Annotated in this window: 107 protein-coding genes and 1 other RNA gene; 60 read left to right on the forward strand and 48 right to left on the reverse strand. The window is 70.6% G+C overall.

What is annotated here, in order from left to right:
* The 6 genes from KF837_40250 to KF837_40275 all read right to left on the reverse strand — a co-directional run.
* A partial coding sequence (locus KF837_40250) for a protein kinase (GenBank protein MBX3233625.1) occupies positions 1 to 2,289 on the reverse strand: 2,289 nt, incomplete at its 3' end.
* A gap of 128 nt (positions 2,290 to 2,417) precedes the next feature.
* A complete protein-coding gene (locus KF837_40255; protein ID MBX3233626.1) occupies positions 2,418 to 3,368 on the reverse strand; it encodes a tetratricopeptide repeat protein in 951 nt (316 codons plus the stop codon).
* 625 nt (positions 3,369 to 3,993) lie between these two features.
* Positions 3,994 to 4,767, reverse strand: coding sequence for a hypothetical protein (locus KF837_40260; protein ID MBX3233627.1), 774 nt, complete (start codon positions 4,765 to 4,767; stop codon positions 3,994 to 3,996).
* A 9-nt stretch (positions 4,768 to 4,776) separates the two neighbouring features.
* The gene (mnmA, locus tag KF837_40265) at positions 4,777 to 5,808 is read right to left on the reverse strand and encodes a tRNA 2-thiouridine(34) synthase MnmA (GenBank protein ID MBX3233628.1); all 1,032 of its coding nucleotides are present in this window, start codon (positions 5,806 to 5,808) and stop codon (positions 4,777 to 4,779) included.
* Between the two features lie 70 nt (positions 5,809 to 5,878).
* The gene (locus KF837_40270) at positions 5,879 to 6,211 is read right to left on the reverse strand and encodes a hypothetical protein (GenBank protein ID MBX3233629.1); all 333 of its coding nucleotides are present in this window, start codon (positions 6,209 to 6,211) and stop codon (positions 5,879 to 5,881) included.
* A 47-nt stretch (positions 6,212 to 6,258) separates the two neighbouring features.
* Positions 6,259 to 6,948: a sigma-70 family RNA polymerase sigma factor gene (locus tag KF837_40275; GenBank protein ID MBX3233630.1), complete on the reverse strand. Its 690-nt coding sequence runs from the start codon at positions 6,946 to 6,948 to the stop codon at positions 6,259 to 6,261.
* 106 nt (positions 6,949 to 7,054) lie between these two features.
* Here KF837_40275 and KF837_40280 point away from each other — a divergent pair, with 106 nt between their 5' ends.
* The 5 genes from KF837_40280 to KF837_40300 are packed head-to-tail and all read left to right on the forward strand — an operon-like array spanning position 7,055 to position 12,092.
* Entirely contained in the window at positions 7,055 to 7,735 is a 681-nt protein-coding gene (locus tag KF837_40280) for a hypothetical protein (GenBank protein MBX3233631.1), read from the forward strand.
* 15 nt (positions 7,736 to 7,750) lie between these two features.
* The gene (locus KF837_40285; GenBank protein MBX3233632.1) at positions 7,751 to 8,398 is read left to right on the forward strand and encodes a hypothetical protein; all 648 of its coding nucleotides are present in this window, start codon (positions 7,751 to 7,753) and stop codon (positions 8,396 to 8,398) included.
* 2 nt (positions 8,399 to 8,400) lie between these two features.
* Positions 8,401 to 8,934, forward strand: a complete 534-nt coding sequence (locus KF837_40290; GenBank protein MBX3233633.1) for a TlpA family protein disulfide reductase — start codon at positions 8,401 to 8,403, stop codon at positions 8,932 to 8,934.
* A gap of 33 nt (positions 8,935 to 8,967) precedes the next feature.
* Positions 8,968 to 10,878, forward strand: coding sequence for a trypsin-like peptidase domain-containing protein (locus tag KF837_40295; protein MBX3233634.1), 1,911 nt, complete (start codon positions 8,968 to 8,970; stop codon positions 10,876 to 10,878).
* Entirely contained in the window at positions 10,875 to 12,092 is a 1,218-nt protein-coding gene (locus KF837_40300) for a DUF1624 domain-containing protein (GenBank protein MBX3233635.1), read from the forward strand. Before KF837_40295 ends, KF837_40300 begins: the two co-directional genes overlap by 4 nt.
* 1 nt (position 12,093) lies before the next feature.
* Here the strand turns inward: KF837_40300 and KF837_40305 are convergent, their stop codons facing one another.
* Complete coding sequence (locus KF837_40305) at positions 12,094 to 13,560, reverse strand: AMP-binding protein (protein MBX3233636.1); 1,467 nt, start codon at positions 13,558 to 13,560, stop codon at positions 12,094 to 12,096.
* 63 nt (positions 13,561 to 13,623) lie between these two features.
* Here KF837_40305 and KF837_40310 point away from each other — a divergent pair, with 63 nt between their 5' ends.
* On the forward strand, positions 13,624 to 14,874 hold the full coding sequence (locus tag KF837_40310) for a hypothetical protein (protein ID MBX3233637.1): 1,251 nt from the start codon (positions 13,624 to 13,626) through the stop codon (positions 14,872 to 14,874).
* 374 nt (positions 14,875 to 15,248) lie between these two features.
* Here the strand turns inward: KF837_40310 and KF837_40315 are convergent, their stop codons facing one another.
* On the reverse strand, positions 15,249 to 15,899 hold the full coding sequence (locus tag KF837_40315; GenBank protein ID MBX3233638.1) for a hypothetical protein: 651 nt from the start codon (positions 15,897 to 15,899) through the stop codon (positions 15,249 to 15,251).
* A gap of 607 nt (positions 15,900 to 16,506) precedes the next feature.
* Between KF837_40315 and KF837_40320 the strand changes: the two genes are divergently transcribed.
* Positions 16,507 to 16,752, forward strand: a complete 246-nt coding sequence (locus KF837_40320; protein MBX3233639.1) for a hypothetical protein — start codon at positions 16,507 to 16,509, stop codon at positions 16,750 to 16,752.
* 16 nt (positions 16,753 to 16,768) lie between these two features.
* Here KF837_40320 and KF837_40325 read toward each other — a convergent pair whose 3' ends face one another.
* Positions 16,769 to 18,466, reverse strand: coding sequence for a hypothetical protein (locus tag KF837_40325; GenBank protein ID MBX3233640.1), 1,698 nt, complete (start codon positions 18,464 to 18,466; stop codon positions 16,769 to 16,771).
* 334 nt (positions 18,467 to 18,800) lie between these two features.
* Here KF837_40325 and KF837_40330 point away from each other — a divergent pair, with 334 nt between their 5' ends.
* Together KF837_40330 and ssrS are read left to right on the forward strand one after the other, a co-directional pair.
* Positions 18,801 to 19,151 carry a hypothetical protein gene (locus tag KF837_40330; protein MBX3233641.1) on the forward strand — a complete coding sequence of 117 codons (351 nt, stop codon included), beginning with the start codon at positions 18,801 to 18,803 and terminating at the stop codon, positions 19,149 to 19,151.
* Between the two features lie 628 nt (positions 19,152 to 19,779).
* Positions 19,780 to 19,984: non-coding RNA, 6S RNA (gene ssrS / locus KF837_40335), on the forward strand.
* A 45-nt stretch (positions 19,985 to 20,029) separates the two neighbouring features.
* Here ssrS and KF837_40340 read toward each other — a convergent pair.
* The gene (locus KF837_40340; protein ID MBX3233642.1) at positions 20,030 to 21,202 is read right to left on the reverse strand and encodes a hypothetical protein; all 1,173 of its coding nucleotides are present in this window, start codon (positions 21,200 to 21,202) and stop codon (positions 20,030 to 20,032) included.
* A 42-nt stretch (positions 21,203 to 21,244) separates the two neighbouring features.
* On the opposite strand from KF837_40340, the gene purE reads away from it, so the two are divergent.
* Positions 21,245 to 21,754 carry a 5-(carboxyamino)imidazole ribonucleotide mutase gene (gene purE / locus KF837_40345; GenBank protein MBX3233643.1) on the forward strand — a complete coding sequence of 170 codons (510 nt, stop codon included), beginning with the start codon at positions 21,245 to 21,247 and terminating at the stop codon, positions 21,752 to 21,754.
* Entirely contained in the window at positions 21,751 to 22,863 is a 1,113-nt protein-coding gene (locus KF837_40350; GenBank protein MBX3233644.1) for a 5-(carboxyamino)imidazole ribonucleotide synthase, read from the forward strand. The genes purE and KF837_40350 overlap by 4 nt, the downstream gene beginning before the upstream one ends.
* A 1-nt stretch (position 22,864) precedes the next feature.
* Here the strand turns inward: KF837_40350 and KF837_40355 are convergent, their stop codons facing one another.
* The 5 genes from KF837_40355 to KF837_40375 are packed head-to-tail and all read right to left on the reverse strand — an operon-like array spanning position 22,865 to position 26,861.
* Positions 22,865 to 23,890 (reverse strand): hypothetical protein, encoded by a 1,026-nt coding sequence (locus KF837_40355; protein MBX3233645.1) that lies wholly within the window; start codon positions 23,888 to 23,890, stop codon positions 22,865 to 22,867.
* Between the two features lie 15 nt (positions 23,891 to 23,905).
* On the reverse strand, positions 23,906 to 25,069 hold the full coding sequence (locus KF837_40360; GenBank protein ID MBX3233646.1) for a type II/IV secretion system protein: 1,164 nt from the start codon (positions 25,067 to 25,069) through the stop codon (positions 23,906 to 23,908).
* Between the two features lie 14 nt (positions 25,070 to 25,083).
* Positions 25,084 to 25,830: a tRNA (N6-threonylcarbamoyladenosine(37)-N6)-methyltransferase TrmO gene (tsaA, locus tag KF837_40365; protein ID MBX3233647.1), complete on the reverse strand. Its 747-nt coding sequence runs from the start codon at positions 25,828 to 25,830 to the stop codon at positions 25,084 to 25,086.
* Positions 25,831 to 25,848: 18 nt separating this feature from the next.
* Positions 25,849 to 26,556, reverse strand: coding sequence for a hypothetical protein (locus KF837_40370; GenBank protein MBX3233648.1), 708 nt, complete (start codon positions 26,554 to 26,556; stop codon positions 25,849 to 25,851).
* An 11-nt stretch (positions 26,557 to 26,567) separates the two neighbouring features.
* Positions 26,568 to 26,861 carry a hypothetical protein gene (locus tag KF837_40375; GenBank protein ID MBX3233649.1) on the reverse strand — a complete coding sequence of 98 codons (294 nt, stop codon included), beginning with the start codon at positions 26,859 to 26,861 and terminating at the stop codon, positions 26,568 to 26,570.
* A gap of 136 nt (positions 26,862 to 26,997) precedes the next feature.
* On the opposite strand from KF837_40375, the gene KF837_40380 reads away from it, so the two are divergent.
* Positions 26,998 to 28,104, forward strand: a complete 1,107-nt coding sequence (locus tag KF837_40380; protein MBX3233650.1) for a HupE/UreJ family protein — start codon at positions 26,998 to 27,000, stop codon at positions 28,102 to 28,104.
* Positions 28,105 to 28,160: 56 nt separating this feature from the next.
* Positions 28,161 to 29,090 (forward strand): hypothetical protein, encoded by a 930-nt coding sequence (locus KF837_40385; GenBank protein MBX3233651.1) that lies wholly within the window; start codon positions 28,161 to 28,163, stop codon positions 29,088 to 29,090.
* Here the strand turns inward: KF837_40385 and KF837_40390 are convergent.
* Positions 29,068 to 29,823, reverse strand: a complete 756-nt coding sequence (locus KF837_40390; GenBank protein MBX3233652.1) for a hypothetical protein — start codon at positions 29,821 to 29,823, stop codon at positions 29,068 to 29,070. The two genes, KF837_40385 and KF837_40390, sit on opposite strands and share 23 nt — an antisense overlap.
* A gap of 267 nt (positions 29,824 to 30,090) precedes the next feature.
* Between KF837_40390 and KF837_40395 the strand changes: the two genes are divergently transcribed.
* Positions 30,091 to 30,318, forward strand: coding sequence for a hypothetical protein (locus KF837_40395; GenBank protein MBX3233653.1), 228 nt, complete (start codon positions 30,091 to 30,093; stop codon positions 30,316 to 30,318).
* Here KF837_40395 and KF837_40400 read toward each other — a convergent pair.
* Together KF837_40400 and KF837_40405 are read right to left on the reverse strand one after the other, a co-directional pair.
* Positions 30,306 to 31,661 (reverse strand): 1-acyl-sn-glycerol-3-phosphate acyltransferase, encoded by a 1,356-nt coding sequence (locus KF837_40400; protein ID MBX3233654.1) that lies wholly within the window; start codon positions 31,659 to 31,661, stop codon positions 30,306 to 30,308. The two genes, KF837_40395 and KF837_40400, sit on opposite strands and share 13 nt — an antisense overlap.
* Positions 31,662 to 31,685: 24 nt before the next feature.
* Positions 31,686 to 32,708: a hypothetical protein gene (locus KF837_40405; protein ID MBX3233655.1), complete on the reverse strand. Its 1,023-nt coding sequence runs from the start codon at positions 32,706 to 32,708 to the stop codon at positions 31,686 to 31,688.
* Between the two features lie 23 nt (positions 32,709 to 32,731).
* Between KF837_40405 and KF837_40410 the strand changes: the two genes are divergently transcribed.
* Entirely contained in the window at positions 32,732 to 33,310 is a 579-nt protein-coding gene (locus KF837_40410; protein ID MBX3233656.1) for an exonuclease domain-containing protein, read from the forward strand.
* Between the two features lie 98 nt (positions 33,311 to 33,408).
* Complete coding sequence (locus tag KF837_40415; GenBank protein ID MBX3233657.1) at positions 33,409 to 34,704, forward strand: S1 family peptidase; 1,296 nt, start codon at positions 33,409 to 33,411, stop codon at positions 34,702 to 34,704.
* 206 nt (positions 34,705 to 34,910) lie between these two features.
* Here KF837_40415 and KF837_40420 read toward each other — a convergent pair whose 3' ends face one another.
* Positions 34,911 to 36,818 carry a sulfate adenylyltransferase gene (locus tag KF837_40420; GenBank protein MBX3233658.1) on the reverse strand — a complete coding sequence of 636 codons (1,908 nt, stop codon included), beginning with the start codon at positions 36,816 to 36,818 and terminating at the stop codon, positions 34,911 to 34,913.
* Positions 36,818 to 37,741, reverse strand: coding sequence for a sulfate adenylyltransferase subunit CysD (cysD, locus tag KF837_40425; protein ID MBX3233659.1), 924 nt, complete (start codon positions 37,739 to 37,741; stop codon positions 36,818 to 36,820). Before cysD ends, KF837_40420 begins: the two co-directional genes overlap by 1 nt.
* 226 nt (positions 37,742 to 37,967) lie before the next feature.
* On the opposite strand from cysD, the gene KF837_40430 reads away from it, so the two are divergent.
* From KF837_40430 to KF837_40500, 15 genes are all read left to right on the forward strand, one after another.
* Positions 37,968 to 38,933 (forward strand): general secretion pathway protein GspC, encoded by a 966-nt coding sequence (locus KF837_40430; protein ID MBX3233660.1) that lies wholly within the window; start codon positions 37,968 to 37,970, stop codon positions 38,931 to 38,933.
* Positions 38,934 to 38,948: 15 nt separating this feature from the next.
* On the forward strand, positions 38,949 to 39,173 hold the full coding sequence (locus tag KF837_40435; protein ID MBX3233661.1) for a hypothetical protein: 225 nt from the start codon (positions 38,949 to 38,951) through the stop codon (positions 39,171 to 39,173).
* A gap of 18 nt (positions 39,174 to 39,191) precedes the next feature.
* On the forward strand, positions 39,192 to 41,816 hold the full coding sequence (gene gspD, locus KF837_40440; GenBank protein ID MBX3233662.1) for a type II secretion system secretin GspD: 2,625 nt from the start codon (positions 39,192 to 39,194) through the stop codon (positions 41,814 to 41,816).
* Positions 41,813 to 43,633, forward strand: coding sequence for a type II secretion system ATPase GspE (gene gspE / locus KF837_40445; GenBank protein ID MBX3233663.1), 1,821 nt, complete (start codon positions 41,813 to 41,815; stop codon positions 43,631 to 43,633). The genes gspD and gspE overlap by 4 nt, the downstream gene beginning before the upstream one ends.
* Before the next feature lie 543 nt (positions 43,634 to 44,176).
* Positions 44,177 to 45,028, forward strand: a complete 852-nt coding sequence (locus KF837_40450; protein MBX3233664.1) for a type II secretion system F family protein — start codon at positions 44,177 to 44,179, stop codon at positions 45,026 to 45,028.
* Positions 45,029 to 45,035: 7 nt separating this feature from the next.
* A complete protein-coding gene (locus tag KF837_40455; protein ID MBX3233665.1) occupies positions 45,036 to 45,446 on the forward strand; it encodes a type II secretion system protein GspG in 411 nt (136 codons plus the stop codon).
* 32 nt (positions 45,447 to 45,478) lie between these two features.
* Positions 45,479 to 45,889: a prepilin-type N-terminal cleavage/methylation domain-containing protein gene (locus tag KF837_40460; protein ID MBX3233666.1), complete on the forward strand. Its 411-nt coding sequence runs from the start codon at positions 45,479 to 45,481 to the stop codon at positions 45,887 to 45,889.
* Positions 45,890 to 45,933: 44 nt separating this feature from the next.
* On the forward strand, positions 45,934 to 46,677 hold the full coding sequence (locus KF837_40465) for a type II secretion system protein (GenBank protein MBX3233667.1): 744 nt from the start codon (positions 45,934 to 45,936) through the stop codon (positions 46,675 to 46,677).
* Positions 46,677 to 47,450 (forward strand): prepilin-type N-terminal cleavage/methylation domain-containing protein, encoded by a 774-nt coding sequence (locus KF837_40470; GenBank protein ID MBX3233668.1) that lies wholly within the window; start codon positions 46,677 to 46,679, stop codon positions 47,448 to 47,450. The genes KF837_40465 and KF837_40470 overlap by 1 nt, the downstream gene beginning before the upstream one ends.
* Complete coding sequence (locus KF837_40475; protein ID MBX3233669.1) at positions 47,447 to 48,139, forward strand: prepilin-type N-terminal cleavage/methylation domain-containing protein; 693 nt, start codon at positions 47,447 to 47,449, stop codon at positions 48,137 to 48,139. Before KF837_40470 ends, KF837_40475 begins: the two co-directional genes overlap by 4 nt.
* Positions 48,136 to 49,569: a general secretion pathway protein GspK gene (locus tag KF837_40480; GenBank protein ID MBX3233670.1), complete on the forward strand. Its 1,434-nt coding sequence runs from the start codon at positions 48,136 to 48,138 to the stop codon at positions 49,567 to 49,569. The genes KF837_40475 and KF837_40480 overlap by 4 nt, the downstream gene beginning before the upstream one ends.
* Positions 49,570 to 49,572: 3 nt before the next feature.
* A complete protein-coding gene (pilM, locus tag KF837_40485) occupies positions 49,573 to 51,105 on the forward strand; it encodes a pilus assembly protein PilM (protein ID MBX3233671.1) in 1,533 nt (510 codons plus the stop codon).
* Position 51,106: 1 nt separating this feature from the next.
* On the forward strand, positions 51,107 to 51,700 hold the full coding sequence (locus KF837_40490) for a hypothetical protein (GenBank protein ID MBX3233672.1): 594 nt from the start codon (positions 51,107 to 51,109) through the stop codon (positions 51,698 to 51,700).
* 10 nt (positions 51,701 to 51,710) lie between these two features.
* Positions 51,711 to 52,784 carry a type II secretion system protein GspN gene (gene gspN, locus KF837_40495; protein MBX3233673.1) on the forward strand — a complete coding sequence of 358 codons (1,074 nt, stop codon included), beginning with the start codon at positions 51,711 to 51,713 and terminating at the stop codon, positions 52,782 to 52,784.
* Positions 52,785 to 53,005: 221 nt separating this feature from the next.
* Positions 53,006 to 53,785 carry a BtpA/SgcQ family protein gene (locus KF837_40500; GenBank protein MBX3233674.1) on the forward strand — a complete coding sequence of 260 codons (780 nt, stop codon included), beginning with the start codon at positions 53,006 to 53,008 and terminating at the stop codon, positions 53,783 to 53,785.
* A 184-nt stretch (positions 53,786 to 53,969) separates the two neighbouring features.
* Here KF837_40500 and KF837_40505 read toward each other — a convergent pair whose 3' ends face one another.
* The 3 genes from KF837_40505 to KF837_40515 form a co-directional block, all read right to left on the reverse strand.
* On the reverse strand, positions 53,970 to 54,977 hold the full coding sequence (locus KF837_40505) for a hypothetical protein (protein ID MBX3233675.1): 1,008 nt from the start codon (positions 54,975 to 54,977) through the stop codon (positions 53,970 to 53,972).
* Positions 54,978 to 56,714, reverse strand: coding sequence for a serine/threonine protein kinase (locus tag KF837_40510; GenBank protein MBX3233676.1), 1,737 nt, complete (start codon positions 56,712 to 56,714; stop codon positions 54,978 to 54,980).
* An 81-nt stretch (positions 56,715 to 56,795) separates the two neighbouring features.
* Positions 56,796 to 57,980 (reverse strand): hypothetical protein, encoded by a 1,185-nt coding sequence (locus KF837_40515; protein ID MBX3233677.1) that lies wholly within the window; start codon positions 57,978 to 57,980, stop codon positions 56,796 to 56,798.
* A 39-nt stretch (positions 57,981 to 58,019) separates the two neighbouring features.
* Here KF837_40515 and purD point away from each other — a divergent pair, with 39 nt between their 5' ends.
* Positions 58,020 to 59,285, forward strand: coding sequence for a phosphoribosylamine--glycine ligase (gene purD, locus KF837_40520; protein ID MBX3233678.1), 1,266 nt, complete (start codon positions 58,020 to 58,022; stop codon positions 59,283 to 59,285).
* Here the strand turns inward: purD and KF837_40525 are convergent.
* The gene (locus KF837_40525) at positions 59,282 to 60,475 is read right to left on the reverse strand and encodes a hypothetical protein (protein MBX3233679.1); all 1,194 of its coding nucleotides are present in this window, start codon (positions 60,473 to 60,475) and stop codon (positions 59,282 to 59,284) included. The genes purD and KF837_40525 overlap by 4 nt on opposite strands.
* Positions 60,472 to 61,698, reverse strand: a complete 1,227-nt coding sequence (locus KF837_40530; protein ID MBX3233680.1) for a hypothetical protein — start codon at positions 61,696 to 61,698, stop codon at positions 60,472 to 60,474. The genes KF837_40525 and KF837_40530 overlap by 4 nt, the downstream gene beginning before the upstream one ends.
* Before the next feature lie 202 nt (positions 61,699 to 61,900).
* Here KF837_40530 and KF837_40535 point away from each other — a divergent pair, with 202 nt between their 5' ends.
* From KF837_40535 to KF837_40580, 10 genes are all read left to right on the forward strand, one after another.
* Entirely contained in the window at positions 61,901 to 63,253 is a 1,353-nt protein-coding gene (locus tag KF837_40535; protein MBX3233681.1) for a protein kinase, read from the forward strand.
* A gap of 34 nt (positions 63,254 to 63,287) precedes the next feature.
* On the forward strand, positions 63,288 to 64,232 hold the full coding sequence (locus tag KF837_40540) for a hypothetical protein (protein MBX3233682.1): 945 nt from the start codon (positions 63,288 to 63,290) through the stop codon (positions 64,230 to 64,232).
* Positions 64,219 to 64,920, forward strand: coding sequence for a DUF1566 domain-containing protein (locus tag KF837_40545; GenBank protein ID MBX3233683.1), 702 nt, complete (start codon positions 64,219 to 64,221; stop codon positions 64,918 to 64,920). Before KF837_40540 ends, KF837_40545 begins: the two co-directional genes overlap by 14 nt.
* Positions 64,902 to 65,411, forward strand: coding sequence for a DUF1566 domain-containing protein (locus KF837_40550; protein MBX3233684.1), 510 nt, complete (start codon positions 64,902 to 64,904; stop codon positions 65,409 to 65,411). Before KF837_40545 ends, KF837_40550 begins: the two co-directional genes overlap by 19 nt.
* A 35-nt stretch (positions 65,412 to 65,446) precedes the next feature.
* Complete coding sequence (locus tag KF837_40555) at positions 65,447 to 66,766, forward strand: DUF1015 domain-containing protein (GenBank protein MBX3233685.1); 1,320 nt, start codon at positions 65,447 to 65,449, stop codon at positions 66,764 to 66,766.
* Between the two features lie 17 nt (positions 66,767 to 66,783).
* Positions 66,784 to 67,047, forward strand: coding sequence for a hypothetical protein (locus KF837_40560; protein ID MBX3233686.1), 264 nt, complete (start codon positions 66,784 to 66,786; stop codon positions 67,045 to 67,047).
* A gap of 1 nt (position 67,048) precedes the next feature.
* Positions 67,049 to 67,576, forward strand: coding sequence for a nucleotidyltransferase (locus KF837_40565; GenBank protein MBX3233687.1), 528 nt, complete (start codon positions 67,049 to 67,051; stop codon positions 67,574 to 67,576).
* Positions 67,577 to 67,759: 183 nt separating this feature from the next.
* Complete coding sequence (lon, locus tag KF837_40570; GenBank protein MBX3233688.1) at positions 67,760 to 70,168, forward strand: endopeptidase La; 2,409 nt, start codon at positions 67,760 to 67,762, stop codon at positions 70,166 to 70,168.
* 2 nt (positions 70,169 to 70,170) lie between these two features.
* Complete coding sequence (locus KF837_40575) at positions 70,171 to 71,469, forward strand: homoserine dehydrogenase (GenBank protein MBX3233689.1); 1,299 nt, start codon at positions 70,171 to 70,173, stop codon at positions 71,467 to 71,469.
* A 9-nt stretch (positions 71,470 to 71,478) separates the two neighbouring features.
* The gene (locus KF837_40580; GenBank protein MBX3233690.1) at positions 71,479 to 71,931 is read left to right on the forward strand and encodes an SRPBCC family protein; all 453 of its coding nucleotides are present in this window, start codon (positions 71,479 to 71,481) and stop codon (positions 71,929 to 71,931) included.
* Between the two features lie 10 nt (positions 71,932 to 71,941).
* On the opposite strand, the gene KF837_40585 is transcribed toward KF837_40580, so the two are convergent.
* The 6 genes from KF837_40585 to KF837_40610 form a co-directional block, all read right to left on the reverse strand.
* Entirely contained in the window at positions 71,942 to 72,643 is a 702-nt protein-coding gene (locus KF837_40585) for a hypothetical protein (GenBank protein MBX3233691.1), read from the reverse strand.
* Positions 72,644 to 72,866: 223 nt separating this feature from the next.
* Complete coding sequence (locus KF837_40590; GenBank protein ID MBX3233692.1) at positions 72,867 to 74,333, reverse strand: serine/threonine protein kinase; 1,467 nt, start codon at positions 74,331 to 74,333, stop codon at positions 72,867 to 72,869.
* Positions 74,334 to 74,426: 93 nt separating this feature from the next.
* Positions 74,427 to 75,251 carry a glutamate racemase gene (locus KF837_40595; protein MBX3233693.1) on the reverse strand — a complete coding sequence of 275 codons (825 nt, stop codon included), beginning with the start codon at positions 75,249 to 75,251 and terminating at the stop codon, positions 74,427 to 74,429.
* Complete coding sequence (locus KF837_40600; protein ID MBX3233694.1) at positions 75,248 to 76,195, reverse strand: aspartate carbamoyltransferase catalytic subunit; 948 nt, start codon at positions 76,193 to 76,195, stop codon at positions 75,248 to 75,250. The genes KF837_40595 and KF837_40600 overlap by 4 nt, the downstream gene beginning before the upstream one ends.
* Before the next feature lie 27 nt (positions 76,196 to 76,222).
* Entirely contained in the window at positions 76,223 to 77,089 is an 867-nt protein-coding gene (locus tag KF837_40605) for a rhomboid family intramembrane serine protease (GenBank protein ID MBX3233695.1), read from the reverse strand.
* 51 nt (positions 77,090 to 77,140) lie between these two features.
* Positions 77,141 to 78,133: a hypothetical protein gene (locus tag KF837_40610; protein ID MBX3233696.1), complete on the reverse strand. Its 993-nt coding sequence runs from the start codon at positions 78,131 to 78,133 to the stop codon at positions 77,141 to 77,143.
* A gap of 196 nt (positions 78,134 to 78,329) precedes the next feature.
* On the opposite strand from KF837_40610, the gene KF837_40615 reads away from it, so the two are divergent.
* The 6 genes from KF837_40615 to KF837_40640 are packed head-to-tail and all read left to right on the forward strand — an operon-like array spanning position 78,330 to position 83,675.
* Entirely contained in the window at positions 78,330 to 78,983 is a 654-nt protein-coding gene (locus tag KF837_40615) for a MotA/TolQ/ExbB proton channel family protein (GenBank protein MBX3233697.1), read from the forward strand.
* A 2-nt stretch (positions 78,984 to 78,985) separates the two neighbouring features.
* Positions 78,986 to 79,420 carry an ExbD/TolR family protein gene (locus KF837_40620; protein MBX3233698.1) on the forward strand — a complete coding sequence of 145 codons (435 nt, stop codon included), beginning with the start codon at positions 78,986 to 78,988 and terminating at the stop codon, positions 79,418 to 79,420.
* Between the two features lie 8 nt (positions 79,421 to 79,428).
* On the forward strand, positions 79,429 to 80,235 hold the full coding sequence (locus KF837_40625) for a hypothetical protein (protein ID MBX3233699.1): 807 nt from the start codon (positions 79,429 to 79,431) through the stop codon (positions 80,233 to 80,235).
* The gene (locus KF837_40630; protein ID MBX3233700.1) at positions 80,220 to 81,533 is read left to right on the forward strand and encodes a PD40 domain-containing protein; all 1,314 of its coding nucleotides are present in this window, start codon (positions 80,220 to 80,222) and stop codon (positions 81,531 to 81,533) included. The genes KF837_40625 and KF837_40630 overlap by 16 nt, the downstream gene beginning before the upstream one ends.
* Before the next feature lie 3 nt (positions 81,534 to 81,536).
* Positions 81,537 to 83,261, forward strand: a complete 1,725-nt coding sequence (locus KF837_40635) for a hypothetical protein (protein MBX3233701.1) — start codon at positions 81,537 to 81,539, stop codon at positions 83,259 to 83,261.
* A gap of 48 nt (positions 83,262 to 83,309) precedes the next feature.
* Positions 83,310 to 83,675, forward strand: coding sequence for a hypothetical protein (locus KF837_40640; GenBank protein MBX3233702.1), 366 nt, complete (start codon positions 83,310 to 83,312; stop codon positions 83,673 to 83,675).
* Between the two features lie 11 nt (positions 83,676 to 83,686).
* Here the strand turns inward: KF837_40640 and KF837_40645 are convergent, their stop codons facing one another.
* A complete protein-coding gene (locus KF837_40645; protein MBX3233703.1) occupies positions 83,687 to 85,162 on the reverse strand; it encodes a serine/threonine protein kinase in 1,476 nt (491 codons plus the stop codon).
* A gap of 99 nt (positions 85,163 to 85,261) precedes the next feature.
* Between KF837_40645 and KF837_40650 the strand changes: the two genes are divergently transcribed.
* The gene (locus tag KF837_40650) at positions 85,262 to 85,858 is read left to right on the forward strand and encodes a hypothetical protein (GenBank protein ID MBX3233704.1); all 597 of its coding nucleotides are present in this window, start codon (positions 85,262 to 85,264) and stop codon (positions 85,856 to 85,858) included.
* Here the strand turns inward: KF837_40650 and KF837_40655 are convergent.
* The 5 genes from KF837_40655 to KF837_40675 all read right to left on the reverse strand — a co-directional run bounded on the left by KF837_40655 (position 85,855) and on the right by KF837_40675 (position 89,444).
* Complete coding sequence (locus tag KF837_40655; GenBank protein ID MBX3233705.1) at positions 85,855 to 86,610, reverse strand: calcium-binding protein; 756 nt, start codon at positions 86,608 to 86,610, stop codon at positions 85,855 to 85,857. The genes KF837_40650 and KF837_40655 overlap by 4 nt on opposite strands.
* A 110-nt stretch (positions 86,611 to 86,720) precedes the next feature.
* Complete coding sequence (gene accC, locus KF837_40660; protein ID MBX3233706.1) at positions 86,721 to 88,085, reverse strand: acetyl-CoA carboxylase biotin carboxylase subunit; 1,365 nt, start codon at positions 88,083 to 88,085, stop codon at positions 86,721 to 86,723.
* Between the two features lie 37 nt (positions 88,086 to 88,122).
* Complete coding sequence (gene accB, locus KF837_40665) at positions 88,123 to 88,593, reverse strand: acetyl-CoA carboxylase biotin carboxyl carrier protein (protein ID MBX3233707.1); 471 nt, start codon at positions 88,591 to 88,593, stop codon at positions 88,123 to 88,125.
* A gap of 42 nt (positions 88,594 to 88,635) precedes the next feature.
* The gene (locus KF837_40670) at positions 88,636 to 89,088 is read right to left on the reverse strand and encodes a 3-dehydroquinate dehydratase (GenBank protein MBX3233708.1); all 453 of its coding nucleotides are present in this window, start codon (positions 89,086 to 89,088) and stop codon (positions 88,636 to 88,638) included.
* On the reverse strand, positions 89,088 to 89,444 hold the full coding sequence (locus KF837_40675) for a hypothetical protein (GenBank protein MBX3233709.1): 357 nt from the start codon (positions 89,442 to 89,444) through the stop codon (positions 89,088 to 89,090). The genes KF837_40670 and KF837_40675 overlap by 1 nt, the downstream gene beginning before the upstream one ends.
* A 121-nt stretch (positions 89,445 to 89,565) precedes the next feature.
* On the opposite strand from KF837_40675, the gene KF837_40680 reads away from it, so the two are divergent.
* The 3 genes from KF837_40680 to KF837_40690 are packed head-to-tail and all read left to right on the forward strand — an operon-like array spanning position 89,566 to position 93,245.
* Positions 89,566 to 91,410 carry a 3-isopropylmalate dehydratase gene (locus KF837_40680; protein ID MBX3233710.1) on the forward strand — a complete coding sequence of 615 codons (1,845 nt, stop codon included), beginning with the start codon at positions 89,566 to 89,568 and terminating at the stop codon, positions 91,408 to 91,410.
* Between the two features lie 20 nt (positions 91,411 to 91,430).
* Positions 91,431 to 92,855 (forward strand): sensor histidine kinase, encoded by a 1,425-nt coding sequence (locus KF837_40685; GenBank protein ID MBX3233711.1) that lies wholly within the window; start codon positions 91,431 to 91,433, stop codon positions 92,853 to 92,855.
* 9 nt (positions 92,856 to 92,864) lie between these two features.
* Entirely contained in the window at positions 92,865 to 93,245 is a 381-nt protein-coding gene (locus tag KF837_40690; GenBank protein ID MBX3233712.1) for a response regulator, read from the forward strand.
* A gap of 9 nt (positions 93,246 to 93,254) precedes the next feature.
* On the opposite strand, the gene KF837_40695 is transcribed toward KF837_40690, so the two are convergent.
* From KF837_40695 to KF837_40715, 5 genes are all read right to left on the reverse strand, one after another.
* Positions 93,255 to 94,493: a hypothetical protein gene (locus KF837_40695; GenBank protein ID MBX3233713.1), complete on the reverse strand. Its 1,239-nt coding sequence runs from the start codon at positions 94,491 to 94,493 to the stop codon at positions 93,255 to 93,257.
* A 69-nt stretch (positions 94,494 to 94,562) separates the two neighbouring features.
* The gene (locus KF837_40700) at positions 94,563 to 94,949 is read right to left on the reverse strand and encodes a TerB family tellurite resistance protein (GenBank protein ID MBX3233714.1); all 387 of its coding nucleotides are present in this window, start codon (positions 94,947 to 94,949) and stop codon (positions 94,563 to 94,565) included.
* A 32-nt stretch (positions 94,950 to 94,981) separates the two neighbouring features.
* Positions 94,982 to 97,315 (reverse strand): hypothetical protein, encoded by a 2,334-nt coding sequence (locus tag KF837_40705; protein MBX3233715.1) that lies wholly within the window; start codon positions 97,313 to 97,315, stop codon positions 94,982 to 94,984.
* On the reverse strand, positions 97,312 to 98,091 hold the full coding sequence (gene hisF, locus KF837_40710; protein MBX3233716.1) for an imidazole glycerol phosphate synthase subunit HisF: 780 nt from the start codon (positions 98,089 to 98,091) through the stop codon (positions 97,312 to 97,314). Before hisF ends, KF837_40705 begins: the two co-directional genes overlap by 4 nt.
* A 7-nt stretch (positions 98,092 to 98,098) precedes the next feature.
* Positions 98,099 to 98,962, reverse strand: a complete 864-nt coding sequence (locus KF837_40715) for a Fic family protein (protein MBX3233717.1) — start codon at positions 98,960 to 98,962, stop codon at positions 98,099 to 98,101.
* Between the two features lie 160 nt (positions 98,963 to 99,122).
* Here KF837_40715 and recN point away from each other — a divergent pair, with 160 nt between their 5' ends.
* Both recN and KF837_40725 read left to right on the forward strand, forming a co-directional pair.
* On the forward strand, positions 99,123 to 100,823 hold the full coding sequence (recN, locus tag KF837_40720) for a DNA repair protein RecN (protein ID MBX3233718.1): 1,701 nt from the start codon (positions 99,123 to 99,125) through the stop codon (positions 100,821 to 100,823).
* A gap of 40 nt (positions 100,824 to 100,863) precedes the next feature.
* Complete coding sequence (locus KF837_40725; protein MBX3233719.1) at positions 100,864 to 101,481, forward strand: hypothetical protein; 618 nt, start codon at positions 100,864 to 100,866, stop codon at positions 101,479 to 101,481.
* Here the strand turns inward: KF837_40725 and KF837_40730 are convergent, their stop codons facing one another.
* From KF837_40730 to KF837_40740, 3 genes are all read right to left on the reverse strand, one after another.
* Positions 101,482 to 101,631 (reverse strand): hypothetical protein, encoded by a 150-nt coding sequence (locus KF837_40730; protein MBX3233720.1) that lies wholly within the window; start codon positions 101,629 to 101,631, stop codon positions 101,482 to 101,484.
* Between the two features lie 269 nt (positions 101,632 to 101,900).
* Positions 101,901 to 103,916 (reverse strand): PQQ-binding-like beta-propeller repeat protein, encoded by a 2,016-nt coding sequence (locus tag KF837_40735; GenBank protein MBX3233721.1) that lies wholly within the window; start codon positions 103,914 to 103,916, stop codon positions 101,901 to 101,903.
* 162 nt (positions 103,917 to 104,078) lie between these two features.
* On the reverse strand, positions 104,079 to 104,957 hold the full coding sequence (locus KF837_40740; GenBank protein ID MBX3233722.1) for a LysR family transcriptional regulator: 879 nt from the start codon (positions 104,955 to 104,957) through the stop codon (positions 104,079 to 104,081).
* Between the two features lie 65 nt (positions 104,958 to 105,022).
* Between KF837_40740 and KF837_40745 the strand changes: the two genes are divergently transcribed.
* Positions 105,023 to 105,985, forward strand: a complete 963-nt coding sequence (locus KF837_40745) for an NAD(P)H-binding protein (GenBank protein MBX3233723.1) — start codon at positions 105,023 to 105,025, stop codon at positions 105,983 to 105,985.
* Here the strand turns inward: KF837_40745 and map are convergent.
* Together map and KF837_40755 are read right to left on the reverse strand one after the other, a co-directional pair.
* A complete protein-coding gene (map, locus tag KF837_40750) occupies positions 105,930 to 106,724 on the reverse strand; it encodes a type I methionyl aminopeptidase (GenBank protein ID MBX3233724.1) in 795 nt (264 codons plus the stop codon). The two genes, KF837_40745 and map, sit on opposite strands and share 56 nt — an antisense overlap.
* Positions 106,725 to 106,735: 11 nt before the next feature.
* A complete protein-coding gene (locus KF837_40755; protein ID MBX3233725.1) occupies positions 106,736 to 107,302 on the reverse strand; it encodes a cobalamin ABC transporter substrate-binding protein in 567 nt (188 codons plus the stop codon).
* Between the two features lie 67 nt (positions 107,303 to 107,369).
* On the opposite strand from KF837_40755, the gene KF837_40760 reads away from it, so the two are divergent.
* The 3 genes from KF837_40760 to KF837_40770 all read left to right on the forward strand — a co-directional run bounded on the left by KF837_40760 (position 107,370) and on the right by KF837_40770 (position 110,410).
* On the forward strand, positions 107,370 to 108,356 hold the full coding sequence (locus tag KF837_40760; protein MBX3233726.1) for a hypothetical protein: 987 nt from the start codon (positions 107,370 to 107,372) through the stop codon (positions 108,354 to 108,356).
* Between the two features lie 133 nt (positions 108,357 to 108,489).
* The gene (locus KF837_40765) at positions 108,490 to 109,368 is read left to right on the forward strand and encodes an FHA domain-containing protein (protein ID MBX3233727.1); all 879 of its coding nucleotides are present in this window, start codon (positions 108,490 to 108,492) and stop codon (positions 109,366 to 109,368) included.
* Between the two features lie 202 nt (positions 109,369 to 109,570).
* Positions 109,571 to 110,410 (forward strand): FHA domain-containing protein, encoded by an 840-nt coding sequence (locus tag KF837_40770; protein MBX3233728.1) that lies wholly within the window; start codon positions 109,571 to 109,573, stop codon positions 110,408 to 110,410.
* On the opposite strand, the gene KF837_40775 is transcribed toward KF837_40770, so the two are convergent.
* The gene (locus KF837_40775) at positions 110,292 to 110,912 is read right to left on the reverse strand and encodes a DUF721 domain-containing protein (protein ID MBX3233729.1); all 621 of its coding nucleotides are present in this window, start codon (positions 110,910 to 110,912) and stop codon (positions 110,292 to 110,294) included. The two genes, KF837_40770 and KF837_40775, sit on opposite strands and share 119 nt — an antisense overlap.
* Positions 110,913 to 110,950: 38 nt before the next feature.
* Between KF837_40775 and KF837_40780 the strand changes: the two genes are divergently transcribed.
* Positions 110,951 to 112,168, forward strand: coding sequence for a serine/threonine protein kinase (locus KF837_40780; GenBank protein MBX3233730.1), 1,218 nt, complete (start codon positions 110,951 to 110,953; stop codon positions 112,166 to 112,168).
* A gap of 185 nt (positions 112,169 to 112,353) precedes the next feature.
* Positions 112,354 to 113,205 (forward strand): Uma2 family endonuclease, encoded by an 852-nt coding sequence (locus KF837_40785; protein ID MBX3233731.1) that lies wholly within the window; start codon positions 112,354 to 112,356, stop codon positions 113,203 to 113,205.
* Positions 113,206 to 113,323: the final 118 nt, after the last annotated feature.

Below are 113,323 nucleotides of genomic sequence, written 5' to 3' on the forward strand. Positions count from 1 at the left end.
CACCGGGGCCGGGGGAACGACTCCGCCCGGCGGCGGCGCGATCCCGCCCGTCGGGGGGAGCACCGGCGCGGAGGGCTGCGGCGCGGTCGCGTTCTGGAACGCGTCCCGCGCGGCGGTGAACGGACCCGCGACCGATCCCGCGCTCGAGCCCACCGGCGCGGTGCTCTTCGCGACCGGCTGCGGGTTCGTCGTCGAGATGATCGCGATGACGATGCCCGCGACGAGGAGCGCGACGGAGCACGACAGCGCGGCGACGACCCACATCGGCGGGCGGCGCTTGAAGCGCTGCGCCGTCATCGTGCGGTTGTCGTTGTGCTGGATGCGCTGCACCGTCGGCGCCATGCGCGGGCCCATCATACCGACCTGCGTGATGGGGACGAAGTCGCCTTGCGGACCGGTCGGCGCCTGCTGCTGCCGATAGATCGGCATCGCGTGCGTGTTGTAGTCGGCCTGCTGCTGCTGGTCGTACCCCGCCGGCGTCGTCATCCCGAGCGGGTTCGGGTTCGAGCCCGGGATCTGGTCGTACCCGCCGCTGTGCATCTCGCCGGGATACGACGGCGAGTGCGAGAACGACGGCTGCGAAGGCGAGGCGTGCGCGATCGGCCCCGTCATCGCCGCGATGCGCTGGGCGTTCGGGCGCGGCGGCGTGGGCACCGGCCCCGGCGGCATCGGCGCGTTCGGGTTGCGCCCCGCCGCCGGCGTCGGCGGCGGGTAGCCGGGACCGGCGTGGTTGGGCTCGCGCGAGTTGCCGACGATGGTCTGGTCCTGGTCCTCTTCGGCGAGCTCCTCGGCGTCGAGCACCTCGGCCGACGCGGCGCTGCGCGCAGGCGGCCGCCCTTGCTTCGGGCGATCGGCCTCCGAGATGTGCATCAACGTCGGCGGCTCGCTGAGCCCGCCGCGGTACTGATCGCTCAGCGCGGAGCCCTGGATCGTGGGGCCGTCGCCGTCGGCCGGATGCGCGTCGTCGTCGAGGAGGCCCGCGCTGATCGGCGCGCCCGCGGCGGGGCGCGGCGCCGGCGGCGGGCGGCCGAACTTCGGCGGACCCGACGGCCCGCGCGGGGTGGTGAGCGAGTTCGCGGTCTCTTTGCCGTCGGCGGGGAGGATCTGCGGGCCCGGCGGAGGCATCTGTCCCCATCCGCCCGGCGGGGGCGCGCCTGCGGCGGGGGCCGGCGGCATGCCGGCGGCCGGTCTCGGCGGGCCGCCGGCGGCCGGCTTCGGCGGACCCGCGGGGCGCTCCTCCGAGTTCGTGTACTCGCCCGTCCCGAGCTTCGGCTTCGAGAGGAGCTGGTCGACGTTGATCGTCTGCGTGACCTCGGCCGCCCAGCGGAGGTGCGCCTCGCGCTTCTGGATGCGGTCCTGGAAGATCTGTTGCGTGTATGCTGCAACTTCATCGGACGCGATGAAGAGGCCGCGCCGCATGAGGAGCGACTGCAGCGCGCGCGAGAGCTCGCGCGCGGTCTTGAAGCGCTCGCCGCGGTTCTTCGCGAGCGCCTTCATCACGATCTTCTCGAGGTCGACGGGGTAGCCGCGGATGAGCGTCGACGGGCGCGGGACGTTGCACTCCTGCACCTTCGCGAGCGTGTCGAGATCGCTCTCCATGCGGAAGAGCCGCTGCCCGGTCGTGAGCTCCCACAAGACGACGCCGAGCGCGAAGATGTCGGTGCGGCGATCGATGGTCTCGCCGTGGACCTGCTCCGGGCTCATGTACGCGAGCTTGCCCTTGAGCGTGCCCGCGCGCGTGTGGCTCATGCGTGAGCTGAACTTCGCGATGCCGAAGTCGACGACCTTGGTGACGCCGTCGTACGTGACGAAGAGGTTGTGCGGGGTGACGTCGCGGTGGACGAGGCCGAGCTTCTCACCGTTCTTGCCGAGCAGCTCGTGCGCGGCGTGGAGGCCCTCCGCCGCATCGGCGATGACGCGGCACGCGATCTCCGGCGGCATCGCGGTGCCGAGCTCCTCGGTCCGCCGCATCACCTCGCGGAGCGGCTCGCCATGGAGGTACTCCATCGCGATCCAGTACGTGTCCTCGTGCTTGCCGAGGTCGAACACCGTCGCGACGTTCGGGTGCGAGATGCGCGCGGCGACGCGCGCTTCGTCGAGGAACATCTGGACGAAGGAGTCGTCCTCGACGAGGTGGGTGTGGATCTTCTTGATCGCGACCCACTTCTGGAAGCCGCCGGGGCCGTCCATGCGTGCAAGGTGCACGCTCGCCATACCGCCGATGCCGATCTCGTCGACGACGCGGTAGCGCCCGAGGAAATAGGTGCCGCCGCTCTTGATGTCGGACATCGACGGGTTGCCCGGCCCGAGGGGCTGCGACGCGATCTCCGGCGGCGGTCTATGCGCGCGATCCTGCGGCAATTCGAGGGCTCCTCAGGTGGGATTGGACGGACGGGACGGAGGAAAAGTGTAAGCGGTCAGCGATCGTTCGTGCGCGGAGAGTCGATGTCGAGGTTTGCGGGCGGGCGCGTCCCGAAGAAGACCGCGCTCCCGACGCCGGCGAGGACGACCCCGCCGATGACGTAGGGCCACGGCGAGGACCAGAAGCCGCCGCCGCGACGGAGGTTCTGGTCGCCGCGCGGCGCCTGCGGGCCCTGCGCGGTGAAGCCCGAGCCCGTGCTCGCGGCCGGGCCGGTGGTGGACGAAGACGACGAAGAAGGACCGGTCGCGGGGCCGCCGCCCGTGCCGTACTCGGGAGGGACGCGGACGCGCTCTTCGACTGACGCGATCCGGTTCTGGTGGTTGTCGAGCGCGTCGACGCGCACGACGATGCTCGCGCCCGGCAGCGTGACCTCGGGCCCGATCTCGAACTCCACGCTCTCGTCGGGCTTCGCGTCGAGCGAGATCTCCTTGCCGGTCGTCCCGTCCTTCGCGACGACGCCGATCTTCGCGACGATCGGCAGGTGTCCTTTGTCGAGCGTGGCCGTGACCTTGAACGGCTTTCCGGATGCGGTCTCCTTCACCGTCTTGATGCCGAGCTGGATGCTTCCGATCTTCGCGGTGTCCCGCTTCGCCTTCTCGGCGTAGGGCGCGGAGCGGCTCCGTCCTTCGGGCGGCAGCGTGAACGTCGCGTCGATGATCGACGCCGCCTTGAACGCCGCGATCGCCTGGTCCTTCTTGCCGAGCGCCGCGCGGATCGCGCCGAGCCGCACGTATCCCTCGAGCACCTCGGGCGGTGCGAGCCCACCTTTCTCGAGCGCCTCGCGATAGAGCGGCTCCGCCGTCTCGAGCGAGCCGCGGTCCCACGCGGCCCGCGCCGCGCGCAGCGCAGGCCCACCCGCCGCGTTGTCCTCCGCGAACGCAGAGCTCGCCAGCGCCATGCAGAGCATGAACGACACGACGAACCGGGCGAGCGACGAAACGCGCAATATCTAGAAACGCTATCGCGCCGTAGCAAGACCGCGCAAGGAGCGGGGTTAGTACTCAACTCAACTCAACGTCGGGGCTTCGCCCCGACACCCCACCCCAGACACGGCCCTCGCGCTGCGCGCTCGGGGCGCTTCGCGCCCGCTTGCGCGGCCGCTTCTGGGGCCCCGTTGGGGGCTCACATCGGGTGTTGCCCGACACGCACCCCCGACACTCACCCCCACAGGCCACAAGGACATGCCGCCTCCGGGTGGCCCCCGGGTGGCCCCCGGGGCCCCGCGACCGCGGCCGCTTAAGCGGTTGCGAAGCAACCCGAGCGCGCAGCGCGAGGGCCGTGGTCGCGGGGTGGGGGTGTCGGGGGCGAAGCCCCCGACGTTGAGTGCCTTACTTACAGATCACCCTATACCTCGCACGTCACCGGAATACCCCGCACGTCACCGGAATACCCTCGCACGTCACCGGAATACCCCGCACGTCACCGGAATACCCCGCACGTCACCGGAATACCCGCACGTCACGGAAAATACCCCGCACGTCACGGAAATACCCCGCACGTCACGGAAATACCCCGCACGTCACGGGATACCGCACGCACCCGCACGTCACGGAACACCCCGCACCCGCACGTCACGGGAACGGCTGCGCTGGGCGGCCGCGTTCGAAGTAGAACGAGAACACGCCGCGGAGGTGGCCGCGGCAGGGTGGGGGAGGGCCTTCGCCGCCTGGTTGCGCGTCGCGGGGGTCGGCGAGGTAGATGTCGAAGCAGCCGGCGTTCAGGCGCTCGGCGGCGACCTCCTCCTCGAGGCGGCCGTTCGCGAGGCTCGTGAAGGCGATGAAGCTGCGGCCGCTGCCGAGGCCGCCGGGCGCCATCTTGTCCGGGGCGCAGCCCTGGGCCGGGTCGGCGCCCATCATCTCCTTCACCGTGCAGGTCCCGTCGCTCGGGAGCGTCACCTCGTCCACCGCGTTGAGCGTGACGGTCTGCGTCTTGCAGCTTCGCTGCAAATAAAGTGAAAACGCGACAATCGCGGGATCCGGGTCAGGCGTGACAGGCGTCCCCGCGGGCGTGACCTCGGCGGGGATGTCGACGCGGAGGGTCTCGCCATAGCGGCCCTCGAAGCCGCGGCCGTCGGGCCTGATCTTCTTGATGTCGTTCACCTGGATCGAGATGCCGTCGGAGAAGTTCTGGAAGTCCGAGCCGCGCTGGATGCGGAGCGTGAGGCTCGTCTCGCGGTACGGCACCGCGGCGAAGAAGTCCGGCTCGAGGTCGAACGAGCCGTTCCAGCACTCGGGGATGTTGAGCGTGCCCTGGATGCTGCCGGCGCCGTCGCCTTGCGAGCACGCGGGCGCGCTCGCGGCGAGCGCGGCGAGGACGACGGCGGCGCTGGCGAATCGCCGGAGCACGAGCCCACGCTAGCAGATGCGCGCGCCGCCGAGGACGCGGTCGCCGTCGTAGAAGACGGCCACCTGGCCGCGCGACACCGCGCGCACCGGCTCGTGGAACGCGATCGCGTCGGCGGAGACGTGGCCGGACGCCCCTTCGTGCCGGTAGCGCACGCGGATCCGCGCCTCGCGCGGCAGCTCCACCCCCGGCGCGACGACGACGTCCTCGATCCGAGCGCTCGTCGCGGCGAGGTCGTCTTCGTCGCCGAGGTGCACCGTCGCGGTCGCAGGATCGATCGCGGTCACGAACGCCGGCCTGCCCAGCGCGACGCCGAGCCCCTTCCGCTGCCCGACCGTGAAGCGGTGCACGCCGTCGTGCATCCCGACGCGCCGGCCGTCGCGATCGACGATCGGCCCCGGCCGGAGCCGCGGCTTCGCCCGCTCTTCCACGAAGGTGGCGTACGCGCCCGCGCCCGCGCCGACGAAGCAGAGCTCCTGGCTCTCGCCCTTCGTCGCGCCCGGGACCTTGCGCGCGAGCGCCTCCGCCCGCACCTCCGCCTTCGTGCTCTCGCCGAGCGGGAACACGAGCCGCTCGAGGTGAGGGAGCGTCGTCGCGTAGAGAAAGTAGCTCTGGTCCTTCGTGCCGTCGTGTCCCTCGCGGATGAAGGGCACGCCGTCGTCGGTGCGCCCCATCCGCGCGTAGTGGCCGGTCGCGACGCGCGCGGCGCCGAGCCGATCCGCGAGCGCGACGAGCTCCGCGATCTTCACCCCGCGGTTGCACGCGGCGCACGGGCTCGGCGTCTCGCCCGCGACGTACGCATCGACGAACGGCTCCACCACCGTGCGCGCGAAGAGCTCGCGGCGATCGAAGGTGTAGTGCGGGATGCCGAGCGCGTCGGCGGTGCGCCGCGCGTCGTACTGGTCCTCCGGCGCGCAGCAGCGCCCGTGCGATCCCGCGCCCGTCTCGGGGTAGTCCCAGAGGTGGAGCGTGACTCCGACGACCTCGTGCCCCGCGTCGACGAGGCGCGCGGCGGCGACGGCGGAGTCGACTCCGCCGCTCATCGCCACGATCACGCGCTCCTTCGCCGCCATGGCGCGAGAACCTAATGGCGCGCGGCGCAAGAAGGAAGCGCTACTGCCCCTGCAGCACCGTCTTCACGCCGTTCGTGGCGCGGTCGACGAGCTTCGCCGAGAGGTCGACCGCCTCGCTGTAGCGGTAGACGCCGGCCTGGAGCGCGAGGAGCTCGACGTTGCCGAGCTCCTTGCCGCTCCCGACCGCCTTCTCGACGAGCTTCTCGCCGCGATCGCACTCGCGGCCGAGGCCGGCGAGGACCCGCGCGAACGGGGACGGCTCCGCCGGCGGCGCGGCGCGCTCCGCGTGCTCGGGTCGCTTGCCGTGGCCGTGGTGCGCGAGCTCGACGTCGAAGCCACCGTCCCGCAGCGCGCTCGCTCCGATGATCCGCATGGAGAGGGGGGTCGGCCTCGGCCCGCCCGCGGTTGCGCGCTTTTTCGCTACTCGATGCGGGCGCGCTTCATCGCCCGGGCCAGCCCCTCGATCGCGCGGGCGTGGAGGCGGCAGCCCCACGACTTCGACAGGCCGATCTCGCGCGCGGCCTCGTCGATCGTGATCTCGTCGAAGTAGATCCGCTTGAGGAGGGTCCGCTCCTGATCGGGCCGCTCCTCCATCGCCGCCTTCAGCTTCTCGATCATCTCGGCGTACGAGACGTTCGACTCGGGGCTGTGGTCCGCGTCCTTCGCGTGCTCGAGCGCCTCGCTGCGGCGCATCGCGAGGAAGCCGACCGCGGCCGCCATCGCGGCGGTGGCGAGCTGATCGCCGAGCGCCTTGTCCGCCGCTTCGGGCGAGCGCGGCGGCGCGGCCGCTTGCTCCTCGAGCGCCGCCTCGTGCACGCGGTCGGCGGCCTGGACGGCGCGGAGCTTGCGATAGACGCGCTTCGGCAGGCTCCCGGTCTGGCGCATCGCGTCCACCATCCCGCCGCGGATGCGGAGGGCGGCCCACTTCCTGAAGGGAATGCCGCGATCGGGATCGAACGAGCGCGCCGCGTGGAGGAGCGTCTCGCGGCCTTGCGAGACGAGGTCCTCGTACTGCATTTGCCCTCCGAACTGGCGGCGCATCCCACGCGCGATCGCGTCGACGACCGGCATGCCCTCCTCGATGCGCGCGATGACGTCGGGCGTGTCCATCTCGAACCCTGAGGTTATCCACAATCCCGGAAGACGACCGTGAGAGTCAAGGCACGTCGAGTCTTCCCATCGCTCGCGTGAATGGTATGGGTGCTCCTCCTCGTCGATGAGCGATCATCAGAAGCCGAGCGACCGAGACGTGACGTCGGTGCGGATCGCCGCGAGCGAGCGCGCGAGCTCCATCGATCCGCGCGCGCATCAGGCGTGGCGGACGTGGCTCGCCGCGCTGGCGAAGGACGCCGACGCCGTGACCGCGGCCGCGCTCGCGTACGAGTCGCTCGACGCCGACGGCCGGAGCGCGTGGCTCGACGCGCTCGATCACGACGCGCCCGACGTCGAGGTGCCGAAGATCGCGCTCTACGCGCCCCTGCTCGGGGTGGAGGAGGACGACGAGCGCCGCGCCCGCATCGTGCTCAACGTCGTCGGCGCGGCGCGGAAGAGCACGCCGCCGCGCGCGTGGGTGGGGCGGCGCGGCGAGGACCGCGTCTGCCTCGTCGTGACGCCGCTCTACCTCGATTTCGTCGAAATCCTCTGCTGCCGCTACGACCCCGACGTCGGCGTCCGCGACGCGTGGCACAAGTGGCTCGCGCACACGTCCGACGTCGCGAAGCACGGCGCCGAGGTCGGCGCACAAGAGGAGGCGCTGCTCCCCGAGGTCGTCGAGGAGCTCGCGCACGCGGTGGTGGCCGATCGCCGCGCGGGCCGGAACGCGCCGCCCTCCCTCGTCCGCTACATGGACCTCTTCGCGCCCGATCTCGCGCACCCCGCCCGCTCCGAAGACGAGTAAGATCCGTCCGCGGTGATGGACCGGCCCGACCTCGACAAACGTTGCGGGAGCTGCGCCCGCTTCGTTCGCGTCATCGAGACGATCGACGAGAACGGCGAGGTGAAGCGCAAGGGCGAGTGCCTGCTGATGGTGTGGCCGCCGCCGCTCTACGAGACGAACACGTGCTCGCAGTACGTGAAGAAGGGGACCTTCACCGGCAAGCCGGTCCCCAAGCCGCGCGCGATCCGCAGCGGGTCGCCGCGGCCCGCCGCGCGGCCGGGCGAGCCGCGGGCGCCCACCCAGTTCACCCTTCCGGAGGAGCTACTCGACATGAACGCTGACGAGTTCCGTGAGATCTTGCGTGAGGTCATCCGAGACGAGCTCGGCGTCGGCGATCCGCAGCTCGGCGCCCGATGGGAGGGCGGCGAGGTCATCCTGAAGCCGGGCAAAGAAGGCACCCAGGAGAAGCGGATCCCGATCGAGTCGCTCTTCACGAAGATCGTGATGATCCGCGACAAGCTCCGCGTCCTCGAGCAGAAGATCAACGCGCACGGGAAGCTCTCGCCGGAGGAGAAGGTTCAGATGCAGGGCTACGTGACGGGGTGTTACGGCTCGCTCACGACCTTCAACCTCCTCTTCGCGAACAAGGGCGACAACTTCGTGGGCCAGAAAGGCGACGACTGACCTTGCGGCGGTCCGCGCTCGTCCTCGCGCTCTTTGCCGTGGCCTGCGGCCCGAAAGAAGGGGAGGGGCCGCCGGTCGGCGTGTCCACGAAATCGGGATCGTCCGAGATCGAACGGGTCGAGAAGGCGGCCGTCTTCGCGTTCGACCCGCTCGACGACGAGCGGCCGGTGAGCTCCGAGGCCTTCCGCGGAAAGCCGGCCGTGATCTGCTTCGTCACGACCGGCGACCTCAACAGCCAGGCCCAGGCGAGCTACCTCGTCCACATGGCCAAGAACGACGGCGACCGCGTGTCGTACGCGATGGTGGCGCTCCATCCACGGAAGGAGATCGTGCTGGTCGAGACCTACCGGCAGACGCTCGGGGTCGAGTTCCCGGTCGCGCTCGCCGACGCGGCGGCGACCTCGAGCGCGGGACCCTTCGGCGAGATCCCGGCCGTCCCGACGACGGTCATCCTCGATCGGCAGGGCCGGATGGTGTGGAAGCACACCGGCCTCGCGAAGCACGAGGAGATCCGCGGTCACATGCACGGGCTTTGAGGCATTGCCGCCTCGAGGCCTATCATGACGACGATGTTGCGCTCCGCCGTCATCGCCGCCGCGCTCGCGATGGTCGGGTGCCACGGCGCGTCCGCGAAGTCGCCCGCGGCGGCGAGCGCGGGCAGCACGCCCGCGGCGACGTGCGATCGGCTCGCGGGGGACCTCGTCGCGTTCGGCGAGGTCCTCGAGACCGCGTCCGCGAACGCGAAGCTCCGCGTCGTCACCTACGCCGGGCTCCTCGAGCTGCTCCTCTCCTTCGAGTCCGCGAGCAAGGAGCTCGACGTCGAGCTCGCGTCGCTCGGCGAGACGGCGGGGATGGAGAAGACGCGCGCGTCGCTCGCGCGATCGATCCAGTTCGCGCGGTCGGAGCGGGAGGCGCTCGAGAAGCACGCGAAGGAGATCGCGCCGCTCGCGCGCGAGACGCAGCAAGCCTGGGTCGCGCTGCGCGCGGCGTGCGAGGGACCGCGGCGCGCGCCCGAGTGCAGCGGCGTGCGCGACGCGATCGGCAAGTACGACGGCGCGGACACGAGCGAGGCGCACGAGAAGGCGGTGGCCGCGCTCGGCGCGCTGAAGATCACGACGCCGGCGCTCGTGAAGGCGCGCGACCGCGCGACGAAGGCGAGCAAGGCGGCCTCCGTCGCGATCGCGGCGCGGCGCGAGACGACCAACGCGATGCCGCAGCGCTGGGCCGAGGTGCAGAAGGACCTCGCCTCGTCGGTCGACGGGCTCGTCGCGTCGTGCAAGGGTGAGCCGCATCCGTCGTCGCAGCTCGTCGCGGCGGCGAAGCCGGATCCGCGGAAGCTCACCGTGCTCGTGCACGTGCGCCCGCCGGCGGGGGTCGAGCGGCAGCTCCTCGCGCTCTCGGCGTCGGCGCGCGATCCCGGCGAGAAGGCCTTCTACCGCGCGCGGGCGGAGGGCGCGTTCGGGAGCGGCTTCTTCCTCGTCCAGAAGGGCGCGAAGAACAAGCCCGAGGTCCTCGTCGTCACGAACCGTCACGTCGTCGAGCTCGGCGACGTCGCGGCGCTCGAGCTCGCGGACGGCACGTCGCTCGGCCAGGCCGAGATCGTCTACGCGAACCCGGCCCACGACCTCGCGGTGCTGCGGCCGACCGGCAAGCTCACGGTGAAGGAGGGCTTCGCGTTCGCGGATCAGCCGGTGAAGGACCAGCAGACCGTCATCGCGACCGGCTTCCCCGGGATGATCGGGCGGCCCTCGTACCAGACGACGAAGGGCTACGTGTCGAACGAGAGCTTCCGCCTCGACGAAGGGATGCGCCCGCTCACGTACGTGCAGCACACCGCGCCGATCGATCCCGGCTCGAGCGGCGGCCCGCTCACGGACGAGGCGGGCCACATCGTCGGCGTGAACACGCTCAAGGTGAGCGGGCGCGAGAACGTCGGCCTCGCGGTGCCGTCGAAGTACGTGCTCTCCACGTTGCAGGTCGCGAGCTCGATCGAGGCGCACCACGCGAAGGGCGCGCGCCTCGCGTGCCTCGGCTTCGTCGCGGAGCTCGGCGCCGCGGAGCCGCGCATGCTCGTGCTCGAGCAGATGATCTCGAACCACCTCGTCGCGGGGGACGGCCTCGAGGCGGCGGCGGCGCTCAGCAGCGAGCCCGGCTTCGAGGAGCTCTGGAACGACGACAGCGTCCGCGCGATGCGCATCGCGACGCTGGTGAAGCTGCGCACGCTCATCATGGGCGGCGGCGGACCGTCGGTGCTCGAGACGTGCGACGACGCCGACACGAAGGCGGACACCGCGAAGTACCGCATCCGGATGGGGAACTTCGAGACGCGCGAGCTCCTCTTGCGGTGGGAGCACGGCCGCTGGAAGATCGACGGCCTCGACGCGAAGGGCGCCGCCGCCGCGCGACCGGGCAGCAAGAAGCTCCCCGCCGCAGGGCCGGGCGGATCGCGTAAGGTGGCGCCTCCCAAGAAGCGCCCATGACCCCCGACGACGCTCCCGCCTCCCCGCCGCGCGACGAAGACCCCGCCGCGGCGCCGAAGGCGGAGGCGGAGCCGAAGGTGGTCCCCGTGCTCGGGCCGCGGCCGCGCGTGGCGGCGATCGACGTGCTGCGCGGGCTCGTGATGGTGATCATGTCGATCGACCACGCGTCCGAGATGTTCAACTCCGGGCGGCTCTTCACCGATTCCATCCGCTGGTACGAGCCGGGTCAGGAGCTGCCCGCCGCGCAGTTCTTCACGCGCTGGATCACCCATCTCTGCGCCCCCACGTTCGTCGCGCTCGCGGGGACGTCGCTCGCGATCTCGACCGAGTCGCGGCGCCTGCGCGGCAAGAGCGAGAAGGCGATCGATCTCCACATCCTCTCGCGCGGCTTCGCGATCCTCCTCTTCGAGGTCGTCTGGATGTCGCCGGTGATGCTCCGGCCGGGGCGCTTCCTCTTCCAGGTGCTCTACGCGATCGGCGGATCGCTCGTGTGCATGGTCGTGCTGCGGCGGCTCGGGGATCGGACGCTCCTCGTCGTCGGCCTCCTCCTCGCGTTCTGCAGCGAGATGATCGTCGGCTTCTTCGCCGGCGTCGGCGAGCTCGACTCGCTCGGGGTCGGGCTCTTCGCGGCGGGCGGGTTCTTCTTCGATCGCCGCCTCATCGTCGCGTACCCGATCGTCCCCTGGCTCTCGATGATGTGCATCGGCTGGGCGTTCGGGCGGCACATCGTCGTGTGGCGCGCCGCGGGCAAGGACGAGACGCGCCTCGCCACGCGCGCGCTCGCGATCGCCGGCGCGGTGAGCCTCGTGCTGTTCGCGCTCGTCCGCGGGAAGAACGCGTTCGGCAACATGCGCCTCCATCGCGAGGACGGCTCGCTCGTGCAGTGGCTGCACGTCAGCAAGTACCCGCCGAGCTTCACGTACGTGACGCTCGAGCTCGGCATCGCCGCGCTCCTGCTCGCCGCGTTCCTCTGGATCGGGCCGCGCCGCGTCCTCGAGCCGCTGCGGCTCCTCGGGCAGACCGCCCTCTTCTATTACCTGCTCCACATCCACGTGCTGAAGCTCGTCGCGGTGGTGACGGGGACGGAGGGCAAGCTCGGCATCGTCTCCGCCTACGTCGGCGGGCTCGCGATCGCGGCGGCGCTCTACCTTCCGTGCCGGTGGTACCGCGGCTACAAGTCGGCGCACGCCGACGGCTGGACGCGCTTCGTCTGATTCAGACGAGCTGCTTCACGAGGTCGGGCTTCACGACCTTGCCGAGCGCGTTGCGCGGGAGCGCGTCGAAGAAGAGGACCTGCTTCGGGACCTTGTACGGCGCGAGGTGCTCCTTGACGAACGCGCGCAGCGCCTCGGCCTCGCACGCGCGATGCGCCTGCACGCACGCGACGACGCGCTCGCCCCACGCCTCGTCCGGCACGCCGACGACCGCGACGTCGTCGACGTCGGGGTGGCGGCGCAGCACCTCCTCGATCTCGAGCGCGGACAGCTTGTAGCCGCCGCTCTTGAGGATGTCGACGCTGGTACGCCCCAGGATCTTGAACGGTCGTCCCTCGAGGCTCGGCTCACGCATCACCGTGTCGCCGGTGCGAAACCACGGCGTCCCGCCGTCGCTCGCGGCGACGAACGCGCGCGCGGTCTCGGCTTCCTTCTGGTGATACCCGACGAACACGGACGGCCCGCGGATCCAGAGCTCGCCGGTGTCGGCGTCCTCGCCTTCGTCGTCGACGATGCGCGTCTCGACCGTCGGCAGCGGTTGCCCGACGTGGCCGGCGTGGCGCGGTCCGTCGAGCGGGTTCGTGATGCCGACGCCGATCTCGGTCATGCCGAAGCGCTCGAGCGGGATCTTCCCGTTCACCGCGCGCCACCGCTCCGCGAGCGTGACCGGGAGCGCCGCGCTGCCGCTCGTCGCGAGCCGCAGCTGACGCGCGTTGGCCGACCAGCGCGCGCGCGTCGCGTCGTCGGCGGCGTCGAAGGCGGCGAAGAGACGGTGGTACATCGAGGGCACGCCCATGAAGACGGTGGCGCGCGCCATCTCGTTCCAGATCGCGACCGCGTCGAAGGAGCGAAGCATCCGCGCGGTAGCTCCGGCGCCGATCGCGGTGAGCAGCGCGATCGCGAGGCCGTGCATGTGATGGAGCGGCAGCGAGTGGAGGAGCACGTCGCTCTCGCGAAACCCCCACGCCGCGCCGACGAGCTCCTGCTGGATCGCGAGGTTCGCGTGCGTGAGCACGGCGCCCTTCGGCTTGCCGGTCGTGCCGCTCGTGTAGAGCTGCAGCGCGGGCGCGCCCGCGGCGATCGGCGGCAGCGGCGCGGGCTCGTACGCGGCGAGCGCGCTCACGTCGCGGACGTCGAGCGGCGGCGCGAGCTTCGCGAGCGAGGCGGACGCGACGACGGTGCCGACGCCGGCGTCTTCGCAGTAGTAGCGGAGCTCGGCGGCGGGATGGATCGGGGTGAGGACGATGAGCGCGCGTCCGGCGAGGAGCGCGCCGTAGAAGGAGGCGAGGAAGTCGACGCCGGGCAGGGCGAGCACGGCGACGCGGTCTCCGCTCACGTCGCCGAGCGCCGCCGCCACGCCGCGCGCGCGCCGCACGAGCGAGGCGTACGAGTGCTCGCCGCTGTCGTCGATCACCGCCGTCCGCGCGTCCTCCCCGCGCGCGAGGAACCGCTCCAGAAGCAGACTCACGCGCGCTTCTTACACGACCACGCGCGCCGCGCGAAGTACGCTTCTCGTCGTGGGGTGGGGGAGATGAAAGGCAAACGAAAGAAGAAGCGTGGAGCGAGGGCTCCTTCGCGCCTCGCGCTGCTCGTGCCCGTCGTCGTCGTGGGGGCTGGGCTCGTCGTCCTTTGGTGCAACAGCCGCGGCGGCGGCGCGCCGAGCTCGACGGCGCTCGACGTGCCCAGCGCGGCGCCGAGCGTGTCGGCGGCGCCGGAGCCGAATCCGATCGACGTGGCGACGCCCGGCTTCGTGCAGATCGCGGCCGCGGGACGCCTCACCTGCGGCCGCACCGACGAGGGGACGGTGCTGTGCTGGGGCGACAGCGCCTTCACGACCAAGACGCGGTCGGCCGCTCGGCTCCCGGCGCCGCGGCGCGCGCAGCCGACGCTCGTCGCACGGCTCGAAGACGCGATCGACCTCGACGTCACGCCGAGCCACGGATGTGCGGTGACGAAGACGGGCGCGGTCCGATGCTGGGTCGACATCACCGCCGCGAGCCTCGATCTCGGAGGAGCTCCCGAGGAGGCGGTCGCGCTCACCGCCGACGCCACCGGCGTCTCCGACGCCGTGAGCGTGCGCGGCGGCGGCGGCTCGAGCGCCTCGTTCTGCGTCGTTCATCGCGACGGGACGGGGAGCTGCATGACGGCGAGCGCGCCGGACGTTCCGGCGTCGCCGGAGAAGGTGAGCGGCCTCTCCGCCCTCACGACGATCGAGCCCGGCGGCGTTCACAAGTGCGCGCTGACGAAGGACGGACGCGTCGTCTGCTGGGGCGGCAACATGAGCGGCCAGACCGGCATGCTGACGCGCAGCGATCCCGCCGGCGCGCCGCCGCTCCTCGAGGGCGCGACGTCCCTCTCGGCGGGGTCCGCGTTCTCGTGCGCGGTCAAGGACGGGCGGCCATATTGTTGGGGCTCCAACGGTTCGCGGCAGGTGAGCGGCGCGCTCGTCCCGTCGGTCGAGGCGCCCGTCGTCGCGCGCGACATCGCGGGCGTTCGTCGCGTCGAGGCCGGCGTTTACCACGCGTGCGCCGTGACCGACGCGGGGCGCGTTCGCTGCTGGGGTGACGATCGCTACCGGCAGTCGGCGAGCGAGCGCGACGTCCCCGGCATCGAAGACGCGATCGACGTCGCGGTCGGCGAATGGCATTCGTGCGCGCTGCTGAAGTCGACGAAGGTCCTCTGTTGGGGCGAGAACCTCCGCGGCCAGCTCGGCGACGGCACCGTCTCGAGCTTCACGCTCGCGCCCCGGCCCGTGATCGTCCCCGCGTCGAAGGACGAATGACCTCCGCGCTCGGCGTGAGGTGAAAAAGAGGAGCCTGGCTCATGCCCTGGTGGATGGAGACCAGGATGGGGTGGTCGGTTTTGCCTTTTGCTCGGTGCCGACTGCAACGAAGAGGTGACGCGCTACGGAGTGCAACGAACGAACCATCTCGGCTGGTGGTGGGCGAAAAACGAAAGACGAAAGGACACATGACGCAGGTACGGCCGATCCTTCGGCTAGCCGCCAGGCTCCCAAATTTGTGTCTCCTCAAACGGGTACGCTCCCGCAGACTCGCGAACCCTCGGGTCGTTCATCGGCGAGCAGCGGAGGATGCGCGCGTCTTCGCGCGCGTCCTACGGCTGCGAGCGGGGTGCAGGGGGCAGAGCCCCCTGCGTTTAAGCCACGAGCTCGGTCTTGTTCGCGCGGTTGATCGCTTGTTTCACGCGCTGGAGGAACTCCTGCACGCGGTCGATCTCGTTGTACATCTCGCGCGCGGGGAGGCCGTAGTCGGTGGTCTCGACGACGTCGAAGCCGACGAGCTCCATCTCCTCCGCCTTGAGGCCCTTCTCGCTGAAGGTCTCCTTCTTGCGCTCGACCTTGTTGACGGCGCGATGCTTCACGAAGTCGGGGCCCGTCTCGTAGACCGAGACGTTGTCCTGGCGGAGCGGGACCGCGCGTGCGGCCTGCTCCATCTTCGGGATGATGTCGCTCTTGAGGACGAGCAGCTCCGGCACCGTGTACGTGCGCGCGACGCCGTCGATGTCCTCGACCTCGGCGACGGCGCGCTGATTGGTGAGCGAGATGCGGAGCGCGAGCGCGCGGTCTTCGGCGACGATCTCCGCGAGCTTCGCGCGGCACTCGTCGACGGTGTAATGGCGCGTCGTCTTCTTCTCCGATCCCTCGAACGCGACGAAGGGCTCGCCTCCGTCGATCGCGAGGGTCCGGAACGAGCGCTTCACGCTTCCGGCGGCCTGGAGCCGGCCGACCCACGTCGCGAGGTCTGCGCCGAGCTTCTTGCGGCGATTGAAGGCATCGCCGAGGGTCATGGATGGAGCGGCGGGTGTGGGATCGACGGTATTCACGACGGGTGTCTCCACGCGCCGAGGGGCGCGGCCGCAGCGCTCGGGGGGTGACCTGCGCGGTGGCGCGGGCTCGAGCAGAGGTGCTCGCCGAACGAGGGCCGCGTGAACCTAAGCACCCGCTTCGGGCTCACAACCCCTGTGAATGCAGATTCGCAGGGGCTGCGGAGGGGCGGGGTTTTCCGCGAGCCCCGCGCGGCACGCGACCTGCAGGTGTAAACTGCAAAGCGAGCGAGCCATGGACACCCAGCCGAGAGTTCTTTTGTCAACGTCGGGGGCTTTGCCCCCGACACCCCCACCCCGCGACCACGGCCCTCGCGCGGAGCGCGAGGGTTGCTTCGCAACCGCTGCAGCGGCCGCGGTCGCGGGGCCCCCTCTCGACCTTCGCCTATCGGCACCGTTCCCGGCGGAGTCCCGTCGGGGGGCTGAGACGAGCGGGGTTGTGGCGGCTGCGGTCGCAGGGCCCGGCGGGCGGACTGCGACGAGCGGTGCTTCTGCGCGTGCTGCTGTGCTCTTCTTTGTTGCTGGAGCGGTTGCGCTTCTTGGGGCGTGCGCGATCGATCCTACGGATGGGATGGCGCGTTCGGGGCCGAGCGGTGGCATGGGGGTGGAGTGCAAGTGCCCGGGCACGACGGCGGACTGCAGTGGCGAGCAGGGGCAGTGCCAGAGCGGCCTCGATTGCCGCCGCACCGACAACAACCGCAACATTTGCACCATCGATTGCGGGAGCAACCCGCTCACCGGCGCGTGTCCCGCGAACTTCGTGTGCAAGGCGATCGGCGTCCCGGGCACGCGCCTCGCGTGCCACAAGAGCCCGTGAGCTCGTAGCAGGGTTGTCAGTGCAGCTCGCCGACGAGCCAGGCCTGCGCGGGGACGAGCACCTCTTCGGGTGACGCGCCGCCGGTGCGGATGTGTCCGCGCCGATCGATCGTGAAGCCGTGGTCGCCCACGATGAAGAGGAGCGTGCGTGGAGCGACGGTGGTGAGGTGGCGCGCGATCGCCTCCGCGACCGACTGCGCGATGCCGGGGAGCTCGTGCACGGCGTTCGCGCCGGCGGCTTCGAGAAGGGAGGGGACGAGGTCGAGCTTGTAGACCTCGCGCGAGCCGACGCGCAGGCGGCGCACGGCTTCGGCGGCGCGGCCGCGCAGCGACTCGGAGGCTTCTTCGCCGGCGGGAGCGCGGAGCGCGTCCATGCCGCGGGCGAGGGTCTCGAGCTGTCGCATCGTCGTGGTGGGGAGGGCGCTCCAGAGCATCGTCTCGGCGCCGAGCGAGGCGACGCCGGCGGTCTCGCGCGCGAGCGCGTCACGGACCATCGCGCCGACGTCCCAGCGGAGCGAGTCGACGAGGAGCACGTGGGCGGAGCGCGCGCCGACGAGGCGAGCCTGCTTGGAGGCGAGGTCGAAGGCGTCCATCACGAGGCGTGGTCGCCGGTTCGTGGCCCCGAACGTCGTGAACGCGTCGGTATACGACCGCTCGAACGAGCGTCGAAACTCGTCGAACGCCCGCAACGCACGCGGATCGTCGAGCCCCCCCGCGATCGCGTTCGCGAGCGGCACATAGCTCTCTGCAAAGAGCCGCTCGAACGCCGCGAGCGGCTGCGCCCCCCGCGCCGCGGCGAGCGCAAGCACCCAGCTCCGCCAAGCATCGTTCGCGACCGTAGCCTCCGGCACCCCCACCGTCGCACTCCGCGCAGCCTTCCTCCGCCCCCGCCCCTCGCCACCACGCATAGCTTCACCCTCACGCGCGGTCGCAGCCTCACGCGTCATCACCACATCCCGCGCCGCTTCGGTCTCGCGCGCGGTCTTAGCGTCACGCGTGGTCACCGCGTCCCGCGTCGCTTCGGTCTCGCGCGCGGTCGTAGCGTTGCGTGCCGGGTCGGTCTCACAAGCGGTTGCAGCCTCATGCGTCTGTTCGGCGTCGTCGCGAGTAGGCGCAGCATCGCGGGTCTGTTCCGCCTCATGCCGGACCTCGACGTCGCGCATCTGTTCGACATCGCGAGTGGTCGCGACCTCACGAGTGGTCGCAGTGGTCGCACCGTCGCGAGTGGTCGCGACCTCACGAGTGGTCGCAGTGGTCGCACCGTCGCGAGCCATCGCGGCCTCGTGAGCGGTCGCAGTGGTCGCAGCGTCGCGAGCCGCAGCGTTGCGAGCGGTTGCAGCATCGCGAGCGGTTGCAGCATCGCGAGTCTGTTCGGCGTCGCGCGTCTGTTCGGCCTTGCGAGTAGGCACATTGTCGCCCGTCTGTTTCGTCCCCTGCGAGACCTCGACGTCGCCCGTCTGCCCGGCGCCGCGTGTGGTCGCGGCGTCGCCCGTCAGTTCGGCGCCGCGCGTGGTCGTTGCGTCGCGTGTGGTCGCGGCGTCGAGCGGTGCTGCTGGGACGGCGAGGCTGGGGCGGCGTGTTCGCGGGCGGGGCATCGGGCCGCGCGATTCGACGATCGGCTCCGCGACGCATACGGAAGGTGCGAGCGCGAAAGGCTCCGCCGACCCGGCGGCCAGCTCCTCGCGCGGCCCGGCCTCGGCGGCGGAGGCCGCCATTGCGACGTCGAGGCGAACCTCGATCGACGCGAGCGCGGCCGTGATCTCGGTCGCGTGTTCGACGCGCGCCTCATGCGACGCGAGCCCGGTTGTGATCTCGGTCGCGGCTTCGACCCGCGTCTCGATCGACGCATCGGCGACCGAGGCCTCCGTCGCGGCTTCGATGCACGCGGTCGCTGCCGCGATCGCTGCTTCGCTGCGCGCTTCGAGCGGAATGGGCGCGTCTGCGCCCGTTGCCGCCGTCGCGGCTTCGATGCGCGTCTCCAGCGACGCGGGCGCTAGGTGTACCGTGAGCGGCTCCGGGTCGACGAGCGTGATGCGCTCTGGCTCCGGGATGGTGACGGGATCCGAGTCCGGCGCGGAGACGATCGCCTCCGCGACGTCGATCGAGATCGCGACGCTCTCGATCGCGGTCGCGTCGTCACCTGTGAGGAGCACGGGCGGCTCCTCCCGCGTCGCGATCGCTCCGAGGAGATCGTCGAGGCGGCGCGGCGCGGCGTATGCCGTGACGGCGATGTCCGCGTCGTCGATCATCAGGACGAGCGGGAGCGCGGTCGTCGACTCGGCGAGCCAGCGGAGGAGCGCGCTGTCGTCCGGACAGAGCGACGGCGCCGCGATCGCGCGGAGCGTCCCGAGGCCGATCGCGATGCCGCTCGCGCCGACCTCCTGCGCACGAAGGAGCTGATCGGCGAGGCGCGCCGTCGCCTCGTCCGGCATCGCCGTCCACGCCGCGAGGTAGGGCGAAGGCGCGCCGGCGCGCGCGAGCTCGCGCTCCACGAGCTCCTCGAGGAGCGAGCCGAGATGACCGCGGACGTGCGCCGTAGGAGGCGGCATCTGCACGAGCAACGCCCCCGCGCCGAGCAGCTCGATGCCTCGCTGCTCCTGTGCCTCCTCACTGAGGAACGAGACCTCACCCGAGAGCGGGAGGACACGCGGCGTCGTCGCAGGGATGCGAGCGTACTCGAGCGGCACTTGCAGCATGCCCGATGTGTCGCCAACTCCGAGCCCAATGGCCCACTTTCCAGCAAACCGGCCCCAGAAGCCGCGGTCACGAAGCGCGAGTGTTGGGTCGGCGGCCCCAGAAGCCGCGGTCACGAAGCGCGAGTGTTGGGTCGGGGGCCCCAGAAGCAGCCGCGGTCACGAACCGCGAGTGTTGGTTCGGGTTGTGCCGGGGCCCCAGAAGCGGCCGCGAAAGCGGTCGCGAAGCGACCCTCGCGCTCCGCGCGAGGGCCGTGTCTGGGGTGGGGTGTCGGGGCGAAGCCCCGACGTTGACCTGATTGACGCGTTGCGGTCCGGTTCCTACGCTTCGTTGGTTCCCTCTGCCGGTCTCGTGCTTGTGGTTTTCATGATCCCCTTATGTATGTGAACCAGGGAGGCAAACGATCGCTCGTTGTGCACGCCGGACCATCTCTCACGAGCTCTGGATAATTCGGAAGCCTGAAGCGCGATCCGCGTCGCCCACCTAGCCTACGGGCTAGGGGTTCATGACAATCCGCACACGGACCAAGCGGTACGGAATTTTTGGCGGGCCTCGCGCGGAAGCGAAGAGGCCCGCTGCCTATTTCAGGGCGCGCACGCCGGCGTGAGCGCGGCGATCCAATCGTTCAAGAGCTCGTGCCCCGCGCGGTCCACCGTGCGCGTCGCGAGCGGCGGCATCTGGTTCGTGTCCGGCGGATCGGTGCGGTTGCCGGAGAGGACGGAGACGAGGCTCCGCGCCGGCTCGCCCGAGCGCACGAGCTTGTAGACGTCGCCGCCGCTCTCCGTGCGGAACGCATCCTTACAGACCGTCGTCGCGTACACGTCGAGCTGCTCGATCGGGACGGGGCCGCCGTCGACCGGGAGCAGCTCCGTCGCCTTGATCATGAGGCGCGCCGTCGTCTGGAACGCCCCCGCGCCGGGGTTCGCGTTGTGGCACGCGCCGCAGTTCGCGTGGAGCCAGCCGAGCGCCGGCGCGGCCGTGTCGCCGCCGTTCGCGGGCGTCGCGGCGGGGAGGACGAGCTCGGTCTTCGGCGGATCGACGGTGAGCTTCTTGTCCGCGACGAGCTTCGCGAGCGTCACGCCCGTCGCGCCGGGGAGCCCGAGGCTCACCGCGTCGACGCCGAGGAGCTTGTCCTTTCGCCCCGTGTGGCAGTCGAGGCAAGCGCCCTGCGACGGGATCTCGTAGACGCCCGCGTCGACGCCCGCCCCCGCGTCGTCGGTGCGCGTGAACGTCTCGCCGGCCGGGATGCGCGTCGCCTCGGTCTCCGCGTCGTTCCAGCGATACGCGGTCTGCTGCCAGTCGTCGCGGACCTTGTAGAAGATGCGCGTCTCGATGCGCTTGCCGCCGAGCTTGAACTCCTTCCAGACCTTCGTGCCGTTCGGGAAGACCCACTCGTTCATGTCCGACGTGTCGATCTTCGCGTCCGCGGGGAGATGGAGGAAGCGCGCCTTCTCCGCGGCGTCGCTCCAGAACTCGAGCGCAGGTTTGTAGGCTTGCACGTCCGCCGCGAGCGTCTTCGCGCCGATGTCGGCGTAGAGGCCGCTGCACGAGAGCACCTTCGCGAGGCCGTCGGCGTCGATCTGCGCGGCGCACGGATCGGTCACGACGTCGCCGCCGGCGTCGGGGACGACGACCGGCGCGTCGGTGCCCGCGTCGTCGTCCGGCGCGGCCGGGATCGGATCGTCGTCGCTGCAACCGGCCGCCCAGAGCGCGGCGCCGATCGGAAGAAGAAGGAAGCCCCCACGCCAAAGCTGCATCGGCCGAGGATAGCGGAAGGCGTGGTAGTGTGCCGCCTTCGCATGAGCGACACCTCGGCCCCGCGCGTCGGCATCATCATGGGATCGCTCTCCGACTGGGAGACGATGCAGAACGCGTCCGCGACGCTCGAGGCGCTCGGCGTCGCGTGCGAGACGAAGGTCGTCTCCGCGCATCGCACGCCCGACCTCCTCTTCGACTACGCGGCGAAGGCGGAGTCGCGCGGCCTCGAGGTCATCATCGCGGGCGCGGGCGGCGCGGCGCACCTCCCCGGGATGTGCGCGGCGAAGACGCTGCTCCCCGTCCTCGGCGTGCCGGTGGAGTCGAAGGTGCTGCGCGGCGTCGACTCGCTCCTCTCGATCGTGCAGATGCCGGCCGGCGTTCCGGTCGCCACCTTCGCGATCGGCAAGGCGGGCGCGATCAACGCCGCCCTCTTCGCCGCGCAGATCCTCGCCCGGCGGGACCCCGCCGTCCGCGCCGCGCTCGCCCGCCATCGCGACGACCAGACCCGGAGCGTCCTCGATCGCCCCGACCCGCGCGGAACCTCGTCGTGACGGTCGGCGTCCTCGGCGGCGGGCAGCTCGGGCGCATGCTCGCGCTCGCGGGCTACAACCTGGGGCAGCGCTTCGTCTTCCTCGATCCGGGCGCGGAGTCGACCGCGGGCCACGTCGGCAGCCTGCGCGTCGGCGCGTACGACGACGAGGAGCGCCTCCAGGAGATCGCGCGCAAGAGCGACGTCGTCACGTACGAGTTCGAGAACGTCCCCGTCGGCTCCGCGCGCTTCTTGAACGAGCTCGTGCCGGTCTACCCGCCGCCGGCGGCGCTCGAGGTGAGCCAGGACCGGCTCGACGAGAAGCAGTTCTTCGAGCGGCTCGGCATCCCGACGCCCGCCTTCGCGCCGGTCTCGTCGCGCGCGGAGCTCGACGCCGCGGTCGCGCGCATCGGTCTGCCGGTCGTGATCAAGACGCGCCGCTTCGGCTACGACGGCAAAGGGCAGATCGTGCTGCGCACCGACGCCGACGTGACGCGCGCGTGGGAGGCGCTCGGCGCGGCGCAGCTCATCGTCGAGGGCCTCGTCCCGTTCGAGCGCGAGCTCTCGATCCTCTCCGTCCGCGGCAAGGACGGCGACACGCGCTTCTGGCCCCTCGTCGAGAACGAGCACCGGGACGGCGTGCTGCGCCTCTCGGTCCCGATGAGCGACGCATGGACGCCGGAGCTGCAAGCGCGCGCGGAGGCGCACGCCGCGCGTGTCCTCGCGGAGCTTCGCTACGTCGGCGTCCTCGCGATCGAGCTGTTCCTCGGGCGGGACGGGGCGCTCGTCGCCAACGAGCTGGCGCCGCGCGTGCACAACTCCGGTCACTGGACGATCGAGGGCTCGGAGACGAGCCAGTTCGAGAACCACGTCCGCGCGATCCTCGGGCTGCCGCTCGGCTCGACGCGCATGGTCGGCCACGCCGCGATGATCAACGCGATCGGCCGCCTCCCGCCGCGCGAGCGGATCCTCGCGATCGAGGGCGCGCACCTCCATGCCTACGGCAAGGACGCGTCGCCGGGCCGCAAGCTCGGTCACGTGACGATCCGCGCGGACTCGCGCGCGGAGCGCGACGCGAAGGTCGCCGCCCTCCGACCGATCGTCGACCCGACACCGCCGCTCGAAGGGTGAGCTACAGCGCGCCGGCGCTCCGCATCGCGACGCGCGCGGCGCGGGGGATCTCGGGCAGCCGCTCGATGACCGTGCCGTCGTACTTCATCGCGAGCCACACCGGCGAGCGCTTCTTCCTGCCCTCGGCGAAGACGACCATGATCCCGGGCCGATCCTTGCGCGCGGTCGTCCAGAGCTCGAACGCCTCCGCCTCGTCGGGGCGGTAGAAGCCGATGAGGCTCTCTCGCGCCTGCTCGAGCGGCGCGCCGGTGATCGTGCCGTCGGTCTCGCGCTCCCACACGTCGCGCCCCTCCGTCTTCCGCACCGCCCACGCCCGCTCGAGCGCGCGCCGGAGCACGACGCGCGACGTCGCCGGATCGACGGTGCTTCGCGCGACGATGCGCGATCGCGTCTCGAGCGAAGGGAAGGTCCGGTGGCGCGTCCACATGTACGTCGCCGCCATGCCGGCGGAGATGAAGCCCACCGCGAGGAGGTAGACGAGGCGCCAGTGCTGCTTCTTCCGGTGCAGCGCGACGACGCTCGTCGTCATCGGCATGATGAGCATCATCACCGCGAGCGTCTCGACGACGATCGAGATCCCGAACGCGGCGATGAACTTCGTGAAGTCGAGCTGCGGTTGGTAGACGAAGAAGTACCGATAGACGCCCTGCACCGAGATCACGACCGCGGTGACGACGGTGTAGCCCTTGAAGAGCCAGAGCTCGCGCCGCGCCGACCGGACCACGAGCCAGTACGGGAGGAGTATCGGGGAAAATACGTAATAGAGGAAAGGTCGCGGCGGGTGCTCGCGGTAATACGCCTCGAACGCGAGCTGACGGCGGAGCACGCGCCGCATCCACGGCTTCTTGTCGGCCTTCTCGATCAGCACCTCGCCGAAGAAGAACGCCCCGAGCGCGAGCACCATGTTCGCGATCGCCGCCCCCATCGGCACGAGCATCGCGAGCAACACCACCCCGAACGGCACGAACGCAAAGAACGCGAGCCGCAGCACGTACTCGCCGATTTCGAGCTTGGCGCGCCGGTTCATCCGCGGGAGCTACGTTCAAGTCGTCACTCGGAGGACCTCGTCGATCGTCGTCACGCCTTCGCGGACGCGCTGGAGGCCGACGCGGCGGAGGCTCCCGACGCCGCCCTTGCGGAGCAGCTCGCGGTACTCGCGGTTGCTCGCCTTCTGCTTCACGAGCTCGCGCATGTCGTCGTCGATGATGACGACCTCGAAGATGCCCGTCCTCCCGCGGTAGCCCGTCTTGAAGCAGTCGGGGCAGCCCTTCGCGCGCATGATCTTGGTGCCCTTCTCGAGGACGACCGCGTCCTCGTCGAGCACGTCCTCCGTGAGCTCGTAGATCTCGCGGCAGCTCGCGCACACGATGCGGACGAGGCGCTGCGCGAGCACGGCGGTGAGCGCGTTCGCGACGATCCAGGGCTCGACGCCGAGGTCGACGAGGCGCACCACGCTCTCGACCGCGTCCGACGTGTGGACGGTGGAGAGCACGAGGTGACCGGTGAGCGACGCCTGGAGCGCGATGCCGGCGGTCTCCGCGTCGCGGATCTCGCCGACCATGATGACGTCCGGGTCCTGGCGCAAGATCGCGCGGAGGCCCGTCGCGAACGTGAAGCCCGCCTTCACGTTGGTCTGCCCCTGCGTGATCTGGGTGAGCTCGACCTCGATCGGATCCTCGAGCGTCATCACGTTCGTGCGGCGCGTGTCGAGGAGGCGAATGCACGAGTAGAGCGTCGACGTCTTGCCCGCGCCGGTCGGTCCGCTCGCGACGATGAAGCCCTGCGGACGATCGACGAGCTGGCGCACCGTCGCCGCCATCGCGGGCTCGAGGCCGAGCTTGTCGAACGCGATGAGCGACTGCCCCGAGAGGACGCGGAGCACCACCTTCTCTCCGAGCGAGCTCGGGAAGGTGGAGGCGCGGAGGTGCACCGTCTCGTGGCTCGGTGAGAGCGTGAGCTGTCCGTCCTGCGGGAGGCGGCGCTCGGCGATGTCCATCCGCGCGAGCACCTTGATGCGCGAGACGACCTCGAGCGAGATGTCGAGCGGCACCGCTTGCTCCTCGACCATCTCGCCGTCGACGCGGAAGCGGACGTTCAAGCGATCGCGCTTCGGCTCGAGGTGGACGTCGCTCGCCTTTGCTCGGATCGCGCGCCGGATGATCTCGTCGAGGACGAGCACCGCGCTCTGTTCGAGGCCCGATGTCATGGACCGGGAGGGTATCACCCAAAGCGCGCGACGAAGGCGCGATGGGCGGGCTGGCTCGGCAGCTCCTTCGGCCGGTAGCCGCTCGTGACGCGCTCGACCACGATGCGCACCTCGTCGGGCTCGCTCCGGAAGGTGAGGCGCCACTCCTTCACCGCGAGGACGTTGCCCTTGATGCGGCGGTACGCGTGCGGCTGCGGCCCGAGCGAGAGCGCGGCGGCGGCGCGGGCGCGGAGGTCGAGCCCCGTCTCGGCCTGCACCCACGCGAGCTGCTCCTCGGCCGCGGGCTCGAAGGCGACCGCCCACGACTCCTTCGCGTCGGGCGGCGCGCCGAGCCAGCCCGAGCCCGCGTCGGGGAACGCGTCGGCGTACGGGATGTACGGCTTCAGGTCGAGCACCGGCGTCCCGTCGACGAGATCGTGATCGCGGACGTGGACGGTGAGCCCGTCGACGCGCTCGAGCCGCGCCGCGGTGATGCCGATCGGGTTGGGACGGTGCGGCGAGCGCGTCGCGAAGAGACCGCGCTTCACCTCGCTCCGCGGCGGGAGCACCTTCGGCTTCCAGCCCTCCGCGCGGTGGAACCAGAAGAGGATCCAGACGCGATCGAACGCGGCGAGGTCGTCGAGCGCGTCGGCGTACTCGGGGAGGAGCTCGATCGATCCCTCCACGCCCTCGGCGAGGATCCCCTGGCGCGGCGCCTCCACCTTCTCGGCGAAGGGCGAGCGGACGAAGCCGATCGGCCGCACGAGGAGCTCCGCTGCCATCGCTCCGCGATAGCACGGTCACTCCTTGATCTGCACCTCGGGCAGCGTGTCGGTCGGGGCGGGCATCGGGGTCGTGCTCTCGGGCTCCGCGGTTTCGCGCTCGCCGCGCTCGTCGTCGCGCTCGGCGTCGCGATCGGGGAGCGTGGTCTTCGCGGGTCCGTCGATGACCGGCGGCGTCGTCAGCGGCGGCACCATCTCGCTGTTCGGCGTGGTGGGAGGCGACGGCGCAGGCGGCGGCGCGACCATCGCGTTCGTCGCGGGGTCCGGCGTCATGGTGCGGTAGAAGCCAGCGCGCTCCAGCGCGGCCTCGTCGACGGGCGGCGTGAGGTCGGACCTCGGCTTCGCCTTCGCGGGGGCGCGCCGCGGCGGCTCGATCTGCGCGCCCTCGATCCTATTCGGGAGGTTCGGCGCCTTCACCGCGTCGACGACCGGCGGCTCCCACGGCGCGAGCTCGCTCGCCTCGGCGATCGCAGGTGGCGGCGGCGTCGGCGTCGGCTCGGGCAGCGCGGCGTTCGTCACGGTCGTGGTCGAGACCGGCGTGTCGGTGCGCGACTCGATCCCGAAGAAGAAGTACGTGCCCGCGGCAGCGACGCCGACGAGCGCGAGGGAGATCGCGGCGAAGGCGAGGCCGCGGTCGCTCCGGCGATCCGGCAGGAGGTCGCCGCCGACGGGATGATTGAGGCCGTCGTCGGGCTTCGTGAACCACTGCGAGTCGGAGGCGCGCATGACGGGCCTCCTCAGATCACCGAGCGACGGTAGAACCAGCGTCCGCTGATGAGCGCGATGACGGCGACGAACAGGGCCGAGCCGAGGATCGACCATACGATCGGGAAGGTCGTCGTCCCGACGGTGAGCGCGAAGAGCTCCGGCAGGCCGGCGAGGCGCGCGACCCACGTGCCGAGGAGGGCGCCGACGAAGCCGACTCCGATCGAGGCGAGGAAGCCACCCGGGAAGTAGCCGACGATGGCCTTGCCGACGGCGCCGCAGATGCCCGCGACGAGGAGGAGGACGAGGAGCTCGAGCAGAGACATGACGAATCGTTCCTTTCGTTCGGCTGATCGAGCAACGGCCGTACCCGCCGAAAAGCGCGGGGAAATGAGGGTGAGAACGGCGGTCGATGCGAACGAGCGAGACCGCGTGTCCCCGCGTGTGCTCTTTTTCCCCTCCATGCGGCGGCTCATGCTCGCGCTCGCGGCGGCGTTCGTGGTGCTCGCGCTCGCGCACCCGGCGAGGGCTCATCAGATCGGGCTCTCGACCGGGGAGTACGTCGCGCGCGGCTCGTCGCTCGTGGTCAAGCTCGCGTTCGCGCGCAACGAGCTCGCGATGCTCGCGCCGAGCCTCGACCGGAACCGCGACGGACACGTCACCGCGGCGGAGATCGGCGAGTCGCATCCGCTGCTCACGGAGAAGATCCTCCGCCGCTTGCGCGTCACGACCCACGGCGAGGAGTGCACGCCGACCTTGACCGACGCGGGGCTCACCGAGGGCGACGGCATCCTCCTCGGCGCGCGCTGGGCGTGCAAGACCGCGAACGAGCCCTTCGAGGTCCAGCTCCTCGTGCTCGACGATCTCGCGCGCGGTCATCGTCACATCGCGCGCGCGCTCGAAGGACAGGTCGCGCACGACGCGATGCTCGCGGGCGACGAGCGCACGTTCACCGTCCCGCCCGAGCCGCCGGACGCGACGCCAGCGGTGTCCGCGCCGAAGGCGGAAGAGAAGACGGGCTTCGGCTCGTTCTTCGTCCTCGGCGTCGAGCACATCCTCACCGGCTACGATCACCTCGTCTTCGTGTTCGGCCTCGTCCTCGTGCGGGCGCGGCTGCGATCGCTCCTCGCGATCATCACCGCGTTCACGGTGGCGCACTCGATCACGCTCGGCGTCGCGGTGCTCGGGATCTGGTCGCCGAGCCCGCGCGTGGTGGAGCCGGCGATCGCGCTCTCGATCGCGTACGTCGGGATCGACAACCTGCGGAAGGGCGTCTCGGCGGAGAAGCGATGGCGGATCACGTTTCCTTTCGGCCTCGTGCACGGCTTCGGCTTCGCGGGCGCGCTGCAGGAGATCGGGCTGCCGCGTCACGCGATCCCCTCCGCGCTCGTAGCGTTTAACCTCGGGGTAGAGAACGGGCAGTTACTCGCGCTCGCCGTCCTCCTTCCGATCGTCATGATCCTTCGGAAAAAGCCGTGGTTCGAGCCGCTCGGCGTGCGGGTCGCGAGCTTCGCCGTCATCGCGCTCGGGCTCGTCTGGCTCGTCGTGCGCGTCGTCTCACCCAGCTGACTCTTCGTCTGGCGCGCGTTGACACCGACGCTCGCGAGAGCTCCTCTTTAACGACCATGCGGAACCTCCGTCGCCTCGTCGTGCCGAGCGCTTCGCTTGTCTTCTTGGTCGGCTGCGGCGAAGTCGAGAGCGCACCTCCGAAGGTGCCCGTCATCGCGCAGCACCAGCAGCGCATCGTCGTCGAGGAAGAAGAGGTGGGGGTCTCGGCCCATCCTCCCGTGCGCCGCGCGCCGGCGACGTTCGACGACGCGGACCCCGAGTCGATCCGGCTCTTCTACGACGTGCTCGCCGCCTACGGCTCGTGGACCGACGACGCGCGGCTCGGGCTCGTGTGGACGCCGTCGAAGGAGGCGGTCGGCGCCTCCTTCGTGCCGTACGCCTCGCACGGCCGCTGGACGCACCGCGACGCCGCGGGCACGCCGGACTGGGTCTGGGTGAGCGAGCTGCCGTGGGGTTGGATCACGTTCCACTACGGTCGCTGGGCGTACACGGGGGACAAGGGCTGGGCGTGGATCTCCGGGCGTCAGTACGCGGGCGCGTGGGTCGACTGGCGCACGCCGAGCGCGACCGACACGAGCATCGTGGGCTGGGGCCCGACCCCGCCTTCGCAGGTGTGGCGCGTCTCGCCGGACGGCGTGCACGCGATGAGCTACTCCGCGTTCGCGACGCCGTACGTCTACGCGAAGACGAAGGACCTCTTCGCGCCCGACGTCGGCAAGCGGCTGATGCCGGCGGGCGCCGCGCTCGCGGTCGCGTACACGACCGAGCCGGGCCGCGCGCCGACGCCCGACAAGCTGGGCATCGCGAAGGAGGCGGTGCCGCTCCCGCCGCTCATGGACCGCGGTCTCCAGCAAGCGTGGATGCTCGCGACGCCCGCGACGGCGAAGGCGGTCGGCCTCGGCCCCCAGCTCGGCGCTCCCCCGCGCCTCCGCACCTACGTCGCCGGCGGCCCCCGCTACGCGATCACCTTCTCCGGCGCGCGCTGACGAGGACGGCGGCGACGCCGAGCGCGAGGAGCGCCGCGCCTGCGTCGAGGCCGCCGCTCGGCGTGACGCCGCAGCCTTCCTCCGCGGGCGCAGGCGTCGCGTCGTCGTCGTCATCGTCGTCACCGCCGCGGCCGGCGTCGCTCGGCTTCGTCGACACGCCGCCGGAGCTGCTGCTCGAGCTCGACGACGACGAGGCTCCGCCGTCGGTCGGCGCGGGCTCCTCTTTCGCGTCGGTGACCATGATCGTCCGCGTCTCGCTCTTCACGCCGTCGTTGTTCCGGTTGCGGTCGAGGTTCGTCGACATCGCGGACACGTAGAGCGTGATGTTCCCGTTCCGGTTCGGGGGAACGAACGTGAACTTGTACGTCCCGTTCGCGCCGTTCACCGCTCTCCCCGACGCGACCTCGCTCGGCTGCTCGTCGGGGAAGGGGACCACCGTGTTCTGCCCCGCCGTCGCGACGGCGCCGGTGGTGAGGGCGGCGTTGAGCGCGGTCGCGGTGCGCGTGCCGTTGACGACGATCGTGATCTCGCCGCTCTCTCCCGCCTTGATCGACTCCGGCGCCGTGATCGTCAGCGTCGGCGCCGGCGACGCACCCGCATGGCAGTTGGTCGTACACGTATCGGCGACCCCGTCATACGGCTTCCCCGAATACCCGCTGATGTCCGGATTCGCCCCCGCCCCCGACGCCAAGAGAAACGCCCCAACCCCGAAGCCCAAAGCAAGCGATCGCACCGACGGAGCGTAGCAGAGCCGATGGGAGCACCTTGCACCCGGTGTCGGCTGTCCGACACGACGTTGACAACCTGACGCGTCCTCGTGGCTCGGCGTCCGCGCATGCTGACACGCTGGCAGGGGTGGGAATGCGGTTTGGCCCTTGTTTGTCGTGGTATCCGAGGCGCGGGCCGGGCGGCACGGGCCGTGCTTTCACGGGTGAGCACGATGACGACGGCATCCAAGACAGATCGAGTCGGCGGGTCGAACGTCCGTTACGAGGTCGCGATGGATCGTCTCGTGTGGGTTGCGTGGCGCGCGTTCTGGGTTGGGCTCGGCGCCTCGCTCGTCATCGTCGGTCAGAGCATGTTCGCGCCCGCGCCTCCGCCGGCCGCGGCCGACGTCGCGGCGCCCGCCGTCGAGGAGTCCGCGCCTTCGCAGTTCCAGGTCCCCACGATCCGCGGCGGGCACCCGATCGTCTCGCAGAAGCGCGCCCGCGTTCCTCACGCGTCCTGAGCCGCGCGAGTCGCTTCGGCGTGCGCGCGGAGCACCTCGAGATCGGACATCAGCTCGGTGCGCTCCGCGGCGAGGTCGGCGAGCCGATCGCGTTGCTGCTCCGTCGGCGCTAGCATGCTCGCGCGCGCGGCGAGGCGGTCCCAGCGATCGAGCCACGCCAGCGCCGTGAACGGGGACACGAAGAGGAGCACGGTCGCGACGATCGCGTACGGCGCCGGTAGGCGCCAGAAGGCGAGGGCGACGCCGGCGGCGGCCCAGAGCGGGTAGACGACGAGGCCGACGCCGAGCTTGTACGTCGACGAGACGTCCGGATCGCCCTTCAGCTTCTTCGTGACGAAGCGCGGGAGCTGGTACGGGAGCCAGTAGACGACCGCCGCCGCGAGCGCGAGCGGCAGCGTCAGGATCATCGCGGCGGCGCGTAGAGCGCGGTCCGGCGTCGCGTCGACGAAGGGGCGGCCGTGCGCCACGCGCGCGACGCGATCGTCGGTGGTCTCCTCCGCCTCGAGGAGCTTTCCGTACGCGCGGAGCCGCTCCTCCATCGCGCGCACCTCGTCGGGCGACGAGCTCGCGAGGACGCGACGCGCGGCCTCGAGCTGGCGGCCGACGCGGTTCATGTTCGCGAGGGAGCGATCGTCGGCGTCGTTCGCGAACATCTCCGCGACGCGGACGAGGAGCACGCGCTCCTCCCACGACGCGCCTTCGACGAGGAGCTCGGAGAGATCGCCGAAGAGCGTGTCGGTGACCTCCTTCGCGAGGTCCGCGCCCGGGAGCTCGTCGAGGTGGCGGACGGGGCCGAAGAGGACGAGCGATCGCGAGCGGAACACGTCGCGCTCGTCGAACTCGAGCGCCACCGCCTGGAACGTGAGCGCGCGGGGCGCCGCGTCTTCGCGGGGACGAGGCTCCGCGTGCGCGCGGGCGAGCATGCGGCCGGCGCCGCTCTTGAGCGCGAGGAGGTGCGGCTCGTTGTGGCTCGTGCCCTCGGGGAAGATGAGGATGTTGCCGCCGCCGACGAGGTGCGTCGCGACGCGCGCGAAGACCGCCTCGTTGTCGCTCTCGCTCTTCCCCGGCACGTCGCGCCGCCGGATGATCGGGACCGCGCCGGCGACGTCGAGCAGCCAGCGGAGGCCCGGGATCTTCCAGAGCGTGCTCTTCGCGACCGGGGAGATCGCGCACGGCGCCTGGGTGAGCACGAGGATGGGATCGACGAGACCGTTCACGTGGTTCGCGCCGAAGAGGCGACCTCCGACGTCGCGCGCGGGCACGTCGCCCGCGACCTCGATCTCGCGGAAGTAGATCCGCGCGATGCGGCGGAACAGCAACATGAGGACGGTGCGAACGCTCATTCCCCAGGTGCACTCTACGGAACTCTACGTCGTCGAGCGCGCATTCGTTCCTGGAGGGCGCGCGGGTCCGAAGCGGAACCGCAGGCGCAGCGCTTCGTCGTCGAGCGCGGCGACGATGGCCTCCGCGCGCGCCTTCGCGGCGGCGGCTTCGACGCTGCGAGCGCCGAGGATGCGCGCGAGCGTCGCGAGCGCCATCGCGCGCAGGCGGAGGTGCCCGCCGTCCCCCGCGTGCTCGATCGCCGCTCGCGCGAGCGCGGCGGCCTCCGACTTCGCGCCGCGCTTCCACGCCGCGTACGCGAGCCCGCTCGCGCGGCGGTAGAGCGCGAACGGCGGGACCTCTTCCGAAGGCAGCGCGGCGAACAGCGCCTCCGCTCCGGCACGATCGCCCGCGCGGTTCAGCGCGTACGCCCGCTGATCGACGAGACGCGCACGCAAGCACGCGCGATCGTCCGCGGCCATCGGCTCGCGTTCGACGATGCGCTCCGCTTCGTCCAAGAGACGTGCGACCTCGCGCGGCTCGGCGGGCGCGCGCCGGCTCGCGACGAACGCCTCGACGAGCGCGACCTCGGCGCGCGCCTCCGGCGGTCCCTTCGCGGCGCGGGCGCGACGGAGATGCGGGACCGCGCCGTCCTCGTCGGCGGCGCGGAGCGCACACGACGCGCGCGCGAGCGCGAGCCAGGTCCGCGCGGCCGGCGCTTCGCTCACCGGCGGGCGATCCCAGAGCCGCACGAGGTCGAGGCACAGCGGCACCGGCAGATCGGTGAACCGCGAGTGGTACGCGCCCATCCAACGCGCGCGGGCTTCGGCGGCGTCCGGCAGCCCGAACGCCGCGAGCGCGCGATCGCCCCAGACGCCGCCCGCGTGTTGCCCGCGCGTGCGGAGGCGTCGCAGCGCGCGCTCGATCGACGCGGCGTCGTCGGCGTACGCGCGGCTGCGGGCGAGCCTCTCCGCGACGGCGGCGAGGGAGCCGTGTGCCTCGACGAGGCCGTCGACGTAGTCTCGCCACGAGAGCCCGTGTCCGGGATCGTGTCCGGGCGCCTTCCTCATCGCGACCGCAGAGTCGTTCCATCATGGATACGAAACAACTCCCTCCTTTTCTCCTCGTCGTAGACCTCGAGGCCACGTGCGATCGCGATCGCGCCACCATCTCGAAGTACGAGATGGAGACGATCGAGATCGGCGCGGTCCTCGTCGAGACCGCGACGCTCTCGCCCGTCGCCGAGCTCGGCACCTTCGTGCGTCCGATCCGGCATCCGAAGCTCACGCCGTTCTGCACGGAGCTCACCACCATCACGCAGGCGGACGTCGACGACGCGCCGCTCTTCCCCGAGGCGATCGCGAAGCTTCGCGCGCTCATCGAAGGTCGCGCGACGCTCTTCTGTTCCTGGGGCGACTACGACAAGAACCAGCTCACGCAGGACGCACGGCTCCACGGCATCAAGCTGCCGTTCGGCGACGCGCACCTCAACTTGAAACGTCGCTTCTCGGAGGTGCTCGGCCTGCCGAAGAAGCTCGGCATGGGTCAGGCGCTGCGTGAGGTCGGGCTGAGGCTGGAGGGCACACACCATCGTGGGATCGACGACGCGCGGAACATCGCGCGCCTCCTTCCTTGGATCGTCGGCGGTGCTACGCGCCCACCCCAGCCCTGAAAATTCCAGATCCGACACCGACATCCACTCCGATGTGCCGAAGATCCACGAGCGATCGCGTCGTGAGACGTGGAACGTACGTTGCGAAAGCGTCTCACGTGCTTTCGACGACCACGACCCGGCTGTTCGCGGCGCTCCTCGTTTCCTCGGTCGGCGCCGCCGTCACCGGCTGCGCGGTCGAGCCCGATCAGGGCGGCGTCTCCGAGCCCAGCGTGGGAACTGTGATCCAGCCCATCATTCGTGGTGGCGGGTCGGGCACGGAGCATGACTCGGTCGTGGTGCTCACGACGATCGAGAACGGCCAGCGTGCGGCGCTTTGCACGGGGACCCTCGTCGCACCGAACCTCGTCCTCACCGCCCGACATTGCGTGTCGAACACCGACGCGACCACCGCATGTGCGCAGGACGGTACGCCGATCAGCGGCTCGATGATCCGAGGCAACCGCGTCGCGAGCCACCTCGCGGTGTTCGTGGGAACGAACGGGGTCGCGCCGGACTCGGCGGTCGAGGCGAACGCGGCGGCCCGCGGCAAGCGCATCATCGTGGATGCGTCGGACACGGTCTGCAACCACGACATCGCGCTCGTCATGCTCGACCGGGAGCTCACGTCGCCGGTCGCGCCGCTGCGCATGACCGCGCCGGCGGCGACGGAGAAGGTCGACGTCGTCGGCTGGGGCGTCAACGAGTCGGGCAGCCTCGTCGCGGCGCGCTCGGCGCGGAGGGACATCCCGCTCCTCGGCGTCGGCCCGGGCCCGTACCCGACCAACCCGGCCTGGGGCTATGGCGACGCGGAGTTCATGACCGGCGAGTCGGCGTGCGCGGGCGACAGCGGCGCCCCGGCGTTCGCGAAGGGCGGCGCCGTCATCGGCGTGAGCGCACGCGCAGGCAACGGCCAGCCGTCGAACGGCAACATGGCGTCGACGTGCGTGGGCGGCAACGCCCATGCAGTCTACACGCATATCTCCAAGTTCGAGAAGCTGATCAAGGCGGCCTTCGACGTCGCGAAGCAGCCGTTGTGGCTCGAGGGCCAGGTCAACCCGTGGGCGCCTCTGCCCGCGTCGGACGGCTCGAGCGGCTCGAGCGGCATCATGAACCAGGGCGGCAACGAGCCGACGCCAGGCGCGCAGCAGCACTCTGCGAAGGCGGACCTCCTCGGCGACACGTCGGCGGCGGACGACGACGGCGAGCCGGCGACGGGCGCACCGGCCGCGGCGGACGACTCCGCCGCCGGCGGCTGCAGCATGTCGAACGAGCCCCCGAGCGACAACGTCGCCTACGCCGCCGGCGTCGTCGCCGTCGTCGCGCTCCTATTCGGCCTCCGCCGCCGCTTCCGCAAAGACGCACCCCCCGACGAGCTCCCCCCGCCACGCGACCCTTACGAATCGATGATGTAGCCCGCTCGACAGCTGCGAGCACGCAGACGCGCCGCTCGGCCTCACTCCGACTGGGAATCGTCGCGCGCTCGAGCCAGCGGAGGCGACGCCCTCGTTCGCGCGGCTCCGGGCTCGACTGAGGATCGTCGCGCTCGAGCTGATGAAGGCGCCGTCGGTCCGCCCTGCTGCGAGCGCGGCTCCCGAGCTCGCCTGTTACGAGCACGCGGCTACGGCTCCGACTGGATGAAGAGCTCGTTCGCGACGGTGTCGACATCGGTGTCGCGCGAAGCGGTCTCGACAAGCGCGACGAGGCCCGCCTCGCCCGGTGCCGCTGCGACGAAGTTGGTATCGTCCGCCGCGACGGGTGCCGCGTCGACGGGAGCCGCTGCGGCGTGGGCTGCGACGAAGCCGGCATCGTCTGCGTTCGTCGTGACGGGGGCCGCATCGGCGCGTGCCGCGGCGTGCGTTGCGAGGCCCGCCTGGGGTGCCGCGTGCGGTGCGACGAGGGATGCATCGGCGCGTGGCGCTGCCGTGTCCACTGCTACGAGCGCGATGAGGCCGGCATCGGCGCACGCCGCTGCGGCGTCCGCTGGGACGACCGCGACGAGGCGGCCGCGATCGAAGAGACGCCGCTCGATCGCGCGTGCGAGCGAGGCCGGCACCTCTGCGACAAGACCGCGCTGACCGAGCCGCGCGCGCCGCTCCTCGACCGACACCACGCCGCGCGCCGCAGCGACGTCGCGTGCGGTTGCGTAGTCGCGCGCCGCAGCGACGTCGCGTGCGGTTGCGTAGTCGCGCGCCGCAGCGACGTCGCGCGCCGCAGCGACGTCGCGCGCCGCGGCGGCGGCGGCGCTGCGGAGCATGCCGGCGGCGACGGTGTCGTTCGTGCGTGTGTCGATGACGATGAAGGCGCCGGTCGTGCGGTTTCTTGTGTAGGGGTCGAACGTGAGCGGGGCGCGTGCGCGGAGTTGCACGCGCGCGATCGCGTTGAGGCCGAGCGGCTGCGGCTGCGGCTGCGACGGGGCCGCGTCGAGCTCTGCGCGTACGGTGCGCGTCGTGTGCTTCACGAGGTAGACGCGACCGCGCTCGAGCGGGCGCTCGCTCATCCATACCAGGTCGGCCTCGAGGAGGCTGGCGCTCTCCGGGAGATCGTCGGGGTGCGCGAGGAGGTCGCCGCGGCTCACGTCGATCTCGTCGCCGAGGCGCAGCGCGACGCTCTCGCCCGCCCCCGCGCTCGCGACGCTGCGGTCGCCGACGTCGATCGCGACGACGCGCGCGCGCTTCCCCGAAGGGAGGGCGACCACCTCGTCTCCCACCGCGATCGTGCCCGACGCGATGCGGCCCGCGAAGCCGCGGTACGAGAGGCCGGGCCGGATGACCAGCTGCACCGGCATGCGGAAGCCCGTCGCCGCCGGCGCCGCGGCCGGCAGCGTCTCGAGCCGCTCGAGCAGCGTCCCGCCCGTCCACCACGGCATGCGCGTGCTCGCCGCGACGACGTTGTCGCCCGCGAGCGCGCTCACCGGGATCGCGGAGAGCGACGGCAGCCCGACCACCGCGGCGAGCGCGTCGAGCTCCGCCACGATCGCGGCGAAGCGCCCTTCGTCGAAGGCGACGAGGTCCATCTTGTTCACGCACGCGACCACGTGCGGGATCCCCAGCAGCGCGGCGATGCGCGCGTGGCGCTCCGTCTGCTCGATGACGCCGAGCCGCGCGTCGACGAGGATGACGGCCGCGCCGGCGGTCGACGCCCCCGTCGCCATGTTGCGTGTATACTGCACGTGGCCGGGGGTGTCGGCGATGATGAACTTCCGCCGCGACGTCGTGAAGTAGCGGTACGCGACGTCGATCGTGATCCCTTGCTCCCGCTCCGCGAGGAGGCCGTCGGTGAAGAGCGAGAAGTCGATCTCCGACGCCGACGCGCCCACCCGCGTCGCGCCCCTCGCCGACGCGCGACGAACGGCGTCGAGCTGATCCTGGTAGAGCCCGTGCGCGTCGTGGAGGAGCCGCCCGATCAGCGTCGACTTCCCGTCGTCGACCGAGCCGATCGTCACGAAGCGAAGGATCTCCTTCTCTTCTTGAGCCTGGACCCACTCGTGCAACGCGTCCGCGCTCGTCGTCGTCCAACGCAAGGCCATCAGAAGTAGCCCTCGCGCTTCTTCGTCTCCATCGACGCCTCCTCGTCCTGATCGATGAGGCGGCCCTGGCGCTCCGAGACCTTGGCCTCGATCATCTCGCGGATGATCTCCGGCAACGTGGCGGCGGTGCTGCGGACCGCGCCCGTGAGCGGGTAGCAGCCGAGCGTGCGGAAGCGGACCATCTCCGTCCGCGGCGTCTCGCCGGGCAAGAGCGGAAAGCGATCGTCGTCGACCATCAAGAGCGCGCCGTCGCGCTCGACGACCGGACGCGGCGCCGCGAAGTAGAGCGGCACGATCGGGAGCCCTTCGAGCCAGATGTATTGCCACACGTCGAGCTCGGTCCAGTTGGAGAGCGGGAACGCGCGGAGGCTCTCGCCCTTCCGGACCTTGCCGTTGTAGAGGCTCCACAGCTCCGGCCGCTGGTTCTTCGGGTCCCACTGCCCGTACGGATCGCGGAACGAGAGGACGCGCTCCTTCGCGCGCGAGCGCTCCTCGTCGCGGCGCGCGCCGCCGAACGCCGCGTCCCAGCCGCCCGCGCGCAGCGCGTCGAGGAGCGCGTGCGTCTTCATCACCTGCGTGTACTTGTTCGAGCCCCACGTGAACGGGCTCGCCCCCTCCGCGAGCGCCGAGTGGTTCGTGTGGACGCGCAGGTCGACGCCGTGCTCGCGCGCGAAGCGGTCGCGGAACGCGATCATCTCGCGGAATTTCCACGTCGTATCGATGTGGAGGAGCGGGAAGGGGAGCGGCGCCGGCGCGAACGCCTTCTGCGCGAGGCGGACGAGGACGGAGGAGTCCTTTCCAATAGAATAGAGGAGGACCGGCCGCTCGAGCTCCGCTACGACCTCCCGGAAGACATGGATACTCTCCGCTTCCAACTCCCTGAGATGCGAGAGCCGCCGCGGTTCCGTACGCGTCGAGACCATCGAGTTTACGATAATGAATGTACGTCTAACATGAAGGAGCGGGGCGCGAGAGCGATTGTCACTTTGTCAGCTGGCCGGGGCCGGCGACCGAAGTCGCGCCATCCTGGCGACGGACCGGGTTCTCCACAGCCCGAAAATCCCCAGAATCTCCTTGATCTTCGCGGGCTAAACGAGTGGCATGCGCTTCGCAAATCGACACATTTGCGGCGCATCCTCCATCATGGCCATCCAAGTCGACCAGCTGCTGAAGAAGAACTTCTGGCTCGTGATCCTTCCGATGATCGGGATCGCGGCGCTGCTGAACGCCCAGGCCGTGACGCAGCTCGTCGGCATCGGCCTCGGCCCGGACGAGAAGGCGCTCTCGACCCCACCGCCCGTCGCGAAGGGGACGATCCTGACGACGACGAGCGCTCGCTCGACGGACCCCGAGCCGATCATCACCCGCAACCCGTTCGACCACGTCACCGGATCGCTGAAGCCGGTGCCGGTCGACGAGAGCGTCGAGACCACGGGCCCGCTCGATACGACCGATCCCTGGAACGCCCCCAACTGCGACGGGGTGAAGGTCCTCATCATCGCCGCGTCGGCCGATCCCGAGTGGTCGTTCGCGGCGTTCAGCGGCGAGGGCGGCAAGTCGATCATGCGCCGCCGCGGCGGCGACGTGAACGGCAAGACCCTCCACTTCGTCGGCTGGGACCGGGTCTGGCTCCAGAACGGCGCCGCGCTCTGTCAGGCGAGCCTGTTCGAGACGAAGGACGCGCCGAAGGCCGCCGCCCCCGCCGCGCCCGCGCCCGCCTCCGACGCCGGCCCGCCGCCGCGTGGCGCGAAGCCGCTCGATCCCGACATGGCGAAGGGGATCCAGAAGGTCAGCCCGACCGAGTTCAACATCGATCGCGGCGTCGTCGACAAGATCCTCGAGAACCAGGCGGAGCTGATGCGTCAGGCGCGCATCGTCCCCGAGCAGGAGAACGGCAAGGTCGTCGGCATCCGCCTCTTCGGCGTCCGTCCCGACACGCTCCTCGGCACGCTCGGCATGGAGAACGGCGACCGCCTCCAGACGATCAACGGTTTCGACATGGCGAGCCCCGAGAAGGCGCTCGAGGCGTACGCGCGCCTCCGCACCGCGGACAAGCTGACGATCAGCCTGAACCGCCGCGGCCAGAACATGAACATCGACTACAACATCCACTGAAAACGAGCTCCCATCATGAGTCACGACACGAAAGACGACGACCTCTTCGCCCGCACCTGGAAGACGGTGGTCGTCCTCGTCGGCGCCTGCATCGTCTTCGTCGGCGGCCTCTCCGCCACCGCCGTCTTCGTGACGAGCCGCGCCGTCGCGCCGGCCTCGCGCTCCACGAGCGACGAGAGCGAGGCGAAGACCCCCGCGCCGGCCGCGACCACGACGGCGAAGAAGCCCGTCTCGATCTGATCGCCGAGCCCAACGTCGATGAAGAAGCGATCTGCAGCGCTCGCCCTCACCGCTCTCTCCGCAGTTCCCTTCATCGCGGGGCTCGCGGAAGCGCAGCCGCGCATCCGCGATCGCAGCCCGCGCGGCGACGCGTCGGCGATCCCGACGCAGGCGACGCCCACGCCCGCCGCCGGTGGCGGCACGAAGGACACGACCCCCACGGTGGGCCCGAACGGCAAGGCGCAGGGCGACACGCAGAGCCTCTCGCAGTTCGAGAGCGGCCTCGAGTTCGAGCCGCGCTCCCCGAACTCCCGCGTCACGTTCTCGCTCGAGGACGCCGACCTCGGCGAGCTCGTGCGCGTGATCTCGCAGATGACGGGGAAGCGCTTCATCTTCGGACCGAAGGTGAAGAACATCAAAGCGAGCGTGTACACGCCGCAGAAGATCACCGTCGCCGAGGCGTACCAGGCCTTCCTCTCGATCCTCGAGGCGAACAAGCTCACCGTCGTCCCGCACGGCCGCTTCCTCAAGATCGTCGACACCGACGCGATCGCGACGACCGGCACGCCGGTCTACGGCGCGACGGAGGCGTCGCCGTCGGAGGAGCGCTACGTCACGCGCCTCCATCGCCTCGGCCACATCAGCGCCGACGACGCGGCGGGGGTCCTCGGCAAGTTCAAGTCGAAGGAAGCGGACATCACCGTCTACGCGCCCGGCAACCTCATCATCATCACCGACACCGGCACGAACATCCGGCGGATGATGACGATCCTCGAGGAGATCGACGTCGGCTCCTCGGGCGATCAGATCTTCTTCGAGCCGATCCACTACTCGTCGGCGCAAGAGGTCGAGAAGCGCATCAACGAGCTCTTCGACATCAAGGCCGCCTCGACGCCCGCGGCGCCCGCGCGGGCCGGCGCGGCCGGCAGCGCGCCGTCCACGAGCGCGAGCGCGGGCGGCGGCGGCGAGCTGCACGTCGCGAAGATCGTCGCCGACGACCGCACCAACTCGCTCATCATCGTCGCGACCGAGCGCGCGTACCTGCGCATGCTCGAGCTGATCAAGCGCATCGACGTCCCGCAGACGGGCGAGGGCGAGATCCACGTCCTCCCGCTCCAGCACGCGGACGCGACCGAGCTCACGAAGACGCTCACCGAGATCATCACCGGCGCGGTCGCCCCCGCGGCCGGCACCCCGCCGGGCCGCGGCGCGGCTGCGCCGGCCGCGACCCCGGGCGCGCCGCCGCAGGGCATCTTCGAGGGCGGCGTGAAGGTCTCCGCCGACAAGGCGACCAACTCGATCGTCATCACGTCCTCGCTCCGCGACTACGTCTCGCTCCGCGCCGTCATCGATCGCCTCGACCAGCCGCGGCGTCAGGTCTTCATCGAGGCCGTCATCATGGACCTCCAGCTGAAGCGCTCCGACGCGCTCGGCGTGAGCTTCCACGGCGGCGTGCCGTTCAAGTTCGAGACGGACAACGACTCGACCATCTTCGGCGGCAACAAGATCCTCAACACGATCCCGCCGATCCCGACCGGCGACCCCGACGCGCTGCAGGGCTTCGCCCTCGGCGTCCGCGGTCCCGGCATCCCCGGCACGCAGAACCTCCTCGGGACGGGCATCTCGATCCCCGCGTTCGGCACGTTCATCCAGGCGATCGCGCGCACGGGCGACACCGACCTCCTCTCCACCCCGCACATCCTCGCGCTCGACAACGAGGACGCGGAGATCAACGTCGGCGACAACGTCCCGCTCCAGACGAACCAGGGCCTCGGCTCGCTCGCGGGCCTCGCCGGCGGCGCGACCGGCGCGGCGGGCGCGGCCGGCCTCGGCGCGCTCGCCGGCGGCCTCGGCGGCTTCGGCGCGTTCGGCGGCGTCCCGCGTCAGGACGTCGGCACCAAGATCAAGATCAAGCCGCACCTCAACGACTCGAACGAGGTCCGCCTCGACGTGCAGGAGGAGATCAGCGAGGTCGGCGCGAACGTCGGCGGCACCTCCGGCGCGTTCAACATCTCGAAGCGCACCGCGACGACCAAGCTCGTCGTGGCCGATCAGCAGACCGTCGTCATCGGCGGCCTCATCCGAAACGTGGTCGGCCGCTCGGAGGAGAAGGTCCCCGTCCTCGGCGACATCCCGGTCCTCGGCGCGCTCTTCCGCAAGCGCACGAACCAGAACGAGAAGCGCAACCTCATCCTCGTGATGACGCCGTACATCATCCGCAACCAGCAGGACCTCCGGACCGTGTTCGAGCGGAAGATGCAGGAGCGGCAGGAGTACCTCGATCGCTACTTCGTCTTCAGCGAGGTGCAGGAGTACACGCCGCCGAAGGACTGGTCGCGCACGAACGGCCTCGTCGAGGACATTCGCCAGTCGTACTTCAAGCTCGACGAGCGCCGTCGCCTCGACGAGATCGCGCGCCCGAAGGACGTGAAGATCCACGAGCCGCAGCAGCCGATCGAGATGCCGCAAGGCATTCGCCCCTCCTCGAGCGGCGCGGGCGGCGCGCCGCCGCCGACCGGCGACACGCCGGCGCCGACGCGCACGCGCCGCGGCGGCACCAACGACACCGCCGGTCAGCCGCAGCCGCAGGCGCCGGCCGGGGGCGGCAACCCGCCGGTCAACGTCACGCCTCCGACCAGGAACATCGAACGGATCGAGCGGTGAGCATGGAGCAGCGCTTCCTCGGCGAGATCCTCACGCGTCGGGCCGGCATCCCGCTGGAGCGCCTCGAGCCGCTGTACGCGGTGCAGCGCGAGAAGGGCATCGAGCTCGTCGATCTCCTCGTCAACGGCAACGTCGTCGACGAGGCGACGATCGCGCGCGCGCTCGCGGAGGAGGCGGAGCTCCCCTACATCGACAAGATCGACGTCGACCGCATCGCGACGCCGCTCGCGACGCGCCTCCCGATCGGCTTCGCGAAGCAGCACAAGATGCTCATCACGAACGAGGACGACTTCTCCGTCTTCGTGCTGATGGGCGATCCGTTCGACACGACCGCGCTCGACGAGGTCCGCGTCCTCTTCGGCAAGCCGGTCGAGGCCACCGTCGCGCCGAGCGAGAAGATCGAGGACGCGATCAACCGCGTCTACGAGCGCGACGCCGGCGGCGGCGAGCTCGAGTCGAGCGAGGAGCACGTCGACGACGAGGTCGCCGGCGGCGACATCCTCGACTCCGACGACGAGGCGCCGGTCATCCGCTGGGTCAACTCGCTCTTCCTCCAGGCGATGAAGGAGCGCGCGAGCGATATCCACATCGAGCCGGAAGAGAAAGAGGTCATCGTCCGCTATCGGATCGACGGCGAGCTCTACGTCGCTCGTCGCGCACCGCGAGCGTTCATGAGCAGCATCGTCAGCCGCGTGAAGATCGAGTCCGCGCTCAACATCGCCGAGAAGCGCCTCCCGCAGGACGGACGCATCTCGAAGAAGATCGCGGGCAAGGCGTTCGACATCCGCGTCAGCACCATCCCGACGAGCCGCGGCTACGAGCGGATCGTCATGCGTCTCCTCAACAAGTCGTCGGTCCTCCTCGACCTGCCCGACCTCGGCTTCAGCGCGCGCGACTACGCGCTGATGGACACGCTCATCCACCGCCCCGACGGCATCATCCTCGTCACCGGCCCGACCGGCTCCGGCAAGACGACGACGCTGTACGCGTGCTTGAACCGCATCAACCAGCCGAACATCAACATCCTCACGGCGGAGGACCCGGTCGAGTACGAGCTCCCCCAGATCCATCAGGTCCACGTCAACGCGAAGATCGGCCTCACCTTCGCGAGCGCGCTCCGCGCCTTCCTCCGTCAGGATCCCGACGTCGTCATGGTCGGCGAGATCCGCGACAAGGAGACGGTCGAGATCGCGATCAACGCGTCGCTCACCGGTCACCTCGTGCTCAGCACGATCCACACGAACGACGCCGCCGGCGCGTTCACGCGTATGGTCGACATGGGGGTCGAGCCGTTCCTCCTCCGCTCCGCCGTCATCGGCGTCCTCGCGCAGCGCCTCGTGCGCATGCTCTGCCCGAGCTGCAAGGAGTCGTACAACGCGTCGCCGGCCGACCTCGAAGAGCTCGGCCTCACGCCGGAGCGCGCGGCGGCGCGGCGGAAGCGCCAGACGATCCCGACCTCGCGCTACTACCCGCGCAGCGTTCACGCGCAGGACCCGCTCGAGCACCTCCCCGAGCACATCACCCTCTTCCGCCCGAAGGGTTGCGACAAGTGCGCGCAGACGGGCTTCACCGGCCGCCGCGGCATCTACGAGCTCCTGATGATGGACGACGTCGTCGGTCCGATGGTGCTCAAGGGCGCCGACGCGCAGGCGATCAAGCGCGCGGCGATGGAGCAGGGCATGGACTCGCTCCGCGACGACGGCGCGCGCAAGGTCCTCGCCGGGCTCACCAGCCTCGAGGAGGTCCTCGGCGCGACGCAGGACGACGTCGAGGCCGACACCGCGCAGCCGACCTCCGTCCGCAACGTGAGGGTGTGAGGTCCCCCGATGGCGGTCTTCGTCTACACCGGCCTCGCGGTCGCGAGCGGGAAGAAGGTCTCCGGCGTCCGCGACGCGGACAACCCGAAGATCCTCCGCGCGCAGCTCAAGCGCGAGGGCATCCTCCTCACGGAGGCGTCGGAGGAGAAGCGGGGCAAGAAGCAGGGGCGCTCGATCAACCTCGGCGCGTTCTTCAACCGCGTCTCGGTCGGCGACGTCGCGATGCTCACGCGCCAGCTCGCCACCCTCGTCGGCGCGGGCATCCCGCTCGTCGAGTCCGTCTCCGCGCTCATCGAGCAGGTCGAGAAGGAGGAGCTCCAGAAGACGCTCGCGCTCGTCCGCGACCGCCTCAACGAAGGCACCGCCCTCGCGAAGGCGCTCGAGCCGTTCCCCCACATCTTCCCGCCGATCTACACGAACATGGTCGCGGCGGGGGAGGTCTCCGGCACGCTCGAGACCGTCCTCGAGCGCCTCTCCGACTTCATGGAGAAGCAGGCCCACCTCCGGAGCAAGGTCGGCGGCGCGCTCGCGTACCCGATCCTCATGCTCATGCTCGGCACCGGCCTCATGACGGTGATGATGGTCGTCGTCGTGCCGAAGGTGACGAACATCTACGCCACCCTCGACCGCGCGCTGCCCTGGTACACCGCGCTCCTCATCTTCGTGTCGAACGCGCTCTCGTCGAACGAGATGCTCGGCTTCGTCACGTCGCTCGCGACGATGGTGTTCACGCGCAAGGCGCTCGCGCCGGGCACGAAGAAGACGGCCTGGACGATCGCGGCCGTGCTCGGCGCCTCCGCGCTCCTGATGTTCTTCTTCGCGGTGAGCTCGATCCTCTCGTACTCGATCGGCATCGTCATCGGCATCGTCGTCGGGTTCGTCCTCTCGCGCTTCCTCCTCTACATCGCGACGCCGCAAGGAAAGGTCTGGAAGGACGGAATCCTCCTCAAGGCTCCGTTGTTCGGCCCCGTGCTCCGGATGCTCGCGGTCAGCCGCTTCGCCCGGACGCTCGCGACGCTGCTGAAGAGCGGCGTGCCTCTCCTCAAGGCGATGGACATCGTCCGTCACGTCCTCGACAACGCCGCGCTCTCGAAGATCGTCGAGGACGCGACCAGCTCGATCCGCGAAGGCGAGTCGATCTCGGTGCCGCTCAAGCGGAGCAAGCAGTTCCCGCCGATCGTGGTCCACATGATCGCGGTCGGCGAGAAGTCCGGTCAGCTCGAGACGATGCTCGAGAACGTGTCACGCGCGTACGACGCCCAGGTCGACACGCGCGTCCAGGCGATGACGAGCCTCCTCGAGCCGCTCATCATCGTGTTCATGGGTGGAGGCGTCGGCTTCATCGCCTTCTCCATCCTCATGCCGCTCATCCAGATGAACGACTTCGTTCAGTGAGCGACCGATGAAGCCTCGTCCGAGCGCAGTGAAGGTCTTCTTCCCGTGGGAGCGCCGCCGTGGCGTCTTCGGGGTCCTCGGCCGCGCGCGGGTCCGGGTCGTCGCGGTCGCGCTCGTCCTCGTCGCGCTCATCGTCTGGATCCGCGGCCGCGAGGAGCGGTCCGCCGGCATCCGCGCGACGCGGGCCTCGATCACGACGATGTACCGCGCGGTCTGGGCCTACCGCGCCGACCACGACAACCAGTGCCCCCATGAGCTCAACGAGCTCGTCGCGCAGGGGTACTCTCATGACGTTCCTCTCGACGCGTGGGGCCGCCCGCTGCGGCTCACATGTCCAGGGCGCCGCGATCCGCGCGGCTTCGAGATCACGAGTGACGGCCCCGACGGCATCGCCGGCGGCCTCGACAGGGTAGAGTGAGCGAAGGGAAAGGCACAGGCAAAGGAACCGAGATGAAGACCCGATACAACCTCAAGCGACTTCGCCGTCTTGCTTCTCGTGGCGTCACGCTCATCGAAATCCTGATCGTCCTCGCGATCGTCGGCTTGATCGCCGGCGGCGTCGCGGTCGTCGCGATCCCGAAGTACGCCGAGGCGCAGAAGAAGCAGGCGAAGAACGACGTCCTCGCCATCCACCCCGTCGCCGAGAAGTACCGCGTCGACCACCCGGGCTCGTGCGTGACGGTCGAGCAGCTGAAGGCCGAGAAGGAGCTCAGCCCCGGCTCGAAGATCACGGACCCGTGGGACACGCCGTACAAGATCAACTGCGCGGACGACGAGACCTACGTCCTCAGCGCGGGCCCCGACAAGAAGGAGGGCACCGCCGACGACATCCGCATCCCCGAGGGCGCCCCCGGTCAGTGAGCTAGCCCCGTTCGTCGAACTGAATCCCGTTCCCATCGCCGGAAATGAAGTACCTGCATTTTACATATTTCCGGCCGGCGAGGGTCAGGCGCGCGCGAGGCATGACCCTCATCGAGGTGCTCATCGTCATGGCGCTCATGGGGCTCATCCTGAGCGCGGTGGTGATCGGGTCGGGGCAGCTGTCGTCGTCGAAGCTGCGGCGCTCGTCGACGATGATCACCGGGGCGATCCGGATCGGGTTCGCGCGGGCGACGTCGTCGTCGAAGACGGTGCGGCTCGTGATGGACTTCGAGGAGTCGGAGATCTGGCTCGAGGAGGGCGACCAGCCGCACCTCGTGCAGTCGAAGGACCTCAGCGGCACCGGCGGCGCGGCGGCGGGGACCGAAGAAGAGAAGGCGGCGCAGGAAGAGACGGGCCGCATCATGAAGGGGCCCACCGCGCCGCGGACAGCGTTCCGCGAGATCGACGCGATGGGCATGGCGGCCTCGGCGCCGGGCAAGGGCCACAAGAAGCTCGACAGCAACATCCATTTCCGGCGCGTGCAGACCTCGCACGACGTCGAGGAGCGGAAGAGCGGGCGCGCGTACCTCTACTTCTGGCCCGGCGGGCAGACGGAGCGCGCGGCGATCCAGCTCAAGGTCGGGACGAACGACGACGAGTCGAACGCGGTGACGCTGCTCGTCGCGCCGCTGACGGCGAAGGTCACGGTGAAGGACGGCGCGGTGGACATGCCGAAGCCGGTCGACGACAAGGAAGCCTCCGAGCGCGACGACACGGGGTCGTTCTGATGAAGCGGCGCGGCTTCTCTCTCCTCGAGGTCATGGTCGCGATCGCGATCCTCGGCCTGTCGCTCACCGTCATCCTCTCGGCGCAGGGCGGCCTCGCCGCGTCGAACCGCAGCGCGGCGAACATGGGGACCGCGACGCAGCTCGCGCGCTGCAAGATGACCGAGATCGAGGAGGGCCTCCTCAAGCTCGGGTACCAGGAGATCGATCAGATCGAGACCGGCGTCTCGTGCTGCCTCGACGCGACGCCGGAGACGTTCAGCTGCGATACGCGCGTCGAGAAGATCGAGCTGCCGAACCAGAACGGCGGCAACTCGCTCGGCGACGGCGGCGCGCTCGCGGGCATGACGAGCATGCTCGGTCCGAACAACGTCGCCGGTGGCCCCGGCCTCGACCTCGGCGTCGACGCCGGCGGCGGCCTCGGCGGCCTCCAGTCGATGACGCAGCAGCTCACCGCGGGCGCCGGCGCGGACGGCCTCATCTCGATGGTCATGGGCATGCTCTACCCGTCGCTGAAGCCGATGTACGAGGCGAGCATCCGCCGCATCACGGTCACGGTGCGCTGGAAAGAGGGCCCGGTCGAGCGCGAGCTCCCGCTCACGCAGTTCGTCACCAACCCGCAGCGCGGCGGCTTCGCCGGCAGCGCGCTCATGGCCGACGGCGGCGCGATGGACTTCGGCCCCGCACCGGGCACCGGCGGCACGGGCGGCACCGGCACCGGCGGCACGGGCACGGGCACCGGCACCGGCGGCACCTCGAGCGGAGGGCACCGATGACACGGCGCGCTCGCCGTCGCGGCATGACCCTCCTCGAGATCATGGTCTCGATGGCGGTCATGGCGATGATCTCCCTCCTCATCTACGGCGCGTTCGACTCGATCTCGCGCGGTCGCCGCGGCGAGGCGCTGCGCGCGGACCGGGCGCGGCAGGGGCGCGACGCGATCGAGCGCATCGTCCGCGAGCTGCAAGGCGCGTACATCTCGATGCACACGCCGTCGATGCCGGCCCTCGTCACGCGGACGACCGGGTTCTACGCGCAGAGCTCCTCCCAGTACGACCGGGTCGACTTCACCGCGTTCGCCCACCGGCGCGTGAACGCGGAGGCGCGGGAGTCGGATCAGGCCGAGATCGGGTACTTCGTCGTCCGCGATCCGGACGTCGACGGGAAGATGGACCTCGTCCGCCGCGAAGAGGCGCCGATCGACATCGACTTCAAGCGCGGCGGCGTCGTGAACGTCCTCGCCGAGGACGTCGAGACGTTCGATCTCAAGTACCTCGATCCGCTGACGGGGCAGTGGGTCGAGACGTGGGACTCCACGCTGATGAGCGCGCAGCTCAATCGCCTCCCGCTCGAGGTGCGCATCGAGCTCGAGCTCAAGCCGGTCAAGAACACGCCCGCCTTCAAGTACGTCACGAAGGCCTTCATCCCGATCCAGCAACCCTTGACCTTCGGGATCCCGAAATGAAGGCGCCGCGTCAGAAGCCGAGGCTCCGGCGCCGGAAGAAGCGCGGGACCGAGCGCGGCATCGCGCTCGTCATGGTCATGGGCGCGATCGCGATCCTGACCGTGATGCTCGCCGAGTTCCAGGACGAGACGAGCGCCGAGCTCGCCGCCGCGACCGCGCAGCGCGACGGCATCCAGGCGGAGTACTCCGCCCGCAGCGCGCTCAACCTCTCGCGGCTCCTCATCGCGAGCGAGCCGACGATGCGCAAGGCGATCGCGCCGCTCTTCATGCTGATGAAGCGAAGCCCGCCGCAGCTCCCGCTGTGGGAGTTCTCCGATCGCATGCTCGGCATCTTCAACGATCCGGAGTCGAGCCAGGGCTCGGCGTCGTCGCTCGGCATCGATCCGACCCAGGGCAAGAACCTCGGCCTCCCCAACGGCGCGTGGGAGCTGTCGATCGTCGACGAAGACTCGAAGATCAACATGAACCTCGGCGCGGCGAACGAGATCGCGCACATCCGCCTCGCGAAGGAGATCATGGGGCTCCTCGCGCCGATCCAGTACGACCCGCTCTTCAACCAGCGCGACGGGGCGGGCCAGTACAACGACCGCTTCCAGACCTGCGCCGCGATCATCGACTGGGCGGACGTCGACGAGCAGGGCTTCAACTGCAACATGCAGCAGATGACGGCCGCCGCCGCCGCCGGCATCGAGGACAACTACTACGCGTCGATCCAGCCGAAGGGCTACCGGCGCAAGAACGCGCCCTACGACTCGCTCGCCGAGCTTCACATGGTGCGCGGCGTGAGCGAGGACTTCTGGGCGACGTTCATCGACCCGGCGCCGGAGGACCCGAAGAAGCGCGTCGTCACGGTGTGGGGGCAGGGCGCGATCAACGTGAACACGGCGAACGCGCAGACGCTGCTCGCGGTGGTGTGCTCGGGGGCGGTCCCCACCGCGCCGCTCTGCAACGATCCGATGCAGCAGCAGACCTTCCTCACCGCCGTCACGATGGCGCGTGGAATGACGATGGGAGCGCCCCTGTTCGGATCGCCGAAGGACTTCGTGCAGGCGATGACCGGCGCGGGCCAGCTCGGCACGCTCCTCGCCGCCCTCGGCCTCCAGAACGTGCAGTTCCATTCGTCGAGCGAGTTCCAGAAGTCGATCACGACCGAGAGCAAGATGTTCTCCGTCTACGCGGTCGGCATCAAGAAGGGGTACCGTCGAGAGACACGCGTGAAGATCCATGCCGTCCTCGACTTCCGCAACGCGCCGGCGCTCGGCAGCACCATGACCGGGATGCCGGGCATGACGACGCCCGGCGCCGCGATGCCGGGCATGACCGGCGCGATGCCGGGCATGACCGGCGCGACCACGAACCCAGCCGACGCCCTCGCGGCGGCCAACATGCCGAGCACGGGCGGCCAGGTCCTCTATTACAAGGTGGAGTAATTCGTGAGCACGTTTCTCGGAGTCGACATCGGAACGACCGCGGTCAAAGTCGCCGCGATCCGGACGGCGTACCGCAAGGTGCAGCTGATCGGGCTCGCGAACGTCGAGATCGCGCAGGCGGGAGGCGTCAACGAGGCGATCGGGATGGCGGTGCGCTCGCTGATGGGCGAGTCGAAGCACCTCGGCGACGCGATCGCGATCGCGCTCCCGGGCGCGCGCGCGACGGTGAAGATGGTCGGCCTCCCCGCGAGCGCGCAGAAGCAGATCGGCGAGGTCCTCCCGTTCGAGCTCGAGGCGTCGCTCCCGTTCGACCTCGCGGAGGCGGTGTTCGACTACCGCGTCCTCCCCGGGATGCGCGAGAAGAAGGGAGAGGAGCTCTCCGTCCTCGTCGGGGTCGCGAAGACGGCCGACGTCGTCACGCGGATCGACCTCCTCAAGAACGCGATCGGGGTGGAGCCGGAGCGCGTCGGCGTGGGGGCGTTTCCGATCGCCAACCTGCTGCCGCACGTCTCGATCCTCGGCGAAGGCGTCTGCGCGATCGTCGACCTCGGCACCGTGTCGAGCGATCTCATCATCCTCGCGAACGGCGAGCCGGTCTTCGCGCGCACGATCGGGATGGGGACGAAGGGGCTGCCCGGCACCGCCGCGAAGCTCGCGCGCGAGCTGCGCACGACCATCGCCTCGCACCGCGCGCAGGGCGGGGAGGCCCCCTCGCGGCTCTACCTCTGCGGCGGCGGCGCGTACGTGTCCGGCGCGGAGGCGTTCCTCTCCAGCGCGCTCGAGATCACGGTGGAGCGCCTCCCGCCGCCGATGATCGAGGCGCCGGCGATGCGGCCCGAGCAAGGCGCGACGATCGCGCGCTTCGCGATGGCGATCGGCCTCGCGCTCGGACTGCAGTCGAAGGCGATCGGGTTCAACCTCCGCAAGGGCCCGCTCGCGTTCGAGCGCGGGCTGTCGTGGATCAAGGAGCGCGTGCCGCTCCTCGCGGGCCTCGCCGCCGTCATCCTCGTGAGCTTCCTGTTCTCCGCCTGGGCGCAGCTCTACGCGAAGTCGAAGGAGCGCGCCGTCCTCGAGGCCGCGCTCGCGACGGTGACGAAGGAGGTCCTCGGCGAGGAGACGTCGGACGCGACGCGCGCGAAGGAGCTCCTCGCGTCGCAGACGGCGATCAACGACGAAGACCCGCTCCCGCACGCGGACGCCTGGGACGTGATGCTGAAGCTCTCGGAGCACATCCCGAAGGAGATCACGAGCGACATCGAGGAGCTCGATCTCCAGAAGAACCACGTCGTCGTCCACGGCGTGGTCGGCACCGTCGCCGACGCGGAGACGATCCGGACGAACCTGAAGTCGGAGCGTTGCTTCACGGAGCCCAAGATCACGCGCACCGATCAGGCGGTCGGCGCGGAGAACCGGAAGAAATACGTGCTCGAGTTCGATCTGAGGTGCCCCGAAGACCAGAAGGGCGGAGAGAAGAAGAAGCCCGGCTCGGCCGGCGCGAGCGCCTCGGCGAGCGCGGCCCCCGCGGGAGGGAAGTGAGATGGCGATCTCGATCTTCGAACGTTGGGGTCTCAATCCGCGCGAGCAGCGCATGGCGACGGCGGCGGTCTTCGTCTTCGCGGGCGTGCTCGTCTTGGCGATCCCGGTCGGCCTCTCCATGCTCGTGTCGAGCCGCACGCAGCAGAACGAGGAGCTGAAGGAGGCCCTCAACTCCGTCAACCAGGCGCGCGGCAAGATCAGGGAGCGCCAGGACCGGAAGGCCTCGATCGCGAGCCGCTACGCGAAGAAGACGCCCGCGCTCGGCGGCTTCATCGAGCAGGCCGCGGCGACGTCGAAGGTGCAGATCGGCGACTCGGTCGATCGCCCCGACGTGAACCACGGGAAACAATACGTGGAGCGCCACACGGTGGTGCACCTCAAGAACTCGGGCCTCGGCCCGGTCGTGAAGTTCCTCGAGACCCTCGAGAAGAGCGAGTATCCGATCTCGGTGACGCGCCTCAACATTCGCAAGCGGTCGGGCGATCCCGACTCGTATGGTCCGATCGAGGTCGGCGTCTCGGCGTACGATCGCAACGCGCCGGCGACCCCCGCGACGCCGGCCGCGCCGGCGAGCGCCGCGCCCCCGACGAAGTGACGAGGAAGCGATGGAGAACACCCAACAGCCGACCGCGACACCGCAAGTCTCGAGCGGTCCCTCGTTCCCCGATCGGATGAAGGTCCTCGCGCGCCGCATCGCGCCGAAGCTGGGGTACCCCGCCTTCTACCTGTTCTGTCTCCTCATCTTCATCTCGTGGACGTTCCCGTACGAGAAGCTGAAGGACCGCATCGTCACGCAGTTCAACGCGCAGCAGTCGAAGAGCAGGAACCCGCAGGAGCTCCAGATCGACGAGCTCGACTCGTCGTTCGTCACCGGCGTGAAGGCGAAGGGCGTCCGCCTCATCTCCCCCCCCGCCGAGGCGGGCAAGGCGCCGAGCGTGCTGACGATCGACGAGGCCCGCGCGCGCATCTCGCTCCTCGGTCTCCTCGTCGGCAACAAGAGCGTGAGCTTCAAGGTCGAGGCGTTCGACGGCATCATCAAGGGCGCCTTCGACGACAGCGGCAAGACGCGCGAGATCGAGATGAGCTTCGACGGCGTCGACGTCGGTCGCGTCGACCTCGTCGCCGCGAACGTCGGGTTTCCGATCGACGGCAAGCTGTTCGGCGCGATCAAGCTCACGATGCCGGAGGGGAAGGCCTCGAAGGCGAACGGCACGATCGAGCTCGAGATCCGCGACGCGAACGCGGGCAACACGAAGGAGCTGACGCTCAAGACGCCGCTCGGCCCGTTCACGCTCCCGCGCCTCAAGATCGGCAACTTCATGATCAACGGCGAGGCGAAGGACGGCGTCCTCAAGATCACGAAGATCTCCGCGAGCGGCGGCGACGTCGACGTCGCGGGCGACGGCAAGATCCAGCTCCGCGAGGTCGCGAACGACGCGCACCTCGACGTGAACCTGAAGTTCAAGATCAACGACGCGTACCGGAACAAGAACGACAAGACGAAGCTCCTCTTCGGCTCGCCCGGCTCGAAGGAGAAGCCGATGCTCGAGATGGACCCGAAGATGGGGAAGGCGAAGGGCGCCGACGGCTTCTACGTCCTCCGCGTCGGCGGCACCCTCGGCAAACCCGACGTCCGCGCCGGCACCCCCGCCAGCGGCCCCGCGAGCGAACCCAAATGATCAAGGAACACGCCTGGGCCCCAGAAGCTGCTGCGGCAACGCCCCCGCGAACGCGCCTGGGCAAGGGCGCCCCAGCAGCAGCTGCGGCAACGCCCCCGCGAGCGCCCGGGGCCCCAGAAGCGGCCGCTCCAGCGGGCGCGAAGCGCCCCGAGCGCGCAGCGCGAGGGCCGTGTCTGGGGTGGGGGTGTCGGGGGCGAAGCCCCCGACGTTGACAGACCACCATGCTCGTTGGTGTCATTCATCTTCCGCCGCTTCCCGGTAGTCCGCGGTCTGTGCTCGCCGCCGCCGACTGCGCGCGGTCTGCTGCTGGCGACGCCGCGTCTCTCGCGCAGGCGGGCTACGACGCGATCATCGTCGAGAACTTCGGCGACGCGCCGTTCTTCGCCGGCCGCGTTCCGCCGGTCACGATCGCGGCGATGACGGCGTGTGCGCTCGCGGTGCGCGCGGCGGCGCCGGACACGAAGCTCGGCATCAACGTCCTCCGCAACGACGCGGAGTCGGCGCTCGCGATCGCGGTCGCGACGGGCGCCTCGTTCATTCGCGTGAACGTCCACACCGGCGCGCGCGTCACGGATCAGGGCGTCATCGAGGGCGACGCGGCGTCGACGCTCCGGCTGCGCCGCGCGCTCGGCGCCGAGGTCGACGTCTGGGCCGACGTCGACGTGAAGCACTCCGCGCCGCTCGGCCCGCCGCGTCCCATCGCGCAGGAGGTCGAGGACACGACGAAGCGCGCGCTCGCCGCCGCCGTGCTCGTGACGGGGGAGGGGACCGGCAAGGGCGTCGACGTCGAGAAGCTCGCGGAGGTGAAGAAGGCCGCCGGCGCCGCACCCGTCTACGTCGCGAGCGGCGCGACGATCGAGACGTTGCCGCTCCTCGGAGCCCACGCAAACGGCGTCATCGTCGGCAGCGCCCTCCGCCCCGGCGGCATCCCAGGCGGCCCGATCGACATCGCCCTCGCGAAGTCCTTCGCCGACGCGTACAGGCGCGCGTTCGCGCGCTAGTTGTTGCTTCCTCAACGTCGGGAGCTTCGCCCACGGAATGGCCTGGCCCGGGGATTTGCCCGGCTGGCCGAGGTCTTCGTCTGGGACTCGTACTCCTGCAACAACAGCTCCGACTATCGGCTCGTCGCGGAGTTCAAGACGCCACGGGCCGCCGAGGCCCGCCGCGTCGCGCGCGCCCCTGACGTCAAAACCTACCCGCGAGGCCTGCGTAGCTTGGGCCGAGGACGGCGCGGACGTCGACGGGGCGGAAGGCGGCGGGGGGAGGGGGCGCCTCCTCCTTCTTCTCCTTGCCGCTGAGGACGAGGCCGACGACGCCGACGCCTGCGCCGACCGCGCCGGCGATGAACGCGACGGTGGAGATGTTGCCGAGCGTGGTCGCCGAGTCGATGTCGCCCTGCGAGCCGGCGGGGCAGCGATCGTTCGGGCAGCGATCCTTGAGGTCGCTCGTCTTCGACATGCTCATCAGACCCGTCACCGCGCCGACGCCGATGCCGACCGCGGCGAGGCCGAAGCCGCCGTACATCATGAGCTTCGGTGCGCCGAGGCCGCTCTTCGGCGGGGGCGGCGGCGGCGGGGGCGGCGCCGAGGGCTGGTCCTTGAGGTCGACGTCGACCGTCTTGGCCTCCTTCTCGGCGACGGTGACGTCGACCGTCTTCTCGAGCGTGCCCGACTTCACGGTGATCTTGTGCGCGCCCGGGTTCACCTTGCGCGGGCTCGTGGCCTCCTCCGGCGGGACCGGCTCGCCGTCGATCGTGATCGTCGCCGGCTGGCCGGCCTCGAGGTTGGCCGGCACCACCACGACGGTGGGGATGCGCTGCGCGAGCTCCGTCGCCATCGTCTCGGCCGCCTTGCGGGCGGCGGTGAAGGGCGCCGGCTCGCCGGGCTTCTTCTCCATCTTCGCGATGCGCTGGAGCGTCGCGTCGGCCTCGATCAGCTTGCCGAGCGCGACCTGCGTGCGCGCGACCTCGATCGCGGTCGACGGCACGTTCATGATGTCGTCGCCCCGCTCGTACGCCGCGAGCGCGCCGACGAGGTCGCCGCCGTCGCGCTTCTTGTCGCCCTCGTCCATGGCGTTGCGCGCCTGCTCCCTCTGCTGCGGAGTGGGCGAAACAGCCTGCGCGTGAGCGACGGAAGGGAACGTAAGGACCGCGGCCGCGAGGAACGCGGCGGCCGTCAACGACGTGGTGCGCATCTAGAAGCCTCGATCGACCTTCTTCGTACCAGTCTTTCCGGTCCCTGTCCCAGCAGGCGTCCATTTGTGACCGGAGGCGGTCGTCGGGGTCTTCGGCGGCACGACGGGGGCGGCGCTCGCGGCGCTCGGCGGTGGGGTCGGATCGGGCGCCGGGTCCGGCGTCGGATCGGGCGCGGAGGGCGGCGTCGGATCCGGAGCCGGCTCGACCGGCGCTGGCTCGGGGGGCGCCGCGATCGTGCTCGCGGGCTCGGGCGGGTCGGGGAGCGTCGTCTCCGCGGGCGGCGGCTCGTTCACGCGCGCGGCCGCCTTCGGATCCGGATCCGAACGGCGCATCACCGCGGAGCTGATGATGAGGATCACGCCGACGAGCGCCGCCGCGCCGAACACGCCGAGCGTGGCCGCGCCGATGTAGCGGCGCCGGCGCGCGGCGAGGACCGGGTCGACCTGCGACACCGGCGGGTACTCCATGTTCGCGGAGCCGAGCGTCGAGTTGCTCGTCGCGCTCGGGCTCTCGCCGAGGCCGTGCTGCGCGTAGTCCGCGGCGGGGCTCGGACGTACCGGGCCCGTCATGTCGATCTGGCGCTGGCTGCTCGGCGTCGACGGGACCTCGTGCGGGGTCACCGACGGCATGCTCGGCGTGCTCGGCAGGTTCACCGGCGGCTGGATGAGCGGGATCGTGCCCTGCGACGGCGGGCCGACCGCGATGTTCGGCGCCGACGCCGGCTGGTTCGTCCCGCCCGAGTCGCGCTTCTTCGCTTGCTCGAGCGCGGTGTCGACCGCGCGGCGGCGCGCGGCCTTGCGCTCGGCGAGGAGCTGACCCGTGTATTGTGCAACTTGCGCCGCGCCGGTGGGCTCGTTGATCGTGACGAGCGCGGCCTCGAGCGCCTGCGACAGCTCGAGCGCGGACGCGAAGCGGTTGGTCGCGTCGTGCGCGAGCGCCTTGTCGACGATCGCGCAGATCGCGGGGTGGAACTTCTCCTTGTCGAGCGGCGGCGGCGGCTGGCCGCTCGTCAGCTTGTGCAGCGTCGCGACCTCGTTCACGCCGTCGTAGGGCGGATCGCCGGTGAAGGCCTCGTAGAGCATCGCGCCGATCGCCCAGACGTCGGCGCGATGGTCGATCTTTCCGCCGACCGCCTGCTCCGGCGCCATGTAGCGGATCTTGCCCTTGAGCTGACCCGCGCTCGTCTCTTGCGAGATGCGGTCGCGCGCCTTCGCGACGCCGAAATCGATGATCGACGTCGTGCCGTTGTTGCCGACGAGGATGTTCTGGGGAGAGACGTCACGATGCACGACGCCGAGCAGCGTGCCGTCGCGGTCCTTGAGCTCGTGCGCGGCGTGGAGGCCCGCCGCCGCGTCGGCGCAGATGCGGAGCGCGACGCCGGCGGGGACCTTCTCTTTGCGCTGCTCCGCCGCGCGCAGGATCTTCGAGAGCGAGTCGCCGTCGACCCACTCCATGACGATGAAGTAGTTCCCTTGCTCTTCGCCGACGTCGAGGATGCGCGCGACGTTCGCGTGCTCGATCTTCGAAGCGATGCGCGCCTCGTCGAGGAACATCTCCTGGAAGCGCGGGTCCTGCGAGTACTGCGGCAGGATCATCTTCACGACGACCATGCGCTCGAAGCCGAGCCGTCCGCCGAAGCGCGCGAGCCACACCGAGGCCATGCCGCCATACGCGAGCGGGCACAACAGCTCGTAACGGTCGAGGCGATACCCCGGTTGGAGCGTGGAGGGATCCATGACTCCTTCGAGGTCAGTATCGCCTGATCTTTCTCGTCACGCGAGAAGATCGTGAGCAATGTTGAGAAGGTGCGATGACGGCTACCGAGACCGCAGGATGTCGTTCTTCTTCTCTTCCGACATGCTGGCGCGGCGCTCGCGGAGGCGCGCGAGGAGGGCCTCGCGATCGGCGACGCGCGTGACCGCCGTGTCTTCCTTGGGCTGCTTCGCCTCTCTCGGCGCCTCTTCTTGTTGCGCTTGTTGCGCGGAGGGGATGGGCGGGGCCGCGACGGTGGTGGTCGCATGGACGTTCATGGACGCCGAGGCAGGTGGCTCTTCCACCAGCATCGCGCGCTTGCCGGGGCGCGTCTTCGCTTCGTCCGGGATCCGAACCGGCTCCGCTTCGGCCTCGGGATCCGGCGGCTTGCTCGTGGGCCGATCGCTCTTGCGCGCGTCGACCGGCGGTGGCGGCGGCGTGCCTTGCGTGAGGATCGACGCGAGCATGGGGTCGGGCGCGATCGTCGCGTTCGGGTTCGGCGGCGCGGACGGCACGCCCGACGGGAGGCTCGAAGGCGGCGCCATCGGCGCGAACGACGGCATCGCGACGAGCGGGCTCGGCGGCAACGACGGATCCGGCGGCGGCGCCGACGTCGCCGGGAGCGGCGGCGGCTTCGCGGTCGCGGCCGACGGCGGGTTCGACGAGGGCGCGCCGTTCACCGCGGGCGCCGACGCGTCGTCGGGCTCGAGCTCCGAGCTCGAGAGCTCCACCGACGAAGGCGGCGGCGCCGAGATGGGCTCCGGCGTCGGCGGCGGCGCGACAGGCTCCACCGAGATGGGCTCCGGCGTCGGCGGCGGTGAGGGCGCCACGATCGGCTCCGGCGTCGGCGGTGGTGAGGGCGCCACGATCGGCTCCGGCGTCGGCGGCGCCGCGGGCACGGGCTGCGGGGGCATCGAGCCGGAAAGGCGCGCTTCGCGGATCGCGGCGGCGCGATCGACGAGCGCCTTCGACTTCGGATCGAGGCGCGTGAAGCGCAGCGCGAGGCCGGGCTGTCCGCGGAACGCGCTCTCCTTGTGCTGGAGCACGCGCCCCTCGCCGCGCAGCACGACCGCGCCGCTCTGGAGCGTGACCTCGAAGCGGAGGATGACGCCCTGCGGGCGCGGCTGCGCGCCGATGAGGATGACGCTCGTCTTCCCGACCGTCTCGAGCTCGCTCTCGAGGAACTCCTCCTCCGAATCGTACGGACGCACGATGCGGACGGCGACCGGCGGGCGCGCGTTTTCGGCCACGGGTTCATCCTAACATCCATGCGTGGTACGTCCGCTTTCATGACACGCATTCTGGTGGTCGGCGGCGGATCGCGCGAGCACGCCCTCGGCGCCGCGCTCGCGGGCGCGGGCCGCACGCTCCTCTTCGCGCCCGGCAACGCGGGCACTGCCACGATCGGGATGAACCACGCCGTCGCGATCGGCGACGTCGACGCGCTCGTCGCGCTCGCGAAGGAGGAAGAGGTCGACCTCGTCGTCGTCGGACCCGAGCTGCCGCTCACGCTCGGCCTCGTCGATCGGCTCGCCGCGCGAGGCATCCGCGCGTTCGGGCCCACCCAGGCCGCCGCGCGCCTCGAAGGATCGAAGGCCTTCATGAAGGACATATGCAAGCGCGCCGGTGTGCCGACCGCGGACTTCGCGGTGTTCACCGACGCGGAGGCGGCGAAGGCGCACGTCCGCGCGGCGGGGCGCCCGCTCGTCGTGAAGGCGGACGGCCTCTGCGCGGGGAAGGGCGTCGTCGTCGCGGCGAGCGTCGACGAAGCGTGCGCCGCGATCGATCGGATGATCGTGGAGCGCGCGCTCGGGGACGCGGGCGCCACCGTCGTCCTCGAAGAGCTGCTCCCGGGCGAGGAGGCGAGCTTCCACGTCGTCTGCGACGGCGCGCGCGCGGTGCCGCTCGTCGCGGCGCAGGACCACAAGCGCGTCTTCGATCGCGACGAGGGCCCGAACACCGGCGGCATGGGGGCGTACGCGCCGGCGCCGGTCGTCACCCCCGCGATCGCGGACGAGGTGATGCGCGCGATCGTGACGCCCACGCTCCGCGCGATGGCCGACGCGGGCGCGCCGTTCCGCGGCGTCCTCTTCGTCGGCTTGATGATCGACGCGGGCAAGCCGCGCGTCCTCGAGTTCAACGTGCGCTTCGGCGATCCGGAGACGACCGTGCTCGTGCCGATGCTCGACGGCGACTGGCTCGCGCTCCTCGATGGCGCGGCGCGCGGAGACCTCGCGCGCTTCGAGCCGCGCACGAAGCCAGGCGCCGCGCTCGCGGTCGTGATGGCGAGCGAGCGCTACCCGGCGACGCCGAAGACGGGCGACCGCATCGAAGGGCTCGACGACGCGCGCGCGGTGGCCGGCACCTATGTGTATCATGCAGGTACCAAGCGGGCGGACGACGCGGTCGTCACCGCCGGCGGCCGCGTCCTCACGGTCGGCGCCCACGCGACGACGCTCGCGGAGGCGCGCGCACGCGCGTACGACGCGGTCGCGAAGATCCGCTGGCGCGGCGAGCACCACCGCACCGACATCGGCCATCGCGCGCTGGGCTAGCGCGGCGGGCGGCCGATGCCGCCGAGGGTGCCGCCGTCGACGTCTTCGCGGACGGGGACGGCGAGGAAGTGGAGGGCGCGGCGCGCGTCGAAGCCCTCGTTCGCGCCGCCGTCCTCGAGCGTCTTCTTGATCCGCGGGTCGCCGAGCAGGAGTAGCGCGAAATTCGATGGTGCCAGGAAATACGTGGTCGGGTTCGCGTCGGGGCGCGACATCGCCTGCACGGTCGCGAGCGTCTGATCGAGCGAGAACGGCGGGGCGGCGTCGGCGAGACCGGCGTCGTCGGCGGGACCGGCGTCGTCGGGGCGGTACGCGACGCGGAAGCCGTGCGTGCCGTAGACGGTCTCGTCCGTGAAGTCGAGGTCGAGGAGCGCGGACGCGCTCGCGTCGTAGAGCGGTGGCGACTCGGCGACCTTCTGCGTGAGCGGCGCGCCCGCGGCGGCGTCGAGGTCGCCGAACGTCACGTCGACGTGCTCGCCGAGCGGGACGTCGCCGGCGAGCGCCTCGGAGAGGTTCACGAGCTCGACCGGCAGCGTCGTCGCCGCCGTCTGCGTCGTCGCCGCGAGAGGGAACGTCAGCACCTTCAAGCTCCCGGCGTTGGCGTCGAAGCCCTCGCCGCACTCGGAGGGCTCGACGCCGGTCTCGGTGAGCCAACCCTGGCGGCCGCAGCCGCTGACGACGAGCGCCGTCGTCTCGTCCACGCCGATCGGCTCCGAGAGCGGACCGAGCACCTCGTAGTCCTTGCCCTCCTGGATGTCCGCCTTCGCGAGGACCTCACCGCAGTCGTCCTGCGTCGGATCGTCGGGCGTCGCCGCCACCCGCGTCTGGTTGATGACGTAGACCTTCCCCGGCGCCCGCGTGATCGCGCCGATGCGGGTGACGCTCCCCATCTCGACGCCGACGACGTTCGATTGCGGGAGGACGCGCGAGTCGGGCTGCGGCGGCAGCTCTGGGTATTTCTCGAAGCAGAGACGGAACGCCGGGAAGGCCGCCGCGTGCACGATGACGACGCCGCTCGTCGGGCCGGTCGCGCCGCCGTCGCCGACGCCGATCGGTCCGCCGCTGTCGATGTCCCCCCCGTCTCCGCCGCCGGCGAAGGGCGAGCCGTCGTCGTCGCCGCCGCACGCGAGCGCGACGGCGCCGGCGGCGCCCGCGATGGAGGCGAAGAGGGCGATGCGGCGGACCTTCCTCACGGCGTCGTCGAGGCGTCCGCTTCGGCTTCGGCGCCGGCGTCGGCGAGGATCGCGGGATCGAGGACCGGCACCGCGACGATGTGGAGCGCGCGCCGCGGGTTGAAGGCCGGGTTCGCGCCGCCGCCCGCGCGCTCCTCGGAGTGCGAGGGATCGCCGAGGACGAGGAGCGCGTAGTTGGAGGCCGCGCGGTAATACGTGGTCGGGATGTCACCGGGGGCGGAGAGCTGCTGCACGTCGGCGAGGGACTGGCGTCGCGTGACCTTCTGGGCGTCGATCGTCGAGATGACGTCGAACCCCAGGCGGCCGTACGACTCCTCCTTCGTTTGATCGACCGCGAGCCGCGCCTCGCCGCCGGTCTCGAACGCCGTCGCGTTGAGAGGGAGCGACACCTGCGCCTCGGCGCCGGCGTCGATCTCGGGTCCGAACTTCACCTCGACGGAGGCGCTGACCGCTGCGGCCGCGGGCGAGAGGTTGAAGATCGCGACCGGGATCTCGGACTCGGTCGGTCCGTCGGGGGAGGCTGCGAGCGTGAGCGCCGTCGCCGCCAGGTTGCCTTCGACCGGCTTCCAGTCGCCTCCGCAGCTCGCGACCGCCGGCGTGCCCGCGGCGGGTGGGGCCGCCAGCTGATCGAGCCCTCGGATCGTGACGGCGTCCGCGCACCCCGTGATCGCGAGGACGTCGACGTTCCCGACCCCGAGCGGACGCTCGATCTTCGTCGCGAAGTAGTAGTCGCGGTACGCGATGAGGGGGTTGGAGAGCGCGTCGCCGCCGATCTCTGAGATGAGCTGTCCGCACGTCCGCGCGTCCTCGGCGCCGGACTCGACGCGGATCCGCGCCTCGTCGATCACGTAGACCATGCCCGCCGCCTCCGGGAGCGCGTCGATGCGCACCGCCCCGCCGACCTCGACGCCGACGACGTTCGCGCCCGGCATCACCTTCGAGTCGGGCTGCGGGAGCTTGTCGGGGTAGTTCTCGAAGCAGAGACGGAAGGAGGGGAACGTCGCCGAGTGCGCGACCACCACGCCCGTCGCGGCGGGGCTGCCGAACTCCGGCGCGGCCCCGCCGCCGCTGCTGCTGCTGCCGGCGCCGTTGGGGTCGCCCGAGTCATTGTCGCCGCGGCCGGACTTCCGGCTGTCGAGGGACATGCTGTCGTTCATGTCGGCGCACGCGATGCCCACGGTCGTGAAGAGCGCCACCGCAACCAAGGCCTTCGCATGTCTCATGCAGAGCCAAGATAGCAGAGCGCGGGCCAAGCCCAGCGACCCCGGAAAACGCGTGAAAAACACCGCCGAACCCGCTGCCAACCGTGCCAAACCCATGGTCACGATGTCATGGTCGGAGCGTCCGGTGCCCGACGCGGGGAAGGATGTTGCGGTAAACGGTGGGGTCGGCAATCCTTCCATCGTGCCCGAAGCCCATCCTGGGATGATGGTGACGCCCAGCGTCAAGCTGGTCCGGCCGCTCGGTGAGGGCGGCATGGGCTCGGTGTGGGTCGCCGATCACCTCGCGCTCCACACGCAGGTCGTCGTCAAGTTCATCGCGAGCACGCTGAAGGACAACAAGGACGCGACGGAGCGCTTCTCGCGCGAGGCCGCCGCTGCGGCGCAGGTGCGGAGCCCCCACGTCGTCCAGACGTTCGATCACGGCTTCACGCCGGACGGCATTCCTTACATCGTCATGGAGCTCCTCGAGGGCCGCGACCTCGGCGCGTTCCTCGAACAAGAAGGGAAGGCGTCGCCGGAGCTGGCGCTCGAGATCCTCGTCCAGCTCGGTCGTGCGCTCGATCGCGCGCACGAGCGCGGCATCGTCCACCGCGACATCAAGCCCGGGAACATCTTCCTCTGCGACAGCGGTCGCGGCGAGGTGTTCGTGAAGCTCCTCGACTTCGGCATCGCGAAGGGCGTCGACGTCCCCCACATCGACAGCGGCACGAAGACGGGCGCCATGATCGGCTCGCCCTTCTACATGAGCCCCGAGCAGATCCTCGGCGCGAAGAACATCGACAAGCGGAGCGACCTCTGGTCGGTCGGCGTCGTCGCGTACGAGACGCTCACCGGGCGGAAGCCGTTCGACGCCGAGACGATGGGCGGCCTCGCGATCCGCATCCACTCCGAGCCGCTGCCGCTGCCGAGCCAGGTGAACCCCGCGCTGGGCCCTGCGGTCGACGCGTGGTTCCAGCGCGCGTGCGCGCGGCCGGTGCCGGATCGCTACAACAGCGCGAAGGAGATGGCGGAGGCGCTCGCGGCCGCGCTCGGCGGGGAGATGCCGAAGTCGGTGGAGGTCCCGCGCTCGTCCACCGGCGCGAACCAGCCGCGCGACCCGATGCAGTACGAGCCGACGATGGCGTCCACCGACGCCGGGCTCTCGCGCAGCTCACCCCCCGCGACGACGCGCAACCGTTTGATTGCCCTCGTCGCGGTGAGCAGCGTCCTCATGATCGGCGCCTTCATCGGCGTCCGTCAGTTCGTGGTCTCCGCCGGCGCGAAGGACCCGCCGAAGGACGCGAAGCCCCTCACGTCGGAGCCCGCCCCGCCGGCGCAGCCCTCCGCGCTCGCGATCCCGTCGGTCGAGCTGACCCCGATCCCGCCGCCGAGCGCCTCGATGATGCCCGGCGTCGCCGCGGCCGCTCCCGCTCCTGCTCCCGCGCCTGTCGGCAAGCCGCATGGCCGCCCGCCGAAGAACGGTACGTCTTCTCCTTCTCCTGCGCAGAATCCTCCCTTACCTTCGCCTGCGGCGCCTGCTCCGGCGCCGGCCACGACCGGACATGACATCTTCTAGCCGCTCCAAGCGTGCCTTCTGGTTGCTGCCGTTCGTGGTGACGCTCCTCGCGTCCGCGCCGGCGAGCGCGCAGCGCACCGCGCAGGACATCACGTCGGCGCGCCAGCTCTACAACGAAGGCCTCGCGCTCCGCGAGAAGGGCGACCAGAAGGGCGCGCTCGAGAAGTTCAAGGGGGCGCACACGCTCGGCAACACGCCGCTCACCGGCATCGAGCTGTGCAAGATGCACCAAACCTTGAAGCAGCCGGTCGAGGCGAGCGAGGCGTGCCTCTCGGTCGGCCGCATCGGACCGATCCCGGAGGAGAGCCAGCGCTCGAAGGACGCGCGCGTCGAGGCGGCGAAGATCGCGGAGACGGAGCAGGCGAAGATCAGCAACATCAAGGTGAAGGTCTCCGGCGTGCCTTCCGGCTTCGATCCCACCGTCGCGATCGACGGCGTCGCGATCCCGCCCGTCGCGCTGAGCGCGCCGCGCCCGGTCAACCCGGGGCCGCACGTGATCACGGCGAAGGTGGGGAGCGGACCGGAGACGAAGACGTCACTCGAGACGAAGGAGGGGGAGACGAAGGAGATCGAGGTGACGGTGCAGCCGCCGCCTCCCGACGAGAAGCCGCCGCCGCGCGTCGCCGGCGACGGCGCGGGCCCGCAGCCGAAGCCGAAGGAAGGGGGAAGCCAGTCCGCGAAGATCGCGCTCGGCTTCGCCGGCGTCGCCGCCACGATCGGCACGGTGGCGGGGATCGTCGCGTTCACCAAGACGGACGACCTCGAGCGGGAGTGCTCGAACAAGAAATGCGGGCCCGAAACGCACAAGACGCTCGACACGGCGAGCACGTGGGGCACGGTGAGCACCATCGCGTTCATCGGCGCGGGCGTCGCGCTCGGCGCGGGGCTCGTGCTCTACCTCACGTCGCCGAAGTCGTCGGGCTCGACGTCGCGTCCCACGATCGGCTTCACCGCGCGAGGCATCGGTGGCACGTTCTAGGCTCCGCCGCGCGCTCTTCGCGTTCGCGTGCGTCACGCCGCTCCTCGCCGCGTGCAACGCGATCCTCGGCATCTCCGACTACGACAAGGCCCCCTGCAACGGCGGCGAGCCATGCACGAGGGCCGACGGTGGCCCCGACGTCGGCCCGGACGCCCCCGACGCGGGCCCCGACGTCGTCACCGTCGACGCGACCGGCACCGCCCCGGTGAGCTGGATCCAGTTCAAGATGCCGAACTACCCGCAGGTCGACGGCCCCAACGTGAACGTCGCGTCGTATTCGGACCAAGCGGGCGACGCCGGCGGCATCGTCGACGACGTCTCGGGGCTGATCTGGCGGGCCGTCGACACCGCCGAGAAGAAGCCATTCTCCTACGCGGATGCGGAGAAGCATTGCGAGGCGCTCACGACCGCGAAGTGGCGCCTCCCAACGCGCATCGAGCTGATCACGCTCCTCGACTTTTCCGGGACGAACGCCGCAGCCACCTCTGCCGCGCGCTTCAGCATGGAACCCGAGACGTACTGGACGAGCTCCGCGGTGCGCGACCTGCGGCTCACACCGCCGCCGCCGGCGCCCGTCGTGACGACGAAGAACTGGGGGGTCCGCTTCGAGCCCAACATCACGGACGTGCTGGTCCAGCCCGATACGAAGTCAGCTACCGCGAGGGTGATATGCATTCAGGATCGCTGAAGCGTACGTCGCTCGCGGCGGCGGCGTTGGGGGCTACCGTCGCGTTCGTCCTTCCCGTCTCGGCCGATGCACCGATCTCGGGGCCGGCGCAGCAGTACGACAACTTCGGGCCCAACGAGGTCACGATCCGCGACCGCAAGTCGGGGCTGCGCTGGACGCGCCCGCGGTCCAACGAGCCCTATCCGGTCCGCAAGCTCGCGGACGCGAAGACGTACTGCGCCGGACTGCAGCCCGTCGGCGAGAATCGCTTGCCGTCGCTGAAGGAGCTCTTGTCACTCGTCGACGAGGAGCCGCACGCCGAGTACGTCGATACGCGCAACCAGCCGCGCTACATCGACAGGAACGCGTTTCTCCGCACTCCAGACAAGGCGTTTTGGACCTCGTCCGAGTTCCCGGACGGCTCGGCCACGTACACCGTCGATTTCCGAACCGGTCGGGTCGACAAGACGTCGAGCATCAGCGAGGAGCTCGGCGTCTTCTGCGTCCGGTAGCGACCGGGCGGCGAACCGTGATGTGATGCTCGGCCATGGCCGAGATCGCTCCCTTCACGCCGCTTCGTTACGACCTCGAAAAGCTCGCCAAGGAGGGCGGCCTCGCGAAGGTCGTCGCGCCGCCGTACGACGTCATCGACGCGCAGCAGCGCGCCGAGCTCGCCGCGCGGCACCAGCACAACGTCGTGAAGCTGATCCTCCCCGAGGGGGAGGGCGATCGGAAGTACGCGAACGCCGCCGAGCTCTATGCGGCGTGGCGGAAGGAAGGCGTGCTCGTCCGCGACGAGGAGCCCGCGTTCTACCGCTACGACCAGACCTTCACCCCGCCCGGCGGCGGCAAGCCACGCACGCGCACCGGCTTCCTCGGCGTCGTCCGCCTCGTGCCGCTCGACAAGGGCGTCGTGCTCCCGCACGAGCGCACGCTCTCGGGGCCGAAGGAGGACCGCCTCAAGCTGTTCCGCGCGACGAAGACGAACTTCTCGCCCGGCTTCCTCCTCTATCGCGACCCCGAGAAGAAGCTCGACGCCGCGCTCGCGACCGCGAAGGAGCTCGCGACGTTCGAGACCGAGGACGGCGTGAAGCATCGCTTCTCGAAGATCGCCGACAAGGACGCGATCCGCGCCATCGTGGAGGGCGTCGCGACGTCGTCGCTCCTCATCGCCGACGGTCACCACCGCTACGAGACCGCGCTCCGCTACTCGCAGGAGAACGCCGGCAAGGGCGACCGCCCCGAGAGCGCGTACTTCATGGAGTTCTTCTGCAACGGCGACGATCCCGATCTCGTCGTGTTCCCCACCCACCGGCACGTCCACTCGCTGCCGTCGTTCGACTACGCCGCGACGCTCGAGAAGGTGAAGGCGCTCTTCGACGTCACCGAGCTCCCGCCCGGCGCGAGCGCCGACGTCCTCACCGACGCGCTCGCGAAGTCCGGCGCCGAGCGGCCCTCGCTCGTGATCGCCGCGGGCGACTCGCGCGCCGCGCTCCTCGCGCTCAAGAAGGACGCCGACCTCGCGGGGCATCCGGTGCTCGGCCCGCGCGTCGCGCCGCTCCGGAAGACGGACGTCGCGCTCTTGCACATGGGCATCCTCGAGCCCGTCCTCGGCGTCACGCCCGAGATGCAGGCGGCGAAGAGCAACATCTGGTACCCGCAAGACGCCGCCGCCGCGCTGAAGTCGCTCCGCGACGGCAAGGGCCAGACCCTCTTCCTCATGAACGGCACCCCCGTCGCGCAGGTCCGCGAGGTCGCCGAGGCCGGCGAGGTCATGCCGCAGAAGAGCACCTTCTTCTACCCGAAGGTCCTCACCGGCCTCGCGATCAACACGCTCGAGGAAGACCGAAGCGTCCCGACAGCCTGAGCGCTATGATCTCGGCCATGGGCCGTCCGAAGATCGACAAGAAGGCCGCACGCGCCTTCCTCGATTTGCCATGGCATCTGTTCGACGAGTGGCACGCCGCTTTCGCCCGCGAGCGCTACGAGAGCGATCCCGGCGCGGCGTTCCGCGTCTCCGAGGGGCTTCGGGAGCACTTCCACTCGCTCGGCCATCCCCCCAACGAGGAGAGACTCCGCGACGATCTCGAGACGCACCGTCGCGTCCGCCACCTGCTCGACCGTCTTGGCGATCACACCTCTCGGTAGGGTGCTTCGCGACCTGCGGAGCGCGTTCGAATCCGCGGGTGTCCGTTGGTACCTGTTCGGTGCTCAGGCTGCGATCGCTTACGGCGTGGCGCGCTTCAAGGACGACATCGACGTCATGGTCGATCCCGGCTCGCTTCCCCTCTCGCGTATACGGGCCGCGCTCGAAGCGCGGGGGTTCGTCGTCATGAACGCGGCCGCCAACATCTTTCGAGTGAAGCACGCGAGGCGAGGTGTGCTCGTCGACGTCGTCGTTTCGCGTCCCAGCGTCGACGAGGTCTTCTACGCGCGCCTCGTGCGGCGCAAGCTCGGTGGTGTGTTCGTTCCGGTCGCTGCTCCGGAAGACATCATCGCCCTGAAGCTCCTGGCTGCCCGTGACAAAGACACGGACGACGTGAAGGTCATGCTCCAGGTGAACCGCTCGATCCGGCTGAGCCGAACGCGCGAAGTGCTCGGGCTACTGGAGGAGTCCCTCGCGATAAGCGATCTGTCGTCGGCGTTCGAGCGGATCTTGAAGGCCGCTCGTCGCTGACGCTTCCGGTCGCGCTTGGTGGGGTTGCGCGGGGAACGGGTGTCGGAAGGCCGGCACTTCCGGTGCATGTCCCTGCTGGCTACGCTTCCGTAAGCGCGCGATTTTCCGCCCGCGCTCGCGGGCGATCCCGGATAATCGCACGGTGGTGAGCCTCACCACGCGTCTTAGGAGAGGTAGAAGAGAATGACCGAGAAGAAGGGTCCGCCGCGCGAGAAGGAAGACGATCAGGTGCAGTTCGGGGACGAGCTGCCCGTCCTTCCGATCCGCAACGCCGTGCTGTTCCCGGGCGCCGTCGCTCCGTTCGACGTGGGCCGTGAGAAGTCGGTCGCGCTCGTCGAGGACGTCGACAACTTCCCGTCGCCCGTCATCGCCATCTTCGCCCAGAAGGATCCTGCGACCGACGACCCCGGGGCGGACGATCTGCACCAAGTGGGCTGCGCCGCACGGGTGCTCAAGGCGCTCAAGCACAGCTCGGGCAACTACTCCCTCATCCTCCAGGGTCTCACCCGCATCCGCCTCGACGACGTCTCGCAGAGCGCGCCCTACCTCAAGGCGAAGGTGAAGCGCCTCGAGGAGAGCGGCGTCGACGACGACGAAGCGGAGGCGCTCTCGATGTCGCTCCGTGACATCGCGAAGCAGGTCATCCAGCTCATGCCCGAGCTCCCGCGCGAGGCGGGCTCGCTCATCGACTCGATCCAGGCGCCGGGCGCGCTCGCGGACCTCGTCGCCGCGAACCTCGACGCGCCGGTCGAAGAGAAGGCGCAGCTGCTCGAGACGGTCGACGCGAAGGACCGCATCCGCAAGGTGCTCCGCCTGCTGACGCGGCAGCTCGAGATCCTCAAGATGCGCGAGCGCATCAACTCCCAGATCAAGGAGGAGATGGGCAAGAACCAGCGCGAGTACGTGCTCCGGCAGCAGCTCAAGGCGATCAAGGAGGAGCTCGGCGAGGACGACGGCGATCAGGGCGACCTCGACGGCATCGAGGAGCGCATCGCGAAGGCGAACCTCCCGAACGAGGCCGAGCAGGTCGCGAAGAAGCAGCTGAAGCGCCTCCGCAACATGCAGGTCGGGTCGGCGGAGTACACCGTCGTCCGCACCTACCTCGACTGGATCCTCGATCTCCCCTGGCACAACTCGACGCCGGACAACCTCGAGATCGCGTCCGTGCGGAAGGTCCTCGACGACGACCACTACGGCCTCGAGAAGGTGAAGAAGCGCATCCTCGAGTACCTCGCGGTCCGGAAGCTGAAGAAGGACAAGAAGGGGCCGATCCTCTGCCTCATCGGCCCCCCCGGCGTCGGCAAGACGTCGCTCGGCCGCTCCATCGCGCGCTCGCTCGGGCGCAAGTTCCACCGCATCTCGCTCGGCGGCGTCCACGACGAAGCGGCGATCCGCGGTCACCGCCGCACGTACGTCGGCGCGCTCCCGGGCCAGATCATCCAGGGCATGAAGAAGGTCGGGACCACGAACCCGGTCTTCATGCTCGACGAGATCGACAAGATCGGCCACGACTTCCGCGGCGATCCCGCCGCCGCGCTGCTCGAGGTCCTCGACCCCGAGCAGAACAACACCTTCGCCGACCACTACCTCGAGATCCCGTTCGACCTCTCGAACGTGATGTTCGTCGCGACCGCGAACGTCGCCGACCCGATTCCCCCGCCTCTCCGGGATCGCATGGAAATCCTGGAAATCCCGGGTTACACGCGAAACGAGAAATTGGCGATCGCGCGCCAGCACCTCATCCCGAAGCAGATCGAGGAGCACGGCATCACGAAGGAGCAGCTCGAGATCGGCGACAAGGCGGTCGACGAGGTCATCGACCACTACACGCGCGAGGCCGGCGTCCGCACGCTCGAGCGTCAGGTCGCCTCGGTGATCCGCGGCGTCGCGGTGAAGATCGCCGAGGGCGACACGACCCCGCGCAAGATCGACTCCGCCGAGCAGGTGGCGGAGTTCCTCGGCGCGCCGCGCTACACGAGCGAGGTCGCGGAGCGCACGGAGGAGCCGGGCGTCGCGACGGGGCTCGCGTGGACCAGCGTCGGCGGCGAGATCCTCTTCATCGAGGCGACGAAGATGTTCGGCACCGGCAAGCTCCAGCTCACCGGCCAGCTCGGCGACGTCATGAAGGAGTCGGCGCAGGCCGCGCTCTCGTACGTCCGCACGAACGCGGAGAAGCTCGGGCTCGCGAAGGACTTCCTCGAGAAGAGCGACATCCACATCCACATCCCGGCCGGCGCGATGCCGAAGGACGGCCCCTCCGCCGGCGTGACGATGTTCACCGCCCTCGTCTCGATGCTGTCGGGCGTCCGCGTCCGCCACGACGTCGCGATGACGGGCGAGATCACGCTCCGCGGCCGCGTGCTGCCCATCGGCGGCCTCAAGGAGAAGGTGCTCGCCGCGCACCGCGCGGGCATCAAGCGCGTGCTCATCCCCGAGCGCAACAAGGCCGACCTCGACGAGGTGCCGGCCGAGATCAAGAACGACCTCGAGTTCATCCAGATCTCGAAGATGGACCAGCTCCTCGACGCCGCGCTCGAGGAGAAGCTCCAGCCCAAGCCCGAGTCCTCCGCCGCGACCGCGCCGCAGAACTGAGCATGATCAAGGTCGGATTGCTCGGTTGCGGCACCGTGGGTGGTGGTGTCGTTCAGCTCCTGCGCGCGAACGCGGCGTACATCGAGGCGCGGGTCGGGGCGCCGATCGAGATCACGCGGGTGCTCGTGCGCGATCCGTCGAAGGAGCGGGTGCCGGAGCTCGATCCGGCGAAGCTCACGACCGATCCGAGGGCCGTCCTCGACGACGCGGCGTGCGACGTCATCGTCGAGGTCATGGGCGGGGTCGAGCCCGCGCGCGCGCACATCGGCGCGGCGATCGAGGCGGGCAAGCAGGTCGTCACCGCGAACAAGATGCTCCTCGCGCTCCACGGCGGCGAGCTGCTCGAGCGCGCGCGGAAGCGCGGCGTCGACCTCGCCTTCGAGGGCGCGGTCGGCGGCGGCATCCCCGTCGTCCGCGTGCTGCGCGACTCGCTCGCGAGCGATCGCATCGCGTCGCTCGTCGGCATCATCAACGGCACCTCGAACTACGTCCTCACCCGCATGCGCCAAGGCGGCCTCTCGTTCGACGCCGCGGTGAAGGAGGCGCAAGAGAAGGGCTACGCCGAGGCCGATCCCACCCTCGACGTCGGCGGCGGCGACGCGGCGCACAAGCTCGTCGTCCTCTCGATGCTCGCGTTCGGCGCGCGCCTCGACGGGGTCCACGTGTCGACGGAGGGGATCGACACCGTCGAGGCGATCGACAGCGCCTTCGCCGAGCGCTTCGGGTTCGTCGTGAAGCAGCTCGGCATCGCGAAGCTGAAGGGCGACACCGCGGGCCAAGAAGCGCTCGAGCTCCGCGTGCACCCCGCCCTCGTCGCGAAGGACGCGCCGCTCGCGAACATCAACGGCGTCCTCAACGCGGTCGCGATCGAGGGGCGCGCGCTCGGTCCGTGCCTCCTCTCCGGGCGCGGCGCGGGCGACATGCCGACCGCGGTCTCCGTCGTCGCCGACGTCGTCGACGTCGCGACCGCGAAGAAGAGCGGCGTCTCCGGCAACATGACGCGCGCGATCCGGCTCGGCGAGCGCGCGCTCGCGCCGATGGCCGACGTCGTCACGCGCTACTACGTGCGCTTCTCCGTCTACGACCGCCCCGGCGTCCTCGCGAAGATCACCGGCGCGCTGGGAGAGCGCGGCGTCTCGATCGAGCAGCTCGTGCAGCAGGGGCGGGGGAGCGAGGACACGCCCGTCGACGTCGTCATGCTCACCCACGAGGCGAAGGAGTCCGCGCTCCAGGGCGCGCTCGACGCGATCGGCGAGAGCGACTACGTCGCCGCGAAGCCGCGCATGATCCGCGTGCACTGAGCGGGCGCCTTGGCTCGGATCGAGCTCGAGCTCTTCGTCGCCGCGCCGATCGAGCGCGTCTTCGACCTCGCGCGCGACGTCGACGCCCACGTCGCGTCGACGCCGGGGACGGAGGAGCGCGCGGTCGCGGGCAAGACGAGCGGCCTCCTCGACCTCGACGACGAGGTGACGTGGGAGGCGCGCCACTTCGGCGTGATGCAGCGCCTCACGAGCCGCATCACCGCCTTCGACCGCCCGCGCCACTTCCGCGACTCGATGGTGCGCGGCGCCTTCCGCCGCTTCGACCATGACCACTTCTTCACGACCGAGGGTGACGGCACGCGCTGCCGCGACGTCTTCGACTTCGACGCGCCGCTCGGCCCGCTCGGCCGGATCGCGGAGCGGCTCTTCCTCGAGCGCTACATGCGCCGCTTCCTCGCGACGCGCATGCGCGTGCTGAAGGAGCTCGCCGAAGCCGGTTGAGCGCGGCGCCTCACCGCTCGAGGCCGATGCCGAGCGCGCCGGCGGCCTCCTTCGGGAAGCGCGCGTCGAGCTCCTCCTTCAGCGACTTCATCGTCGCGTCGTCGATGCGCTCGGTGCGGACCTTCGAGCCGGTCTCGAACGACAGCGGGAGCGCGCACACCGGCTTCGCCGTCTTCGTGTCGACGAGCAGGACGCGGCCGTCGAACGAGCCGCGCCAGGTCCCGCGCCGCTTGAGGAGCCACGCGCGATCGACGCCCGTGAGCACCGCGAGGTAGGGCGCCTCGGTCACCGCGCGCGCGGCGGGGCCGCGGACCTCGGGGCCGCCCTTGCGATCGAGCGCGGTCCTCACGGCGCGGCTCGAGAGCTCCTCCCGCGCGCCGATCGCGACGATCGGCGCCGTGACCTTGCGGTCGATCGCGGGGCAGGTCTTCCGCGCCGGCTCCGCGACGCTCTTCTCGATCGCGACGAGGAGCGCGTCGAGCTTCGCGATCGCGTCTTCGTCCTCCTTCGCCGGCGGCGGCGCTACGGGCAGCGCCGGCACGATCGGCGCCTGCACCCGGGCGATGCGCGCCGCGAGCGCGCGCGCCGAGACGAGCGCGCCCGCGGTCAGCACGAGCGCGATCACCGGCGCCAGGCTCCTTCGCCGCCCCGGCGGCCGGCGCACACGCGCGGTCGTCGGCATCGCCGAGCCGCTCCAGTCCAGGGGATCCATACCGGTGCAGAGTGCAGGGATCATGCCTCCGCCGCCCCTCGGTATTGCCCGGAAAACACGCCCTCCCGGCTGAGCCGGATCACCCTCAACTGGTGCGGTCTTGTTCGAGAGGGCTCTGCCCTCTCGAGCTCTCCCGCCGGGGGATTCTCCGCGCGCGGGGCGCGCTCCGACGCCCCCGGACCCCCGCAGAGAGAGGGGGGCGTTTGGCTTCGAGCGTCCTCGTTCAGCCGCCGAGGAGGGTGGCGCTCGAGTTGCCGTCGTCGTCGAGGACGTCGAGGGCGGCGCGGAGCTCGGTGCGGAGCTCCTTCGCGGACGCGTGGCGCGCGCGAGGGTCGATCGCCATCGCGCGCGCGACGATGTCGTCGAGCACGGCGTCCACCGTCACGAGGGTCGAGGCGCGGCGCGGGGTCTGGGTGCACTTCTTCAGGAACAGCTCGCCGATCGAGAACGCCTCGTACGGGAGCGCGCCGGTGAGCGCCTCGAAGAGCGACACCCCGAGCGAGTAGATGTCCGTGCGCGCGTCGATCGTGTCGCCGCGCGTCTGCTCCGGGGACATGTACGCGGGCGAGCCGCACAGCATCCCCGTCACCGTGATCTCGCCTTCGCCGTCGCCCGGGTCGCGCATCTTCGCGAGGCCGAAGTCGCAGACCTTCACGAGGTCGGTCGGATCGCCGTCGTCGTCCATGTCGGGGACGAGCATGATGTTCTCGGGCTTGATGTCCCGATGCACGACGCCCATGCGGTGCGCGAACGTCAGCGCGCGGCAGACCTGGATGCCGATGCCGATCACGCGCTTCGCGGGCAGCGGGCCGCCGACCGCGAGGGTCGCGTCGAGCGACTTGCCGACGACGAGCTCCATCACGAGGTAGAGCTCGCCGCCCTCCTGCCCGAAGTCGATGATGCGCGTGACGTTGACGTGCTCGAGCTTGCTCGCGGTGAGCGCCTCCGCCTTGAAGCGGCGGATGAACTGCGACTCGCTCTGGTTCTCGGCGTGGAGGATCTTCACCGCGACCGAGCGGCGGAGGTCTTTGTGCGTCGCGCGGTAGACCGTCGCCGCCGCGCCTGCGCCGATCGGCGCGTCGATGTGGTACTTGCCCGCGAGGACGCGGCCGATCCGCTTGTCGACCTGCTTCATCGCGGACGACGACGGCGGACGGGCGGGGGCGCCCGAGGGCGGCGGCGGGACGGCGGGGACCACGTTCGTGCCGCTCGCGCGGAGCAGGCTCGACGAGGAGATCTCGAAGTCGGAGGAGGGCGGCGGCGGGATGCTGTCGACCACCTCGAGCAGCTCGTCCAGCGGCGCGTCGTCCGGGATGGGGTCCTTCGAGCCGATCTTCGCGTACGCCGTCGTCGGGGCCGGTTGCGGGACGACGATGCGCGAAGGCGCGGCGTTGACGATCGTGTCCTCGGCGAGCTCTTCGTCGTCGCCCGACGGCGGCGGCGGCACGCTGCCTGACGGCTCATCGAGCTTCTCGACGATCGTGAAGAGCTCCGCCATCTGCACCCGCGTCACCGGCCGCAGGTTGAGGGGGTACGCGCCGTCTTCGCGCGGGTTCCCGGCGGGGTCGGCGAGGAGGGCGACCTTCTCGCCTCCCGGGACGTCGACCGTGAGCAGGTGTTGGCCGCTCCCCCGAGGCGGCGCGACGAGGTGCACGACCTCCGTGCGCAGACGCAGCGCGCCGCGAAGCACGCGAGCAATTTCGCGTGTATCCCGGCTCGCTAGCTCGAGCTGTGGCAACGACACGCCCACCATTCTGCGGCATTGTCGCCAGAGAGGAAATCCCTACAAATCGATGAGCGTCGCCTCCGCGCTCCCACCGAGGAAGCGCGAGGCCGACACGTCGAACGAGCGCGGCATGTCGGTCACGAAGAGGCGCGTCCTCCCCGGGCCGCGCGCGGCGGAACGGACGAGCTCGCGTTCGCGCAGAAAGCTCGCCACTTCCGCCGCCACGACGCTCGCGCTGTCGAGGATCACGACGTGCTCGCCCATCCGGGCGCGGGCCTCGCGCTGGATGGTATCGAAGAGGATCGGGTAGTGCGTGCACCCGAGGATGACGACGTCGACGCCGGCCGCAGCCAACGGATCGAGATAGCGACGCGCGGCGAGGGAAGGGACCTCGCCTTCGGTCCATCCCTCCTCCGCGAGCGGGACGAGGAGCGGCGCGGCCTGGCCGTAGGTCTCGATGCGGGTGGAGCACGCCGCGATCGCGCGCGGGTACGCGCCCGACGCGATCGTGCCCGCGGTCGCGAGGACGCCGACCTTGAAGACCTTCGTCGCCGCCGCGGCCGCGCGCGCGCCCGGCTCGATGACGCCGAGGACCGGCAGGTCGAGCTCGACGCGGAGGCGCTCCGGCGCGACCGCGCTCACGGTGTTGCACGCGACGACGATCGCCTTCACGCCTTCGGCGACGAGGCGGCGCGCGCAGCCGAGCGCGTACTTCGTGACGGTGTCGGCGCCCTTGGTCCCGTACGGCACGCGCGCGGTGTCGCCGAGGTACACGATGTCCTCGTGCGGGAGCGCCGCCCGCAGCGCGCGCACGACGGTGAGCCCGCCGAGCCCGGAGTCGAACACGCCGAGCGGCGCGTCGGGGTTCACCCCGCGGCTCACGACGACGTCGAGAGCAGGAGCTCGAGCACCGCCATGCGCACCGCGACGCCGGCCTCGACCTGATCGAGGATGACGCTGCGCTCGCCGTCAGCGACGTAGGGATCGAGCTCGACGCCGCGGTTGATCGGGCCGGGGTGCATGACGATCGCGTCGGACTTCGCGCGCGAGAGCTTCTGCGCGTTGAGGCCGAAGGTGCGGGAGTACTCGCGCGTCGTCGACATCGGCGAAGCGCCCCGCTCCGCGCTCGCGCCGGTGAAGCGCTCCGCCTGGATGCGCAGCATCATCACGACGTCGGCGCCCTCGATCGCCTGCTCGAGGCGCGGGATGACCTTCGTCGTCGCGCCGAGCGTCTCGGCCTCCATCGGCAGCATCGTGCGGAGGCCGGTGAGCCGCACCTCGGCGCCTTTCTTGCCGAGGAGCAGCGCGTTCGAGCGCGCGACGCGCGAGTGCGTGATGTCCCCGCAGATCGCGACGACGAGCCCTTCGAGCCGCCCCTTCGCCTTGCGGATCGTGAACGCGTCGAGGAGCGCCTGGGTGGGGTGCTCGTGCGCGCCGTCGCCCGCGTTGACGATCGCGCAGTCGACGCGCGAAGCGAGGAAGCCCGGCGCGCCCGAGCTCGAGTGGCGCACGACGAGCGCGTCGGCGCGCATCGCCTCGAGGTTCTTCGCCGTGTCGAGCAGCGTCTCGCCCTTGCTCACGCTCGATCCGGAGGAGCTGACGTTGACGACGTCGGCGCCGAGCCGCTTGCCCGCCGCCTCGAACGAGGTGCGCGTGCGCGTCGACGACTCGAAGAACAGGTTGATGACGGTCCTGCCCTTCAAGAGCCCCGACTTGCGGCTCCCGCCGCGCGAGGCCTCGAACCAGGTGTCCGCCCGGTCGAGCACCGCGTCGATGTCCTCCGCCGACAGGTCTTCGATCCCGAGGAGATGCCGGTGCGTCCACATCGTGGCGGCTGATTACCACGTGCCTACTCAGTTCAGGTAGCGCTTGTCCTTTGGCGGCTTGCGGTTCTTGAGGTCGTCCTCGAGGCCGCCTTGCAGGATGCGGAGCGCGGGGGTCTTGCCGCCCGCGCGCTTCGTGGCGGGGCGGGGGCGCGGTGTCTCGTCGAGGAGCTCCGACACCGTGATCTGCTTGCCGGCGCCGCGTGCGCGGAGCGAGCCGAGACGGATCCGGAGCCACGCCGCGCGGAGCGGGGAGGGCGAGCCCGCGAGGAGCACGCCCGCGAGCGCGCCGCCGAGCGGGGCGAAGGAGCCTTCGTGGAAACCCGACGAGAGGAGCGCGACGGCGCACAGCGCGATCACGAGCCAGAAGAACGTGCGCCCCGTCATCGGGACGAAGAACATGAAGCGCGCGGTCGCGTTCTTGTTCTCGCGCGCCCACGCGACCGCGGTCGCCGCGATCGCCGCGAGCGGGCCGTAGACCATCGGCGGCTTGAACGGCTCGTACGGCAGGAACGAAGCCGCGAAGACCACGAGGTTGCCGATCACGACCGAGGCCGCGAGGAAGCGGAGCAGCCGCGCCGAGCCCCATCGCCGCTCGAGGTCGGGCGACATGAAGTAGAGGCCGATGAGCGATCCGATCGCGTGCCCGACGCCGTCCGTGCTCGTGAGCAGGCCCGCCGTGAAGAGCGTCCAGATGCGCGGGACGCCGCCGCTCGAGATCAACCGGTGCGGCTCGAACGCGAGCAGCTCGAAGAGGCGCCTGCCTTCCTCGCCGCCGGGCGTCGACTGCACGACGATCGCACCCGCGATCGCGAAGAGGCCGACGAGGACGAGGACCAGCTTCAGCCCGCGGCCAGGCCGCGGCAACCGAAGGGCGAAGTCCCCGTTGTCACTCATCTCTCTAGAACTCTAGTTTCCTGCCGCGACCCGAGCAAGGTCGACCCTGGCTCAGGGGCAGATCGCGGGGTTCGGGATCCCGGTTTCGGTCGTGACGATGCATGCGGTCTGGCCGACGACCGTGCCGCGGTCGTCGACGAGCCCGACGTCGACGGTGTACTCGGCGGGATCGGGCCCGACGTCGGCGAGGTACGGGCTCGGGCACGTGACGTCGATCGGCTCCGCCGCCACCGTGTTCCCGATGCGCGGCCGAATCCGCGCGATCGTGAACGGAACGAGGCCGCTCGTCGGCGCGCCGGCGTCGTCCCCGGCGTCCCCCGCGTCGTCCGCGACCCCCGCGTCACCGGCCTCCGCGTCTCCGGCGTCGTCTCCAGCGTCCGCGTCCTCGAGGCCGGCGTCGGGCTCTCCGGCGTCGTCCTCTCCGGCGTCGGGCTCTCCGGCGTCGGGTGGTGTCGCGGTGGGGCCGCAGACGGCGAGCCGCCCGTCCGGGAGGCGGAACGACTGCGTTGCGAGCGAGATCTGCGTGGCCGCAGGCGTCACCCCGAAGGCGCCGAGGCCGGCGGAGAGGGGATCGCAGAGCGCGAGCGTCTCGACCTCGGCCGATTGGGTCGCGGTGCACTCCGTCGTCCACGTCGGCGGCGGCTTCGTGTTGCGGAGCACGTCGACGTTCGTCCCGGCGGAGAGGATCGCGCCCGACGACTTGCTGAACGCGGCCTCGTTGTAGGCGTAGACCTCGAGGCGATAGGTCTGGTTCGAGCCGACCGGCGCGAGCTCGAGGAACGTCCCGTCGACGTAACAATCGAAGACGTTCGCGACCGCCGGCCTCGTGTAGTTGCTCCGCACGGCCGGGTCGCCCTCCCCCGAGTAGCCGTAGACGACGACCGCGTACTTGAAGAGCTGGGTGGGCCCGCGGCCGCAGCCGCGACCCGTCGTCAACGTCTCGGCACGAATCAGGATTCCGGTGGCCGGCGGGATGCCGCCCGAGGACACGTCGTCGCACGCGACCGCCCCGAAGAGCACCGTGACGAGGGCGAACGTCGCCATCGCGATCCATCGCCGCGATCGAGCCGTTAAGCGAAGCACGCTCGCTCTTTAACACACCCTTTGACACCGCGGAACGGTCGGGACCATAAGGGGGCCCATGAGCTTCTCCCGGGCAGCCCTGGATGCGATCGATGTCGCCGTACAGCCCGCGGGTGGGGGAGGCCCGCCCAGCGGAGCGCCTGAACGGCTCGACCCGATGCAGCTCGTGCTGCACGCGTCGATCCCCGTGAAGCTGGTGCTCGTCGTCCTCGTCGCGTTCTCGATCCTCTGCTGGATCGTGATCTTCGCGAAGGCGCTCCACCTCATCCGCGCCCGCGGCGACTCCGACAAGTTCATGAAGGCGTTCGACGCCGCCGGCTCGCTCGACGCGCTCGCGCAGCAAGGCCTCTCCGGCTTCCGCGGCTCGCCGTTCGCCCGCATCTTCGCGACCGGCTACGACGAGATGGTCCGCCTCACGAAGGGCGTGCGCGGCCAGCGCCTCGACGACGCGCAAGCCACGCACGTCGAGAGCATCACGCGGCGCGCGGCCGCGAGCGAGGTCACCCACCTCGAGTCGTGGATGTCGCTCCTCGGGACGATCGGATCGACGTCGCCGTTCATCGGCCTCTTCGGGACCGTCTACGGCATCATGGACGCGTTCCTCTCGATCGGTAACCAGCAGAGCGCGAACCTCCCCGTCGTCGCGCCGAAGATCGCGGAGGCGCTCATCGCGACCGCGATCGGCCTCGTCGCCGCGATCCCCGCCGTCATGGCGTACAACTACTTCGCGCGTCGCGTCGGCGAGCTCGCCGACATCATGGACGCCTTCGCCGCCGACGTGTCGGCGCGCGCCAAGCTCGGAGGGGTGTAGCGATGGGCATGGGCGGCGGCGGTGGGGGCGGCGGGCGAGGTCGCAAGCGCATCGGCGGGATGAACGACATCAACGTGACGCCGCTCATCGACGTCATGCTCGTCCTCCTCGTCATCTTCATGGTCACCGCGCCGCTCTTGCAGACCGGCGTGCAGGTCGACCTCCCGAAGGTGAAGAGCGCCCCGATGCAGACGGACGACTCGAAGCTCCTCGTCATCGTCACCGCGGACGAGCACGTCTACCTCGGCAAGGATGAGATTACGCAAGCGATCGACGATCGCCTCAAGACGAACGCGCGCCTCCAAGAAGAGAAGGAGCTCTACGTCCAAGCCGACGAGAACGTGAAGTACGGCGTCGTGTTGCGCGTGATGGCGGCCGCTCGCGCCGCCGGCGTCGAGAAGCTCGGCATGATCACCGACCCGATGGTGGTTAAGTAGAGGCAATCGTGAAGCTCCCCGGGGTCCCGTACACGCCGAAATACACGTCGGACGAGAAGGTCCTCGGCGTCGTCGTGGCCGTGTCCCTCCACCTCGCGTCGATCGGGCCCTTCGTCTACAAGGCGATCGTCCCGTCCGCGGCCGACGAGGAGGAAGAGAAGCCCCTCGTCTCGCGCCCCGTCGTGCAGGCGTCGCTCTTGAAGCTCGGCAAGCCGATCGACCCGAAGAAGCTGCCCGATCGCCTCGTGCCGCAGACGCGCACCGCGCCGAAGAAGCAGATCAACGCGTCGGCCGACGATCCGGCGAAGAAGAACCCCGACGCCGGCCCGCCGCCGACGAACGCGGAGGACTCGGACCTCACGAACCTCGTGAACAAGAGCGATCCGTTCGCGGAGGACGCCGGAATGAAGCGCCCCGAGGAGGGCCACGAGAGCGGCGTCGACGGCGGCACGGAGACTGATCCGAGCAAGGTCCGCGCCGGAGACATGTACGCGACGCAGCTCGGCCAGTTCTTCGGCCAGCACCTCACGGTTCCCACCGTGATCTCCATCGGTGAGGAGAGAAAGCTCTGCGCTGTGTTCGAGATCCAGATCAACCGGCAGATGGTGATCTGGTACGTGAAGCAGGCCCCGGCGAAGAGCTCCGGCAACGAGCTCTTCGACGACGCGGCGAGGTCGATGCTACAGAAGCTCCTCGACGATCGGGCTCCGCTTCCCCAGCCCCCCAAAGAAGTCGACGAGATGTATCGCGGTCGGCGGCTTCAAATCGTCGTTACCGGTCGCAACGGAGACGCTTCGAGATGCATGACACGCTAAAGCGCTTTGCCTTTCCTTTCGTCGCGCTCGGCGCCGGCGCCATCCTCACCCTCGCGATGCCCGCCGTCGCGCAGCAGCCCGCCGGCTCGGCCGCGCCTGCCACGAGCGCGCTGCCGCAGGCGACGAACACGGGCGACGTCACGACCGTCGTCGTCCAGGGCGGCTCGCGCTCGCTCTTCAAGATCGCGGTCACGCCGCCGCTCGGCGACAGCGCCATCGCGCAGCAGGTCGTCGACACCGCGACGCGCGACTTCACGCTCTCGAGCATGTTCCAGGTGCTCGATCCGAAGAGCTTCACCGCGAACCTCTCGCAGGAGGGCGCGTCGATCGAGCCGTCCTCGTGGCGCAACATCGGCGCCGAGGGCGTCGTGAAGGGCAACCTCTCGCCGCGCGGGAACAACCTCCACGTCGAGCTCCGCCTCTACGTCGTGTCGCGCGGCTCCGATGCCGTGCTCAAGAAGGAGTACGACGTCGCGTCCAACTCCGTGCGCTCGGCGGTGCACCAGTTCGACAACGAGGTCGTGAAGTACTTCACCGGCACGGCCGGCAGCTTCGGCGGCCGCCTCGTGTTCAGCGCCACGACCGGCCGCGGGCAGAAGGGCATCTTCTCGGTCGAGAGCGACGGGCAGGGCCTCGGCCGCCTCCAGGCCGTGTCGAACGTCGCGCTCGCGCCGGCGGCGGGCCCGGGCGGCATCTACTACGCGGGCGGCCTGCCCGACGGCACCTACTCGCTCTTCAAGGTCGGCAACCCGGCCGCGGTGCTGAAGCACGCTGGCCTCGTGTTCGGCGTCGCGTTCGGCGGCGGAAAGATGGCGCTCGTCATCTCGCAGAACGGCGCGAGCGACATCTACACCGGCGCGCCCGACGGCACCGGCCTCACCAAGGTCACGAACGGCGGCCTCAACACCCACCCCGCGTTCGGCCCCGGCGGCCAGCTCGCGTACGTGTCGAACCAGGGCGGCAACCCGCAGATCTTCATCGACGGCAAGCGCGTGAGCTTCCGCGGCACCTACAACATGGCGCCTGTATTCTGCAACGATCCCGAGGGCCAGAAGATCCTCTTCATGGGTCGCGACGGCGCGACGTGGGACATCTTCAGCGCCGACGTCGGCGGCGGGAACATGAAGCGCCTCACGCAGAACCAGGGCTCGAACACGTACCCCGCGTGCTCGCCCGACGGCCGCATGGTCGCGTTCTTCTCCACGCGCGGCGGCCTCTATCTCTCGAACCCGCTCGGCCAGAACCAGCAGAAGATCGCGAGCGTGACGGGCGAGAGCCTGCGCTGGGAAGGGAACTGAGGCGTGAGCCGCCTCGCATCCAGCAGCGGCGGCGCCGCGGCGCTGCGCGATCGCGCGATCGACTTCTACGACGACAAGGGCACCCGCACCGGCGAGCTCGCGCTCGAGAAGAAGGGCGAGGCGGTCGCGCGCTTCGGCGACGAGTGGCTCGTCCACGTCGAGAAGCAGAAGCACCTCGCGCGGGTGGGGGACGGCGCGAGCGCCACGTTCGCCGCCGGCAAGGCCGCGATCGCGACGTTCGGCGTCGGTCGCGACGACACGGTGGTGGTCGCGCGCGGCGAGGCGCTCGAGCTCTGGTCGCGCGACGACGAGATGCGCTGGTCGACGCGGGGCCCCAGCGCGGACAAAGGACGCGCGGGGACGAAGCAAGCCGCGGGGCCGTTCCACGCCGCCGTCGTCGCGCGCGATCACGTCGTCGCCCTCACCGAGGAGGGCGCGCTCGTGTTCCTCACGCGCGAGAAGGGCGAGGCGACGGGCGCGCTCCGCCTCGCGTCGACCGATCCCGCCGACTCGTGGCGGCTCGCGCACGTCGACGGCGAGATCGTCGTCCTCGCGCTCGGCGAGTGGCTCGTCTGGATCGACGCGACGACGCGCAAGACCGTGCGCCGCGTGCGCGCGAAGTCGAAGGCGCAGGCCGTCGCCGCCGACGCCGAGCACGTCGTCGTCGCGGTCGAGGACGGCCTCGTGCAGGTGTTCCGCTCGTCCTCCGGCGAGCCGCGCGCGTCGTTCACGGTCGATCCGAACGGGGTCCACGCCGTCACCCTCGCGCAGGGCGCGCTCTTCACCCTCGGGGCCGCGGGCGAGGTCCGCGCGTGCGACCGCACCACGCTCGACGTCGCGGCGAAGACCGCCGCGCCGATCGCCTCGCTCTCGATGCGCGGGAGCACCGTCGTCGCGGGCGACAAGTCCGGCAAGGTCCGCGTCTTCGAGCACACCGGCGGTGAAATCCGGGAGGTGGGGGCGTTCACGGTGGGGGAGTCGGCGCCGGGTGAGCCGGGGGCGGTGGGCTGCTGGGTCGGGAAGGGAGACGTCGTCGTCGCCGCGGGGGCGCGGGTGATGATGCGCTCGGCGCCGCCGTGGAACATGCCGCGGCCGACCGCGCTCCGCGGCGCTCCGACCGCGTTCACCGCCGACGACGCGTACGCGTTCGCGGGCAGCTCCACCGGCGCGGTCGAGGTCTACGACCTCACGCACTCGCGCCACGTGACGACCTACGCGCTCTCCTCCGACGATCGCATCACCGCGCTCGCGAAGCTGCCGGGAGCCATGCTCGTCGTCGGCACCGGCGCGCTCGACGGCCGCGTCCTCATCGTCGACGTCGCGGAGTCGAAGGTCGTCCACCGCATCTCGCCGCACGAAGAGGCCTTCGGCGTGACCTGCCTCGCGGCGGACGCGCGCGGCCGCATCGTCGCCTCCGGCGGCGACGACAACACGATCGCGCTCATCGATCCGGCGAAGGGCCGCGTCCTCGCGAAGATCCGGGTGAAGGAGACGCCGGTGAAGCTCGCGTTCGAGCCGACCGGCCGCCGCCTCGCGGGCATCTTCGCCGACGGCACCGCCGCGGTCGTCACCTTCGCGGCGAAGGCGGCGACGGTGGCGGACCTCGGCATCCGCGGCGCGACGCACGTGGCGTGGGGCGACTCGATCGTCTTCGGCTTCAAGGACGGCCACGTCGAGAGCGGCGACCGCCACGCTCCACCTTCCGAGCGACCCGCAGCGCGACAGTAGGGCTCCCGGCGCGAGCGTTGCAGCGATGACGGTCGAGGAGAGACCGTCATGATCGTTCGCCATCTCATCTTCGCCGCGCTCGCGCTCGCCGGTTGTCATCGATCGAACGAGGTGTCGACGACGACCACGACCTCCGCCGCGTACACGCCGACGCACGAAGAGGCCGCGCTCTGGCTCACGAACGCGCGCTGCGATCGCGCGGCGGAGTGCTTCGACGTCGGCACCGACTACGCCGATCGGGCCGAATGCACCGCCGTGGTCGGACGCAGCACGAGGACGACTCTCGGCGCGTGCCGCGGTGACGTGAACGCGGCCGAGCTCGAGACCTGCGTCGCGCGCATCCGCGGCGAGCCGTGCAACCACCCGCGCGACACGCTCGACCGCATCGCCGCGTGCCGCCGGCTCTGCCGGTAGCGCGGCTCCGCTCAGCGGCTCCGCGAGCTCGAGCGATCGAGGCCGCTCCGTCGCAGGAGCGGAGGCTGCGGCTCGCGCCAGAACCACACGCCGAGCGCGAGGAAGCCGATGATCGCGGCGCCGAAGGCGGCGACGACGAAGCTCGGGAGCACGAACGACACGACGACGAACGCCGCCATCATCACCGCGCCGAACGCGATCCAGCGCTCGAGGACGATCCCGGCGAAGAGGGTGATCGCGGCGACGAAGACGGCGTCGCCGCGGAGCACGGTCGCGAGCGAGGTGTCGCCGGCGACGAAGGCGAGCGCGCGATGGAGCAGCTGCGCGCCGATGACGATGAAGAACAGCGCGACGAGACGGCGGCCGTGCGCGTCGCGGAGGACCGTGCGCCGGAAGACGATCGTCGCCGCGCTCATCGCGCCGAACGCGAGGGCGGACTGCACGAGGACGTACTCGAAGCCCATCGTGCGCCCGAGGCTCGTGCGGTACGCGGCGACGCCGCCGCTCACGACGCCGAAGAGGCTGATCGCGATCGCGATCGCGCGTCGTTGGCGCCGCGATCGAGCGGGATCACGATCGGGATCGACGCGCAGCTCCGCCTCGATCTCGGCGACGAGGGCCTCCATCGACGGCCAGCGATCCGCGGCCTCGATCGAGAGCGCGCGCAGGATCGCGGCGGCGACGCGCGGCGGCACGTCGGGCTTCGGCGGCGGCGCGGGCGCGGGCCCTTTCATGATCGCCTCGTAGAGCGCGACGATCCCGTCGCCTTCGTAAGGCGGCACGCCGTAGATCGCGCGGTAGAGCGCGACGGCGAAGCTCCACTGATCGCTCTCCGCCGTCGCCTTGCCCTTGAAGTGCTCGAGGGACATGTACGCCGGCGTCCCGACGAGCGCGCCCTGGCCGGTGAGCTCGGCGGAGAGCAGGTTCGGCGACGAGCCGCTCTCCGCTCCCGGCGCCTCCACGTCGCCCGACGTCTCGGCGTCGCCGGCCGCGCGCGCGAGGCCGAAGTCGCCGACGCGGGTGCGGCCGTCGTTGCCGACGAGGACGTTCGCGGGCTTGAAGTCGCGATGGACGATCCCCATCGCGTGCGCGGCGGCGAGCCCTCGACCGGCGTCGACGAAGCGCTCGAGCACGTCGCGGACGGCGCGCGGCTCGGCGCGGAGCCACGCGTCGAGGCCGACGCCGTCGACGAGCTCCATCGCGATGTAGACGTCGTCGCCGTGGGTGCCGGCCTCGTAGACCGCGACGACGTTGGGGTGCGCGACCTTCGCCATCGCCTGCGCCTCGCGGAGGAGGCGGGCGCGGGCTTTCTCCGCCGACGCCGCGCTCCGGCGGCCGGGGCGAACGAGCTTCACCGCGACGTCGCGGTCGAGCGTCTCGTCGCGGCCGACGAGCACGACGCCCATCGCGCCCGCGCCGAGCCGCCGCCGGATGCGGAACCGCCCCACGATGTCGGGATCCTTCGCGTGACGCAGCGCGGCGCTCACGCGCGGATCTCACCGCATTTCGTGGGGTATGTCGATGTGGCCGAGCGCTCGTGAGTGGGAAATTAGAACGAATCGGCGAGTGGCTCGTCGAAGAGGGCCATGCACCGCGCGCTCCCGGTCGTGAACGCCCTCATCGCCGCTCCTTGCGACGTGCCTTGGGAGTCGATGATCGGGGACGACAAGCGGCGTCACTGCGGCGAGTGCAGGCGCGACGTCCACAACCTCTCCGCGATGACGAAGGCGGAGATGGACGCGTTCCTCGCCGCGATGGCGCCGGGACCGGACGGCCATCTCCCGTGCATCTCGCTCTTCCAGCGCGCGGACGGCACGGTGCTCACCGCGGACTGCCCCGTCGGCCTGAGCCGTCGCCGCCGCCGCGCGCTGCTCACCGCGACGCTGGGCGCCGGCATGGTCGCCCTCGCCGCCGCGAGCGCGCTCGCGACGCTCTGGCTCCGCCCCGCCCCCGCGCTCCAGGCCGACGAGGTCGAGCGTCCGCTCCCCGCCGTGCTCGAGCCGCGCGCGTTCACGCCGGCGTACCCGCTGCCCGCCGACGAGGTCGAGTCGTGCGCGTTCACGCCGCGGCCGGGGATGCAGCCGGTGCGCCCGCCCACGAACCCGGTCGTCCGCCCGGTGCATCGCCTCGCGGGCAGGCCGCCCCCGCCCGCCCATCTCCGCAAGGGCGGCACGTCGATCTAGCGGGTCGGGAGGTAGACGTCGATCACGGCGCCCCCGCGGCCGTCGGTGCGCGTGAAGCGGCTGCGCTCGCCCTCGCAGTTCATACGCGCGTCGCAGCGGACCTCGCGGCGATCGTGGAGGTCGATCGAGCGGACGCCCGCCTCGGCGAGGGTGGTGAGCTCGTTCGGCGTGCTGACGCGGTCGGCGTTGCGGTCGGTCCACACGACGACCTTCGCGAAGGCGGCGTCGTTCGCGTCGAAGACCCCGTCGTGGTTGTCGTCGAGATCGCGCAAGGCGTCGAAGCCGTTCTTTGCGAACGCGCCGCTCGCGAGGCGGGTGGCGGAGCCGAAGAGCTCGCCGCCGTCGTCGATCGCGCCGTTGCCGTCGCGATCGAGCGCGAGCCACGGCGTCGCGGCGGAGGGCCAGTCGCTGCCGTGCGACATGCCGTTGCGCGTGAGATCGAACGAGCCGCTCGCGTCGGCGCGGAAGGTCACCGGCGCGTCGTCGAACGAGAGGACGAGCGGCGTGCTGCTGCCGGTGCTCCAGTCCGGCGACGTCTCATCGGCCTCCGCCGACGGCTTCGACGACTTTGACGGCTTCGACGGCTTCGAGGGCGCCGGCCGGTTCGCGGACGTCGACTTCGCCGGCTCCGGCTCCTCGTCCACCTCGACCTCCTTCACCGTCGCGGCCTCGTCGCCGGTCACCTCGTCCGGCTCGATCTCTCCGGCGCAGGCGACGAGGGAAGCGGCGAGCACGATGACGAGGTGGCGCATGCCGACTCATCGAGCAACCGATGTGCCACCATGATTCGCCGCGAAAAGCGCCGTTATGTGCCACTTGGTGGCACGCGCATGTGCCGTTGCAGGCACGTTGTGTCAGTGTGTCAGCTCGCGATGATGCGCTCGACGGTGCGCGTGGTCATCGTGCCGAGGGCGACCTCGTCGTCGGCGAGGAGGCGCTTGTGGAGCGCGATGTTCGTGCGGATGCCGCCGACGATGAACTCGTCGAGCGCGCGGCGCATGCGCACGATCGCCTCCGCGCGCGTCGAAGCGTGGGTGATGACCTTCGCGAGGAGCGAGTCGTAGTGCTGCGGCACCGTCCAGCCGCCGTACACGCCCGAGTCGACGCGCACCCCCGCGCCGCCGGGCGGGAAGTACTCGGTGATGAGGCCCGGCCACGGCGCGAAGGTCTTCGGGTCCTCCGCGTTGATCCGGCACTCGATCGCGTGACCGCGGAAGTTCCAGAGCCGCGTGTCGGGCAGCTCGATCTTCTCGCCGGAGGCGACGCGGATCTGGAGCGCGACGAGGTCGAGGCCGGTCACCATCTCGGTGACGGGGTGCTCGACCTGCACGCGCGTGTTCATCTCGAGGAAGTAGAGCTTCCGGTCCTCGTCCATGATGAACTCGAGCGTCCCGAGCGAGCGGTAGCCCGTCTCGCGCACCGCCTTCCGGATGATCTCGCCGATCTCCCCGCGGAGCTCGGGCGTCATCGCGGGGGAGGGGGCCTCCTCGATCACCTTCTGGTGCCGCCGCTGGAGCGAGCACTCGCGCTCGCCGAGCGTCCACACCCCGCCGTGGTTGTCGGCGAGGACCTGGAACTCGATGTGCTTCGGCCGCTCGATGAACTTCTCCATGAAGACGTCGGGGTTCTTGAAGCCGGCCTCCGCCTCGCGCGTGGCCTGCGTGAAATTCGCGGCGACGTCCTCTTCCTTGCGGACGATGCGCATGCCGCGCCCACCGCCGCCGCCGGACGCCTTGAGGATGATCGGGAAGCCGATCCGGCGCGCCTCCGCGACGGCGTGGTCGGCGTCCTTGAGCACCTCGCTCCCCGGCAGGAGCGGAAGCCCGTACTTCTTCGCGTTGTTGCGGGCCGCGACCTTGTCGCCCCACGCCCGCATCGCCTCCGGCGACGGACCGATGAACGTGACCCCGCACTTGCCGCAGAGGCGCGCGAACTCGGCGTTCTCGGAGAGGAAGCCGTAGCCGGGGTGAATCGCGTCGGCGCCGGTGATCTCGGCCGCCGCCATGATGGCTGGAATATGCAAGTAACTGCGGAGCGCGGGCGAGGGGCCGATGCACACCGCCTCGTCGGCGAAGCGCACGTGGAGCGCGCGCGTGTCGGCCTCGGAGTGCACCGCGACGGTGCCGATCCCGAGCTCGCGGCAGGCGCGGATCACGCGGAGCGCGATCTCGCCGCGGTTCGCGATGAGGATCTTCTTGAACGGCGGCGCCGCGGGGCGCGGCGGCATGTTGAGCGAGGTCGGACCGGTGTGGGCGGCCACGACGTCAGGCCTTCTTGATGCGGAAGAGCTTCTGGCCGAACTCGACGGCCTTCCCGTTCTGCGCGTAGATCTCGACGATCGTGCCGGAGAGCTCCGCCTCGATCTCGTTCATCAGCTTCATCGCCTCGATGATGCAGAGCGTCTGCCCCGGGCGGACGACGGAGCCGACGTCGCAGAAGGCCGGCGCGTCCGGGCTCGGCGAGCGGTAGAACGTGCCGACGAACGGGCTCGTCACGTCGATCGAGTCGGCGGGCGTCGCCGTCTCGACGGCGGTGGCGGGGCTCGTCGGCGTCGGCGCGCTCATCGGCGCCATCGAGGACATGGGCGGCGCCATCATCATCTGCGGCACGAGCTGGCCCGTGGCGCCGCGGACGACGCGGACGCGGACCCCCTCCGCCTCGTGCTCGAACTCGCTGACGTTCTCCTCCGCGAGGACGGCGAGGAGGGCTTTGAGCTTGTCGATGTCGACTGTCATCGGTGCGGGCGACGGTAGTCGCAGGGCCGCGCGACTTGCACCCTATTTCGCCGTGCTGCGGCGCGTCGTCAGCCAACGCACCAGGCCCTCGAGCGCGAGGACGTAGCTCTCGGCGCCGAAGCCGCTCACCTTCGCCACGCACGCGGGGGCGATCTTCGAGGCGTGGCGGTAGCTCTCCCGCGCCTCCGGGTTCGAGATGTGGACCTCGACGCACGGGATCGCGGTCGCCTTGAGGGCGTCGAACAGCGCGAGCGACGTGTGCGTGTACGCGGCGGCGTTGAGGAGCAAGCCGTCGAAATGGCCCGGCGTCTCGCCGATCCAATCGCAGAGCACACCTTCGTGGTTCGACTGGCGGCAGACCGCCTCCGCCCCGAGGTCCTTCGCGCGCGCCTCGACGCGCCCGTGGATCTCCGCGAGCGTCTCGGTGCCGTAGATGCCCGGCTCGCGCGTGCCGAGGAGCTGCAGGTTCGGTCCGGAGAGGACCAGGATGCGCATCAGAGCTCGGCCATCAGCTTCGGCGCGGCCGTGCGCATGAGGTAGCGGCCCTTGCCGAAGTTGCCGCCCGGCGACATCGCGAGCGCGAGGAAATACGTGTCCCCGAGGAGGCGGATGACGGTGATGAGCTTGTCGGTGCCGACCGCGATCTCGTTCGCGGCCCCCGCCTCGAGCATCTCCGCCGCGCGCTTGATTTGCCCGATGACGACGCCGAACTCGATCCCGATCGAGTTGATGTCGAAGGGCGAATCGTCCTTCGTGTAGCTCTCGAGCGTGATGCCGCTCGAGTCCATCAAGAGCCCGGCGAGCCCGCCCTCGGTCCCTTCGACGAGATCGCGCAGAGTCTCTTTGAACATGGTGGGATGAAAGCGTACGAGCCCGCGAGGACTTCCGTCAATCTCGCTCCTTGACCGGCCGTGACCCGGCCGTTTAAGGTGCGCCGAGATGCGCGCACGAGCAGGGGATCCGCCCCGCACGATGGCCCAGAAGATCCTCGCCGGTCGGTGCGCCGACCCGATGCTTGCCGGGTCGCAAGTCAGCGTCAAGGTGGACCAGATCGTCCTGACGCGCGCGCCGCTCCGCGCGATCGCGGAGGCGCGTGAGGCGGGCCTCAAGAAGACGACGGCGGAGGTCGCGATCGTCTACGACACGCACTGCGCCGGCTCGGCCGCCTCGCGGGCGAAGATCGAGGACATCCAGGCGGCGACGCCCGAGATCCTCGGGCACGGCATCGTCATCGCGCGCCCCGGCATCGGCTACCCCGCGCCGGTGCACCTCGAGCGCTTCGCGTCGCCCGCGCGCCTCTGCGTGACCGACGACCCGCGCCTCGCCGGCGTCGGCGGCATCGGCATGCTCACGATCGTCGTGCCGCCGGGCCAGCTCGGCGCCGCGCTCGCGACCGGCAGCATCACGCTCCGTCCGCCGCGCAGCGTGCAGGTCCTCCTCTCCGGCCGCACGCGCCCGTTCATCTGCGCGCGCGACATCGCGCACGAGCTCGTTCGCCGCGGCCTCGGCGAGGCGGTCGCGCGGATCGAGGCCGCGCACGCGGCGCCCGTCGTCATCGAGTTCGCGGGCCCGTCCGCGCGCCTCCTCTCCGTCGGCGAGCGCGCCGTCCTCGCCGGCATCGCCCCGCAGCTCGGCGCCGCGGGCGCGGTCTTCGTGAGCGACGAGCGCACCGAGGTCTTCCTCCGCGATCAGCGCCGCTCGAAGGCGCATCGCGCGCTCGTGCCCGACGCGGGCGCGCCGTGCGACGAGGTCCTCAACGTCGACCTCGGCGCGGTCGACCCGCTCTTCATGGACGAGACGGGCCAGGTCCGCACCGTGCGCGACGTCGCGGGCAAGCCCGTCACGCAGGTGCTCCTCGGCGGCGACAGCGGCTGCACGCTCCGCGATCTCGCGGCCGCGGCGCTGCTCCTGAAGTCGAAGCGCGTCCCCGCGCGGGTGGAGTTCCTCGTCGCGATCCCCTCGCGGCAGATGCTCGAGGTGCTCTCGAGCACCGGCGCGCTCACCGACCTCATCGCGACCGGCGCGCGCATCATCGAGCCCGACGCGCGCGTGATGACGGGCGAGCTCTACCCGCCGGTGCCGGGCGGCTTCTCCGCGCGCACGCAGGACCTCGAGCCGGGCGCGACGATCCCGAAGCCGGTCGCGGTCGCGTCGGCGGAGGCGCTCGCGTGGGCGGTCGCGTACGGCGAGATGGGCGATCCGCGGAGCTTCAAGCGCCCGGTCCGGGTGACGATCCCGCGCGCGCTCCCGACCGACGACGTCCTCGTCGTGCGCGACAAGAAGGGCGCCGCCGGCGGCGATCCGAAGAAGCCGGCCGCGATCACGCCGCTCTCGCCGACGCCGTGGAAGGGCGGCGCGACGCTCGATCTCGTGGAGGGCCCGGCGCACCTCGCGAACGGCGCCGCGGTCCCCACGACCAAGGCGGCGAGCACGAAGCAGCTCCCGAGCGCCGACGGCGTCGCGGTCGTGTGCTCCACGCTCGACGAGGTGCGCGAGATCACGTCGCGCGCGCAAGAGCTCGCCTCGAACGTGCGCGCGGTCGTCGCGCCGTTCATCCCGTCGGGCTCGGTCGCGGTCTTCAGCGGGCTCGGCATCGCCGCGCTGAAGATCGACGCCGCCGCGGCGAAGAGCCTCAAGGGGCAGCGGTCGATCGCGCTGCCGGAGCCGAGCAAGTGGTCGGAGAAGGGGCCGACGACGGTGAGCCTCGCGGGAAGCGGGGCGCAAAAGGTGCAGCTCTCCTGGCTCGCGCTCGGCTCCGAGCGTGCCTGGGCGAGCGCCGGGACCGCACGTCCATCGGTCTCGCGCTCGCGAACGTGATCTTGTAGCTTGGGGAGACCTTGTCCAAGGGCCGACTGACTCGGAACGAGCTCTCCTGGCTGCTGACCCAGGAGGCGCAGAACGCGGCCGAGCGCCTCCGCGTCGGCGTCACGTTCCTGCGCACGCAGGCGCCGCCGCCGCCGAGCGCGGCGGAGGACCCCGCGCACGGGGTCGAGACGTCGCTCGACGCGCTCGACGACGTGATGAAGATGCTCTCGAACCTGAACCAGCGGGCGCCGGCAGGCGCCGCGGGTCAGGCGGCGCCGCAGGGACGGCGCGGGCGCATCGACCTCGCCGCGCTGTTGATGGAGGCCGCGCCCGACGCGCGCGTCTCGATCGAGCCGGGCAGCGGCACCGAGGTCTACGGCGACGAGGCCGACATCCGTCGCATGCTCCAGGTCCTCGTCGGCCACGGCCACGGTGACGGCACGCAGGTCAACATCCGTCGCGACGGCGACGAGGTGAAGGTCTCCGTCACGCTCGGCCCCGATCTCTCGCCGACCGCGGAGACGGAGCGCGCGTGGCTCTCGCGCGTCATCATCCGCTACGGCGGCCGCCACGAGCTCGAAGGCGGCAACGAGGTCCTCGTGTTCCCCGCCGAGAGCGCGAGCGACCGCAACGAGAGCGCCGCGCTCCGCAAGGAGCTCGACGAGGCGCGCAAGCAGGGCGAGGTCTACGCGCGCGAGCTCGCCGCCGTCTTCGACAAAGGCGAAGAGGTCACCGCGTTCTCGAGCATGCCGCCCGCGCCCGGCGGCTCCGCGATCGAGCGCTTCGAGGCGATGACGAAGCTCTGCTCGGGCATCGCGTCCGAGCTCCGCTCCGTCCTCGGCCCCGCCGGCCGCGAGCTCGGCTCGATGCGGCGCCACGAGATCACGGACGAGCAGCTCGACACGCTCCGCCGCCGCGTCTCGCACGCGCAGGAGATCGTCGCCACGCTCGGCGGCGTCGGCGAGCTCCGCACCGACGAGCTCGAGACGGAGATCGATCTCGGCGAGGCGGCCCGGGCCGCGGCGCGCGCGCTCGGCGGCCTCGCGGAGAAGGCCGGCGCGCGCGTCAACGTCACGGTGAAGCCCGAGGGCGGCCACGTCACGGTCCGCCGCGGCGCGCGCGCGATCGAGGTGATCCTGCGCGAGCTCGTCGCCCACGCGCTCGAGGCGTCGCCGCGCGGCGCGGTCGTCGAGGTCGCCGTCACCGCCTCCGAGAACGGCTCCGGCGTGCGGCTCGTGGTCGACGACGCGGGCTCGCCGCTCCCGGCCTCCGGGCGCCGCGGCTTCATGACGCTCGAGACGCACGCGGGCACGTATGGGCGTCCGTCGGCGCTGCCGGTCTTCCTCGCGGCGGAGCTCGCGGCGTGCCAGCGCGCGTCGCTCGAGCTCAGCGATCCGCCGGCGACGCGCGGCGACGGCTCGGGGCTCCGCGTTGCGGTAACGTTCGCAGACGGCTGAGGAACACACATGCGCGTTCTCATCATCGAAGACTCCGACTCGATCGTCCGGATGATCCAGGCGCTGATGAGCGGCCGCGGTCACGAGGTGAAGAGCGCCGGCTCGGGCGCGCGCGGCATCGAGGAGGCGCTCGCGTGGAAGCCGCACGCCATCCTCCTCGACATCAACCTCCCCGGCGCCTTCGACGGCATCCAGGTCTGCGAGAAGCTCCGCGCCGACGCGACGCTGAAGGACACCCCCGTCATCATCATCAGCGCGATGAACGACGAGGAGGTGAAGCGGAAGGCCTTCACCGTCGGCGCGACCGCCTTCTACGACAAGCCGTTCAGCCCGCTCGCCCTCCTGAAAGAGGTCGAGTCGCTGCAGAGGCGTTCCGTTCCGAGCTTCTGACGCCCGCCTTCAAGGCGACTTGGCGATCACCATCTCCGGATCGTTCGGGATGGTCGTGCGCATCAGGATGCGGGGGCCGGCGTAGCTCGGGCGCCAGAGCAGGTAGTCGAGCGTGAAGTCCGTGACCGCGACGCCGCCGGCGAAGGGGATGACGGCGCCGTTCGCGTAGCGGCCCCAGTACGAGTTGCGTGCGCGGAACGTCTTGATGACCGCGTCGTCGGTGAGCGAGTCGGCGATCGCCTCGGGGCGCGTCTCCGCCACGCCGGCGGGGAGGAGGCCGAAGTGCGGGGTCTGCACCGAGAGGTCGAACACCATGACCGCGTGGTCGTACCACTGGTCCGAGAGCACGCCGTCGGCCGGCTTCTGGTAGGTGCCTGTCGCGTCGATCGCGTCGTCGTCCGAGGTCTCGCTCATCACGACCGGGAGGTCCTGCACGAGCGAGCGCTGGATGCGGCGGAGGTAGCCGCGGACCTTGTCCTCGCTGCCGGGCGGCTTCACGTCCGAGTACGCGTACGGGCCGGTGCGCTCGCCGCGGTAGGCGTCCGAGCCCTCCGCCAGCGAGCCGATGAGGTCCTGCGCCGTGACCGGCCTGCCGTCGGTCCCGTAGCCGACCGTGATGTCCTCGAGCTTCTTGATGCGCGTCTTCGCGTGGGTCGCCGTGCCCGTCACGAACGTGCGCGTGAACGTGTCGTCGAAGGCCTTCGTCATGTCCGCGACGACGCGGGGCTCGAGGTGCCACGCCGTCGCGAGCGTCTCGGCGACGAGCTTGCGGTCCGCGCGCGCGGCGGGCGTCTGCAGCACGCCGCGCGTGAGCTCGTGCTGGACCGCCTCGAACGCTTGCTGATGCCGCTCCGCGAACGTGCCGGCGGGGAGGGTGGTGAGGAACTCCTCCTCCGTCATCCAGCCGAAGCGCGTGAGGAGGTCCGCGGCGGTGCCCCACGAGCCGGTCGCGCGGAGCGTGAAGATGGGGTGCTCGAGGGCGCCGGGCGCGCTGATCTGGTCGAGCCAGTAGAGGAAGCTGACGTACGCCTCGGAGAGGTCGACCTGCGTGCCGCCGACCGGGCGCGCCGAGAGGGCCTCGATCCACGCGTTCGTCGCGAACACCCAGCAGTTCGCGATCGACTGCTGCACCGGCGGCGGCGGCGAAACCGTCGTGATTTCGCTGGTGTCGCGCGCGGCGTCCGGGCTCGTGTCGGCGCACGCCGCCGCCCCGAGGGCGAGCATCAGGGCGGAGAGCCGGCCACGCATCGCGCGCGGCGTAGCACCTCCTCGTGGGTCGCGCTTCCCGAAATTCCGCCGGGTCAGCGTCTCGAGACCCTAGACGAGCATCGAGAGGTTCTTTTTGGCGCGCTCTTCCGCCGCAGCGATGACCGCCTTCGCTTCGTCGGCGGGGATGCGGAGCTTGGTGGCGAGATCATTGACGATTTTGATCTCGTCGGCGTGCTGGTGGCCGTCGGCGAAGGAGAGGAGGACCGCGATCTGGAGGAGGACGCGGCGATCGCCGGCGGAGAGCTCCTGCAGATCGATGTCGTCGAGCGTCCGCTTCTCCTTCGCGTATTCGCGGAGCTGCTCGCGCTCCGACTCGGTGGCGCCGTAGGCCTCGAGGAGCCCGTCGAGCATCTCGCGCTCTTTCTGCGCGAACTCACCGTCCGCCCAGGCCACCGGAACGAGCGCTCGAACGATCGCGTATTCTCCGTCGTGCATGGTCCGGAGGATCGGCGTCCTCGGGCCCGCGGTCAAGGCCCAGTCACCGCGCTGACCGTCACGATCTTGTTCCCCTTCGTGTCCGGCGCGGCGGCGGCGATCTGCTCGTCGCTCACGTGGATGCGCTTCCGGACCGGGGTCTTGTCCTTGTCCTTCTCCGGTTTGTCGCTGGAGGGCGCCGCGACGAGGATGTCGATGTCGCCGTCGCACCGCTGTTCGATTCTCGCGCGGCCGTCGGGGCCGGGGCCCGCGAGGAGCCAGACCTCCGCGCCGCGCACGTTGGAGACGACGTGCACGGTGCCGGCGCTGCCCGAGCCGCCCACGTCGCTGTTCGGCTCGGCCGGCGGCCAGGGATCGACAGTGCCCGGCTTCGGCCGCGACGGATCGAGCTGGATCGGGACCTCGATGCGCGGCTTGCCGTCCGAGCCTTTGTCCCAGACCGACTCGGCGGGGATGACGGCGCGGCGCGGCGCGTAGCCCTCCGCCGTCGCGACGAGCTCGAGGCGGGCGCCGACCGGCATCTGGTCGACGTCGACCGGGGCCTGGCCCACGCGGAGCAGCACCTCGGCCTTCGCCGGCACGTCCGTGACGACGAGCGTGAGCCGGCACGCGGGAGCGTTGGGGGCCGGCGCGCCGGAGACGGGGATCGCCGGCGTGATCGGCGCGGGCTTCTTCCCGACGAAGACGTGCGGCGCATACTTGTAGATTGCAATGGTCGCCCCGCCGAGGAGGAGGAGCAAAAAGACGAGGATCCCCATGCTCGTCTTCGGGGCGCGCGGGGCGTCGTGGATCGAGCGGCGTCGCTGCGTCGCGGCGGCGGGATCGCTCTCCTCCGCCGGGCTCGTGCGCTTGAGGGCCTCCTTCTCCTTCTTCGGCTCCGGCTCGTCCGTCCGTGAGGCGGGCGGCGTCGAGTTGCCGCGGAGGACGGCGGGCGCGCCCGCGGCGGCGGCGCCGGTCTTCGGTGCGTCCCCGAAGAGCGGGCTCGGCGGGCCGCTCTTCTTCTTCGCGTTGACGGGCGGCAGCGCGTCGTTCGCGCTGACGTCCGGCGCGGGCAGGCTCGCGTCGGCCATCGCGAGGAGCGCGTCGACGCTCTCTCCCTCGCGCTCGCGGTCGCGCGGGAGGGGGCCGCGGCCGACGTCGTCGGCGAGCTCGGCGAGCGTGCGCGCGTCGGGGGCGGACGGCGTCGGCGCGAGGCCCGCCATCGATTTGAGGTCGCGCGCGAGCTGGCGGTCCTCGGCCACGTTCGAGACCCCGAACGATCCGAGGAGCTCGTCGACCGCGTCGTTCCGGACGCGCGGCGCCGGCGACGCGTCCGCTGCGCGCGCGTGCTCTTCGAGGCCGTGGAGCGCGCTCGGCGGGCCGGGCGGCCGCTGAGGCTGCGGCGGAGGCGGCGGCGGACCCGACGCCGCGCTCTTCACGGGCGGCGGCGGTATCGACGTGGTCTTCGGCTTCGGCGCGACGGGCGTCGGCGCGAAGGGATCGTGCTTGGGGTCTTGGTCTTCAACGTCGGGGGCTTCGCCCCCGACACCCCCACCCCAGACACGGCCCTCGCGCTGCGCGCTCGGGTCGCTTCGCGACCGCTGTGGCGGCCGCGTCTGGGGCCCGTCGCTGGCTTCAACGTCGGGGCTTCGGCCCGACACGCCACCGCCGCCCCGGCCCTCGCGCTGGGCGCTCGTGTCGCTTTGCGACCGCGTCTGGGAGCCCTCGCTTGGCTCTGCCTCAACGTCGGGGCTTCGGCCCGACGCGCCACCGCCGCCCCGGCCCTCGCGCTGGGCGCTCGTGTCGCTTCGCGACCCCTCGTGCTTGGCGGGGTCCTGTTTGGGGGGGTCGTGCTTGGGGGGGTCGTGCTTGGCGGGGTCCTGCTTGGAGGGGGGGCTTGCTTTGGGGGGGTCCTGCTTCGAGGGGAGGGGGGCGGCGGAGGCGTTGCGGCCGACGCCCTGGGTGACGCGCTTCACCTCGCGCGAGAGGCGGGCGAGCGCGCGGCGGCCGGCGGCGCGGTTCACCGGGATGAGGGCGGCCTCGAGCTCCTCGACGAGGGCGGGGAGGCCGTTGCCGGGCTTGCGCTTCGCGGCCTGGCCGAGCGCGGGGGTGCTCGAGCCGCTCGCTTCGAGGAGGCGCACGAGGAGCTGGCGGACGCTCGCCTCGGCGTCGCCGGTGGTGGTCGCCTTCTTCGGGCGGACGAGCGCGACGGTGCCCTCCTCGCTGATGAACACCGTCTTCGGGTCGACGTCGCCGCTGCCCGCGTCGGTGCCGTCGGCGATCTCGAGCGCGAGGTACCCCGCGAGCTCCGCCGCGAGCGGGACGCGCTTCGCGGAGACGACCGCGAACACGTCGTCGAGCGTGATCGAGGCCTCGAGCGAGCTCACGAAGCGGCCTCTCGCGCGTCGATGCGCATCGGCAGCCCGCGCGCGGCGAGGTGGGCCTTCGCCTGGCCGATCGTGAACGTGCCGTCGTGGAAGATCGACGCCGCGAGGATGCCGCTCGCTCCTTCGAGCGCGGCCTCGGCGAGGTGGTCGAGCGTGCCCGCGCCGCCGGACGCGATCACCGGCGCCGAGGCGAGCCCGCGGATGGCCCGGAGGAGCTCGAGATCGTAGCCGGCAAGCGTTCCGTCGCGGTCCATGCTGGTGAGGAGGATCTCTCCGGCGCCGAGATCGATGACACGCTTGACCCAGTCCGTCGCCGAAAGATCCGTCTTCGTCCTACCACCCCGGACGTAGACGTCCCAACTTCGCGGCGTCTCCGCGCGCTTCACGTCGACCGCGACGACGATCGCCTGCGTTCCCCAGCGCTTGGCGCAGCGCTCGACGAGGCCCGGATCGCGCACCGCCGCCGAGTTGAGGCTCACTTTGTCGGCGCCGGCCTCGAGGAGCGCCTCCACCCCGGCCTCGTCGGTGACGCCGCCGCCGACGGTGAGGGGGGTGAACGTCGCGTCGGCGGTGCGGGCGACGACGTCGAGCATCGCGCGCCGGCCCTCGTGCGTGGCGGTGATGTCGAGGAGCGTGATCTCGTCCGCGCCCTCCTCGTCGTAGCGGCGCGCGTGCTCGGCGGGGTCCCCTTTGTCGACGAGATCGACGAACTGCACGCCTTTGACGACGCGCCCGTCTTTAACGTCGAGGCAGGGGATGATCCGCTTCGTGAGCATGAGGGGCTCACACGCGGATCGTGTAGCCCTTGCTCTCGTGGATCTCGAGGAGCTTCTCCACCGAGCCGAGGTTGTTCTCGATCGACTCCTGGACGATCTGCGTCATCGTCGCGCTCGAGCCTTTGAGCGCCTCGTAGTAGCGCTGGCGCTCGGTGGAGTGGACGATCGCCGGCGGATAGCCGTGGCGAAGGAGGATGAGGTTCATGAGGAGGCGCGCGACCTTCCCGCTGTCGGTGGCGAAGGGGAAGATGCGCAGGAGATCGTAGTGCGCGCGCGCGGCGATGCGGACGGGGCTCCGCGTGCGGCGCGTCTCGGGGTCGACCGTCCACTCGAGGATCTGCCGGACCTTGTGCGCGATCTTGTCGGGCGGGGCGTACTCGTGGAAGTAGAGGCGGTGCTGCGGGATGTCCTTCCGGTACTTCACCGTCTTGATGTCCCCCTCCTCCGGATGGAGGATGAGGTAGATCTTCTTCACGATGTCGACGTTGATCGGCAGCTTCTTCTTCGTCGCGTAGTCGCGGATGAAGTCGAGGGCCTCGCGGTGCCGGCGGATCTCCTCGGCGATCGGCTGGATGCTCGAGTCGGTCGCGAGCGCGGCCTCGGGATCGATCGCGGCGCGGAGCTCCTGGCCGGTGTAGACGGAGCCTTCGAGCGCGCTGTCATGGTAGATCCACGACATGTCGAGCCCGTCGCGGTAGCTCTTCTGGAACTCGGGCCCCGCGGCGAGGAGGCGCTCCTCCAGCTTGGCGACCCGCTCCTCGGTGGTGAGCGGCTTCGGCGGCGGCGCGACCTTGACCGCCGGAGGGGCGGACCGCTTGGGGCGAGGTGCCTCCGCCTTCTTGGCGGTTTTCGGTGAAGCTTTCGCGGCCATGCCGGGGGCGCACCGTAGTGGCCGGGTGCCGCGATCGTCAACAAATCGCGGAATACTCGCCTGAATACAAATGGTTATCTAGGTGTGGTCAAAGGTGCGCGAAAGATTTGCGGACAAGGACTGGCATCTGTTCAAATGTTCAGTTACTGGACAATGGTCCATGCTCCTCTCCCTCACGATCGACAACGTCGTCCTCATCGATCATCAGGTCCTCGAGCTCGGACCCGGGTTCAACGTGCTCACCGGCGAGACGGGGGCGGGCAAGTCGATGGTCGTCGACGCGCTCGCGCTCGTGCTCGGCGGCCGCGCGCGCCCGGAGATCGTCCGCGCCGGCGTGCGCGAAGCGGAGGTCGCCGCGCTCTTCCAGATCGAGCCCGGCTCGCGCGTGTCGGCGAAGCTCGAAGCGGCGGGGGTGCCCTTCGACGGCGAGCTCGTCGTGCGACGCGTCGTGCAAGCGGAGGGGCGGAGCCGCGCGTTCCTCAACGGCAAGGTCGCGACCGCGGCGCAGCTCGCGGAGCTCGCGCCGGACCTCTGCGATATCGCCTCGCAGCACGAGAGCGTGAGCCTCACCGATCCGGGCACGCACCTCGAGTACCTCGACGCGTACGGCCGCCTCGAGATTCTGCGGGACGGGCTGAGCGAGAAGGTCGCGGAGCTCGCCGCGATCGTGCGGGAGATCGAGCGCGTGCGCGAGGCGGAGCGCGATCGCGCCGAGCGCGAGGACTTCCTCGCCTTCCAGCTCCGCGAGATCGAGGAGCTGAGCCCCGCCGCGGGCGAAGAAGCGGACCTCGAGAGCGAGCGCGCGCGTCTTCGTCACGCCGAGAAGCTGACGAACGCGACGCAGGGCGCGGCCGATCGTCTCTACGAAGGAGAAGAGGCGGTGTGCGATCAGCTCGCGCGGGTGTCGACGGAGCTCGACGCGGCGGCGGCGATCGATCCGAGCCTCACGCCGCTCGCGCGCTCGGTCGATGCGGCGCGGAGCGAGCTCGGCGACGTCGCCCGCGCGCTCGCGCGTTACGCGGCCGGCATCGAGGCGAACCCGGAGCGGCTCGCGGAGATCGACGATCGCTGGTTCCGCCTGCAGAAGCTGCTCCGCAAGCACGGCCCCACGACCGTGGAGCTCGTCGCGCACCGCGACGACCTGAAGCGGCAGGTCGCCGAGCTCGCGGGCGCGGACAAGCTGCTCGCCGAGCTCGAGGCGAAGCGCGAGGCCTGTCTCGCCGCCGTCGCGTCGGAGGCGCGCACGCTCTCGCGCAAGCGGCGTGACGCGGCGGCGAAGCTCGCGGACGCGATCGGCCGTGAGCTCGCGGGCCTCGGCATGGGCCGCGCGCGCGTCGTCGTCGACGTGTCGCCGGTGCCGGCGCCGGGCGCGAGCGAGCTCCCTCCCGTCGACGGCGCGCGCCTCACGTCGAGCGGCATCGATCGCGTCGAGTTCCTCATCGCGCCGAACAAGGGCGAGGACCCGCGGCCGCTCCGTCGCATCGCCTCCGGCGGCGAGCTCTCGCGCGCGCTCCTCGCGCTGAAGCGGGTGCTCGCGGAGAAGGGACCGGCGGGGCTCTACGTCTTCGACGAGGTCGACGCGGGCGTGTCGGGCGCGATCGCGGAGGTCATCGGCCGCGCGATCGCGGACGTCGCGCGTCACCGCCAGGTCCTCTGCATCACCCACCTCCCGCAGATCGCGGCGCTCGCGGACGAGCAATACGTCGTCGACAAAACGGAGGCGAAGGGCCGCACGACGAGCAGCGTGCGCAAGCTGAAGGACGCCGACCGCGTCGCCGAGATCGCGCGCATGATCGGCGGCGTCCGCGTCGGCGAAGCCGCCCGCCGCGCCGCGCAAGAGCTCCTCGGCGCGCGAAAGTAGCCCGCCATGCGCCGCTGCACACCAGTGCTACGCTCTCACGATGAGCCAGCTTCCCCGCGAACGCGAGGCTGCGTTCTGGTCCGCCGCCAAGCGCGCGACGGAGTTCTTCATGGGAACCGCTGACGTTCAGCGAGCGCTCGTCAAGCTCGCCGCGACGCTCGACGAGCTCGGAATCCCCTACGCCATCGCCGACGCCATGGCCCTGAACGAGCACGGCTACGTACGGATGACCAGCGATGTGGACGTCCTCCTGACGCGCGACGGGCTCGAGAGGTTCAAGCGGGAGCGGCTCGGTCGCGGGTACGTCGAAAAGTTTCCAGGGAGCAAGGGGCTTCGCGACACGGAGAACGACGTGCTCATCGACGTGCTGATCGCGGGTGACTATCCCGGCGACGGGAAGCCGAAGCCGGTCCGCTTCCCCGACCCTTCGGTCGCGATTCGTGGTGAGCGTGTCGCGCTCCTTCCCGTCGAGAAGCTCGTCGATCTCAAGCTCGCGTCCGGTCTCTCGGCGCCCCATCGCCTCAAGGACATCGCGGACGTGCTGGAGCTCATCAAGCATGCCGGGCTCCCGCGCGATCTCGCCGACCGCGTCGATGCGTCGGTGCGTGGGAAGTACCTCGAGCTGTGGGACGCGGCGCAGGTCGTCGACCCGGAGTGATCAGCGCGGAGGACTGCGGACCGCCGCGTTCGTAGTGGGGACGTCGGCGTCGAAGATGTCGAAGCGCGCGAACGCCTCGAACGCGTCACCCGTGCCGCCGGAGCCGCGTTCGTATTCGACGGTGACGTGCACCAAGCAGGAGAAACGCACGCCCACCCGGACGCAATCCAGGACCACAAAACACCGAACCCCGCCCACCAGGCAGGGCCCGCGCCGCCAAATCCGACGCCGCCAGAGGACTCTCTCTCTGCGGGGGTCCGGGGGCGTCGGAGCGCGCCCCGCGCGCGGAGATACCCCCGGCGGAGAGAGCTCGAGAGAGGCAGAGCCTCTCTCGAACCAGAGAGATACCCCCGGCGGAGAGAGCTCGAGAGAGGCAGAGCCTCTCTCGAACCAGAGAGCCTCTCTCGAACCAGAAAGCCTCAGTCCTTCTTCGCGCCGGCGAGGACCCAGGCGGTGAGCTGCTCCTTCGCGGCGTCGTTCGGGACCGGGTTGTCGATGGGCATGCCGCCGCCGAACCAGGCGAGGGGAGACTCGTTCTCGTTGATGAGCGTCGAGGTCGCCGGGCTCGCCGGGTTGATGAGGCGCGCCGCGACGAGGCCGGCGTAGCAATCATCCTTGTTCGTGCCGCACTTGAAGCCGCCCTTGAGCTGCGTGTGGCAGCCGCCGGTGCCGGAGCAGTGGCCGGGCGTGCCCGGGCCGAGGATCTTCGAGTAGATCTCGTCCCACGTCGGCGCGTCGCTCGGCGCGGGGCCCGCGTCGGTGACGGGACCGGGGCCCGGACCCGGGCCGGGGCCCGCGTCCTCCGTGACCGGCGGCGGCGTGACCGGGCCGGCGCCGTTGCGGAGGCCGTACACGACGAGCTGGTTCGACGAGGTGCCGACGAAGACCTTGCCGTTCGCGATCGTCGGCGGGGCGAACTTCGTGCCCTGGCCGAGCTGGTCGCTCGCGACCTCGTCGGAGGAGTAGAGCTTCTTCGTCACGTCGAGCGCGTCGTACGCCTCGAGCGCCGCGAGGCCGGTGGTGGCCGCGAGGCCCGCGCTCGTGCGCTTGCCGCGGACGCCCCACACGATCGCGGTGCCGGGGTTGTTGCCGTCGGACGAGAGCGAGAGCGTGACGCCCGGGTAACCGGTGCCCGTGGTCGTGTTGACCATCGCGGTCGTGTTGAACTTCTCGCCGTCGAAGAGGTAGCCGCGGAGGCCGTCGCCGCGGCCCCACTGGTAGTAGATGCCCGTGTTCGGCCCGGTGCGGTAGTACGCGCCGCCGCCCCACGCGCCGGCGCGCGAGCCCTGCCACTTCTGGACGATCTGCGAGTCGTTGTCCGCGGTGCCGCCCATGTTGTCGCGGTTCACGAGGAAGTTCACGCCGCGCTTGTCGCCCGCGACGTAGAGCTTCGTCCCCGGGATCAGGATGCCGCCGCCGTTGCCGAGCGAGAGGTCCTGCGGGCCGACCGTGCGGTGGTCGAACGGCATGAAGCTCGTGACCTTCTCCCAGCCCGTGCCGGTGTCGTGGAGGCGAACGATGCTGTCCGCCTCGTTGCCCTCGCCGTTCCAGGGGCCCGTCGTCGAGCGGTCGTACGCGTCGGCGGCGGTGAAGTAGATGTCGCCGTTCTCGTCCGCGTTGATGCCGACGCCGCCGTTCCAGATGCCGCCCTCGCCGCCGTTCGGCGTCGTGATGTGGACGCGGTTCTGCTGGAGCGTCGTCGCGTCGTAGCCGAGGAGCCAGCCGTGGTACGGGGCGATGTCACACTGCGACGCGAAGCCGATCACGATCTCGTTGCCGACCTTGAGGAGGCCGGGGCGCTGCATCTGCTTCAGCGGGTTGAACGTGATGACGCCGCCGACCGACTCGTCGCCGTTGCCGCGCGCCTTCGCCGTGATGACCGTCGGCGAGCTCGCGCGCGGTTCGCCGGTCGCGATGTCGAGCGCGTGGAGCTTGTGGACGGGGCGGCCGTTCTCCTTGTTCCGCGTCGTGAACCACATCGTCTTCGACGCCAGGTCGATGACGGGCGTGGAGGTGATGCCGATCTCGGGACCGAGGAGGCCGCAGCCGGTGTCCGCCGCGGGGAGGGACGGACCGAAGTTCTTGTGCCAGACCGGCGGCGCCTCCGCGCGCGTGTCGTCCGCGTCGAACGCGTAGACCGAGTTGTGCTCCGTCGCGACGAAGACGAGGTTCTTGCCGTTGACGTTGCTCGCGTAGAGCGGCTGCGCATACGCCTGCCCGTCGATCGGGCGGCTGAAGATGCGGCCGAACATCGACGACCGCACGTTGGCGGTGTTGAGGATGCGCTCCTGCGCGTTGTGACCGGTGCGCGCCGTGTCGTTCTTCGACGAGAGCACGTGCACGTTGGAGGCGATCTGCTGCGCCTCGTCCTTCGCCGCCTCCTCCCCCGTATCGGTCGAGCAGGCCGCGAGGCCCGAGGCTGCGAGAGAGAACAAGCCGACCGACGCGAGAAGAGCAATGGGGCGCATGTGAGCGAAGGTGGTAGCACCCGACCGGGGGCGGGCAACCCGGACCCCACCCGCACCGCCGATCATTGACGTCTCAATTCGTATTTACATGAAATTGCATCCATAATTCCCGCGCAAACAGACGCATTTTCAGCCTGCTCCGAAGGTCTCGAGGACGAAGCTCCAGGCCGCCGCGACCCGCGGGACATGACGCAGCGCGCGATGGCCGACGAGCCAGAGCGAGCCGGAGGGGAGGTCGGCCCACGCCTCCTTCAGCGCGCGCCCCGGCTTCACCGCGACGAGCCCGTCGCGCGCGAACGGCTCCGCCGCGAGGACGATCCCGAGCCCCGCGCGCGCCGCGGCGAGCTGGCTCGCGAAGTGGCTCGTGCGGAGCACGATCGGCGCCGCGGCTCCGTGCCTCCGCAACCACGCGCCGTCCGGCAGGTGCGCGAGGTCACGGTCCCACGTGATCCACCGCGCGTCCTCGAAGCGCCGCAGCGGACCGAGCTTCCGCGCGTACGCGACGGACGCGAGCGGCGCCGCGCGCGCGGTCACGAGCTTCGTCACGACGAGGTCGCCGCCGGTCGGCCGCAGCGCGCGGATCGCGATGTCGGCCTCGCGCCGCGTGAGGTCGGCGTACCCCACCGACGCGTCGAGCTCGATCACGAGGCGCGGGTGACGCGCGTGGAGCCGCGCGAGCCTCGGCGCGACGAACGCGTCCGCGATACCCGGCGGCACCGTGATGCGGACGACGCCCTCCACCTCGGTCTCCACCTTCGCCCCCTCCGCCCCGAACTCGATCGCGGCGAGCTCCATTCGCTCCGCCGCGGCGAGGAGCTGCTCGCCGAGCGACGTCGGCGTGGTCCCGTCGCGCGTGCGATCGAAGACGGGCGCGCCGACCTCTTCCTCGAGGCGATCGAGCCGCCGGCTCACGGTCGACACGTCGACGCCCAGGCGCGCCGCGGCGCCGGCGAGGGATCCACCGCGCGTCACCGCGAGGAAGAGGCGCACCTGCTCCCAGTCTTGCATGGATGCAATGCGACCACTCGAAAACGCAAATGGCAATGCGCCCGTGCAAGACCCAAGATCCATCCATGAACACCAGCGAGCTCCACGTCGTCCTCGGCGCGGGTCAGGTCGGACCCCGCGTCGCGCAGCTCCTCCTCGCCGCCGGTCACCGCGTCCGCGTCGTCCGCCAGAGCGCGACGCCCCCGCGCGTGCGCGGCGTCGAGGCGGTCACCGCCGACGTGCGCGATCCCGACGCCGTCGCGCGCGCTACCGCCGGCGCGTCCGTCGTGTATTCGTGCGTGAACCCGCCCTACGATCGCTGGCCGGAGCTGCTCCTGCCGATGGTCCGCGGCGTCCTCGGCGGCGTCGCGCGCTCGGGCGCACGGCTCGTCGCGCTCGACAACCTCTACATGTACGGGGACACCGCGCGCATGCACGAGGGCTCGCCGCTCACGCCGCGCTCGAAGAAGGGCCGCCTCCGCGCGGAGGCGGGGACGCTCCTCCTCGACGCCGGCGCCGTCGTCGCGCGCGCGGCCGACTTCTTCGGCCCCGACACGCCGCAGTCGATCCTCGGCGAGCACTTCTTCTCGCGCGTCCTCGCCGGTCGCTCCGCGCAGCTCTTCGGCGATCCGGATCAGCCGCACTCGTACTCGTACACGCCGGACGTCGCGCGCGGCCTCGTCGCGCTCGGGGCGAAGGCCGACGCACGAGGCGTCTACATGCTGCCGGTGCAGCCGGCGGAGAGCACGCGCGCCGTCGTCGCGCGCTTCGGCCGCGACATCCCCATCTCCACGATCCCGACCTGGCTCCTCCGCGTCGCCGGCGTCGTCGCGCCGACGATGCGCGAGCTCGCGGAGATGACCTACCAGTGGGAGCAGCCGTTCGTCCTCGACGACGCGAAGATCCGGCGCGAGCACGGCCTCGAGCCGACGCCGTGGGACGAGGCGGTGGCGACGACGCTCGCGTGGGCCGAGACGCGCTGGCCCGCGAAAGCTAAAGGATCATCGCGACGTCTTCGCTCAGCCGAAGCTTCTTCGACCGCGCGGTGAGGATCTCGACGCCCGTCTTCGTGACGAGGCAGGTGTGCTCGAACTGGGCGCTGAGCGAGCCGTCCGCGGTCGTGACGGTCCAGTTGTCGACCGGATCGATGACCACCTCGTAGCGACCCAGGTTCACCATCGGCTCGATCGTGAAGATCATCCCCGCCTTGATGCGCTCGCCGGAGCCGCGCTTGCCGTAGTGCTTCACCTGCGGATCCTCGTGGAAGCGGCGGCCGATGCCGTGCCCCACGAAGTCGCGCACCACGCTGCAGCCCTGCGACTCGACGTACTCCTGGATCGCCGCGCCGATGTCGCCGAGGCGCGCGCCGTCCTTGACCTCCGCGATGCCGAGCTCGAGCGAGCGCCGCGCGACCTCCACCACCTTGCGCGCGTCGGGGCTCGGCGTGCCGATGTAGAACGTCGCCGACGTGTCGCCGTGGAAGCCGTCGTGGAACGTCGTGATGTCGACGTTGATGATGTCCCCGTTCTTGAGCTGCTGCCCGTCCGGGATGCCGTGGCAGACGACGTCGTTGATCGACGTGCACACGCTCTTCGGGAAGCCGCGGTAGTTGAGCGGGGCAGGGCGCGCGCCGCGGCGCACCGTGTCCTCGTGGACGAGCGTGTTGATGTCGTCCGTCGTCATGCCGGCGCGGAGCTTCTCGCCGATCATCACGAGCGTCTCGGCCGCCATCCGGCCCGCGACGCGCATCGCCTCGATCTCCTTCGCGCTCTTGATCTCGATCGCCACGACTACCTGCCTTACTGCTTGAACTCGCCCATGATCAGCGCGTCGCCGACCGCGGTCTTTACTTCCTTCGTGTCCGGCGCGAGGTGAAAGTGCACCGTGCGCTCGTCGCCGTGCGAGAACTCGCGGACGAACGCGATGAATGCGTAGCCGACGAGCCTGCTCTCGAAGTTCTTGAGGATGCCGTGCGACTCGCTCGTCTTGTCGATCTGGAGCGTGAAGTCGGTCGGCGGTGGGTTCTTGCCGGTGAGCTTCTCGACCGTGTGGAGCCCGAGCTGGTAGGTCGCCTCCGGCCCGTCGGTCTTCGCCGTCACCGTCGCGACGCGGACGCGGAGGACGGCGTCGCCGATCTGGGTGCGCTCGCGGAGCGCCTTGTCGAGCCGGGGCGCGTAGCCCTTGTCGAAGTCGAGCCCGACCGCGGCGGGGTCGATCGAGTCGTCGAACAGGTCCGCGTGCCGGCCCTGGTAGCTCGAGACCTGCCGGCTCGGATCGCTCGCGCCCGGGCCGTCTCCGCAGGCCGCGAGCGTGGTGGCCGTGACCACCACGAAGCTCGAGAGGAGGAGCCGACGACACGAGACCATCGGTCCTCCTCTACCAGCGGCGCCGGCTGTTGGCGAGGTTTCGAACCACTGTGTTACCGTCCGATCCATGAACGCGCGCTCGGTCCTTCGTAAGGGCTTCGGCCCCGGTTTCCTCGTTGCCGCGATGGCGGCGGCGTTCGCCTGCGGGCCGAAAGAGCCGCCCAGGCAGGCCGCCGACAACGGTCCGCCCGATCCGCTGTCCGAGGGCTCGTCGTCGTCGGGCTCCGCTTACCAGTCCGGCAAGTCGAGCAGCGGCGGGGGCGGCGGTGAGGACTTCTCCACGCCCTCCGGCCCGCCGGTGAAGAGCAAGGGAGGGGAAGCGCCGCAGGTCCCGACCCTCGCGACCTTCCAGGAGGGCGTGCAGTGGGGCATCACGCACGCGGAGCTGCAGAAGCAGTTCACGCAGACCGGCGGCGTGATCTGGAAGGACTACGACGAGAAGCTCGCGAAGGCGCGCGTCGGCCCGGAGCAGACGGCGCTCGAGGCGGAGCGCGAGTCGGTGAAGGGCGCCTTCGGCCGGAGCTACATCGAGTTCGGCGCCACGCCGACCGGCTACGACTCGACCGGCCTCAACAAGGAGTACACCTACCGCAACAAAGAGTCGCTCATGTGGCTCGAGCGGAAGGGCAAGAAGCGCTTTTACTTCTTCATCAACGACAAGCTCTGGAAGATGTACGACGAGGTTCCGTTCCAGAGCGGCCTGATGGGCGGCAGCTACCAGGAGGCGGTCGCCAAGATCAACGCGACGCTCAACGCCTCCGGCCGCTCGCTCCAGCCGAACCCGGAGAAGGGGATCGACAAGCCGACCACCGACTGGAAGGACGGGCGGAGCCACCTCCGCGCGGTCGACCGCACGAACGAGGGCATGGTCGGCGTCGCGATCGAGGACCTCTCCGTCCTCTCGAACCTCGCGGCGCTCCGTCCCAACAAGCCCTCCGACCCGAACGAGCTCGATCCGTCGATCGTCGCCGTCACGCGCGGCCGCCCCGATCCGAACGCCGCGCCCTCCGCGTCCGCCTCGGGCAAGAAGCCGGCTCCCCCCAAGAAGAAGTAGAGAAGTAGAGTCGCGTACCTACCTCGGCCGTGAGCGCGCGCGCGTCACCCGAGTGAGAGCATGACAGCTTGGGGGGAGGTCGGTATACTCGCCAGAGTCCGGCTTCTTTTGGTCTGGATGCGCGGGAGAACGAGTGGCTCGGTATCGTCTGCGGTTTCTGCTTCAGGAGTTCGACCTCCCAAGGGGGGCGACCATCCTCGGGCGAAGCTCCGACTGTCACGTGACGATCGAGGACCCCCTCGTCTCGCGTCATCACGCGCGCATCGTGCTCGACGGCGATCGCGCCGTCCTCTACGACTTGAACAGTCGTAACGGCGTGAAATTGAACGGCGCTCCGATCAAGGAGCCGACCGAGCTCAAAGACAACGACCGCCTCCGCATCGGCACCCAGGAGCTCGTGTTCTGCCGCGTCGAGCAGGCGCCCAACGCCACCGCGAAGACGACCGGCTTCCTCCGCCACTGCGCGCGCTGCCGCATGCCTTACCCACAAGAGGCGGGGGCGTGCCCGAACTGCGGCGCGACCGAGGCGCTCGACGAGGAGACGCTGAGCGGCCAGTTCGGCGCCGCCGCGCAGGCGATCTGGAGCGTCCAGCTGTTCCTCGAGGTGCTCGAGCGCGCGCTCTCGCTCCAGCGCTTCGACGACGTGAACCGCATCCTCCGCCGCGCCACCGTGCAGGTCGAGGAGCGCATCATGCGGGGCGATCCGGTCGACGGCGGCCAGCTCGCGAAGCTCGCCGACGGCGCCGCGCGCGCGAGCATGGCGCTCTCGGACTCCACGTGGGGCCAATGGGTCGCGCAGGTCTATCGCCGCGTCCCGCTCGTCGTCCCCGAGCCCATCGTCGAGCGCCTCGCCGAGCTCGTCGCCCGCTTCCCCTCCGACATGGCTGCCCCCGTCGAAGCGCTCGCGCTCCACTCGCGCACCCTGCAACCGCAGCCCGACGAGGTCGCCGCCCTCGCCGCCCTCGAACGCGTTCGCTCCAGCGTCCCCCCCACATATATCGGCCGCTCCTGAGTCGCTCGCTGTCGGTCTCCGACGCCCCCGAAGCGGCCGCGCAAGCCCGCATTGCGAAGCGAGCACGCGGCAGAAAAACGTTCTGACGTTTTTCTGCATCGTGCGAGCGGGGTGCAGGGGCGCAGCCCCTGCGTTGAAGAAGCTTCCTTGCATGTATGCGAGGATTGCCGCTATTTCCTAGGGCTCCGCGCCGTAGACCACGATGCGCTATCGGCTCCGCTACCTACAGCATGACCTGGAGCTGAACGAGGGCACGTTCGCGGTGGGCCGGAATGCGAGCTGTCAGCTCTCGCTCGACGATCCGCTCGTCTCACGGCGGCACGCCATCTTCGAGGTCGGTCCGAGCGGCGTGACGGTGGAGGACCTCGGGAGCCGCAACGGCGTGATCGTCAACGGTCACCGCATCGACGCGCGGGTCCAGATCCAGATCGGCGACCGCATCCTCATCGGCTCGCAGGAGCTGACCCTCCTCGCGGGCCGCGACGGCATGGGCGGCGGCTCGCAGGGGGTAGGCAAGATGACCCTCCCGAAGATGCGCGTGAACACGCCGTCGTCGGGGATGCCGCAGCTCAACGTCCCGATCGAGACCGACCCGGAGCCGAGCATGGTCCGCCGCGCGGACCAGTTCAAGCTGCTCTCCGGCGTCGCGGAGAAGGCCCTCGCGATGGGCAAGGCGGGCGAGGCCGAGCGCCTCCTCGCCTCCGCGCTCGCGGACGTCATTGAGTCGACGCGCGCCGGCCGCCCGCTCCCGCCCACGCTCGTCGACCAGGCCGCGAAGTTCAGCGCGAAGCTCGCGACCGCGACGGGCAAAGGCGGCTGGGCGGACTACGTCGTGGAGCTCTATCAGGCGCAGAAGCGGCCGCCCCCCGCGCACGTCATCGACGAGCTGTACAACGCGATGCGCAAGGTCACCGCGGTGGACCTCAATCGCCTCCGCGCGTACGTCGCGATGCTGCGCCAGAACCTGCCCCGCTATAACCCGGCGGAGCGCTTCCTCTTCCAGCGTCTCGAGGGCCTCGAGCGCCTTGCGGCGCTGCGCTAGCGGGCGGCTTCGACGTCGCGGGCGGCGTCTGCCACGCGAGGTTCATGCGCGCCGCGCTCTCGATGACCGCGCGCAGCTCGTCGTCCTCGACGTTCGCGATCGTCTTGGCGAGGTCGGTCGGCAGCGGCACGGGCGGCGGCACCTTCCGGTAGACCCTCGTCTCCTTCATCCCCTCCACCACGTCGAGGGGCCCGACGCGGAAGCGGAGCGACTTGATGTCGAGGCCCAGGTCCTGCACGAGCTTCGAGACGATCTGCGGCGCGAGCATCGCGAGCTCGTTCGCCCACACGCTGGTCGCGACCTTCACGACGAGGACCCCGCGCACGAGCTCCATCGGCCGCGCGCGGTCGGCGATGCGCGGCCCGACGGCGGCCCGCCACCGCGCGAGCGGGATCGGCAGCTGCCGCTTCGCGAACCGGTTCTCGCCGGCGCGATCGAGCACCTCTTCGAGGGACTCGGGCGCACTGAGTCGACGCCTTGCCCACCGCTTTCCTCTGCCCATGCGCGCGCGTCGATCTTACCATCGGAGGTCACGCACCGATGCAGGGTGGTCGAGGGAAGACGCCGCGTTCGATTCCGCCGCCCGCGAAGACGGAGCGCATGCTCGGCGCGCCCGCGCTCCCGACCGAGCCGCAGGTCCGTCCCCCTCCCAACACGAAGCCCGGCGCCTTCATCGGCGACAAGTACCGCATCGAGCGCGAGATCGGCCGCGGCGGCTTCGGCGTCGTGGTGCGCGCGATGCACCTCACCCTCGATCAACGCGTCGCGATCAAGGTCCTCACCGAGTCGGAGGGCTCGACGGAGCAGGAGTGGCAAGAGGACGCCGCGCGTTTCCGCCGCGAGGCGAAGGCGACGGCGGCCCTCCGCAGCGAGCACGTGGTCCGCGTCCTCGACGTCGACGTGCTCGAGCACGGCTACCCCTACATCGTGATGGAGTACCTGGAGGGCAAGACCCTCCACGAGCAGATCTACGGCTCGAGCGGCGGCATGCCGGTCGCGGACGCGGTCGACATCGTGGTCCAGGTCCTCGCCGCGGTGGCGGACGCGCACGCGGTCGGCATCGTGCATCGCGACCTCAAGCCCGCGAACGTGTTCCTCACCCACGGCGCGGGCGGCATCCCGATCGTGAAGGTCCTCGACTTCGGCGTCTCGAAGATGCTGAACGCGCAGTCGCAGCGCCTCACGCGCACGGGCTCGGTCGTCGGCACCGTCGCGTACATGGCGCCGGAGCAGATGCTCGACGCGCGCACGGTCGACGGTCGCGGCGACCTCTGGTCGGTCGGCCTCATCCTCTACGAGGCCCTCGCGCGCGCGCACCCCTTCGGCCCGGCGACGACGGGCCCGAAGGTCATCAACGCGATCCTGAAGGACCCGCTCGTCCCGATCGCCACGATCCGCGCCGACGTCCCCGCCGGCCTCGACCAGGTGGTCTCCAAGCTCCTCGAGAAGAAGGCCGACCAGCGCTACCAGACCGCGATCGAGGCCGCCGCCGCGCTCGCGCCTTTCGCGTCGCCGCGCGTGCGCCCGGTCCTCGACGAGATCCACCGCTCCCCGCCGCCGAGCGGCGCCGCGCTCAGCGTCCCGGCGCTGACCGACAGCCGCGCGCTCCCCCCCTCTTCGCGCAGCCTGAAGGCCGCGAAGAAGCCACGCTCGAGCGTCGCCCGCTTCTTCATCGTCTTCATCACCGCGACGATCACCCTCGGCCTCATCGTCTTCGGCGCGTTCTGGTTGAAGCCCCGATATTGGCCGAAGCGCTGAGGCTTTCTTCATTTGGTCCGCACGACCGTCATCTCGTACGCGAGGTGATCGCATGGAGCGCTGCGACCGCCTCCTCACCGGCGAGGCCTCGCGCGCTCTCCGCGCCCGACCAACCATCACGCACGCACACTCCGGCATCTTCCCTCCGTGCTATGGAAATGAGCATGTCGAACAGGGGCCAAAAGATGCTCGCGCCGGGCCCGTTCCGAGCCGAGCACCTTCGCTCCGGCGATCCGTACGAGCTCTCCAACGGTCACGCCATCTTCACGCCGCCGACGGGGGCGCGCGGCGGGAGGGCGAACCTCGTCGGCGGTGAGGTTCTCGACACCGATCCCAAGGTCGACTCCGCGGGGATCGACGTCGGCATCTCGCGCGCTCCGGGCGAGCTTCGCGCGCCCGACCTGTCCGTCGGAAACGTCCCCGACGAGCCGGGCTGGTCGTCGACCGCTCCGCCGCTCGCGGTCGAGTACGCCGACGTCGGGCAGGACGAGGTGGGCCTTCAGGAGAAGATCGCCGAGCTCCTCGCCGCCGGCACGCGCTACATCTGGGTCGTCCGCCTGACCGGCAAGCGCAAGGTCGAGGTGTACGAACGAAACAAGCGCGTCCGCGTCGTGACGTCCGGAGACCTGCTCGCGCCGGGCATCCTCGCGAACCCGGTCCCCCTCGCCGCGCTATACGACCGCGACGCCGCGCACGAAGCCACGCTACGAAACCTCCTCAACCGAAAGGGATTCCGCGACCTCGACGACGTCCACGACCGCGGCCGCGAGGAGGGCCGCGAAGAGGGCCGCGAGGAGGGCCGCGAGGAGGGCCGCGAAGAAGGCCGCGAGGAGGGTCGCGAAGAAGGCCGCGAAGAAGGCCGGTTGCTCGCGCTTCGCGCCAGCTTGCGCGCCGTCCTCACCGCGCGCGGCCTCCACGCGACCAAGTCCCAGCTCACCCGAATCGACGAGGAGGACGATCCCGCATCGCTCTCCCGCTGGCTCATCACCGCCGCAACCGCCAACAGCGTCAGCAACATCTTCACAACAAAGAAGTAAGCCCCGCGCCCCGCTCCCGCGCCGGCGTCGCGCGCATGCCCCCGCGCGAGCTCGTCCCCGCCGTGCCCGCCCGCGGCCCCCATGCGCTCGCGCGCATGCCCCCGCGCGAGCTTGTTCC

The sequence above is a fragment of the Labilithrix sp. genome (assembly GCA_019637155.1).
In the GTDB taxonomy this organism is placed as follows: Bacteria; Myxococcota_A; Polyangia; order Polyangiales; family Polyangiaceae; genus Labilithrix.

Excerpts from the sequence above, each read along its gene's own strand:
- KF837_40450 (MBX3233664.1), top strand. The coding sequence starts at position 44,177 with ATGCTCATGCTCGGCACCGGCCTCATGACGGTGATGATGGTCGTCGTC.
- KF837_40320 (MBX3233639.1), top strand. The coding sequence starts at position 16,507 with ATGGCGCGTTCGGGGCCGAGCGGTGGCATGGGGGTGGAGTGCAAGTGC.
- purD (MBX3233678.1), top strand. The coding sequence starts at position 58,020 with ATGACACGCATTCTGGTGGTCGGCGGCGGATCGCGCGAGCACGCCCTC.
- KF837_40370 (MBX3233648.1), bottom strand. The coding sequence starts at position 26,556 with ATGCGCGCCTCCGACTCGCAGTGGTTCACGAAGCCCGACGACGGCCTC.
- KF837_40500 (MBX3233674.1), top strand. The coding sequence starts at position 53,006 with ATGCTCGTTGGTGTCATTCATCTTCCGCCGCTTCCCGGTAGTCCGCGG.
- KF837_40310 (MBX3233637.1), top strand. The coding sequence starts at position 13,624 with ATGAAAGGCAAACGAAAGAAGAAGCGTGGAGCGAGGGCTCCTTCGCGC.
- KF837_40465 (MBX3233667.1), top strand. The coding sequence starts at position 45,934 with ATGAAGTACCTGCATTTTACATATTTCCGGCCGGCGAGGGTCAGGCGC.
- KF837_40560 (MBX3233686.1), top strand. The coding sequence starts at position 66,784 with ATGGGCCGTCCGAAGATCGACAAGAAGGCCGCACGCGCCTTCCTCGAT.
- KF837_40340 (MBX3233642.1), bottom strand. The coding sequence starts at position 21,202 with ATGCAGCTTTGGCGTGGGGGCTTCCTTCTTCTTCCGATCGGCGCCGCG.
- KF837_40460 (MBX3233666.1), top strand. The coding sequence starts at position 45,479 with ATGAAGACCCGATACAACCTCAAGCGACTTCGCCGTCTTGCTTCTCGT.
- KF837_40505 (MBX3233675.1), bottom strand. The coding sequence starts at position 54,977 with ATGCGCACCACGTCGTTGACGGCCGCCGCGTTCCTCGCGGCCGCGGTC.
- KF837_40605 (MBX3233695.1), bottom strand. The coding sequence starts at position 77,089 with ATGAGTGACAACGGGGACTTCGCCCTTCGGTTGCCGCGGCCTGGCCGC.
- KF837_40420 (MBX3233658.1), bottom strand. The coding sequence starts at position 36,818 with ATGGCCTTGCGTTGGACGACGACGAGCGCGGACGCGTTGCACGAGTGG.
- KF837_40585 (MBX3233691.1), bottom strand. The coding sequence starts at position 72,643 with ATGGATCCCCTGGACTGGAGCGGCTCGGCGATGCCGACGACCGCGCGT.
- KF837_40680 (MBX3233710.1), top strand. The coding sequence starts at position 89,566 with ATGGCCCAGAAGATCCTCGCCGGTCGGTGCGCCGACCCGATGCTTGCC.
- gspD (MBX3233662.1), top strand. The coding sequence starts at position 39,192 with ATGAAGAAGCGATCTGCAGCGCTCGCCCTCACCGCTCTCTCCGCAGTT.
- KF837_40615 (MBX3233697.1), top strand. The coding sequence starts at position 78,330 with ATGCAGCTCGTGCTGCACGCGTCGATCCCCGTGAAGCTGGTGCTCGTC.
- KF837_40690 (MBX3233712.1), top strand. The coding sequence starts at position 92,865 with ATGCGCGTTCTCATCATCGAAGACTCCGACTCGATCGTCCGGATGATC.
- KF837_40410 (MBX3233656.1), top strand. The coding sequence starts at position 32,732 with ATGGATACGAAACAACTCCCTCCTTTTCTCCTCGTCGTAGACCTCGAG.
- KF837_40670 (MBX3233708.1), bottom strand. The coding sequence starts at position 89,088 with ATGCGCATCCTGGTCCTCTCCGGACCGAACCTGCAGCTCCTCGGCACG.
- accC (MBX3233706.1), bottom strand. The coding sequence starts at position 88,085 with ATGCCGCCGCGCCCCGCGGCGCCGCCGTTCAAGAAGATCCTCATCGCG.
- KF837_40535 (MBX3233681.1), top strand. The coding sequence starts at position 61,901 with ATGATGGTGACGCCCAGCGTCAAGCTGGTCCGGCCGCTCGGTGAGGGC.
- KF837_40530 (MBX3233680.1), bottom strand. The coding sequence starts at position 61,698 with ATGAGACATGCGAAGGCCTTGGTTGCGGTGGCGCTCTTCACGACCGTG.
- KF837_40360 (MBX3233646.1), bottom strand. The coding sequence starts at position 25,069 with ATGACATCGGGCCTCGAACAGAGCGCGGTGCTCGTCCTCGACGAGATC.
- KF837_40385 (MBX3233651.1), top strand. The coding sequence starts at position 28,161 with ATGCGGAACCTCCGTCGCCTCGTCGTGCCGAGCGCTTCGCTTGTCTTC.
- mnmA (MBX3233628.1), bottom strand. The coding sequence starts at position 5,808 with ATGAGCGGCGGAGTCGACTCCGCCGTCGCCGCCGCGCGCCTCGTCGAC.
- tsaA (MBX3233647.1), bottom strand. The coding sequence starts at position 25,830 with ATGGCAGCGGAGCTCCTCGTGCGGCCGATCGGCTTCGTCCGCTCGCCC.
- KF837_40715 (MBX3233717.1), bottom strand. The coding sequence starts at position 98,962 with ATGGCCGCGAAAGCTTCACCGAAAACCGCCAAGAAGGCGGAGGCACCT.
- KF837_40675 (MBX3233709.1), bottom strand. The coding sequence starts at position 89,444 with ATGTTCAAAGAGACTCTGCGCGATCTCGTCGAAGGGACCGAGGGCGGG.
- KF837_40700 (MBX3233714.1), bottom strand. The coding sequence starts at position 94,949 with ATGCACGACGGAGAATACGCGATCGTTCGAGCGCTCGTTCCGGTGGCC.
- KF837_40470 (MBX3233668.1), top strand. The coding sequence starts at position 46,677 with ATGAAGCGGCGCGGCTTCTCTCTCCTCGAGGTCATGGTCGCGATCGCG.
- KF837_40740 (MBX3233722.1), bottom strand. The coding sequence starts at position 104,957 with ATGCAAGACTGGGAGCAGGTGCGCCTCTTCCTCGCGGTGACGCGCGGT.
- KF837_40600 (MBX3233694.1), bottom strand. The coding sequence starts at position 76,195 with ATGTGGACGCACCGGCATCTCCTCGGGATCGAAGACCTGTCGGCGGAG.
- KF837_40620 (MBX3233698.1), top strand. The coding sequence starts at position 78,986 with ATGGGCATGGGCGGCGGCGGTGGGGGCGGCGGGCGAGGTCGCAAGCGC.
- hisF (MBX3233716.1), bottom strand. The coding sequence starts at position 98,091 with ATGCTCACGAAGCGGATCATCCCCTGCCTCGACGTTAAAGACGGGCGC.
- KF837_40300 (MBX3233635.1), top strand. The coding sequence starts at position 10,875 with ATGACCCCCGACGACGCTCCCGCCTCCCCGCCGCGCGACGAAGACCCC.
- KF837_40655 (MBX3233705.1), bottom strand. The coding sequence starts at position 86,610 with ATGCGCCACCTCGTCATCGTGCTCGCCGCTTCCCTCGTCGCCTGCGCC.
- KF837_40355 (MBX3233645.1), bottom strand. The coding sequence starts at position 23,890 with ATGAACCGGCGCGCCAAGCTCGAAATCGGCGAGTACGTGCTGCGGCTC.
- KF837_40550 (MBX3233684.1), top strand. The coding sequence starts at position 64,902 with ATGCATTCAGGATCGCTGAAGCGTACGTCGCTCGCGGCGGCGGCGTTG.
- KF837_40725 (MBX3233719.1), top strand. The coding sequence starts at position 100,864 with ATGAGCCAGCTTCCCCGCGAACGCGAGGCTGCGTTCTGGTCCGCCGCC.
- KF837_40280 (MBX3233631.1), top strand. The coding sequence starts at position 7,055 with ATGAGCGATCATCAGAAGCCGAGCGACCGAGACGTGACGTCGGTGCGG.
- recN (MBX3233718.1), top strand. The coding sequence starts at position 99,123 with ATGCTCCTCTCCCTCACGATCGACAACGTCGTCCTCATCGATCATCAG.
- KF837_40510 (MBX3233676.1), bottom strand. The coding sequence starts at position 56,714 with ATGGATCCCTCCACGCTCCAACCGGGGTATCGCCTCGACCGTTACGAG.
- KF837_40330 (MBX3233641.1), top strand. The coding sequence starts at position 18,801 with ATGGTGACGGGATCCGAGTCCGGCGCGGAGACGATCGCCTCCGCGACG.
- KF837_40755 (MBX3233725.1), bottom strand. The coding sequence starts at position 107,302 with ATGGTCTCGTGTCGTCGGCTCCTCCTCTCGAGCTTCGTGGTGGTCACG.
- KF837_40745 (MBX3233723.1), top strand. The coding sequence starts at position 105,023 with ATGAACACCAGCGAGCTCCACGTCGTCCTCGGCGCGGGTCAGGTCGGA.
- KF837_40610 (MBX3233696.1), bottom strand. The coding sequence starts at position 78,133 with ATGGCGACGTTCGCCCTCGTCACGGTGCTCTTCGGGGCGGTCGCGTGC.
- KF837_40400 (MBX3233654.1), bottom strand. The coding sequence starts at position 31,661 with ATGAGCGTTCGCACCGTCCTCATGTTGCTGTTCCGCCGCATCGCGCGG.
- KF837_40455 (MBX3233665.1), top strand. The coding sequence starts at position 45,036 with ATGAAGCCTCGTCCGAGCGCAGTGAAGGTCTTCTTCCCGTGGGAGCGC.
- KF837_40480 (MBX3233670.1), top strand. The coding sequence starts at position 48,136 with ATGAAGGCGCCGCGTCAGAAGCCGAGGCTCCGGCGCCGGAAGAAGCGC.
- gspN (MBX3233673.1), top strand. The coding sequence starts at position 51,711 with ATGGAGAACACCCAACAGCCGACCGCGACACCGCAAGTCTCGAGCGGT.
- KF837_40285 (MBX3233632.1), top strand. The coding sequence starts at position 7,751 with ATGGACCGGCCCGACCTCGACAAACGTTGCGGGAGCTGCGCCCGCTTC.
- accB (MBX3233707.1), bottom strand. The coding sequence starts at position 88,593 with ATGACAGTCGACATCGACAAGCTCAAAGCCCTCCTCGCCGTCCTCGCG.
- KF837_40435 (MBX3233661.1), top strand. The coding sequence starts at position 38,949 with ATGAGTCACGACACGAAAGACGACGACCTCTTCGCCCGCACCTGGAAG.
- cysD (MBX3233659.1), bottom strand. The coding sequence starts at position 37,741 with ATGGTCTCGACGCGTACGGAACCGCGGCGGCTCTCGCATCTCAGGGAG.
- KF837_40325 (MBX3233640.1), bottom strand. The coding sequence starts at position 18,466 with ATGGCGGCCTCCGCCGCCGAGGCCGGGCCGCGCGAGGAGCTGGCCGCC.
- lon (MBX3233688.1), top strand. The coding sequence starts at position 67,760 with ATGACCGAGAAGAAGGGTCCGCCGCGCGAGAAGGAAGACGATCAGGTG.
- KF837_40475 (MBX3233669.1), top strand. The coding sequence starts at position 47,447 with ATGACACGGCGCGCTCGCCGTCGCGGCATGACCCTCCTCGAGATCATG.
- KF837_40405 (MBX3233655.1), bottom strand. The coding sequence starts at position 32,708 with ATGAGGAAGGCGCCCGGACACGATCCCGGACACGGGCTCTCGTGGCGA.
- KF837_40760 (MBX3233726.1), top strand. The coding sequence starts at position 107,370 with ATGAACGCGCGCTCGGTCCTTCGTAAGGGCTTCGGCCCCGGTTTCCTC.
- KF837_40380 (MBX3233650.1), top strand. The coding sequence starts at position 26,998 with ATGCGGCGGCTCATGCTCGCGCTCGCGGCGGCGTTCGTGGTGCTCGCG.
- purE (MBX3233643.1), top strand. The coding sequence starts at position 21,245 with ATGAGCGACACCTCGGCCCCGCGCGTCGGCATCATCATGGGATCGCTC.
- KF837_40295 (MBX3233634.1), top strand. The coding sequence starts at position 8,968 with ATGTTGCGCTCCGCCGTCATCGCCGCCGCGCTCGCGATGGTCGGGTGC.
- KF837_40785 (MBX3233731.1), top strand. The coding sequence starts at position 112,354 with ATGCTCGCGCCGGGCCCGTTCCGAGCCGAGCACCTTCGCTCCGGCGAT.
- KF837_40555 (MBX3233685.1), top strand. The coding sequence starts at position 65,447 with ATGGCCGAGATCGCTCCCTTCACGCCGCTTCGTTACGACCTCGAAAAG.
- KF837_40770 (MBX3233728.1), top strand. The coding sequence starts at position 109,571 with ATGCGCTATCGGCTCCGCTACCTACAGCATGACCTGGAGCTGAACGAG.
- KF837_40375 (MBX3233649.1), bottom strand. The coding sequence starts at position 26,861 with ATGTCTCTGCTCGAGCTCCTCGTCCTCCTCCTCGTCGCGGGCATCTGC.
- KF837_40650 (MBX3233704.1), top strand. The coding sequence starts at position 85,262 with ATGCACCGCGCGCTCCCGGTCGTGAACGCCCTCATCGCCGCTCCTTGC.
- KF837_40780 (MBX3233730.1), top strand. The coding sequence starts at position 110,951 with ATGCAGGGTGGTCGAGGGAAGACGCCGCGTTCGATTCCGCCGCCCGCG.
- KF837_40695 (MBX3233713.1), bottom strand. The coding sequence starts at position 94,493 with ATGCGTGGCCGGCTCTCCGCCCTGATGCTCGCCCTCGGGGCGGCGGCG.
- KF837_40640 (MBX3233702.1), top strand. The coding sequence starts at position 83,310 with ATGATCGTTCGCCATCTCATCTTCGCCGCGCTCGCGCTCGCCGGTTGT.
- KF837_40270 (MBX3233629.1), bottom strand. The coding sequence starts at position 6,211 with ATGCGGATCATCGGAGCGAGCGCGCTGCGGGACGGTGGCTTCGACGTC.
- KF837_40575 (MBX3233689.1), top strand. The coding sequence starts at position 70,171 with ATGATCAAGGTCGGATTGCTCGGTTGCGGCACCGTGGGTGGTGGTGTC.
- KF837_40630 (MBX3233700.1), top strand. The coding sequence starts at position 80,220 with ATGCATGACACGCTAAAGCGCTTTGCCTTTCCTTTCGTCGCGCTCGGC.
- KF837_40490 (MBX3233672.1), top strand. The coding sequence starts at position 51,107 with ATGGCGATCTCGATCTTCGAACGTTGGGGTCTCAATCCGCGCGAGCAG.
- KF837_40275 (MBX3233630.1), bottom strand. The coding sequence starts at position 6,948 with ATGGACACGCCCGACGTCATCGCGCGCATCGAGGAGGGCATGCCGGTC.
- KF837_40315 (MBX3233638.1), bottom strand. The coding sequence starts at position 15,899 with ATGACCCTCGGCGATGCCTTCAATCGCCGCAAGAAGCTCGGCGCAGAC.
- KF837_40395 (MBX3233653.1), top strand. The coding sequence starts at position 30,091 with ATGGATCGTCTCGTGTGGGTTGCGTGGCGCGCGTTCTGGGTTGGGCTC.
- KF837_40775 (MBX3233729.1), bottom strand. The coding sequence starts at position 110,912 with ATGGGCAGAGGAAAGCGGTGGGCAAGGCGTCGACTCAGTGCGCCCGAG.